Below are 115343 nucleotides of genomic sequence, written 5' to 3'. Positions count from 1 at the left end.
GGACCATGCGGTCCTCGTCCATCTTGGTGTCGGGGTAGATCGAGAACGCGGCCCAGCTGCCCGACTCGACGACCATCTTCACGGTCATCTCGTTGAGGTGGTCGACCACGACCATGCCCGGGTCGATGCCCGACTCGCGCACGACGTCGAGGGTCCGCCTGGTGCCGGCGGCCTTGTCGCGGTGGGGGGTGTGGACCATGATCGGCAGCTCGTGCTCCTTCGCCAAGTCGAGCTGACGCGTGAAGGCCTCGTCCTCCTCCTTGGTCATCGAGTCGTAGCCGACCTCGCCGACCGCGACCACGCCGTCCTTGGCGAGGTAGCGCGGCAGCTCGTCGAGGACGTCCACGCAGCGCGGGTCGTTGGCCTCCTTCGGGTTCAGCGCGATCGTGCAGTGGTGGCGGATGCCGAACTGCGCGGCCCGGAAGGGCTCCCAGCCCACGAGGGAGTCGAAGTAGTCGAGGAACGAGCGCACCCCGGTGCGCGGCTGGCCCAGCCAGAAGGCGGGCTCGACCAGGGCGCGGACGCCGGCCTCGTACATGGCCTCGTAGTCGTCGGTGGTCCGCGACGTCATGTGGATGTGCGGGTCGAAGATACGCATGTTCAGGACTCCTGGTCGGCGAGGTGGAGCACGAGGTGCACGTCGTCGGGCACCACGCGGCCGGCCGCTTCGCGCTCCTTGGCGAAGTCGGTCAGCATGCGGGCCAGCTCGGCGTCGGCGCGGTCGGCCAGGCCCGCGACCGCGGCCACGGGAACGCCCACGAAAACGCACTTGAGCACGCCGTGCCGCCAGCCCTCGTCGTCGAGGTGGGCGGCGGCGTAGGGGCCCATGGCGGCGGCCACGAGCCGGGTGTCGTTGGTGCGCAGGGCGTCGCGCACCAGCGGCAGCCCCTCGTCACCGAGGCCGAGGATGGGCAGCGCCCGCAGCACCGCCCGCTTCTCGGCGTTGTCCCCGTCGGCGTACGCCCGGGACACCGCCGCGGCCCGGGGCCGCGGCAGCGCGTCGAGCAGCAGGGCGCGGGCGGCGTCGTCGGCCGTCCAGCCGGTCAGGCTCTCCAGGGCGCCCCGGCCGACCTTCCGCCCGGCCGCCGGGAACAGCACGGCCAGTTTCGCGGGGTCGTCGGCGATCCTCCTGCGGGAGTCCTCCAGCCACGCCGCCGCCTCGGGGGTGAGGTCGAGGGCGGCGCGCAGGTCGTCGGGCGTCATCGGGCCGCCCACTCTCGCAGGGTGTCGTACTGGGCGAGCAGCCGGTGCTCGTCGGTGCCGACGGGGTCCTTGAAGAAGAAGCCGAGCGCGGTCAGCGCGCCCGACTCGCCCTGCTCGTGCGCCCACGACGTGAACCGGGCCAGGTCGAGCACGAGCGGCGCGGCCAGCGCCGAGTCGCACCCCTGCCAGGTGAACTGCATCGTCATCCGGACGCCGAGGAAGCCCTCGAACAGGATGTGGTCCCAGGCGGTCTTCCAGTCGCCCAGGTCGGGGACGTAGTCGATGTGGACGTCGCCCCCGGCGGAGTACCCGAGCATCTTCGCCATGCCGCGCTGCTTGGAGGCCGTCTTGCTGGCCGCGGCGGCCGGGTCGGCCAGGGTCGCCCCGTCGCCGCCGCCGAGCAGGTTGGTGCCCGACCACGACAGGACCCGCAGCGCCCGGGTGGTGAACATCGGCGCGAGCGCCGACCGCATGAGCGTCTCCCCGGTCTTGCCGTCGCTGCCGGCGTACGGGACGCCGCGCGACCTGGCCAGCTCGTCGAGGGCCGGCAGGCGGGCGCCGGTCGACGGGGTGAAGTCGACGAAGGCGCAGCCGGCCTCGAAGGCGGCGTAGGCGTACACGGAACTGGGCGGCAGCACGTAGGCGTCGGTCTCCATGGCCTTCGTGAGCGCCGTGAGGTCGTCGTGCTCGGGACGGTAGGCGCTGGGCGGCTCCGTCGACGAGACGTTGATCACGACGACCCGGTCGAGCCCGTGCCGCTCGCGGAACCCCGCGATGTCGGCGGCCAGCCGGGCCACGACCTGGAGCTGCGGCACCGCGTCCTCGACGTGCACGCCGTCGCGGATCTCCGCCTCGACCGCCGTCACCTCGGGCAGCACCGCCGCCGCGATGTCGCGGGGGACCACCCCCGAGGTGGTCAGCTGCTCCACGCGCTTGGCGAGGGGCGTGGCCACGATGTCGTGGCCGCCGAACACGAGCTCCCCGAATCCGGCCAACGGAAGCTGGGCGAAGTCCGGCAGTTCCGAGACCAGGCCCACAGGGGCGGCAAGCCCTAACCGCACGGCGGTGGCACCCGCCATCGCGGTGGTCGCCACCGACCCCCGAACCCCAACGAACCAGACGCCTGTCCGACTCTGCTTCACCATCACCGGCTTCCCTTTCGATATATATCTCCGAAGGGACGGCTGATGAGGTCGGGTGGAGCCGGCCTATGGCACGCTGAGTCCCCGGTCGGAGGACGCGCACGCCGAACGCGTCTACGGTTCAAAAACCCTGCTTGACCTATGGCGTGCCACCGCCGCCAAGCCCGAGACGTCCATATTGTTACGGTCCGGTACAGGTCGGGTCAATGCCGCGAACCACCCCGTCACGCTCCGTGATCCCTCGAAGCCAGAGCCACACCACCGGAGCGCCTAACGTTTCCATAAATGTCAAATAAAGAATGGAATAAGCATATAAACATATCCCTGGAGCGACAGTTCTTCCGGAATCGGCGACGAAGATAACCTGCGAATCAGCCGAATACGGAGAATTCAAATGAGATCAAGATTACGGCTGATTCCCGCTCTCGTCCTCGTTCTCGCGTCCCTCGGTTTCGGGGCCCGTCCGGCCGCCGCCGCCGAGGACATCCAGGGCGACATCCGCACCGCGGTGTCCGTGACCAGGGCTTTCTGGGCCTCGCACTGGTATGACTATTTCCGCGTCCGCTATCTGCCGCCGCGCGTGCTCGGCGGCTACAACGGCTACAGCCCCAATCGCCCGGCCTGCGGCGGGCAGCCGCTCCGTCCCTACAACGCCGGCTACTGCGCGGCCGGGCATTACATCGCCTGGGACGTCAACCTCATGCGACTCGGTTACGAGTACGGCGACGGCTGGATCTACCACGTCATCGCCCACGAATGGGGCCACGCGGTCCAGGCCAACCTTCCGCCCGGCCTGCACTGGGGCCGGCTCGAACTCCAGGCCGACTGCTTCGCGGGCGCCGCGCTCCAGGGCGCCGCCGACGACGGCGACCTGGTCTGGGAGCGGGGCGACACGGCGGAGATCCAGAGGATCCTGCGGCTGCTCTCGGGCGACACCCCGTGGACCCGGCCGGGTGACCACGGGAGCGTGTCGCAGCGCATGTGGGCGTTCCGGCTGGGGGTGCGCGGGGGCGTGCCGGCCTGCGTTCCCTAGAGGGCGCCGTCCTCGTGCTGGACCAGCGTGCAGTAGTGGGCCAGGCGCGACGTCGTCCGGCCCACCATCTCCGCGTCGGCACGGCCGAACCACGTGTAGCCGGCCTGCGCGAAGATCCGCAGCCCGTCGTCGTCGGCGGAGGCGATGCGGTTGACCGTCCGGGCGACCGTCAGCCAGTGCCCCCGGTCCATGGCGAGCACGTCGGCGGCGCCGGCGCCGCGGTAGGCGGCGAGAACGTCGCGGCAGGCGCCCGGCCGGGGCAGGGTGCGCTCCCTGATCGGCTGCTGGAGCGCCTCGATCACCTCGGGGCTCCACCGGGCGGGCGGCTCGGGCAGGACACGGAGGTACCACGCCCACTGGGTCACCGCTCCGACGATCCCCGTGGCGGCCACCACGGCGACCACCGCGATCGCGGCGATCCGGACCGGCAGGGGCCGCCGGGCCGGGACCGCGGTCGCGGGCGGCCGGACGGCCCGGACGAGGGCGGCGACCACGGCCAGGAGCAGGCCGGGGAACAGGGCGTAGGCGAAGGTGAGGACGTAGTAGTTGCCCAGCGTGGCCGGGAACGAGGCGCCCTGGGTGTAGCAGGACAGGGCGCGCGCCAGGCCGCACTCCGCGAGGGCGACGTGGCCGAGCAGCACCAGCGCCATCGGGACCCCGGCCACCGCGAGCGCCGGGGCCGTGTGGGCGGCGGCCCACATGATCCGCCGCCGGCCGCCCGTCACCGAGCCGACGACCAGCGCGGCCACCCCGAAGAGGGCCACGGCGACGCCGATCAGGACGTACACCGAGGTCAGTTGCCGGCCCGTGCGGGCCGCCTCAAAGAGCCAGGGCTGTAAGGCGAAGCCCGCCGCGAGCATCACCAGCACCGAGGCGAAGGCGGCCGCGAGCGCGGCCAGGAACCGGGAGTGCGCGCGGGCGAGCGGCGCCGGCGGCGCGCCGTCGAGATGGAGGGCGAGCGGCCGGGCGGGCCGGCCCCGCCGCGCGCCCGCCGCGACGAGGAACCCGCCGGCCAGCACGATCGTGAACAGGTGCACGGGATGCCGCGCGGCGAACACGGCGAGGATCGCCGGCACCTGACGAGAGTCGGCGACCTCGCCGAGCAGCTGAAGCCCGTGGTGCCACAACCCCAGCCAGGGCCCGATCACCAGGGCGCCGACGGCCACCGCCGTCAGCGTGACCACCCGGAGCCGGTTCGCCATGGGCAACCACGCGGTCGCGCACGCCTTCGCCCACGACAGGAAGAGCCGGACGAGCACCAGCAGACCGGCCGCCATCAGCGCCGCCGCGAGCGGGTCACGTTCGAGCCCGGTCCAGAAGTTGCGGCTCTGGGACTGCACGAACCACTGCCCCAGGAGGAGCCCGGCCGTCATGGCCGCCGCCGACACCCACAACCGCCCGCCGCCCGCCAGACCGGCCGGGACCGCCCGCCAGACCGCCACCAGTGCGGTGCCCGACAGCAGGGCGCCGAAGAGGACACCGGGCAGGAAGGCCTTCGCGTCGGGCCCGGACTCGAAGTTGACGTACGCGAAGGAGTCGAAGACCGGCCCGAAGCACATGCCGGAGAGCAGGCCGACGGTGAGCAGTTCCCCGGCGCCCGGCCGCGACAGGCGGCCCGGGTCGGTCAGCACCGTCGTCCTGCGGCCCGGCCCCGGATGGTTGCCCAGCCTGCGGTGCCGGCTCAGTGGCCGGGCCCGCTCGACGGCCGCCTTCACGCCCTCCATCCGGGCGGGGGTGTCCCCCGCCCGCACGTCGGCGTGGTGCTCACGGGATCGCAGCACGGCGGTGCGCGACGACCACAACAGGAGCAGGATCACCGCGAGGAAGAGGGCCATCGCGGCCAGCCCCGCCGGGTTCCACACGGCCGTCGCGACCATGATCGGCAGCGCCCCGGTGAGCAGGAAGGCCCACCAGACGGCCACGGTGACGTGGGCGATGCCGACGTCGCGGTTGCGGATGTGCGCGAGCTCGTGCCGCAGCAGCGCCTCGGCGACCCGCGGCTCCTCCTTGTACGCCAGCACCGTGCCCATGCTCAGCACGACGGTGTGCCTGCCGGGCAGCCCGAACGTGCGCCCCGACAGGTCGGAGCGGGCCGGGTCGACGAGCAGCCGGACCGTCCGGCGCGGCGTCTCCTCGGCGAGGATCTGCGCGAACCGGGCCATGACCGCGTCGTGATGAGGCCCCGCGCCCGCCTCCGCCAGCGCCATGGGCCGGTGGCGGACGGCGAACACCGGGTGCAGCAGGTAGAGGACGACCGTGCCGACCAGGGGCGCGGCGAGCATCGCCACGGGGATCAGCGAGTCGATCATGGTGACGCGGACGGCGCAGGCGGCGTACCGGTCGGCCACGGCGGCCGCCTCCTCCAGCCGGCCGGAGCGCAGGGCCGCCAGGCAGTGCCCGGCGCGCACCTGCTCGGGCGTGTTCGCCACCGTCCACCACAGGGTGCGCAGGTAGAGGTCGACGAACAGCGCCCCGGCGACGGTCGCGAGGATGAGGACGAGGAACCGCGACGTCGTGGACGAGGGCAGCAGGAAGGGGTTGAGCCGTGGCGCGTCCCGGGTCTCCGGGCCGGTCACCGCTCCCCCGACAGGTGCCCGAAGAGCGCCTGCCGGAGCCGCAGCGCGACCGTCTCCTCGACGCCGATCGAGACCGCGATCCGCTCGACCGCCTGCGTGACCTCCTTGACCTGCTCGGGGGTCAGGTCGAGCACGGTCTCGGGAGGGGCGATCTCGGGCGCCCTCTTCCGGCGCAGGAACCCCCACACCCGCTTGGACGTGCCCTTGGTCGCCGTCTCGACGAAGGTGGTCAGCGTGTTGGTCGCGGCGGCGCTGAGAGCTCCGAGCACGATCGGGGTGAGCAGGGCGACCGCCTCGGCCAGCCCGAAGGCGAGCGGCTCGTCGCGACCGGGCCCGAAGGCGCGTGCGGGGTCACGCCGCACGGCCTGCGCGATGGCGGGGAAGTACTCCGCCTCTTCGGGCGACACCTCGGCGACGATCGCGGCCGCCACTTCGTCAAGTCGCATGATTTCCCTCGGGGTCGAACGGCGACGTGACCGGAGTTTAAATGCCGTTTTCCCGAAAGAAAATGAATTCCATAAATGTCAAACGCTATGTGGAATCGATTAGCCTTCCAGGTCGGGAGGGGGCGCGGACCCGTTGTAGAAGGGGTTCTCACCGAGCCGCCGCTCCGTCACCAGCAGCCGCACCACCCCTTCACGGACCTGCCACGCGTTCCAGACGGTCCAGCGGTCGCCGGGGGTGACGTCGGCGAACGACAACCCTCCGTCGGCCGCGATCTCGATTCTCTGGTACGTCACCCGCAGGCCCCGCCGCTCCGCCTCGGCCCTGACGTCCTTCACGGGCGCGCCGTGCCGCAGTCTGACCCCGTGGAGCGGCCCGCCGGGCGCGAGGGCCCTGTCGAAGTCGGCGTAGTCCTCTCCCGGCCGGGCGGGCCGGCCGAGGCGGATGTGGACGGACCCGGGGAAACCCTCGGGCACCCGGACGATCAGGGAGCAGCCCGGCCGCGCGGGTTCGCAGCCCTTCGGCTCCGGATCGGCGCTCAGCACGACCCCGTCGTAGGCGAACTCGCCGCCGATCTCGCCGGGACGGTCGAAGGTCCCTCCGATCATCATGCCGAGCGACCTGCCCGCCGACAGCGGCGAGACCGGCAGCGGCCGGATCCGCACGTCGAGCCCGACCGCCCGGAACGCCTCGGTGAACCGCTCGTGGTCGGCGAAGGGGTCGAGGATCCGGGCGACGTACTGCCGCCCCTCCAGGTGGATCTCGACGGCCGCGTTGGCGTAGGAGGTCACGATCTGCGGCGGCGTCAGCGTCACGACGAGCCCGGCGGCGACGGCCACCAGCGCGGGACGCAGGAGGCGGCGCCGCCGGACCGGCGCGGGCTCGCTCATCACGTGGGCCAGCAGCGCGCGGGCGCCCGGCGCGTCCGGGTCGCCGCCCCGGGCGGACGGGTCGAGGGTCGTCAGCAGATCGGTCATCGGATCTCTCCCAGGGGTGCCAGGGCGAACGAGGTGGGCACGCCGTTGGCGGCCAGCGCCTTCGCGAACCGGCGGCGGGCGCGGTGGAGGCGGACGCGGACGTTGTTGCGGGTGATGCCGAGCGTCACGGCGATCTCGTCGTGGCCGAGCCCTTCCCAGGCGACCAGGGCGAGCAGTTCGCGGTCGCCGTCGGGCAGCGCGCGGAAGGTCTGCCCGATCACGCTCATGTCGACACCGGGCGTCTCGGCGTACAGGTCGGCCATCTCGGCGTCGAGCAGCGCGTCGCGGCGGCCGCTCCTGCGATGCTCGGACAGGACGCGGCGGGCGACGGCGTAGAGCCAGAGGATCGCCTCGTCGCCGCGTGGGATCTTCTCGCGTCTGCGCCAGGCCACGGCATAGGTGTCCGCGACGACGTCGGCGGCGTCCTGCGGCGACGCGCAACGGCGCACCGCGTAACGGGTGAGCCGTTCGTAGGTGTCGCGGAAGACGGCCTCGAAGGTTTCGGGGGTCACGTCCCCCTTATGACGTTCCGGGCCCGGGCATTACCCGAGGAGGCGGGAGAATTCCTCGAAGGAGTAGCGGCCGTCGCCGTCGGCGTCGAGACCGGTCGCGTAGGCCCCCAGGGCCTCGGCGGGAAGCTGGGGGAAGTGGGCGACGATCTCGCCCTCGGTGACGAATCCGTCGCCGTCGGCGTCGATGGCGTCGAACGTAGCCTTCAGGTCCACCTGGTCTCCTTATCCTCGGGCCACACCATAGTGCACGGTCCGGGCGACTTGGGCGAACCCTATTGAACGGTACAGACGCGCCGGAATCGGCCACGCGTCGTCACCCCGGGGGCTGACCGTGGCTATCTCGGCGCCCAGGTCCCTCGCGGCGTGGAGGGCCGCCAGGCAGACGTCTCTGGCCAGCCCCTTCCCCCGGTGGTCGGGGACGGTGCCGACGGGCTCGATCAGCACGGCCTTGCGGGCGTCGTCGAGCCAGGCCAGGCAGTAGGCGGCCGTCTCGCCGTCCACGTCGGCGACGACGTCGAGCTCTCCGCGGTACGGCGGGGTCCGCTGGACGTTCCGGTAGCTCTCCTCGGTGACGCGGGAGGGGTAGAAGGCCTCCCGGTGGGCCCTCACCCGGCCCGCGACGTCGGTGACGGGATGGCAGGCGGCTCGCGGCGCGGGCAGGTCTTCCAGGTCGCGTACCAGATGCAGGAAGAACGGCCCCTCCACCGGGACGAACCCGCGCGCCTCGACGGCGCGCACCAGGTGCGGCTCGGCGCTGGAGACCACGACGCTCTCGGGCTCGGTGATCTCCCCGAACCAGTCGAGGACCGCACCGGCCCAGTGCTCGTCGACGGCCTGGAGGTTGAGGTGGCCGGGCAACTCGGCCCATCCCCACGCGACGACCCGGCCGTTCGAGCGCCAGACCTTCGTGGGCCACTCGTGCTCACGGCCGGTGTGCTGGCGCAGCCCCCAGGCGAGGTCGCCGACGTGCCACCGGGCACCGGGGAACCACAGGCGGGAGGTGAGGTCCTGCATGGCGTCGATGCTCATCGCCCGATCCTGCCGCAAAGAGATCACCGCACGCTCGGCACCCCGGGGATGCGGATCACTCGGGTCGAGGAGGGCGGGGCCGGCGTGCCCTCGCGCGCTCACCCGCCGCACCGCCTCGGCCGAGGCCGATCCCGGGACCGTGAAGATCTGCCCTAGAGGGCTCGGCGGCGGGCGGCGAGGCCGTCGAGGAGGCGTTGGAGGCCGTACTCGAAGACGGTGTCGAGGTCGAAGTCGAACTCCTCGCTGACGACATGACCGAGCCCGGGATGGTCCGGCGAGGCGGCCCAGCGGCGCAGGCCGCGGCCCTGGTGGCGCATCCAGTCGTCGGCGGTCATGCCGGTGTCCTCCTCCGCGCGGGTCTCGGCCAGGCGGACCAGGGCCATGCCGCGGACGTGGCCGAACAGGTTGATGTGAGCGCAGAGCATGTCGTGGGCGTCGAAGCCCATCGCCCTCAGCGTGGTGAGCGACCATTCGGCGAGGGGCAACACGTTCGGCATCACCTGGGGGCGGCTGAGCGAGAACACCTCGGCGGCCCAGGGGTGGCGGGCGAAGGCCGTCCAGAACAGGCGGGCCACGGCCTCCAGGCGGCGGCGCCACTCCGCCGGCGGGATGTCGGGGAGCAGGGCTCCGGCGAAGACGTGGTCGGCCATGCGGAGCGTGAGGTCGTTGCGGTTCGGCACGTGGCGGTAGAGGCCCATCGTCGACACGCCCAGCGACACGGCCACCCTGCGCATCGTGACCAGCGGCAGCCCTTCGGCGTCGGCGATCTCGATCGCGGCCTCGACGATCTCGGTGACCGACAGTCTCGGCCGCCGGCTCGTGGCGGGGGTTCCACGCCGGCGCACGATGGTGCCACTGCCGGGGACCGTCTCGACCAGGCCCTCGGCCCTCAGCGCGCCGATCACCTTGGTGGCGGTGGCCATCGCGACGCCCCAGTCGCGGACGATCGCCCTGGTCGACGGCGCGGGCCCGCCCTCGGCGAGGCGGCCCCCGCGGATGTCGGCGGCGATGGCGTCGGCGATCTGCAGATAGCGGGGCCGGTCGGACACGGGCACCTCCAGCGCACTAGTGCGGTCCTCGCACTGTACTACTCGCTCTATTGCGTTATCCGGCTTCTGCGTACGTTGTAAGCATGACACAACTTGCCACGTCGGCGGATGGCACGCCGATCGAGTACACCACCGTGGGACAGGGGTCCCACGTCATCGTCGTCCCCGGGGCGCTCGCCCTGGCGGCCGACTTCTCCGGGCTCGCCGGGCTGCTGGCCGAACGGCACACCGTCCACGTCGTGCAGCGGCGCGGCCGCGGCCTCAGCGGGCCGCAGGGCGCGCACTACGCGATCGAGCGGGAATGCGAGGACATCGAAGCAGTCCGGGCCGCCACCGGGGCCCGGCTGATCTTCGGGCACAGCTTCGGCGGGCTGGTGGCACTGCGGGCGGCGTGCGGGAACCCGGAGTTCGACGCGGTGGCCGTCTACGAGCCCGGGGCGTCGGTCGGCGGGTCGATCCCGGCCGGCTGGATCGGCCGCGCCCGCCGTGAGATCGCCGTAGGCCGGAACCTGGAGGCGTTCCTGACCTTCGTCGGCGGGACCGGCCCCTCACTGGTCAGACGGCTGCCCCGGTGGTACCTGAAAGCCGTGCTGCGGATGGCGATCCCCCGCGCCGAGATGCGGCAGAAGCTCGCCCTCATGCCCCAGGCGGTGGCCGAACACGCGGAGGTGGGCCGCCTCGACCCTCACGTGGCCGACTACGCCGCCGTCGGAGCGGCCACCCTGATCATGCGCGGCAAGGGACGCCCCGGCGACCCGCAGGACCTCGCCCACACCCGCCTGGCCGAGACGATCCCCGACGCCCGGAGGGCGGCCTTCCCCTCCCTCGACCACTTCGCCCCGGAGAAGAAGCCCGGCGCACTCGCCGACACGATCCTGACGTTCTTCGCCACGCACGCGCAGCAGGACGCCCAGATCGAACGGTGACCCGGGAGAACGCCGCGGAAGCCGTGGCCCGGGGATGGCCACGGCCATCAGTACCACGCGGAACCGGGCGTTCCCGGTCGAGGCGCCGGCGTACACGAGGGCCGGGGCTGATCGGAGCATCGTCGGATTACGGCGGATGTGTCAGTTCGGGCCGACCTTACGGACTCCGGGCAATGTGATCAGGCGGTGGAGGAGCTCCGTCAGGCCTGTCGTGTCGTCCAGGTCCACCCAGAACTTGGTGCCGAAATAGACGTCGGTGGGCAGTTTCCACCGTGGGCCGAGGCGGCGCAGATAGGTGTGGTAGTTCCACCGGGCATGCGCCGGGGTCTCCTCGTAGACGATCGGATCGCCGGGCAGGGCCCGCAGGTGGTCGGCGACCGCCGCCAGCTCCGCGCCCGTGGCGGCGCCCCGCCCCGCGCAGCTGAGATCCTTCTCGGTCGCGGGTCCGCACATCTGGACGCGGACATCCGCGCGCCCGCTCCAGTACATGACCGGCCAGACGTAGACGTAGGTGACCGCGGGGATCCTCTCGAAGTCCTCGATCAGGACCTCGGGGACGGCCTCGGCCACCGCCTCGGCCTCGATGGAGTACGGGAGGTCCTTCGCGGAGAGGAGGGATGACCAGTCGGTCTTGTCGGGGGCGTTCGACCATTCGGCCGTGTGCTCGAAGCCTTCGGCTCCTTCCTCCGGATCGACGAGACGTGCCTCGGTGATCCTCGGATCGGAGGCGACCGCCACGGTCGCGGCGTCGATCTGCGACGGCGTCGCCGCGCCCTCCGGGCAGCGTTCCTCGACGCCGAGACCGGTGCCGCCGCAGAGGTAGACCGACACGGTCCACCTGTGCGGCCAGGGGTCCTTCGCCGCCGCTCCCCCGCTCGCCGACGCGCCGGCGAGGACCAGGGCCACGGAGATCAGCAAGCGGAGCATCGTCGGATTATGCCGGAAAAACAGGGCCATCCCGGGACCCGGGCGGAATGCCGGGGGTGCGGGTCCCGGGATGGCGGTCCTGCCGGATCGGTGACTAGCGGGGCAGCGCCTGGAAGGCGCGGCCGACCGCGGTCGGGGTGCCGTTGTCGCGGAACAGGCCGCTGTTGACGCCGCTGGCGCCCGCGCCGATGCCGAACCAGGCGTAGCGCTCGACGAACGGGAGGGACTGGAGCATCTTGGCCGACTCGGTCACGAACGCCGCCTGCTGGGCCTCGGTCGGGTAGCGGACGCCGTTGCTGAAGTCGATCAGGGCGAACTCGGTCAGCCAGATGGGCTTCTTGTAGCGGTCGTACACGGCCTGGAGGTAGCCCTTGAGCTGCTGGACGGCGCGCTCGGTGACGAAGTCGCCGCCGTACCAGTGCAGCGGGATGAAGTCGACGCGGTAGCCGCGCTGCTTCGCGCCGGTCATGAAGCGGTCGAGCCAGCCGCCCGCGCGGTCGCCGCCCCACGCCACGGCGGGGGCGCCGAGGATCTTGCCGGCGTCCTGGAGCCTCGGCCACAGTTCGAGGGCCTTCTCGACCGTCATGTTGGCCTGGTCGGCGAAGTCGGGCTCGTTGAAGCCGAGCAGGTAGGGGCCGGCCGCCTTGGCCTTGGCCAGGTTGGCGTTGGTGACGCTGTTGGCGCCCCAGATCATCGGGACGAACTGGCTGTCGGCCGGGGTGGTGATGTTGGGGTGGTCGACGGCCCAGGTGTAGTACCAGCTCGCCTGCGCGTTGGCGACGGCGGCGTTGACGCCGGGGATCTGCCAGACCGCGACGCCCTTCTTGCCCTTGGCGGTCGCCGGGGGCGTGCTCGGGCTCGACGAGGGGGTCGGCTTCGGGGTCGTCGTGGGCGTGGTGGTCGGGGTCGTGCCCGGGGTGCCGTCGCCGAAGACCTGGAACTCCCAGAGGGAGACGCCGTACTGGCTGGACCGCTTGGTGGCGTGGAGGCGCACGTAGCGGGCGCTGGCCGACGCGTTGATCGTCTGCACGCCGCCCTTGCCGGCGGTGGTGGTGTGGATGGTGCGCCACGTCGCGGCGTCGTTCGAGGTCTGGATCTGGAAGGCGGTCGCGTAGGCGCGCTCCCAGTTGAGCACGATCCGGCTGATCGGCGTGACCTTGCCCAGGTCGAGGCGGATCCACTGCGGGTCGGCGAACTTGCTGGACCAGCGGGTGCTCGTCTTGCCGTCGAAGGCCGCGGCCGCCGACAGGTCGCCCCGCTCGACCGACGAGGCCACCGCGGGACGACCCTGCGAGACCAGCGTGTCGGCGGCCTCGGCGGGCCCGACACCGGTGATCAGGGACGCGCTCAGGGCGGCCACGAGGGCGCCCCCGAGCGCGGCGCGCCGGCGGGGAACTGTCGTCAGAGTCATGGTTGTCCTTCGTAGGGGATGTCTGAACCGGAGACCCCGCGACGACCTGCGGATAACAGAAATCGAGAAGACGGCGGCAGGTTTTTCCGGCCACACTCGACGACCATGGACGAACGGCGCATGGTGCGCATCTCGAAATACCTGGCCAAGCACCTGCGGCACCAGCCCGAACGCATCGGCCTGGTCCTCGACGAGCAGGGCTGGACCCCCGTCGACGACCTGATCGCGGCCGCCGCCGCGCACGGCTTCCCCTTCGACCGGGCCGAACTCGACCACGTGGTCGAGGCCAACGACAAGAAGCGGTACGTCATCGAGGGCGGCCGCATCAGGGCCAGCCAGGGCCACTCGATCGAGGTCGACCTCGACCTGCCCGTGGTCGAGCCGCCCGAGGTGCTCTACCACGGGACCGCCCCGGCGGCGCTGGCCGCGATCAGGGCCGAGGGGCTGGTGCGCATGGCCCGGCACCACGTGCACCTGTCTCCCGACGTGGCCACGGCCGAGCGGGTGGGGGCGCGGCGGGGGCGTCCGGTCGTGCTGACCGTGGAGGCAGGGCGCATGCACGCCGAGGGCCACGAGTTCCGGGTGAGCGCCAACGGCGTGTGGCTGACCGATCGGGTGCCGCCAGCCTTCATCGGCTTCCCCTAGATATACCGGCTATAAGATCGCCTGGCAAAGCACGTTGACAAACCCTCCTGCCCCGAGTTTTGCTCATAAGCAAAACGTTTTGCGAGAGGGTGATCGAATGGCCGACACACCCCGCCGGGTGCTGGTCACGGGGGCCGCGGGCAGGCTGGGCAGGGCCACGCTCGCGCTGCTGGCGGAGCTGGGGGTCGAGGCGACCGCGCTCGATCGGGAACCGACCGACGCCGACCGGGCCGTGGTGGGCGACGCGGGCGATCCGGCCACGGTCCGGCGGGCGCTGGCCGGGGTCGAGGCGGTGCTGCACTTCGCGGCCATCCCCGCGCCCACGCTCGGCACGCCCGCCGAGGTCTACTGCGGCAACACCCGGGCGACGTTCGTCGTGCTGGAGGAGGCCGGGCAACTGGGGGTGCCGCGGGTGGCGCTGGCCAGCAGCCTGTCGGTGACCGGGATGCCGTGGGCGGCCAAGCCGCTGCATCCCGCCTACCTGCCGATCGACGAGCGGCTCCCGCTCCAGAACGAGGACCCCTACGGCCTGTCCAAAGAGGCCGACGAGGCGACCGGCGCGATGATGGCCCGGCGGTTCGGGATGGCCGTGGTGGCGCTGCGCTACCCGCTGCTCGGCGGCCCCGGCGACAAGTTCGACGACACGGCCGCCCGCTACGCCGACGACCCCGGCTCGGGGGCCGCCGAACTGTGGACCTACCTCGACGACCGCGACGCCGCCCGAGCCGCCTGGCTGGCCGTCACGGCCCCCCTCACCGGCTACCACGCCGTCTTCGTGACTGCCCCCGACACCCTCGCCCCCCAGCCGACCGAGGAGCTGCTCGACCGCTTCCATCCCGACGTGGAACGCCGGAGGAGATTCGAGGGCCGCGAGGCGCCGATCGACCTGACGGCGGCCGAGAGCCTGCTCGGCTTCCGTGCCCGGCACCTCTTCGCGGCAGCGGCTCGATGATCCACCCCGTCCGGACACCACTGCCCGCGCGCCGTCGCACCGCATACCTACTCCCGATGGCGGACCGCTCAGGAGGGGACACGTGATTCCCGAGACCCAGGCCCCCTGGCCGCCGCGCGACAACCTGAGGATCACCCGGGTCCGGTCGATCGTGACCGCGCCCGGAGGGCCGCCTCTGGTGGTGGTCCGCGTCGACACCTCCGATCCGGGCCTGTACGGCCTGGGCTGCGCCACCTTCACCCAGCGTTTCCACGCCGTGGCCGCCGCCGTCGACGAGCACGTCGGGCCGATGCTCGTCGGCCGACATCCGGCCGACATCGAGGACATCGTGCGGATGGTGCACTACTCGTCGTACTGGCGGGGCGGGCCGGTGCTCAACAGCGCGTTGTCCGGGGTCGACCAGGCCCTGTGGGACATCATGGGCAAACGCGCCGGCATGCCCGTCTACGAACTCCTCGGCGGCCGCGTCAGAGCCGCCGCCGACACCTACCTCCACGCCGAGGGCGCCACGATCGAGGCCACCCTCGACCACGCCCGCCGGCTCCTCGACGCGGGCTACCGCAACGTCCGGCTGCAGACCGGCGCGCCGGGCCTCGGCCACTACGGCGCGCCGGGCTCCGCGGGCGGCTACCCGGACGCGCCCTACCCCGACGGCTGGGACGTGCAGCGCTACCTGCGCGACACCCCGAAGCTCTTCGAACGGGCCCGGGAGGAGCTGGGCGAGGAGCCGGGGCTGCTGCACGACGTCCATTCGCGGCTCACGGTGAAGCAGGCGGTCGGGCTGGCGCGGGCGCTGGAGCCGTACCGGCTGTTCTTCCTGGAGGATCCGATCGCGCCCGAGTACTACGACCGCCTCCCCGAGGTCAGGGCGGCGGCGCCGATGCCGATCGCGGCCGGGGAGCAGCTCGGTTCGGTCGCCGACGCGGCCCGGCTGGTCAGGAACGGCGGGGTCGACCTGCTGCGGCTGCACGTCTCGGCCGTCGGCGGGCTGACCCCGGTCAGGAAACTGGTCGCGCTCTGCGAGCTGAACGGGGTCGGCACCGCCTGGCACTCCCCCGCCGACGTCTCCCCCGTGGGCTCGGCGGCCAACATCGCCCTCGACGTCACCACCCACGCCTTCCAGATCCAGGAGGGCCACGTCTACCCCGACCCGGTCGTCGAGGTCTTCCCGGGCACGATCAACCCGGTCGGCGGCTACCTGTTCCCGCACGACGCCCCGGGCTGGGGCGTCGACCTCGACGAGGCCGCCGCCGCCAGGTTCCCGCCCGAGACCCACCTCCACGAACGATGGGCGGGCCGGGTCCGCCGCCCGGACGGAGGGATCGAGCCTCCGTAGAAGTTACAGCCGGTGCAAGGTGCGTGTGGATATACGATCCCTCCATGGATCGGCGGGAGCGGAAGAAGGCCGAGACGCGCCGGGCGATCACCGGGGCCGCGCTGCGGCTGTTCGCCGAACGCGGGTTCGCCGCCGTCACGGTCGCCGACGTCGCCACCGAGGCCGACGTCGCGGTCAAGACGGTGTTCAACTACTTCCCGGCGAAGGAGCAGCTCTTCTTCGACGCCGATCCGCCGCTGCTGCCGCGCGGGCCGCTGCCCGAGGAGCCGGTGCCGCAGGTCGTGGCCGGGTGGGTGGCCGCGACCGGGGTCATCGACCGGGAGCGGGCGCGGGTCTACCGCGACAACGCCGACCTGCGGTCCCACGCCCGGGAGGCGTTCGCGGCGCGGGAGGAGGAGCTCGGCGCCGGGGTGACCGGCGCGCTGATCGCGGCGGCGGCCCGGCGGGTGTGGGAGTCGGCGATCCTGCGGGTCGCCGACGGCGTGCCCGCGCCCACCGCCGCCGAGGAGGCCCGCGACCGGCTGAAGGAGGCGCTGGCCTCGTTCGCCGCGCCGCCGGTCCGCCGCGCGCCCGCCCCCCGCGCCGACGCGCGGCGGCCCAGCATCCTGCTGGTGGCGCAGGCCGCCGGGGTCAGCGCGACCACGGTGTCCCACACCCTCAACGGGCGGCGGCCGGTCGCGGCGGAGACGCGGCGGCGGGTGCTGGAGGCGATCGACCGGCTCGGCTACCGGCCCAACGTGCTGGCCAGAGGGCTGCGCACCAACCGCAGCCAGACGATCGGGCTGGTCATCCCCGACATCACCAACCCGTTCTATCCGGCGCTGGCCCGGGGGCTGCAGGACGTGCTGCGCCCGGCCGGCTACGACGAGATCATCAGCAACACCGACGGCGACCGCGACATGGAACGTGCCGCGATCGAGCAGATGATCGCCCGGCAGGTCGACGGACTGGCCTTCGCCGTCTTCCACACCCACGCCGAAGACCTGCTGCCGGTGATCGAGGCGGGGCTGCCGGTGGTCCGGCTGGGCGGCGTGCAAGTGCAGGAGGGCGTCGACCTGGTGCACAGCGACGACGAGGGCGGCGCCGCCGAGGCGACCCGTTACCTCCTCGAAGCGGGCTACCGGCGCATCGGCTTCGTCTGCGGGCCGCGCGCCGAGGGGCCCGCCGCCGAACGCGTCTCCGGCTACCGGCTGGCCCTCGCCTCGGCCGGGATCGAGGCCGATCCCCGGCTGGTCGTGCACACCAGCTTCAGCCGCTCGGGCGGCGCGGGCGGCACGTCGTGGCTGCTCGGCCTCGCGGAGCCGCCCGACGCGGTGTTGTGCGCCAACGACATCATGGCCCTGGGCGCCCTCGACGCGGCGGCGGCCCGTGGCCTGCGCATCCCCGCCGACCTGGCGGTGATGGGCTTCGACGACATCGAGGCCGCCAGCCTGGTCTCGCCCCGGCTGACCACGATGGCCAACCCGGCGCGCGAGATCGGCCGCGCCTGCGGCGAACGCCTGCTCGCCCGCCTGTCGGGCACGGTCGCCGAGAGCTCGACCGAGACGATCATCCCGGCCCGGCTGGTCCGCCGCGAATCGGCCTGACCCTTGACACAGGGTGTCCCGCGTGTAAATTCCAGGGACAGTCTTAACGATTTGCGTCCCACCCCCAGGGGGCCGACATGGCATCTATGAAAGCGCGAATCCTGTCCTTGGCCGCCGTCGCCACCTTGGTGGCCGCCGGTTGCTCGTCAGGCGGCGGGCAGACGAGCGAACCGGCCGCGTCCGGGCAGTCGCTCACGATGTGGACCTTCAAGCAGTCGCACGCGACCGCCCTCCAGAAGGCCGCCGAGCAGTTCACCGCGCAGACCGGCATCGGCGTCAAGATCGAGGCCGTCACGCCCGACGACGTCTTCAAGAGCAAGATCCAGAGCGCCGCCCAGACGGGCGACCTGCCCGACGTGCTGGAGGCCCACGCCGCGGGCGAGGACCTGGAGCTCGGCGCCTCCGGCCTGCTCGCCGACATCAGCGGCGACGTGAACGACGCCTGGAAGGGCCGGTTCCTGCCGTCCACGCGGAACGCGGGCGTGCTCGACCAGGGCCGGATCGACCGCGCGGCGGCCGACTCGCCGTTCAAGCAGGCCAAGGCCGGGTCGATGTACGCCGTCCCGTTCACGGCCGGCGCGTTCGGCATCGTCTACGCCAACAAGGAGAAACTCCAGGCCGCCGGGCTCAGCCCCGACACTCCCCCGGCCAGCTGGGAGGAGTTCGTGGCGGCGCTCAAGACGTCCACGGAGAAGGACCCGCAGGCGGGCGGCCTGTCGCTCGGCCTGAAGGTCAGCCAGGTCGGGTTCAACTGGATCTACCAGCCGCTCGCCCACGCCTACCTGGGCAAGGAGAAGTTCCAGGGCCTGTTCGGCAAGGACACCGCGGCCGGGTTCGGCTCGCCCGACGGGGTCAAGACCCTCGACCTGTACGCGCAGCTCACGCCCTACTGGATGCCCGGCGCGACGACCCTCGGCATCGACGAGGCCGACATCGCCTTCGCCCAGGGCAAGTCGGCGTACAACGTCGGCGGCACGTTCACCCTCGCCTTCCTGGCGCAGAACGGCATGTCGCCCGACAAGGTGCTCACCTTCCCGATCCCGCCCTCGGAGACCGGAGCCCACAAGGACATCGTGATGGCCCCGTTGGCTCTGACCTCCCTCGGTGTCACCTCGACCTCCAAGAACCGGGCCGCCGCGCTGAAGTGGATCGACTACGTCACCTCGCCGGCCGGGGCGGGCATCGTCGCCAAGGAGTCGCTCGACCTGCCGGCCACCGACCTGGGCGCCGAGGCGGCCACGCTGATGGGCCCCGAGCTGGCCGCGCTGCAGAAGTACTTCACCGGCGACCCCGCCAGCACCTACGACGCGGGCGACACGACGTTCTTCCCGGGCGGCTACGACCAGGTCAAGCCGGGTGACGCGTTCGTGCGGCTGTCACCGCTGAAGGAGCTCGACCCGGCGCAGGCCGGCAAGGAGCTCGACGCCATCTTCGGAGCGATGTGGAAGTCCGCCGAGTAGCCATGGCGTCCCGGTGGAAGGAGTGGGTCACCGGCTGGGCGTTCGTGTTCCCGGCCGTGGCCCTCTTCGCGGTGATGGGCGTCTACACGATCGGCAGCGGTCTCGCGCTCAGCTTCGCGTCGTGGAACGGGTTCACCCCCGAATGGATCTGGGTGGGCCTGGAGAACTACGCCGACCTGCTGTGGGCCGATCCGTCGCTGGCCCCGGGGGTGCGCCGGGCCGCCTGGAACACCTTCCAGGTGTGCGTGGCGGTGCCGCTGCTGACCGTGCTGATCTCGCTGCCGCTGGCGGTCATGCTCAACTCCGTGCGCCGCCTGCGGGGGCTGCTGCGCTCGGTCTACTTCCTGCCGTACGTCACCACCGGCATCGCCACCTACTACGCCTGGCGCTACCTGCTCGAACCCGAGGGTTCGATCAACCTGATGCTGCGCTCGGCCGGCCTCGGCTCGCTGGCGCAGCCGCAGGGCTGGCTGGCCAACCCGTCGACGGCGCTCTGGACGCTGATCCTGATCCTGGTCTGGTCGGCGGTGCCGACCGCGACGCTGCTCTACCTGACCGGGCTCCAGGCGATCGACCCGAGCATGGTCGAGGCGGCCCGCATCGACGGCGCGGCCCCCCGCCAGGTGCTGCGGCGGATCATCGTGCCGCTGCTGACGCCGATGACGGCCGGGATCGTGCTGCTGGGCGTGCGCGACTCGCTGCACGGGTTCCAGATCTTCCTGATCATGACCAACGGCGGGCCCGGCGGGCACACCAACGTGCTCGCCCTGGAGACCTACGAACTGGCCTTCTTCAAGGGCCTGGCGCCGACGCTCGGCCTGTCGAGCGCGCTGGGCTGGTTGTTGTTCGTCGGCGCCGTGCTGCTGACCCTGGCCAACGCCCGGCTGCTGAGGAGGGTGCGGTGACCGCCGCCCGTGTCGCGAAGACCGCCGCCTACGCGGCACTGTCGATCTATGCCGTGCTGAGCCTCTACCCGTTCCTGTGGATGGTGTCGGGGGCGTTCAAGACGCGGGAGGAGATCCTCGACGGCGGCCACCTGATCCCGCGCGAGCCGACCTTCGACACCATCGTCACCACGTGGAACCAGCTCGCGTTCGTCGACTACTTCCGCAACAGCCTGATCGTGACCGGGCTGACGGTGCTGGGCGTGCTGGTGGTCTACAGCCTGGCCTCCTACGCGTTCGCGGTGCTCCGGTTCCCCGGCGCGAAGGCGCTCTACTGGTTGTTCGTGGCGCTGCTGTTCGTGCCGGGGATCACGGTGCTGCTGCCGGTGGTGATCCTGGAGAACCGGCTGGGCCTGCTCGGCACCCACATGGGGCTGGTGCTGCCCTTCGTCAACGGCACGGCTCCGCTGACGGTGCTGCTGCTGACGGCGGCGTACCGGAGCGTGCCGAAGGAGCTGCGCGAGGCCGCGCGGGCCGACGGCGCGAGCGAGGCGCGGATCTTCCTGCGCGTCTACCTGCCGCTGACCCGGCCCGCGCACGTGACGATCGCGGTGCTGACGGCGGTGCCGACGTGGAACGAGTACGTGCTGAGCCGGGTCTCCCTCAACGACGAGTCGCTCTACACGTTGCCGCTCGGGCTGGAGTCCCTGATTTCCGGTACCGTCGTCCGCTACAACGAGGTGCTCGCGGCATCATTGATCATGGTGCTGCCGGTGATCGCGCTGTTCGCCTTTTTGCAGCGCTACTTCGTCAACGGGCTGGTCGGTGCGGTGAAAGGGTGACGATGACGGTTTCCGAGACGGACCTGCGGCATCTGCGGCGCTGCGTCGAGCTGGCGCACGAGGCGTTCGAGGCGGGCGAGGAGCCGTTCGGCTCGGTGCTGGCCGCGGCCGACGGGACCGTCCTGGCCGAAGACCACAACCGGACCGCCGCCGGCGACCAGACCCGCCACCCCGAGTTCGAGCTGGCTCGCTGGGCCGCGGCGAACCTGCCGCCGCAGGAGCGGCCGGGCGCGACGGTCTACACCTCCGGCGAACACTGCCCGATGTGCTCGGCCGCCCACGCGTGGGTGGGCCTGGGCCGCATCGTGTACGCCGTCTCGGCCGCCCAGCTGTCCGGGTGGCGCGACGGGTGGGGCGCGCCGTCGGCGCCGGTGCGCCCCCTCCCGATCCAGGAGGTGGCCCCCGGCGTGGCCGTCGGGGGCCCGGTGCCGGAGTTCGAGGCCGAGATGAAGGCCCTCCACCGGCGCGCGTTCACTTCGCGATGAACGTCAGCAGGTCGGCGTTGAACGCCTGCTCGTAGTCGCCCCTGATCCCGTGGGGCGCCCCCGGGTAGACCTGGAGGGTGGCGTCGGGGATCAGCCGGGCGGTCTTCGGGGCCGACGCCTCGAACGGCACGATCTGGTCGTCGTCGCCGTGGGCGACCAGGGTCGGCACGTCGATCCGCGGCAGGTCCTCGGTGAAGTCGGTCTCGGAGAACGCCCGTACACACTCGAAGGCGCTCTTGACCCCGACCTGCATGCTCCACATCCAGAACGCGTCGATCGCCCCCTGGCTGACCTGGGCGTCGGGCCGGTTGAAGCCGTAGAAGGGCAGCGCGAGCTCCCGGTAGTACTGCGACCGGTCGCCGGCGACGCCCTCGCGGATCTCGTCGAAGACCTCGATCGGCATCGAGGCGGCCATGTGCGGCGGGACGGCGCTCGCCAGCACCACCTTGTCGACCCGGGAGGTGCCGTGGCGGCCGATGTAGCGGGTGACCTCGCCGCCGCCGGTCGAGTGGCCGACCAGGACGACGTCGCGCAGGTCGAGCGTGTCGAGCAGGGCGGCCAGGTCGTCGGCGTAGGTGTCCATGTCGTTGCCGTTCCACGGCTGGTCGGACCGCCCGCCGCCGCGCCGGTCGTGGGCCAGGCCGCGGAAGCCGTGCTCGGCGACGAGGCGCAGCTGGTTGTCCCAGACGTCGGCGGTGAGCGGCCAGCCGTGGCTGAAGACGACGGGCTGCCCGGTCCCCCAGTCCTTGTAGAAGATCCTGACCCCGTCGTTCGTGGTGATGTACGGCATTTCGAATCCCCCGTTCCGGAATATGCACATTACCCACCGAAATGGCGTCAATACTAATGGCCGAGATTTCACCCTTTCATGACCGGCGACAGAACGGTGAAAGGGCGGTGAAATGCGAAATGGGCAGGGTGTACGACATGGACACCAAGAAACTCGAAGACTTCGCGATGAAGATCACCCTGGAGGCCCTGGGCTCCAGCCTCACCCTCCAGACCCACCTCGGCGACCGGCTCGGCCTCTTCCGCGCCATGGCCGGCGCCGGCCCGCTCACCAGCGCCGGCCTGGCCGCCAGGACGGGCCTGTCCGAGCGGTACGTCCGCGAGTGGCTGCGGGTGCAGGCCGTCGCCGAGCACGTCGACTACGACCCGGCCGAGGGCACGTACCGGCTGCCCGACGAGCACGCCCTGGTGCTGGCCGACGACACCACGATCGCCGCCCGCGCCTCCGCCTCGCAGATCCAGGCCGCCTCCTGGAAGGCCGCCGACCACCTGGCCGAGGCGTTCCGCACCGGCGAGGGCTTCGCCTGGCACCGCCACGACGACAACCTGTTCGACGGCGTGTCGCGGTTCTTCGCCCCGCTCTACCGGTACAGCCTGGTCGACCACTGGCTGCCCGCCCTCGACGGCGTCACCGAGCGGCTGACCGCCGGGGCCCGCGTGCTCGACGTCGGCTGCGGCATGGGCACGTCCTCGATCCTGATGGCCGAGGCCTACCCGAACTCCCGCTTCGAGGGCGTCGACACCCACGAGCCCTCGATCGAGGCCGCCCGCCTGGCCGCCAAGGACGCCGGGGTCGACGCGCGGGTGCACTTCCACGTCGCCGACTCGGGCGAGGAGCAGTACGGCACCTGGGACCTGATCTGCTTCTTCGACGCCCTCCACGACATGGGCGACCCGCTGGCGGCGGCGAGGCGGGCCCGCGCGGCGCTGGCCGAGGGCGGCACCGTCCTGGTCGTCGAGCCCTTCGCGGCCGACCGCCTGGAGGACACCGTCGGCAACCCGATCGCGGCCACCTACGCGGCGGCCTCGGTCATGCTCTGCCTGCCGCACGGCCTGTCGGAGGGCGCCAAGCTCGGGCTGGGCAACCAGTCGGGCCCCTCCCGCATCGAGGCGCTGCTGCGCGAGGCCGGTTTCGGCCGGGTGAGGACCGCCCTGACGACCGACTTCAACCTGGTCATCGAGGCCCGCGCCTGACCGCGCTCAGCACGACGAACTTCGGATCGCCGGCCACCACCGTCACCTCGCCGAACAGGCGCTTGAGCTTCACGTGGTAGCCGAGGTGCCGGTTGCCGACGATCCGCAGCTCGCCACCGGGCCGCAGGGCCCGTTTGGCCTGCGTGAACATGCGCCACGCCGTCGCGTCGGTGACGGCCTGGTGGGAGTGGAACGGCGGGTTGCACAACACCAGGTCGGCCGACCCCGGCTCGGCGTCGGCCAGCCCGTCGCCGACCAGGAACCCCGCCGGGCCCGGCGCGTTGGCGCGGGCCGACGCGACGGCGGCGTAGGACTCGTCGACGAACAGCACCTCGGCGTCGGGGTTGTCGCGCAGCACGAACGCCCCGACGATCCCGTTGCCGCAGCCCAGGTCGACGACCCGCTGCCCCTTGACGGTCGCGGGCAGGTGCTTGAGGAAGAACCGGGTGCCGATGTCGAGCCGGTCGGCGCAGAACACGCCGGCGTGGTTGACCAGGTCGAGACCCTCGTGGGTGTACGTCACCGGGAACCGGCTCGCGACCGGCGTCGGGCGCGGCTCGGTGAAGATCAGCCGCGCCTTCTTCACCGCCAGCGACGTGCGGGTGGGGCCGAGGATCTTCTCGAACAGGGCCAGCGTGGAGGTGTGGATCTCCTTGACCATGCCCGCGCCGAGGATCACGGTGCCCTCGTGGACGGCCGGCGCGAGCCGGATGAGCTGGTCTTCCAGCAGGGCGAGGCTCTTGGGGATCCGGACCAGCAGCGTGTCGATCCGGGCGGGCGGGGCGTCCTGGGTCGACAGCAGCGTGGCCTCGGGCAGGCCGAGCCGGTCGAGGTTGGCCCGGGTGGCCCGCTGGGTCAGGTAGGAGTCGGTGATCTGGACCGGGCGGTGCTCGGCGAGCGCGGTGACCAGCGCGCCCCAGCGGTCGCCGAACACGACGACCGTGCCGTGGGGCCCGCCGAGCCGGCCCAGTTCGCCGAGGAGGTATTCGTCGGCGGCGTCCCAGGCCCGGAAGGGGTCGCGCGGGTCGTCGGGGTAGCGGCGCAGGCCGAGGTCAGAGAGCGGCGACATAGACCCAGCGGCCGTTCTCACGGGAGAACGCGCTGTTCTCCTCCATGACCCCGGCCCGCCCGCGCTCGACGTAGTGGGCCCGGAACCGGACGGTCCCGTCGGTGTGGATCGCCGACCCGCCGGAGGTCTCCAGGATCTCCAGCTCCGTCCACCGGGTCTTCCGGTCGAGGTCGAGGCGCGGCGGCTGGGTCGTGGAGTGCCAGGTGGTCAGCAGATAGGCCGTGTCGCCCTTGGCGTAGGCGGAGAACCGCGACCGCATCAGCGCCTCGGCGGTCGGCGCCGCCGCCTGCCCGGCGTGGAACCGTCCGCAACACTCCCGATATGCCTTGCCAGACCCGCAAGGACACCCCGTCTCGACCACCCGGCCATTCTTCCCTAGTCGAGGACCTCGACCGTCCCGGCCGAACCGTCCACCCGCACCCGGGCGCCGTCGCGGATGCGGCTGGTCGCGTCTCCGGTGCCGACGACGGCGGGGATGCCCAGCTCGCGGGCCACGATCGCGGCGTGCGACAGCGGGGCGCCGACGTCGGTGACGACGGCGGCGGCGCGGGGGAACAGCGGGGTCCAGCCGACGTTGGTCACGTTCGTCACCAGGATCTCCCCGGCGGCCAGGTGCTCCGCCTCGGTCATCGAGGGGATGACGCGGGCGATGCCCTCCACCACCCCCGCCGCGCCGGGGAAGCCGTTGATCGACCCGTCGCGGGCGGAGGGCCGCAGGGCGGCGTCGGCGTAGTCGGAGCGCCGGTCGGGGTCGGCCGCCCACCGGTCGGGGTCGAACGCGCCCCGGATCACCCCCGGGTAGGGCGGCAGCGACCGGTAGTGGTCGTAGGCCGCGCGCCGCGCGTCGGTCAGGCCGAGCACCGCCCGATCCCCCCGGAGCAGCCGCAGGATCTCGCCGATCCGCAGGAAGAACACCTCGTCGCCGATCCCGGTGACCGCTCCCGCCCGGCGCACCCAGTCGCGCAGCACCCAGAACGCCCGCACCGCCTCCGACCGCGCCTCCTCCCGGGCCTGGACGATCTCGCTCCACCGCCGGATCAGGCCCCAGTAGCGGTAGGCGTTGCGCGGATCGTGCTCCTTGAACCGCCGCCACGCCGCCCGCGAGGCCTCCTCCTGCCGGTTGAGCAGGCCGATCGGGTCCTCCGACAGGCCGGCGAGCTCCCGGTCGAGCCAGCGCGGGTCCTCGCCGGGCCGGGGGGCCGACAGTTCGAACTCGTCGGAGCAGCGGTGGCCCCACCGGTGGGCGTACTCCTGCCGGGACAACCGGCCGCGTTTCACCTCGCCCAGGCCGAGCAGCGGGCCCATGCTCTCCAGGTGGGCCCCGAAACCGCTGGTCAGGGCGTTGGCGTCGGCCGCGCCGACGAGGCGCTCCAGGCGGTTGCGCAGGAAGATCAGGCTGCCGGCGTCCTGGCGTCCGGCGGCGGCCAGGAGGCGGTTGCAGTCGCGGAAGTAGGGCTCGACCGCGCCCCGCCACAGGCCGGTCAGGTCGTTGCTGACGGCGATCAGGGTCCGCAGGTCGTCGGCCCGGCGCCGCAGGCGTGGCAGCATGCGGTCGAGCCGCCGGGCGTAGGGGACCAGGGCCAGCCGGCCTCTCAGCAGCGGGACGACGCCGCGTGCGAACTGCCGCCGGGTCAGCGGGAGCAGCGGGATCTCGGCGCCCTCGGGCAGCCGCCCGAAGACCGGCTCCAGGCTGTCTCTGATCACCCGGTTGAGGCCCAGCGAGTCGCCGATGGTCAGCAGGACCGACAGGTTCATGTAGAACCGCCCGCCGATGTTCCCGCACATCGGATGCCCCGCGAACGACCCGCTGATCATCGCGTCGGCCATGAACCGCTGGACCACCGACCAGGTCACCGGCGTCATCACGCTGGGGATGGCCTCCCCCAGGTTGCCGTTGCTCCACAGGTAGTCGCCGAGCAGCGAGTCGTTCCACACCTCGCGCCGCCCGGTGATCGGCCGGGCCTGCAGGATGTACGGCTTCCCCTCGGCGATCCCCCACTCGACGTCCATAGGCATGCCGTACAGGATCTCGATGCGCCGTCCGAGCCCGGCCAGCGCCATCACCTGCTCGCGCGTCAGCGTGGGCGCCGACCGCAGGTCGCCCGGCACCGGCACGAGCCCCGACGTGCCCGCCATGACGGTCTTGTCGGAGATCGTCTCCTCGATGTGGCCGTCGCGGCCGACGGCGTAGACGTCGGGCGTGACCGTGCCGCCCGCGACGGTCTCCCCCAGCCCCCAGGCGGCGTTGATCACCAGCTTCCCGTCGAGCTAGGTGAACATCACCCCGGACACCGACGCGTCGACCAACTCCTGGACGACCACCGCCATGCCCGGCCGGTCGATGCCCTCGCGTTCCCGGTAGGCCCGCGCCCGGTCGTTGTCGAGCGACCGCCAGCACCGCTCCACCGCGTCGATCACCGCCGCCGCGCCCCGGACCCCGAGGTAGGTGTCGTGCTGCCCCGCGAACGACACGTCGGGCCGGTCCTCCGCCGTGGCCGACGACCGCACCGCGACCGGCACGTCCTCTCCCATCGCCCGGTAGGCGGCCGTGATCTCGGCGGTCACCTCGCGGTTCATCCCGGCCTCGCGGGCGGCGGTGACGACGTGGAAACCGCCCGGCACCGGCAGCCCCGCCGACGCGAGCCGCGCGAGGGAGGCGCCTTTCCCACCGGCGGTGCCGACGTCGGCGGATTCGCTGGTCAACGGCAGCGTGTACGGGCTCATTTCGGGATGATGCCGGAAACTCGGTCATACCAAACCCGTCACTCAGCGCCCACGCTGCGTTCACCGTGTGTAAACATTACGCGGCTTACAGTCCCGGTCAAGGAGGTAAGAAATCATGGAAAGACGCAATTTCCTTCGTGCTTCCGTGCTGGGCGCGAGCACGGTGGCCTTCACCGGATCCCTCTGGCAGGGCGCCGCCCTGGCCGCCCCGGCCCAGCCGGCGACCGGCCCCTACGGCGCGCTCCAGGCGGCCGACGCCAACGGCATCCGGCTGCCCGCGGGCTTCACCAGCCGGGTGGTGGCCCGCTCGCGGCAGGTGGTCCCCGGCACCTCGTACACCTGGCACGACGCCCCCGACGGCGGCGCCTGCTTCGCCGACGGGTCGGGCTGGATCTACGTCTCCAACTCCGAGATCAACCCGGGCGGCGGCGCCTCGGCGATCCGGTTCGACGCCTCGGGCAACGTCGTTTCGGCCAACCGCATCCTGTCGGGCACCCGGCAGAACTGCGCGGGCGGCAAGACGCCGTGGAACACGTGGTTGTCCTGCGAAGAGGTCAGCAGGGGCTTCGTGTACGAGACCTACCCCTTCGGCGGCGCGGCGGTCCAGCGTCCGGCGATGGGCCGGTTCACCCACGAGGCCGCGGCGGCCGACCCGGTCCGCCGCGTGATCTACCTCACCGAGGACGAGTCCAACGGCCGCTTCTACCGCTTCGTGCCCACCACGTGGGGCGACCTGTCGTCGGGCACCCTCCAGGTCATGGTGGCGGGCTCGGCCACCAGCGGCTCGTTCACCTGGGCCAACGTCCCCGACCCCGACGGCGACCCGACGGCGACCCGCAACCAGGTGTCCGGTTCGAAGTCCTTCAACGGCGGCGAGGGCTGCTACTACGCCGACGACACGGTCTGGTTCACCACCAAGGGCGACAACCGCGTCTGGCAGGTCAACCTGACGAACAACACCTACGAACTCGCCTACGACGACAGCCTCGTCTCCTCGGGCACGCCCCCGCTGACCGGCGTCGACAACGTGACGGGCTCGACCGCGGGCGACCTCTACGTCGCCGAGGACGGCGGCAACATGGAGATCTGCCTGATCACGCCCGACGACAAGATCTCGCCGTTCCTCCGCATCAGCAACCAGGGCTCGTCGGAGATCACCGGCCCGGCCTTCAACCCGGCGGGCGACCGCCTCTACTTCTCCTCGCAGCGGGGCACGTCGGGTTCGTCCTCGGGCGGCATCACCTACTGCGTGACGGGCCCGTTCCGCCGCTGAGTCCCTCTTCCATCACGGCGCCGCCCGCCGACCCGGGCGGCGCCGTGGCCGGGACGCGCGGCTCAGGCGGGAGGTTCGCCGACGGGGAGTTCGAAGACGGCCAGCCACCTGGTCAGGATCTCTTCCAGGCGTTCGGCGTCGTCGGGAGCCAGCGCGTCGAGGAGGCGGCGTTCGTTGGCCATGTGTTCGGTGAACGCCGCGTCGATCAGCTCCAGGCCCGCCGTCGTCAGGGCGACCACGCGGCCCCGGCCGTCCGACTCGCTGGGGCGGCGGGTGACGAGCCCGGCCTGTTCCAGGCGGTCGACGCGCTTGCTCATCGCCCCCGTGGTCACCATGGTGTGGGCGGCCAGTTCGCCGGGGGCCCGTTCGTACGGGGCCCCGGCCCGGCGCAGGGTGGCCAGCACGTCGAACTCGCCCTCGGCCAGCCCGAACCGCCGGTAGACGAGGCAGAGCCGTTCGGTGAGATGCCCGGCGACGCGGTGGAGGCGGCCGATGACTCCGGCCGGGCTGACATCGAGGTCGGGCCGCTCGCGGGCCCACTCCTGCTGGATGCGCGCGACGTGATCGATCACGCGGGTCAGGATATATCTTCCTTGGAAGCTATATTGACTTCCATGGAAGCTACTTGGCGGTGGGCGCCGGTCACGGCGATCGCCCCCATCGCGTGGGGCACGACCTACTACGTCACCCACGAATACCTCCCCGCCACCCACCCCCTCTACGGCGCCGTGTTCCGCGCCCTTCCCGCCGGTCTGCTTCTGCTGCTGCTGACCCGCCGGCTCCCGCGCGGCGGGTGGTGGTGGCGCTCGCTCGTGCTCGGCACACTGAACATGAGCGTCTTCTTCGCCCTGATCTACCTCGCCGCGCAGTTGCTTCCGTCGAGCGTCGCGTCCACCATCATGGCGACCTCTCCGATGGTGATGATGCTGCTGGCCTGGGGCCTGGTCTCCGAGCGCCCGGCCGTCACCCACCTGGCCGGCGCGGCCGTCGGCGTGGCAGGGGTGGCGCTGACCGTCCTCACCGGCGCCGAGGCGGTGAACGGCTGGGGCGTGCTCGCCTCGGTCTCCGCGATGATCCTGTCGTCGGTGGGCTTCATCCTGGCCAAACGGTGGAGCACGGGGGTCGACGTGTTGTCGTCCACGGCCTGGCAGCTCACGGCGGGCGGGCTGGTCCTGCTCCCGGTCGCCGTCCTCGCCGAGGGCGCGCCCCCGGCCGTGGACGCCCCCGCGATCGGCGCGTACGCCTACGTCTCGGTGATCGCCACCGCCCTGGCCTTCGCCGCGTGGTTCACCGGGCTGCGCCACCTCCCGGCCGGCACGGTCGGCCTCATCGGCCTGCTCAACCCGGTGACCGGCGTGGTGGTCGGCACCCTGGTCGCCGCCGAGACCCTGACCCCGGTCCAGCTCGGCGGCCTGGCCCTGACGTTCGCCGGCATCCTGCTGGGCCGCCCGGTCACCCGGGCGAAGGCCGCGCCGCCGACCGGCGATCGGGCCCGCCAACCGGTGCCGGACCACGCGGCACGCTGACCGCCGGTCAGCCGGGCCGCTCCACCGCGACGTCGTGCCCGCGCAACGCCACCCCGCACCTCCCGCACGACAACCGGGGCAGGAACGCCTCCCCGCAGCCCAGGTGCCGGTAGACCAGCGCCGGCCCCTCGGGCGCGCGGAACCACCGCTGTCCCCACGCGATGGCCGTCACCACGACGGGGAAGAAGGCCCGGCCCTTGTCGGTCAGGTGATAGGTCGTCCAGTCGGCCCGGTCGGCCGACGGCGCCTGCTCGAAGATGCCCAGGTCGCGGAGGACGCGCAGCCGGTCGGCCACGATCGCGGGCGGCGCGCCGAGGCGCTGCTCGAAGTCGCGGAACCGGTGGAGCCCCTGGAAGGCCCCGCCGAGGATGGCCGCCGACCAGCGGTTCCCGATCAGGGTCATCGTCTGCGGGAACAACCCGGCCGAGGCGGAGGCGACCCGCCGCCGGGTCGTGCCGGACGGCACCGACCGCTCCCACGTCCCCGAGGGGCCGAAGGTCCCGGCGACGTCGCGCGGCGCCACCGCCTCGCCGCACGCCCGACAGTCCAGGACGGGCGTGAACTCCGACCCGCAGCCCCGGTGGGCCATCAGCGGCAGCGGCTCGGCGTGGTCGGGCACCCACGCCGACTCCCACGCCCAGACGGTGAGGAGCACCGGCCACAGGTCGCGCCCGCGTTTGGTCAGGCGGTATTCCGGCCGTTTCGAGGCGGTGGACGTCTTGTCGAACACGCCCGTCTCGGTCAGGAAGGCCAGCCGCCCGGTCAGCACGGCGTGGGAGATCGGCAGCGCGTCGCGCCACTCCCCGTAGCGCCGGGCGCCCATCATGGCGTACCGGAGGATGAGCAGGTTCCACTCGTCGCCGACCAGGCCGAGGGTCATGCCGACCGCGTTCGTCCCGCCCGGCGCGAGAACCGTGGGGTGCGTTCCGGGCTCAGGCAAGCCGGACGGCCCGTTCGGGTGAGTCAGCGGTGCGCCAGCCGGGGATCGAGTCACCCGGAGCCCAGGTGGCGTGGGTGCCGCTGGAGACGCGTTCGGGCAGGCGGACGCGGGCCAGCGGGCCGTCGGCGGGGCGGGCCGCGTCGAAGATCAGGCACTCCGACCGGTCGTCGTTCATGTCGGTCGTCAGCGTGACCAGGTAGCCGTCGTCTTCGGCGACCGCCCCGGCCCGGGGGGCCATGGCGGGCTCGCTGCCGTAGACGTTCGGCGGCAGTTTGTACGTCTCCTCCCTGCCGGTCAGCAGGTCGTGCTTGGTCAGCCCGTCAAAGAGGAACCAGCCCTCGACCCCGGTGGCCGCGTAGGCGTAGCGGTAGCCGACGCCCCCGTACCGGGCGTTGAGCACCCCGAACTCGGTGACGGAGTCGGTGAGGCGCTCCTCCCGGCACCGCCCGGTCCTCAGGTTCAGCCGCCAGCGGTGCAGCTTCGTCTTCATCCGGTCGAGCGCCAGGAAGCGGAACATGCGCTGGTAGTAGCTGCCGTCGCCGACGTCCTTGGGCTCCGGGTCCTCCTGGAAGAAGCCGTCGAGCACGATCTCGTCGCCTTCTTCGTAGGCGTTCACCCAGTGCAGCACGTAGGTCGGCGCGGCCTCGAACCACTGGACCGTCGAGCCCGTCCGGGGGATGACGCCGATCCGCAGCGGGAGGTCGGGGTGGAAGCGGGCCGCGTGCCTGCCCTTCTTCAGCAGGTCCGGATCCCAGAACATCGGGCAGTCGTTGAGGATCGCGTAGTTCTCGGTGAACGCCATGTCGTGCGGCAGCCGGGGGCCGGGCAGCGGGACGTCGACGTAATGGGTCAGCCGGTCGTCGGCGGAGACGACGCCGTAGTGCATGTAGGGCTCGTCGGTGCCGTAGTTGAAGAACAGCAGTTCCCCGGTGCGCGGATCGACCTTCGTGTGGGCGGAGACCCCGCAGGCGTAGGGGAAGTCGCCGTGCCATTCGGCCTTGCCGAGCGTCTCCAGGGTCAGCGGGTCGAGCCGGTAGAGGTCGCCGCACTGGTAGAAGCTGGTCAGCGCCACCCCGGCGTGCACGACGACGTCGGTCGAGGAGGAGTCCTTCAGGCCGCCCCGCGCGCCCCGGCCGTCGCGCAGCGAGAGCGACGGGCGTTCGGCCAGGCCCGCCCACAACGCCTGCCCGGCCTCGGCCTCGGCGAGGAAGCCGTCGGTGCGGACGAAACGGTTGCGGTAGAAGGCCCGGCCGTCGCGGAACCCGATCACGTGGACCATCCCGTCGCCGTCGAACGGGTGGTAGCGCTCGATGGCCGGGTGGACGGGGTTCTCGGTGTTGCGCAGGTAGACGCCGTCGAGGTCGGCGGGGATCTCGCCGACCACGTCGAGGTCGTCGGCCCGCCACTCGGTGGTCTGGGGACGCCACGGGCCGGTCCGGTAGGGGTGGTCGTCGTCTTCCGGAAGAGTCGACAGGACCCGCGCCACGACCTCGACGTCCATCGTCACTCCCCTGTCCCGATCACGAAGCTGACGGTCGTGGTCGTGCTGCCGCCGATGTTCAGCGTGCCGAAGCGGCGGGCCCCCTCGACCTGATAGGCCCCCGCCCGCCCCGCCACCTGCTTGGCGGCGTCGAGCACCATCCGCACCCCGGTCGCGCCGACCGGATGGCCCCCGCCGATCAGACCGCCGCTCGGGTTGACCGGGATCCGCCCGCCGATCTCCAGGTCGCCGTTCTCGACGGCCTTCCAGCTCTCCCCGGGGCCGGTGATGCCGAAGTGGTCGATCGCGGCGTACTCCGACATGGTGAAGCAGTCGTGTGTCTCTATGCCGTCGATTTCCGCCAAAGAGACCCCGGCGCGGGCGAAGGCGTCGGTGATCGCCCGGCGGACGTGCGGGAGGACGTAGGGCGCTCCGGCGCTGCGGGCGAGCTTCTGGTCCAGGGGCAGGCCGACCGTGCGGTGGCCCCAGCCGAGGAGCTGCGCCATGGGCCGGGCGCGGGTGCGCTCCAGGAAGCGGCGGCCCACCACGACGAGGCCCGCGCCGCCGTCGGTGATCTGGGAGCAGTCGGTGCGGCGGACGCGGCCCTCCACGACCGGGTTGGCGGCGTCGTCGGCGGCGAAGCTCGCGTCGGTGAAGGTCCACTTCCGGGTCTGGGCGTTGGGGTTGGCCGCGGCGTTGGAGAAGTTCAGGCGGGCGATGGCGCGCAGGTGGGCCTCGTCGACGCCATAGCGGCGGTCGTACTCGTCGGTGAGGGCGCTGAACATGTGGGGCCACATGAATGTGGCGTCCCGGCCCTCGTGGCCGACCCAGGCGGCGGCGCCCAGGTGACCGGCCGCGGCGTCGCCGGGGACGGTGCGTTCGAGCTCCAGGCCGAGGACGAGGGCGCAGTCGTAGCGGCCCGACTCGATGTCGGCCATCGCCGCGAGCAGGGCCACCCCGCCGGAGGCGCAGGCGGCCTCGTGCCGGGTGGCGGGCACGTCCCAGAGTTCCGGCACGACGGTGGCGGGCATGCCGCCGAGCTGGCCCTGGCCGGTGAAGAGCTGGCCGAAGGCGTTGCCGACGTGGACGACGTCGACGTCGGCGGCGGAGACGCCCGCGTCGTCGAGGGTGCCCCGCACCACCTCGGCGGTGAGGTCGGCGAAGTCGAGGCCCTCGCGGGACCAGTTGCGGGCGAAGTCGGTCTGGTGGCCGCCCAGGACCCATACGGCTTCCGGCATGCTTCCCGTACTACAACAAACAGAGTTACAGTGCAAACGTGTCTGACGTCTACGTCCTCGACTACGTGCGCACCCCCCGCGCCAAGGGCTCCCCGAAGGGCTCGCTGCACCACCGGAGCTCGGTCGACCTGGTGGCCGGCCTGCAACGGGCGCTCGTCGAGCGGGGGCTCGACCCGGCCGCCGTCGGCGACGTGATCGTCGGGTCGGCCTCCCAGGTCGGCGAGCAGGGCGGCAACCTCGCCCGGGTGGCCACGCTGCTGGCCGGATGGGGCGAGGCGGTCCCGGGCGGGACGGTCAACCGCTTCTGCGCCAGCGGGATCGACGCCGTGGCGCAGGTGGCGGCGCGCGTCCGTGCCGGAGAGATGGACCTGGCGGTCGCCGGCGGCGTCGAGAGCGTGTCCCGGGTGCCCATGTTCAGCGACCGCGCGCCCCTCTGGACCGACCCCGCGACGATCGAGCGGGTCGGCTCGATCCACATGGGGGTGGCCGCCGACCTCAACGCCACCGTCGACGGCTGGACCCGCGAGCAGCTCGACGCGTACGCCGTCGAGACCCACACGAAGGCCGCGGCGGCCTGGGACCGGGGCGACTTCGCCGGCTCGGTGATCCCGGTGCCCCGCGCCGACGGCTCGCTCTTCGACCGCGACGAGCTGATCCGGCCGGGCACCACGATGGAGTCGCTGGCCGCGCTGGCCCCCGCCTTCGCCGACCCGGCGCAGGACGCCATCGCGCTGAAGGCCCATCCGGAGGTCGGCGAGATCGTCCACCACCACACGGTCGGCTCCTCCCCCGCGCTGGCCGACGGGGCGGCGCTGCTGGTCCTCGGCACGGCCGAGAGCCCGATCAGGATCGTGGGCGCCGCCACCGCCGCCGTCGACCCGGTCGTCATGCTGACCGCCGGGCAGGCCGCCGTCGAGAAGGTGCTCGCCAGGGCCGGGCTCACCCCCGCCGACGTCGACGTCTACGAGTTCGCCGAGGCCTTCTCGGCCCTGTGCCTGCGGCTGCGGCGCGACCTCGGGCCGGGGCCCGACCGGCTCAACCCCGGAGGCGGCACGATCGCGATGGGGCACGCGTTCGGCGCGACCGGCGCGATCATGGTGGGACAGTGCGCCGAGAACCTGACCCGCCTCGGCGGCCGTTACGGCGTCGCCGCCGTCAGCGGCGCGGCCGGGCTCGGGGTGGCGGTGCTCATCGAGCGGGTAGACGGTTGACGTGATCTGGATCAATCTGGCGGCGACCCTCGTGGCCGTCGCGTTGACGATGGCCGCGACCATGGCCTACGCGCTGCGCACGAACAACCAGTCGATCGTCGACTCGGTCTGGGGCCTCGGCTTCGTGGTCGTGGCGATCGTGTCGTTCGTGCTCTCGCTCGCCTCCGGCGAGGGCAACCTGGCGCGGTCGCTGCTCGCCCTGGTGCTCACCGCGATCTGGGGGGTGCGGCTGGGCGCGTACATCCACCACCGCAACCGCGGCAAGGGCGAGGACCCCCGGTACGCCGCCATGCTGCGCCAGAACACCGGCCCGGTGGTGCCCTTCGTGCTCAGGAGGATCTACCTGCCGCAGGGCGCGGTCATGTGGTTCGTGTCGCTGCCGGTGCAGATCGCCATGTTCCAGCCCCAGCCGCTCAACGTCTTCACCTGGCTGGGCGTGGCGTTCTGGATCGTCGGGTTCGCGTTCGAGGCGATCGGCGACGCGCAGCTGGCCCGGTTCAAGGCCGACCCCGCCAACGAGGGCCGGGTCATGGACCAGGGGTTGTGGGCGTGGACGCGGCATCCCAACTACTTCGGCGACGCCGCCGTGTGGTGGGGCCTGTTCCTCATCGCCCTGGGCACCCCGTGGGCGCTCGTCACGATCGTCTGCCCCTGGCTGATGACCTATCTGCTGATCTCCAAGAGCGGCAAGGCCCTCACCGAGAAGCGCATGGCCAGGAGCAAGGGCCAGGAGTACGTCGACTACGTCAACCGGACCAGCGGCTTCTTCCCGCTGCCGCCGCGTCAGCGCTCGTAGGCCCACATGTGGAACCGGGTCAGCTCCCGGAACCCCATCTTCCGGTAGACGGGCAGGCCGAGGTCGCTGGCCAGCAGCATGGCCGACGCGGCGGGGTCGGAGCAGGCGGCGGCGAAGGTGACGGCCGCGGCGAACCCCCGGCCGCGCGCCTCCGGAGCCACCGACACGTAGTTGACCTCGGTGAGCCCGTCCTGCGTGTACGCCGCCGCGGTCGCCACCGGCAGCCCGTCGAGCCGCCCGAGGAACAACCGCCAGCCGGTGCCGTGGACGTCGCCGCCGAACAGGCGGCCCGGCTGCCAGCCCGCCCGGTCGAGCGGGTAGGCCCGCGCCACCGTCGCCTCGAACTCGGCGGGGTCGCCGGTGACCTCCTCGACGTGGTGGGGCAGTCGCGGCGCTTCGCCGGGCTCCCGGATCATCAGCGGCGGCTGCCCGTCGGGGCGCCAGGGCGCGGCCGGCTCGGGCAGCGGCCAGCCGCCCCAGAAGTAGAACAGGCCGGGACCCTCGTGCAGGTCGGCGAAGTCGAGCGCCTCGTCGGCCAGCTTGCCCAGGTTCTCGGGCTCCCGCAGCAGCGTCGCCCCGTTGGCGAACCCGGCCGCTCCCCCGAAGTCGGCCAGCCACATGTCGTCGCTCCGTGACACCTTGCCGCCCTGGAGGGCGACGTGGGCGTCCGCGGAGGCGGCGAGGAGGCGGGCGTACCGGGTGAGCATGTCGGTCATAAAGGACATTTTGCTTTAAGCGGACCGTTGCTTCGCAATCGCCCGCCGCATGGCCGACACGTCCGTGTTGTAGGGCAGCGCCTCCAGGATGTCGCAGCACCGGTCGGCGGCGTTCAGCCATTCGAGCGCGAACTTGGCCACGAACCGGTCGTAGAAGAGCACCAGCCCCGCCCCCGCCAGCAGGAACGTCTCCCGGTCGTCGGGCCGGGGTCGCTCGACGACCGCACGCAGGTGGCGGGCGGCCTCGGTGAGGTGCTCGGGCTCCCGCTCGACCCGGGACCGGCAGGCCGCCGCGCAGGCCAGGGTGAGGTCGTCGCGGGTGCCCCAGGGAAGCGCCGCGGCGAGGCGGCCGAAGTCGGCGGGGAACTCGACGGTCAGATGGCGGCACATCGCCGCGAGCACCAGGATCATGGCGTGCTCGAACTCGGGGTCGCCGGGCTTGGCCTGCTCCATCAGCTCGACCAGGGCGTCGACCCCCTCGGCCAGGTCCTGCGGCGCCTCCGACTTGGTGGTCAGCAGGTTGCCCAGGGCCAGCAGGGCGGGCGGGCGCATCAGGCTGGGCGGGGCCCCCAGGGCGGCGCGCAGGATCGAGAGCCTGCGGCCCTCGTGCGTGCCGGGGTCGTAGGCCGCGAGGCAGGCGTACAGGGTGCCGAGCATCGCGGCGTGCTCGGGCTCGGCCGGGCGCGCCTGCCCGACCGCCGCGAGCGCGGCCTCGTGCTCGCCGGTGGCCAGCGCCACCGAGCCGAGCAGCAGGAGGGTGTGGGCGTCGTGCGGGTCGTGGCAGACCGCCGTGAGCAGGTGCCGCGCCGCCTCGGTGAGATCCGGAGAGGTCCGCCGCGCCATGACGGCGGCGTCGACGAACGAGATGCCCAGCCCCGGAACGGCCCGCTCCAGGAGGAGTTCCCCGGCACGGGAGTGCGCGGTGGCGGCGGCCTGGACGAGGGCGGGCGTGGGCCCCGCGGCCCGCAGCCGCTCGTCGACGGCCTGGGCGGCCTCGATGGCGACGGCGGGAGTGGGGTTGTGCTTCAACGCGCGGAGGGCACGCTCGACGTCCTCATCCGGTGAAGTCATATGAGCATATTGCCGGGATTTCGAGGTTCGTTACGCGAGTTCGCGACAGAATTCCGGGCTCCGGGCGAAGATGGCGCGAACGGGACATAATTCCACAATTACTACATATTCAAATGGCTGCCCTTGGGCCGATAAGGTGCCGTCGTGACAGCGGCTTTGGAACTCGACGGACTCGGCAAACGCTTCGGCCCGAAAATAGCGGTCGACCATGTGAGCCTTTCTGTCCCACCCGGATCCTTTTACGGCCTGGTCGGCCCCAACGGCGCCGGGAAAACGACCTCGTTGTCCATGGCCGTGGGCCTGCTGCGCCCCGACACCGGCCACGCCCGCGTCTTCGGCGTCGACGTGTGGGCCGATCCCATCGGCGCGCGGGCGCGGGTGGGCGTGCTCCCCGACGGGCTGGCGCTGCCCGAACGGCTGACGGGCCGCGAACTGCTCACCTACCTGGGCCGGCTGCGGGGGCTCGACCGCGCCACGGCGGGCGCACGGGCCGGTGAGCTGCTGGAGATCCTGGAGCTCGACCAGGCCGAACGCACCCTGGTGATCGACTACTCGACGGGCATGCGCAAGAAGATCGGGCTGGCCACCGCGATGCTGCACGGCCCCCGCCTGCTGGTGCTCGACGAGCCGTTCGAGGCGGTCGATCCCGTCTCCGCGCTGACGATCCGGGCCATGCTGCGCGGCTTCGTCGCCGGTGGTGGTTCCGTCGTGTTGTCGAGCCACGTCATGGCCCTGGTCGAGCAGCTCTGCGACCACGTCGCGGTGATCGACGGGGGCCGCGTCGCCGCCGCCGGGCCCCTCGACGAGGTGCGGGCCGGCCGCTCCCTCGAAGACCGGTTCGTCGAACTGGTCGGGGCCGACGTCGCCGGCGTGAAGGGCCCGTCGTGGTTGGCGTCCTGATCGCGATGAAGGTGCGGGTGCTGCGGCACTCGATCGGCGGGTCGCGCGCGGCCGGCATGGTCATGGGCGGCCTGGCCGGCCTTGCCCTGGCGATCGGCACGATCGTGGTGGCCGGGATCGACGGCGACCTGCTGGCGGCCGTCTTCGCGGTCTGGTTGTTCGGCTGGATGCTCGGCCCCGTCTACACCGGCGGCGGCGACGAGAGCGTCCGGCCCGAGCACTTCTCGCTGTTGCCGATCGACCCCCGCAGGCTGGCCCTCGGCCTGCTCGGCACCGCGTTCGTCGGCGTGCCCCCGCTGGTCAGCCTGGTCGCGTTCGGCGCCCTGGTGGTCTACGCGGGGCCGTTCGGCCTGGCCGCCTTCGTGGTCGCGCTGGTGGCGGCGCCGCTCATGGTGGTGCTGGTCGTGGTGTTGTCGCGGCTGATGATCGCGGTGCTCGGCGTGGCCGTCAGGTCGCGGACGGGCGCCGTCCTGGCGGCGCTGGTCAACGCGTCGATGAACGTCGTCCTGAACCAGTCGTGGGTGCTGATCTGGGCGGCGATCCAGTTCGACCTGCTGACGTCGGGCTTTCCGCCGTCCTTCTCCGCCGTGGTGCGCCGGCTGCCGTCGGGCTGGGGCGTGGCGGCCGTGGAGGCGGCCGGGCGGGGCGACTGGCTCGTGGTGGCGGCGGCCCTCCTCGGGATCTGCGCGCTCATCGCGCTGGCGCTGCTCGTGTGGTCACACCTGCTGGTCAGGCGGACCACGACCAAGCCCCTCCACCGGGTGCCCCGGGGCACCGGCCGCGACCTCGCCGCGCGCGGCCCGGTCACCGCGGTGGCGGCCAAGGAGTCGCGGACGTGGTCGCGCGACCTCATGCGCACCCACCTGCTCTGGTTCGCCGTCTTCTTCGGGCTGCTCTACACCCTCGTCCCGCTGATCATCGGCTGGTACGGCATGCTGCCGTGGGCCGGCGTCCTGGTGGTCGTGATGGCCGCCGCGACCTCGGCCAACCTGTTCGGCCTCGACGGCACCTCCCTGTGGCTGAACCTGGTCAACCCGGGCACCGAGCGGGCGGAGGTACGAGGCCGCCAGCTCGCCTGGCTGCTGCGGGTGGCCCCCGTCGCGATCGTCTTCACGGTCGCCGGGACGATCGTGGGCGGCGAGGGCTGGACGTGGCCGTGGACCTTGTCGATCCTGGCGGCGGTGCTGGGCGGCGGGGCCGGGCTGATCGCCCTGGTGTCGGTCGCCATGCTGGTGCCGGTGACCGAGCCGTCGAAGCGCAGCGGCAACCCACTGGAGGCGGGCGGCATCTTCGGCCAGGTCGTGCTGATGTTGCTGCTGGTGACGGTGACGGCGCTCCCGGCGGGCGGCGTCGCCTATCTGGGTGACACGCTCGACCTGCCGGTCGTGTCGTGGCTGGCCGTGGCGGTCGGGGTGGCCACGGGGGCGCTCCTGACGGGGTGGTTCGGGCGGCTGGCCCACCGGCGGCTGGCGTCGCGGGGGCCGGAGCTGCTGAGCCTGATGCGCTCGGGCGGGACCGTCGCGCCCGGTTCCGGCGCGGCGACCGTGGGGCGGGCCCGGGTGAAGCTGCCGCCGGGCAAGCAGGCGCTGGTCACCTTCCTGTGGATCTTCTGCTGGATCCCGCTGTTCCCGCAGGGGCTGGTGCCGCTGTGGACGATCTGGACCGGCGGCGAGTCGCGGCTCTGGTTCCTGGCGCTGCACCTGCACGATCCGTGGCGGATCCCGGTGGCGGTCGCCTTCGTCGCCGTCGGGGCGGTGATGATCTACTACGGCACGGTCATCCCGAACCGGCACGACCGGGCCGCACGCGAGAACGCGGGCTGACGAGACCCCGCGGAGAGTGCGGACTGCCCGCACGACATGTCGTCCGCACTCTCCGCGGTCATTGACTCGCAGCGATGAAGGCGTTGCGTGTTCGTCACATTACGTCCCGTTGCGCCGTCGGGCCGTCCGACACGCCGATACGGCCAACCCGCCGCCATGCACACAGAGTAGTGATTGTTAACTTTCAGTGATGGAAGTGGACGAGGGCGACACGGACCGGCCGGGATGAGGTCTCCCCGGCAGTGGTCGGTGCGGCTGCGGCTGACGATCTGGGCGACGGCCGCGGCCACGCTGGCGTGCGCGGTGACCGTGGGCTTCGTGCTCGACAGCAATCACGAGGCCAGGATGTCCGACCAGCTCCGCGACGTGTACTCCGCCGACCTGCGGGTGTTGCACAAACTGACCGGCAAGTCGGTGGTGCCGCCCGTGCTGCCCGACGAGGGACCGACCGCGATGCAGGTGGTGGACCCGAGCGGAAAGATCGTGTCGGCCAACGCCCGGATGGTCGGCCAGCCGAGGATGGCGTACTTCGTGCCGCCGCGTCGCCCTGGAGCGATGGACGGGGTGGTCTGCGACGTGCCGAGTTTTCCCGATCGGTGCCTGACCGTCGCGGCGATGTGGATCACGGCCCCGAGCGGCCCCCTGATCGTCTACGGGGGCGAACCGGCCCACCCGTGGTACGGCGACGGGGCGTTCGCGGCCATCCTCGTCGCCGGGGCGCTGATCTGGCTGATCCTGGTGGCGGTGGGCACCGACTTCCTCGTCGGCCGCGCGCTGCGCCCCGTGGTGGCCATCACCTCGGAACTCGCCGAGATCACCGAGAAACGCCCGGGTCGCCGGGTGCCCGTCCCGGCCCACCACGACGAGATCCGCTACCTGGCCACGACCGTGAACCGCACCCTGCGACTCCTGGAAGGAGCCATCAAGCGGGAGCGGCGTTTCACCTCCGACGTCTCCCACGACCTGCGCACCCCCATCACGGGAGCCCGGCTGCGGCTGGAGGAGGCGTTGACCGATCCCGACGTCGACTGGCCGCGGACCGCCCACGACGTGCTCGACGACATGGAACGCCAGCAGGCGCTCGCGGAGGACATCCTCACCATGGCCCGCATGGACGACGATCGGCTGCCCCCGCAGGCACCGGCCGACCTCGGTCAGCTGGCCCGGCGCGAGATCGAGCGCCGCCCGCACGGCCGGGTGCCGATCGAGACGGACCTGGAGCCGGACGTGATCGTCTTCTGCGACCGGCTGCTGATCTCCCGGCTGCTGGCGAATCTGCTGGACAACGCCCAGCGGCACGCCGCCACCCGCATCACCGTCGCGGTCAGGGCCGAGGACGGCACCGGGGTGCTGGTGGTCGCGGACGACGGCGCCGGTATCGCCCCCGAATTTCGTGAGCTCGTCTTCGAGCGGTTCGCGCGGCTGCCCGAATCACGTGAGCTGGATCCCAAGGGCACCGGCCTCGGCCTGGCCATCTGCCGGGAGATCGCCCAGGCCCACCAGGGCTCGCTCACCGTCGCGGACTCGGCCCGGGGCGCCTGCATGGTCCTGCGCCTGCCGCTCCACAGCGAGCCGCCGTCGGCTCAGGAGGGTTTTCCGATGATCTGATGGAGCACGTCCATGTATCTGCCGAACGCCGCGCGCCCCTGGTCGGTCAGCGACAACCACGTTCGGGGGCGTTTGCCCTCGAAGGCCTTGGTCGCGTTCACGTAGCCCGCCTCTTCGAGCGCCAGCAGGTGCTTGGACAGCAGGGAGTCGCTGACCTCGATGGTCTCCTTGAGGAACCGGAAGTCGGCCTGTTCGGCCGCCGCCAGGGCCGCCATGATCGACAGGCGCACGGGGGCGTGGATCAGGTCGTCGAGGTCGTGGCGCGGGTGGGTGTGCTCCTGCGGCGGCCTGGCCGCGTTCACCGGCTGCTCCGCAGCCGCCAGCCGGCGTAGATCATCGGCAGGCCCGAGATCAGGCACAACACCGCCACCAGCCAGTTCGCGCTCTCCACACCCGCGATCTTGAGACCGGTCGCGACCAGCATCGGCGCGAGGAACGTCACCCCGCCCAGCACCGCGAGGCGGGAGACCCAGGGCGTGCTGACCCGCCCGCGCAGACCGGGGCGCCGCGGGAGGACCAGCATCCAGATCACCAGGGCGATCCACCCGGCGCCCGCGACATAACCGGCCCAGTCGGGGCCGAGCAGCATGGCGCCCCAGTAGGGCCCGGTGGCCAGGCCCATCGTCAGCAGAATCGCGCCGTGGGCCCGGCGCGTCTTGCGCACCTCTTCCTCGACCCGGCGCACCTCGTCGAGGGCCGCACCAGCGGACAGTTCCACAACTCCTCCTCCGTTCCGGTACTCAAACGCTAGCAAGTACTCAACTCTCATTCAAGTGAGTACCTAGAGATCCGATCTTTTCGAGTAAGTCGAAGGGTTCTTTACAGATTCCGACAACCTGGATCGGTCCACCATGTCACGCTGACCTGCGCACTTCTACCGGTTGTTAATTCGGAAGTTTCCAAAGGGCTGCCGAATGTTGCGTTCGTGTGTCGACGGCTGTCAAGATGACGCCGAGCCGTCCGATGTTACGCGGCGATAACACCGCGACGTGCCCTCCCCTCCGCCAGACCGAAGGAGTCCCACGTGGCCGTCTCCCGCCGGGGGTTCATGACCTCCGCCATGACCGGCTCCGCCCTCGCCGCGGTGTCCTCGACCGGTGTGCTGTCCGCGCTCTCCAGCCCGGCACACGCGGCGAGCCCGCCCGGCGACGTGGTGGGCAAGATCACCGTCGGCTACCAGGGCTGGTTCGCCTGCCGTGGCGACGGGTCGCCCATCGACCGCTGGTGGCACTGGAGCGGTGCCGACAACACCGTGCCGCCGTCGCCGTCGAACAACACGATCGTGTCGTGGCCGGACATCCGCGACTACACGCGCACCTACCCGACGCTCTACCAGAACCTGAACAACGGCCAGACGGCCAACCTGTTCTCCTCCTGGGACCAGCAGACGATCGACACCCACTTCAAGTGGATGCGCGACTACAACTGCGACACCGCCGCCTTACAGCGGTTCAACCCGTTCGGGGCCGAAGGCCCGATCCGCGACGGCATCACCGCCAAGGTCCGGCAGGCCGCCGAGGCCTACGGCCGCAAGTTCTACATCATGTACGACGTCACCAACTGGACCAACTTCCAGTCGGAGATCAAGACCGACTGGACGACCAAGATGTCGGCCTACACGCAGAGCCCGATGTACGCCAAGCAGAACGGCAAGCCCGTCGTCTGCATCTGGGGCTTCGGCTTCAACGACCCCGGCCGCCCCTTCCCCCCGGCCCCCTGCCTCGAAGTGATCAACTGGTTCAAGGCCCAGGGCTGCTACGTCATCGGCGGCGTGCCCACCTACTGGCGCCAGGGCATCAACGACTCCCGCACCGGCTTCGGCGAGGTCTACCGCGCCTTCAACATGATCTCGCCGTGGATGGTCGGCCGCACCCACACCATCTCGGGCCTCGACGGCTTCTACGCCAACAACGTCGTGCCCGACGTGGCCGACTGCAACGCCAACGGCATCGACTACCAGCCCTGCGTCATGCCCGGCGACCTCCAGTCCCGCGCCCGCGCCCACGGCGACTTCATGTGGCGCATGTTCTACAACACCATCCGCGCCGGGTCGCACGGCATCTACATCTCGATGTTCGACGAGTACAACGAGGGCAACCAGATCGCCAAGACCACCGAGACGCAGGCCACCGTGCCCGCCGGGTCGGGCATCCTGGCGCTCGACGAGGACGGCACCTTCTGTTCGGCCGACTACTACCTGCGCCTCACCGGCGACGGCGGCCGCATGCTGAAGGGCCAGATCGCGCTGACGGCCACCCGGCCGACCCCGCCGGTGGTGTCGGGCGGCGGCGACACCCAGGCCCCGTCGGTACCCGCGAACCTGGTGGTGACCAACCGCACGGCGACCTCCGTCACGCTGTCGTGGGCGGCCTCGACCGACAACGTCGGCGTCGCGTCCTACCAGGTCAACCGGGGCGGCACGGCGGCCGGCACGACCGCCGCGACCACGTTCACGGTGACCGGGCTGACCCCGAACACCGCCTACACCTTCACCGTCGCCGCCCGCGACGCGGCCGGGAACACCTCCGCGCCGTCGGGCGGGGTGTCGGCCACGACGCTGCCGCAGACCACCGCCTACGTCGCGCTGCGCGCCCGCGCGAACAGCAGGTTCGTGACGGCCGGCGCCGGTCAGAACCTCATCGCGAACGCCACCACGGCCGGCACCGCCCAGCAGTTCGAGCGCGTCAACCTGGCCGGCGGCCAGATCGCGCTGCGGGCCCGCTCCAACGGTCAGTACGTCTGCGCCGAGAACGCGGGGGCCGCGCCGCTGATCGCCAACCGGGCGGCCGTCGGCCCCTGGGAGACCTTCACGCTGGTGCAGAACCCGAACGGCTCGGTCAGCCTCCGGGCCCAGGCCAACAACCAGTACGTCTGCGCCGAGAACGGCGGCGCCGCCGCGCTGATCGCCAACCGGGCCGCCATCGGCGGCTGGGAGCAGTTCGACATCGTGGCCGTGTGACCGGAACTGTCGCCCGGGGCTCCTAGAGTGGCGCCCGTGGAGGCGACGGTCGAGCGGCTGGTGTTCGTCCGCGACGACGAATACACGGTCGCGCGGATGAGCGACGGCGGCGGCGGTTTCGTCGCCGCCGGTCGCGTGCTGGCGGGCGTGCAGCCCGGCGAGACCCTCAGGCTCACCGGGGCGTGGTCCGACCACCCGCGCCACGGCCGCCGGTTCGCGGTGGAGGCGTGCGAGCGGGTGACCCCGGCGACGATCCCGGCCATCCAGGCCTACCTGGGGTCGGGGCTGATCCGGGGCATCGGCCCCCGGCTTGCGGCGGCGATCGTCGGGCACTTCGGCGCCGACACCCTGACCGTGATCGACGCCGAGCCCGACCGGCTGACCGAGGTGCTCAACATCGGCCCGCAGCGGCGGGCCCAGATCGTCGAGGCCTGGCTCGACCAGAAGGCGGTCGCCGCCCTCATGGTGACCCTGCAGGGGTTCGGGGTCTCCCCCTTACTGGCCGCCAAGATCTACCAGGCGTTCGGTTCCGAGAGCGAAGAGGTCGTCTCCACCGACCCCTACCGGCTGATCGGGCGGGTGCGCGGGGTCGGGTTCCACATCGCCGACCGCATCGCCCTGCGATCCGGCGTACCGGAACGCAGCCCGCAGCGGATCAAGGCGGCGATCCTCGACCGCCTCGAATCGGCCGCCGCGCGGGGCGGCCACTGTCACCTGCCGATGCCCGCGCTGCTGGCCCAGACCGCCGAGCTGGTGGAGCAGGATCCCGAGCTGGTCCGCACGATGGTCGACGCGCTGACCGCCGAACGCCGCGTGGTGGTCGAGGCCGGGGAACAGCCCGGCCGGGTCGTCGTGTACGACAAGGAGCTGCACAGCCGCGAGGTCGCGCTGGCCGGGCACCTCCAGCGCCTGATGTCGGCCCGGTCGGGCATGCCGATGCGCCACTACGACGAGGACGCCTCCCTCCACGACGACCAGCGGGCGGCGGTGACCCTGGCGCTGACCTGCCAGGTGACCGTGCTGACCGGCGGCCCGGGGTGCGGCAAGAGCCACACCGTGCGGTCGCTCGCGCGGGCGGTCCGGGCGATGGGCGGCACGGTGACGCTGGCCGCGCCCACCGGGAAGGCGGCCAAGCGGCTGTCGGAGCTGACCGGGCTGCCCGCGATGACCGTCCACCGCATGCTGATGGCCCCCGACGACGACGGCACCACCCTGTTCGCCGAGGCCCCGGCGAAGGCCGACCTGATCGTGGTCGACGAGGCCTCCATGCTCGACCTCCACCTGGCGGTCCGGCTGACCGCCGCGATCCCCGACGGCAGCCACCTGCTGCTGGTGGGCGACACCGACCAGCTGCCCAGCATCGGCCCCGGCAACGTGCTGGCCGACGTGCTGAAGGTGCCCGGCATCCCCCGGGTGCGGCTCACCCACGTGTTCCGGCAGGCCGAGGGCAGCGGGATCGTGCGGGCCGCCCATCTCATCCGCTCGGGGAACCTGCCCGACCTGCCGGGGCGCGGCGGGTTCTGGTTCGAGGAGGCGGGCGATCCCGAGCTGGTCGCCGAACGGGTGGTGGAGCTGGCGACCGAGGGCATCCCGCGCAAACAGGGGGTGCCGCCCGACCAGGTGCAGGTGCTGTGCCCGATGCGGCGCGGCGTCACCGGCACGGTCGAGATCGGGCGGCTGCTGCAGGAGCGGCGCAACCCGGCGCGCGAGGGGGTGGCGGAGTTCTGGTCGGGGCCCGAGGTGTTCCGGGTGGGCGACCGGGTCATGCCGGTGCGCAACAACTACGACAAGGGCGTCTTCAACGGCGAGACCGCCACGATCACCGCCATGGACCTGCCCGGCCGCACCGCCGCCCTGCGGGTCGACGACGGGCGCGAGGTCGAATACGGCTTCGACGAGCTCGACGACCTCACCCACGCCTACGCGATCAGCGTGCACCGGGCGCAGGGCAGCGAATACCCGTTCGTGGTCGCGCCGCTGGTCGCCGAGTCGGGCGGTGTCATGTTGCGGCGGCGGCTGCTCTACACGCTCGTGACCAGGGCGAAGGCGTGGGTCGTGCTGGTGGGCCACCGCGAGGCCCTCGAACAGGCCGTCCACCGGCTCGGCACGGCCCGCAACACGGGCCTGGCCCGGCGGCTGAACGTGTAATCCGCCATAGACGGCGGCCTCTTATTCGGAGACCATGCCCGCGTGATCGACACACCTCTCGTCGAACGTGAGCGGCAGCTGGCCGCGTTCGACGCCCATCTGCGCGCGCTGGCCGGCGGGGCCGGGCGGTTCGTCGTGGTCGACGGCGGGCCCGGCGCGGGCAAGAGCCGGCTGCTCGCGGCGGTCCGCGCTGCCGCCGACGGGCACCGGGTGCTGTCGGCGCGGGCGTCCCGGCTGGAGCGCACCTACGCGTTCGGCGTGGTGCGGCAGTTGCTCGAACCCGTCGTCGCGCGGGCCGCCGACCGGGAGCGGCTGCTGACCGGGCCCGCCGCCGCGGCGGCGTCGGTGCTCGGGGCGCCCGGGGAGCCGCCGGGCGACTACGCCGTGCTCAACGGATTGTTCTGGCTGGTCGCGAACGTGTGCGAGAGCGGCCCCGTGGTCCTGCTCCTCGACGACCTGCACTGGGCCGACGAGGCGTCGCTGCGGTTCCTGGCCTACCTGCTGCCGCGGGTCGACGGGCTGCCGCTGCTGGTGGCCGCCGGGTCGCGGCCCGAGTCCGACGGGGGGCTGCTCGACGTCGTCCTCACCGAGGCCGAGCGGCTGCCGCTGCCGCCGCTGACCCCGGGAGGGGTGGCGGCGGTGCTCGACGGCATCACCGGCCGGCGGCCCGACGAGGCGTTCGCGCGGGCCTGCGCCGAGGCGACCGGCGGGGTTCCGCTGCTGGTCAGCGAGGCGTCGCGGGCGCTGGTCGCCTCGGGCACCCCGCCCACGGCGGCCAACGCCGAACGGCTGCGGGAGCTGGGCGCGCGGGCGCTGACCCGGCGGGTCGGCCTGGAGCTGGCGGGGCTGCCCGAGGGGCACGTGCGGGTGGCCGAGGCGGTGGCGGTGCTGGGACCGCACGCGACGACCGCGAACCTGGCCACGCTGACCGGCGCGCCCGTGCTGGAGGTCAAGGGGGCGATCGCGGCGCTGGAACGTGCCGACCTGGTCTGCGCCGGGGAGCGGGCCTACGACTTCGTCCATCCGCTGGTGGGCGCGGCCGTCCACGAGCGCATGGACCACGGCCGGGCGGCCGAGGCGCACGCCCGCGCGGCCGAGTGCCTGCGCGCGGCCGGGGCCGGGGCCGAGAAGGTGGCCGCCCACCTGCTGCGGGTCACCCCGGTCGACGCCGCGACGATGACCGGGCCGCTCCGGGAGGCGGGGGCCGACGCCCTGTCGCGGGGCGCGCCGCAGGCGGCGCACGCCTATCTCCGGCACGCCCTGACCGGCCTGCCGCCCGGCCCGGAACGTGTCGAGCTGGAGATCGAGGCGGGCATGGCGGCGCTGCGCTTCGACCACGACCTCGCGGTCGGCCACCTGTCGGGCGCGCTGGCCATGGAACCCGAACTCGGCACCCGCGTCAGGCTGACGGTGCTGACCGGCCTCGCGCTCGTGTACGCCGGCCGCGGCGCCCAGGCCGCCGACCTGGTCACCGGGCTGCTCGACCGGCTGCCCGACGGCCTCGACGACCTGCGCCGCCGCCTGGAGACCATCGTCGTCGCCGGGCCCTCGACCGGCTCCGCGCCGCCGCTCGACCCCGCCCGGATCGAGCGCCTGCACGCCCTCCCCCGCACCGGCACCGTCGCCGCCGCCAGCCTCGACGGCACGCTGGCCGTCCACGACCTGCACACCGGCGACCCGCGCGGCCTCGATCTGGCCCGCCGGGCCGTCGCCGCGCTGGCGGCCCGGCCGGTCGACCCGGCCGACCCGAACGACTCCCCGGAGATCCGGGGCCGGTCGCTCGCGCCCTCCTACAGCGTGTTGCCGTTCGGCGACCTCGACGAGGGCCTGGCCGGGGCGACGGCGGCCGTCGAGGCGTCGCTGGCGCAGGGGTCGCTGGCGCTGCTCGGCCTGCACACCCACATCCGGGGCGGCTGCTGGCTGCTGCGGGGCGACCTGGCGGAGGCGGAGGCCGACCTGCGGGAGAGCGTGCGGACCGCCCGGCTCACCCACAGCGAGGTGACCGTCAGCCAGAGCGTCGGCTGGCTGGCCGAGGCGGTGCTGGAGCAGCGCGGGCCCGGCGAGGCCGCGGCCGTGCTCGGCCACTTCCACGAGATCGCGACCGCCCCGCGCTCGGGTCCGCCCCACCACCTGGACTTCGCCTGGGCCCGGGTCCGCCGGGCGCGCGGCGAGTTCGAGGAGGCCCGCGCCGCCGCGATCCGGGCCGGGGCCGGCTACGCGGCCTTCGGCGGCCGCAACCCCGCCGTGGTGCCGTGGCGGTCGGAGGCCGCGCTCGCGTTGTGCGGGCAGGGCCGCCGTGACCTGGCCGCCGACTACGCGCGGGAGGAACTGGCGCTGGCCCGCGCCTGGGGCTCGGCGCCGGCGCTCGGCCGGGCGCTGCGGGTGGCCGGGACGGTGACCGGGTCGCGGGCGCTGCTGGAGGAGTCGTCCGAGGTGCTGGCGCTGTCGTCGGCGCGGCTGGAGCACGCCAAAACGCTGGTCGCGCTCGGCGACTCGGCGGCGATGGTCGCCCGGGGACGCGAACTCGCGTTCCGCTGCGGCGCGGCCCCGCTGGTCGAGGAGGCGACGGTGCGGCTGCACGCCCTGGGGGCGCGGCCCCGCCCGCTCACCCAGACGGGCGCGGGCAGCCTGACCCCGAGCGAACGCCGGGTCGCCGAGCTCGCCGGGAAGGGCGGCACCAACCGCGAGATCGCCCAGACGCTGTTCGTGACCCCGAAGGCGGTCGAGGTGCACCTGTCGAACGTGTACCGCAAGCTCGGCGTGACGACCCGGAACGAACTGACGGCCGCGCTCGGTTAGCGCACCGTGTTCCCCGTGGCGGTCGAGGTCGCGTGCACCCGGGCGCCGACCGGTTCGCCGGTCGTCAGCAGGGCCGGGTCGGCCGTGGCGGCGAAGCGGCGGCCGTCGTCCAGGCGGGCGAGCACGATGCCGGTCCGGCGGCCGTCCCTGCTGTAGCGGACCGTGTACGTCTCGATCGTGGCCGGGCCGTCGGCCTCGGTGGCGACGGCGACCTTCGGCCAGGCGTCGACCTGCCCCTGGAGGTCCGACTGCTCGGTCCAGGGGGCGGGGGTGGTGGCGTACAGGCCGACCGAGTACTTGCTCAGGAGGCCGCCGTTGGCGCCGACCAGGGCCAGGTCGCCGGGGTGGGCGCGGCAGAAGGCCACGGCCTCGGCGATGGCGTGCAGGGAGTAGGCGTTGCCGGGGCCGCCGAAGAACGGCAGGCCGCCGGTCAGGGTGAGGGGGCAGGTCAGCGGGACGGCGTCGGTGATGTTGGTGACGGCGACCGGGAAGCAGCTGTAGAGGTCGGCGGCGGCGACGTCAGAGGGGGTCGCGCCGGCCTGGGCGAGGGCGTCGGTCACGGCCAGGGCCGAGGCGGGGCCGCGGCTGAGGTCGGGGCGGGCGAGGATGTCCTGGTCGCGCACGTCGGCGTGGCCGTGGACGTACACCCACCGGCCCGCCGGGACGCCCAGCTCGCGCGCCTTGGCCACCGACATGAGCAGCACGGCGGCGCCCTGGTTCACCTTCTCCCTGGCGACCACGTATCGCGGGTAGGGGTCGGCGATCACCCGGTTCCGCTCCGACACCGTGACGAGTTCTTCCGCGGTGCGTTCGGTGGGGGCGGCGGCGTGCGGGTTGGCGGCGGCGACCCGGGTGAAGGGGGCGAACAGGGCGCCCATGCCGAGGGCGTACTCGTCGCGGGTCTGGCCCAGGCGGGCGCGGCGGGCGTTCTCGAAGAGGGCGTACTGGGCCGCCGCGCTGGTCAGGCCGTGGCGGGCGAGTTCGGCGTCGACCAGGCCGTCGAGGCCGTACCCCCGGTCGTCGAGGCCGCCGGGCGCGTGCTCGGTGAAGTCGGGCCGGTCGGGGGAGCGCATCAGGTGGGCGATCGTGGAGATGGCCTCCGCGCCGACGACCAGGGCGGCCCGCGACTCCCCCGCCGCGATCGAGGCGGCCAGTTCGGTCACCAGGTGCTGCGGCGACTGGCCGCCGGTCACGTCGAGGATCGCGCGGGCCGGGTCGGCGCCGACGCGGCGGGCGACCGAGCGGGGGAGGTTGTCCGAGCGGCCCAGCGGGGCCACCGCCTGAGGGGTGGAGATCTCGAACTGCCGTACCGCGGCGATCGTGTCGACCGCGCGGGGGTCGACGCCGGCGAGGGCCAGGGCGGCCGCGGCGGCGGCCAGCTCGACGGGCGAGCGGCCCCGGTAGCCGGGGTCGCCGAGGCGTTCGGAGACCTGCCCGGCCCCGACGAGGACGGGCGTGTGGTGATCGTTCATATCATCATCAACGTATCAACCTGGACATCACGCCCTGACGTCACTGGTGACCAGCGGAATCGTCAATTTGACTGAAACGCCGTTCATCTCACCGCCCCGACTGCTCGGCGACAGCCGCCCGGGAACCGGGTTCGGCCGGATTTCCCGCGGTTAGCCTGCTGACCTTGTGAGCACCGACCCCGGCATGCCCGTTCCGGGACCCGGCCGTCCGCGCGACGCCCAGGTCGACCGGAAGGCCCTCAGAGCGGCGCTGGCCCTGTACGCCGAGCTGGGCTGGGCGAAGTTCACGCTCGACGCGGTCGCCCGCCGGGCCGGCATCGGCAAGGCCGCCCTCTACCGGCGCTGGCCCAGCCGCGAGAAGCTCATCGCCGACGCCATCGAGTCGGCCCTGGTGGTGCCGTCGTTCGACATCGACACCGGCACCCTGCGCCAGGACCTGCGGGAGCTCATCGGCTCGATGCTCGCCCACTACCTGGGCCCCTACGGCCTGGCGGGGCTGCGGCTGCACGTCGAGGCGCGGGCGTATCCCGAGCTGTTCTCCCCGGTGACGGGCGTGATCAGGAAGTCGCGGGTGCTGGAGGCGCGGCAGATGATCCGCCGCGCCATCGCCCGGGGCGAGCTGGGCCCCGAGGCGTCGCCCACCCTGATCCTCGACACGCTGCTGGGCGCGGTGCTCCAGCACGTGCTGGCCACGCCGGAGGAGCTCCGGGAGGACATGCGCGCCCAGGCCCCCGCCTACGCCGACCGGCTGATCGACTTCGTCCTGACGGCGGCGACCACCCTCTATCCCCCGGACTGAACGCGGTCGTACCGCTCGTCGGTGAGTCACGGATCGGCGGCGCGCAGGTTCTCGGCGAGGTGGACCTTCGCGCCCGGGACGGCGAGCGTGTTCCCCTTCTCGACAGCCCACTGCGGTGGGATGGTCATGCCGGGTCTCCCAGGTGTTCGCGGGCCACCTTCTTGGGGACGCACATGCGCCAGGCGTCGACGACCAGTTCCGCCATCTCCTCCGGGTCGAGGCGGTCGAGGCGGCACTCCACCCACTGGTAGCGCAGGTCGGCCGGTCCCGGCAGGAAGAAGGTCTCGGGCCGGGCCGCGACGAGGGCGGCGCGCTCCTCCTTGGGGAAGCCGAAGCCCATCGTGGTCTCGTCGCGGGAGAAGGCGACGTAGACGATCCGCCCGACGCGGAACTTGACCCGGTCGCGGATCAGGTGCTCGGTGGTGCGCGGCAGGGCCAGCGCGACCCGGCGTACGTCGTCGACTCCGACCATCGGGAACCTCCTTGAACGCGAGCGTCCAGGGCACCGTATCTGGGTGTACCGACAACTGAATCGCGAAGTTGACCAAGGCCCTGACAGGAGGCTCGTCACACCATTTACTCTTAGGAAACTTTCTTTTACATTGCTCGGAAGCCCCCCAGGAAGGAGAGCTTCACATGAGAAAAACGATCTTGTCGATCGTCACGGCCCTGGCGGCCGTGGCTTCGACGCTGGTCGTGCTCACCGGTCCCGCCCACGCCCACGGCTACATCTCCTCGCCGCCGAGCCGGCAGGCGAACTGCGCCCAGGGCCGGGTGGCCAACTGCGGTCCGATCGTCTACGAACCGCAGTCGGTCGAGGGCCCCAAGGGCCAGCGCAACTGTCACGGCGGTCTCTCGCAGTTCGCCCAGCTGAGCGACGAGAGCAAGCCGTGGCCCGCGACCTCCGTCGGGCAGAACGTGACCTTCAACTGGGTCCTGACCGCCCGCCACGCGACCAGCACGTGGGAGTACTTCATCGGCAACACCCGGGTCGCCGTCTTCAACGACGGCGGACGCCAGCCGGGTGCGACGGTCTCGCACAACGTCAACCTCGGCGGCTTCTCCGGACGCCAGCGCCTGCTGGCCGTCTGGAACATCGCCGACACCCCGATGGCCTTCTACAGCTGCGTCGACCTCCAGATCGGCGGTGGCGGCAACCCCAACCCGCAGCCGTCCCCGACGCCGACCGTGACCCCCCGTCCGCCGTCGCCCACGCCCACCGTCACCCCGCCCCCGGCGGGTGGCACGTGGCGCACCGGCACCTACTACGCCACCGGTTCGACCGTGACCTACGGCGGCGCCACCTACCGCTGCCTCCAGGCGCACACCTCGCTCGCCGGCTGGGAGCCGCCGAACGTGCCCGCGCTCTGGGCCCGCGTGTAGTCCTCTGAAGACCGCCGGCACGGCGCAGTCCGCGCGCCGTGCCGGCTCCGAACAACAATGAGGGAGCCATGAAGCGTCTGGCAATCGTCCTCGCCCTCGTGGCCGGATGTTCCGCCCCGGCCGAGCCCGCGTTCAACGCCGCCGACGTGATGTTCCTGCAGATGATGATCCCGCACCACGAGCAGGGCATACGGATGGCGGAGATCGCCGAGGAGCGGGCCGCGCGCCCCGAGGTGAAGGCCCTGGCGTCGGCGATCCGGGCCACCCAGTCGGACGAGGCCAAGACCATGACGACCCGCCTGACCCGGTGGGAGCAGCCGATGGAGGCGCCCCCCGGCTCCCACGACGCCCACGGCGGCCTGCACGAGACCCGCCCCTCCGACATCCTGTCGCTGGAGAGGGTGCCGGGCGACCAGTTCGACACCAGCTTCCTGAACCTGCTCACGGGCCACCAGCACAACGCCGTCGACATGGCCCGCACCGAGGTGAAGACGGGCCTGGACGCCTCGACGAAGGACCTGGCCAAACGCATCGAGGAGTCGCGCAACGCGCAGATCCAGGAGATGCTCCGGCTCCTGGCGGCCCCCCAGGGTTAACCTGCCCGACAGATCGGTCCGGCAGCCTCACACGCGTGAACAGCACCTCCAAAGCCGCGCTCGCCGCCGGCGTCCTCGCCACCGTCCTGCTGTCCGCCCTCCCCGCCTCGGCGGAGGGCCCCGCGGTCGTGACGACCGACAACGAGACCCCCGTCCTGTACGACGACGACCAGGGCGGCAACGCCTCCGGCGACGACCCCGCGATCTGGGTCCACCCGCGCGACTCCCGCAAGTCGATCGTGATCGTGACCGCCAAGGAGGGCGGCCTGCGCGTCTACGACCTGGAGTCACGGGAGCGTCAGTCGCTGAAGGCGACCAGGGCCCCGCGGCGGGACGGCGTCGAGGGCCGCTACAACAACGTCGACATCGCCTACGGCGTGCCGCTCGGCGGCCGGAAGGTCGACGTGGCGGTCGTGTCCGACCGCTACAACGACCAGATCCGCTTCTTCGCCATCGACCCCTCGGCGGCCGAGCCGCTGCGCGAGGTGACCGCGCCCGACCAGCCCTTCCTGTTCAGCCCCGACCGGGAGACGGTGGACGAGGAGCACACCGCCTACGGCCTGGCCGTCCACCAGCCCCGTCCCGGCGAGGCCTACGCGGTGGTCACCCAGGAGGGCGCGACGACCCTGGCGACCGCCCGGATCGTCGAGAAGGACGGCAGGCTCGGCTACGCCGACGTCGAGAAGCTGACCATGCCGTCCGAGTTCCCGCTGCCGAACGGGAAGACCTGGAAGCCCTGCGAGGAGCCCGGGGTGCTCCCCCACTTCGAGGGCCTGGCCGTCGACCAGCGTTCGGGTGTCCTGTACGCCGCCCAGGAGGACGTCGGCCTGTGGCGGGTGCCGCTCCCCCTCGGTTCCCGGAAGCCGACCCTCGTCGACAAGGTGACCGACTTCGGCGTCGAGGACGTCTACGACGAGGAGACCGAGGAGTGCGAGCCGGTCGACCCGAAGGCCCCGGGCTTCGGCGGCGACCGCCTCACCGCCGACGCGGAGGGCGTCGACGTCTACTACGCGGGCGGCGCGACCGGCTACGTCATCGTCTCCAGCCAGGGCGACGACACCTTCTCCGTCTACGACCGCCAGGGCACGAACCGGCCGCTGGGCACCTTCCGCGTCAAGGGCGTCAAGGGCGTGGACGACGTCAACGGCTCCGACGGCCTCACGGTGACCAACCGCCCGGTCGGCAGGTTCACCAAGGGGCTCCTGGTCACCCACGACGAGCCCGACACGGGCGCGAACGTGGACGGGGAGCGCGACGCGACCAACTTCTCCTACGTCTCGTGGGGCGACGTGGCCCGCGCGCTGAACCTGAAGGTCAGCACGAAGGCGGGCAACGACCCCCGGTTCTGACGCTTCAGCCGGGCAGGCCGATCTGCTCGCGGCCCTTCCGCTTCAGCGCCTCGGCCTCCTCGCGGGCGAGCTTCTCCTCCGCCGGCCGTCCGGCCGCGGCGTAGGCCTCGGCCAGGCTGTCGAGGGCCGCGGCGATGAAGGCCTGCCAGCCGCGCACCCGCCACAGGCGCACCGACTCCTCCAGATGCGTGACGGCGTCGTCGACCCGGCCCTCGGCCACGTCGACCTCGCCGAGCACCCACAGGGCGTCGGCGCGGTGGTGGGCCAGCCGGTGGTTGCGGCACAACTCCTCGGCGGCCTCGGCCGCGCCGCGGGCCCTCGGGTCGCCGGCCACCGCGTAGAGACGGGCCAGGGCGACCATGCCGGTGGCGTCGACCAGGGCGTCGCCGAAACGGCGGTCGGTCATGGCGCGGCTCAGGTAGGCCATGCCCTGGTCGTACTGGCGCAGGTGGGCGTGGGCCAGGCCGAGGAACTGGAGCGCGGTCGCCTCGAACCGCGCGTTGCCCACCCGTTCGGCCAGCTCCAGGCCCTTGTGCAGGTGCACGATCGCCATGTCGAGGTCGGACAACCCGTAGGTCACGGCCATGCAGACGTGGGCGCGGGCCTGGCCGCTCAGGTGGCCCGCCCCCTCGGCCAGGCGCAGGGCGGTCCGGCCGGATTCCAGGCCCTGGGCCAGGGCGCCCCGGGCGGCCTCGCCCCAGGCCCGCATCACGTGGGCGTCGGCCAGCCCGCGGTCCTCGCCGACCTCGGTGAACAGCGGGATGAGCTGCTCGGCGCCGTCGTAGTGGGCGGCCATCGCCTCGTTGTCCATCCAGCTCGTCGCCGAGATGAGGCCGCGCAGCACGGTCGCCTCGCCGAGCCGGTCGCCCGCCGCCCGGCAGGCCTCCAACAGCGGCTCGTGCATCGTGCGCCAGTCGTCGAACCGGCCGCGCACGTCGAGGTAGCGCTCCAGGGAGCAGGCGGTGTCCCAGGCCACGGCGGTCAGGCCCAGCGTGCACGCCTGCCGGACGGCGGCGACCAGGGCGGCCCGTTCGGCGTCGAACCAGGCGAGCGGGTCGTGGCCGGCCAGCGGCTCCCACGGCTCCGCGGGCGCCTCGTCAGGGGGCCGCCAGCGGGGCGCGTCGCCGTGGATGATGGCCAGCGAGGTGCCGTGCACCCGTTCGGTGGCGTGTTCCGCCAGGGCGAGCCAGCCGCCGAAGGCGCGGGCCAGCGCCGCCAGCACGGCGGCGTCGTCGTCCTCCAGGGCGCCGCGCTCGCGGGCGTACAGGCGCACCAGGTCGTGGAAGCGGTAGCGGGACTGCCCGGCCGCGTCGGCGCCGCTGATGAGGAGGAGCTGGCGGTCCACCAGGGACTCGACGAGCTCCTCCCCCGCCGCCAGCGGCAGGTCGAGCAGGGCGGCGGCGGTCCAGGCGGCGAAGTCGGGGGCGTCCAGGGCGCCGAGCAGGCGGAAGGCCCTGCGGGTGGCCGGGTCGAGGCCGAGGTAGCTGAGCGCCAGGCTCGCCCGCACCGCCAGGTCTCCGGTGGCGAACTGGTCGAGCCGCCGCCGTTCGTCGGTGAGCTGGCCGGCCAGCCGCTTGAGCGGCCAGTTGGGGCGCACCGCCAGGCGCGCCCCGGCGACCCGGACGGCCAGCGGGATGCGGTCGGACAGGCGGGCGATCTCGGCGGCGGCCTCGGGTTCGGCGGCCACCCGCCCGGCCCCGGCGATCCGCGAGAGCAGTTGCACGGCCTGGGCGGGCAGCAGCACCGACAACTCGATGAGCGTCGCCCCGGACAGGCCGGTCAGCCGGGTCCGGCTGGTGACGATGACGGCGCAGCCCGACGAACCGGGCAGCAGCGGGCGCACCTGCCGCTCGGAGGCGGCGTTGTCGAGCACGATCAGCATCCGGCGGTCGGCGACCTGGCTGCGGAAGCAGGCCGCGCGTTCCTCCGTGGTCTCCGGCATCGCGGTCCGGGGCACGCCCAGCGCGGTCAGGAAGGAGGCCAGCACCTGCCCGGGGTCGGCGGGCGTCGGCTCGACGCCGTGCAGGTTCACGTGGAGCTGGCCGTCGGGGTAGTCGCGGGCGATGCGGTGGGCGGCGTGCACGGCCAGCGTCGTCTTGCCGACCCCGCCCATGCCCGCGATCACGCACACCCGGACGTGCCCCGGGCCGGCGGGCGGGGGGCCGCCCAGCAGGGTGGTGATCCGGCCGAGCTGGTCGTCGCGGCCGGTGAAGTCGGAGATGTCGGCCGGGAGCTGCGCGGGCGTGGCCTCGCGCGGCGGGGGCGGCGGCGCGGCCGGGTCGTCCGGGAGGGTGCCGGTGAGGATCGCCTGGTGGAGGTCGCGCAGCTCGTCGCCGGGGTCGAGGCCGAGCTCGGTGGCGAACACCCGGCGCGCGTCGTGGAAGACGGCCAGCGCCTCGGCCTGCCGGCCCGACCGGGCCAGGGCCGTCATGAGCTGGGCGCGCGGGTGCTCCCGGAGCGGCTGCTCGTCGACGAGCGCGGTCAGCTCCGGCACGAGCGCCGACGACAGGCCGCGCGCGAGGTCGGCGTCGACGCGGTTCTCCAGCGCGGTGAGGCGCTCCTCCTCCAGCCGCCGCGCGTGCTCGCGCAGCCCGTCGGTGACGTTGAGGCCGTCGTAGACCGGACCGCGCCACAGCTCCAGCGCCCGCGCGAGCACCGCCGAGGCCTCCTCGTGGTCACCGGCGGCCAGGAGGGCGCGGCCCCGCCGGGCCAGGGTCTCGAACACCTCCGCGTCGAGTTCCCCCGGATGGACGGTGAGCGTCCAGCCGGTGCCGGTGCGGGTGACGCGGTCCTGGCCGAGCACCCGGCGCAGCTGGTGCGCGTACAGCCGCAGGTTGTCGGCGGCGGTGCGGGGCGGACGCTGTCCCCAGAGCGCTTCGACCAGGACGTCGGCGGACACCGGGCGACCGGCGCGGCAGAGCAGTTCGGCCAGCATGACGCACTGCTTGCCGGCGCTCAGCGTCAGCACCCCGGCGTCGTCCGACACGCGGAGCGGCCCCAGGACGGCGAATTCCATCAGGCTCCAGTGGAACGGCGATCACGATGATCAAAGCCGCTCAAATGTGCACGATGGAGTCACAACCGTCAACCCATGGGTCAGAAAGACACCGGCGGGAACCGTGGGACGGTCCCCGCCGGGATCACCGGTCCGTCACACCCGGCCCCCGTAGAAGACGGCCAGGTAGTAGGTGGTGGCGAGGTTGCGGCAGGTGCCGCGCTTCCACCAGGCGTACGCCGGGCAGACGCCGTTCCAGAGCACGTTGTAGAAGACGGCGTCGGCCTGGTACTTGCTGGAGATGTAGCCCATCCTCCGCAGGGCGTATCCGTAGTCGTGCATCATGCAGGCCTGCCGGAAGTCGAATCCCAGCGGGCGGTCGGGGCTGCTGGTGCAGTAGTCGTACAGGATGCCGCGCACCCACCAGCCCCGGGGGGTCTTCACCCAGCGCACGGTGCGCCAGCTCCCGTGGTACCAGGCGCGGGTGACGCCGCAGTGGTTGAAGGCGAAGTGCGAGAAGGTGCGGCACCAGTACCACTTGCGGCCGTCGAGGTCGGCGTTGGACGTCGGCGCCTGGGCGGCGTAGTCGTAGGCGTTGGCGCTGCCCCCCTCGACCGGGTCGGTCTGCAGGAACCGGCCGAGTCTGGGCTGGTAGAGCCGCACGCCCATGAGGATCGTGCCGTCGGGGGTGTCGGTGACCCGCTCGGCGGCGCCGTGCCAGCCGTAGCGGCCGGCCGGCTGGCCCGGTCGCGGGTTGCCGAACTCGTCGAAGTCGAGCGCCAGCGGCACGCCGGTCGTCAGGTCGAGCACGACGTTGATGTCGTCGTGCAGGTTGGTGAGCTGGAGCCGGATCTCGCCGGTGGCGGAGGTGACCGCCGCCAGGCCGCCCGACACCGAGTGCACGTTCCGGCTGACCCGCCCGGTGGCGACGTCCTCCACCACCCAGGCGGGGGTGTCGTCGTCGGCGTCGAAGTGCTCGACGCGCCGGGCCGTGGCGGCCCAGGTCCCGCCGGTGCGCACCTCGGTCAGGGTGCTGTTGCGGCGGAGCTGGGGGTCCAGCGTGTACGACTGCCGCGTGTCCCCCGACGTCATCGCCTTGACCAGGTCGGTCGCGTAGTAGTCGACGGCCAGGCCGTCGGGGGTGGAGACGGTGCGGCCGAAGGCGTCGTACACGTAGCCCTGGTCGACGAGCCGGTCGCCGGTGTCGTAGGCGTGGGTGCGGGTGGTGGCCCCGCCGCCGTCGCAGCCGCCGCTGGTGAGCGAGGTGCGGTTGGAGTTGGCGTCGTAGCCGTAGGCGCGGCGGGTGCAGACGCCGCCGACGGTGTCGTCGACGGAGGAGATGCGCCCGATCTTGTCGTAGCCGACGATCTGCGCCGACAGGCCGGTGCGGGTGAGCTGCTGGCCGTGGATCGACCAGGTGACCGCGTCGTCCAGGAGCTTCACCCCGGCGGCGTTCTGGTAGACGCGCCGGGTCGGCGCGCCGGTCGGGTCCTTGCCGACCGTGTACGACACGCCGCCCGGCAGCTGCTCGGCGACGATGCCGCCCTCGGCGTCGTAGGTCGCGGTGAAGCGCCCGGCGACCGAGTCGGTCATCGCGGTGAGCAGGCCGCGGGGGTCGGCGTCGAGGTCGTACTCGTAGGTCATCGTGGACGGGGCGCCGTCGGTCTTCCTGATCACCCGGTCGAGGGCGTCGTACTCGACCCGGGTGACGCCGCCGTCGGCGTCGGTGTAGGAGGTCTGCCGGCCCAGGGCGTCGTACTCCCGCGTGATGGACGCGCCGGTGGAGGCGGTGGTCCTGGTCAGCCGGCCGGCCGCGTCGTAGCTGTTGGTGACGACGGGCACGGCCGTGCCGAGGCCCCCGGTGACCGTGGTGGTGAGCACCTGGCCGGCCGTGTCGTAGGTGGTGGCGGTGGTGCGGGTGACGCCGTTGGCCGTCTCGGTGACCGAGGCGACCCGGCCGCCCTCCTCGTAGGCGTACACCTTCGTGACCAGCTCGGACGGGTTGGAGCCGCCGCCCGAGACGTGCTGCTTGGCCTGGGTGCGGCAGAGCAGGCCGGCCCATTCCGGTCTGCCGCCGCAGGCGCCGGAGCCGTCGGCGGTGTAGTAGGCGCTGGTGGTGGTGCCCGCGTCGTCTCCGGACGACTTCGGCATGGTGGCGCTGACGACCCGGCCGTCGGCGTCGTACCCGGTGGTCCGGGTGACGGCCAGGCCGCCCGGATCGGTCACCGTCCTGACCACCTTGCCGGTGGCCCAGTCGTAGAAGGTCCGGGTGAGGCGCACGTCGGCGTCCGCGCCGCCGCCGGGCGACCACGCGCCGACCGCGGTGGTGGTGACCAGGCCGGAGACCTTGGCGTCGGCGGGCCGGCCCTCGTCGAGCGTGTTGACCTGGTGCTTGCGGGCGGGGGTCGGGACGCCGTTCAGCCGCACCAGGTGCAGCGGGCCGAACTCGCCCAGCATGCGCTGGCCGTCGGCGGAGTACACGGTCTCCTCCGACAGCAGCCGGGCCCGCTCGGCGGTCGAGCTGTTGATCAGGCCCAGCCGGGTCAGCTCCTCGGCCGCGCCGGGTCCCTGGCCGAAGGCCAGCGCCCGGTTGCCCGCCGACAGGGTGGACACGGTGTTGCCGTGGGCGTCGTACTGGCTGGCCGACAGGCCGCCGCCGGGTTCGGCCCGGTTGACGGTCGCGCCGTTGGCGTTCAGGTAGGTGACGGTGGCCCGGCCGTAGTCGGAGGCGGCCAGCCCGCCGCGCCCGGTGTGGTTGGCGGGCACCTGGTCGGGCGGGAAGATCGCGGTGGCGTCGGACGGCGGGTCGGCCTGGCCCCACGTCAGCGTGGCGGCGGGCGAGAGGTTGTAGGGCGCGCCGCCGCCGCTGGTCGGCACGTCGTACACCACCGAGGTGACGGCGGTGCCGTTGGTCTCGCTCAGGGTGCCGGGGCGCAGGGTCGGCCGCGAGACGGCCAGCAGCATGCCGTCGGCGGCGGTGTCGGCGTTCCCGGCCCGGCCGTAGGTGAGGGTCCACGGCAGCTCACCGGGCGGGGTGAAGCGGTTGACCCGGCCGCCGAGGTCGTAGTCGTAGCGGGTCTTCACGGCGGGGGTGGCGGGGTCCCAGCGCTCCCGGAGCCGGCCGAGGTCGTCGTAGCGGTACTCGGACAGGCCGCGCGGCGCGGCGACGCCGCCCTCCCACAGGCTGATCTGCTTGACCTGCCCGGCGACGTCGCCGAGCTGGGCGCCCGCCGTCGTCGTGGTGGCGTAGGTGACCACGATCAGGCGGCAGCCCTCGGGCAGGGCGGCCAGGGTGGCGACGTCGCAGTCGCTCGGCGAGGCGACCGACCAGGCGGGGGCGATGATCCTGGTGGGCCGGGCGAGCCGGGCGCCGTCGGCGCCGGTCACCGGCTCCCAGACGAAGACGGTGCCGCCCTTGCCGCCGGCCGGGTAGACCGCCCGTACCAGATAGGCGTCGTTGACCTTGGCGAACACGGTGCGGTCGGCGGTGGTGGAGTCGGTCAGGGTGTAGCGGTCGGCCGCCGCGTCGTAGGTCAGCCGGAGGTTGCCGGCGTCCGACTGCGGCGTCCAGGAACCGTCGGTGTTCTTCGTGAAGCCGACCGAGGCGCCGTCGCCGGTGATCTCCACCGAGGTGGCGGAGGTGGCGTGCAGTTCGGTGAAGGTGCCGTCGCCCGACTGGGCCAGGCCGTTCGGCGTCCACTCGGCGCCGAAGATGGGCGCCACGCCCGGCAGGGACGAGCCCTTGCGCGGGTCGCGCGAGGAGAAGGAGCGCATCAGGCCGACGCCGAACATGCTGGCGTCGGTGGTGGTCATCCGGAAGTCGCCGTTGAGCAGGTTGACCGTGCCGGGGCCGATCGGGCCGGTGGTGGCGCCCTCGGCGTCGCGGTCGACGGTCAGGTCCACCTTCGCGGAGGCGGCGGTGCCGCCCGAGGTGGTGAACTCGGCGCGGATCTCGATCGCGCCGTCCTCGGTCAGCGTGCGGGTGACGTCCCAGACCAGGTCGGGCGAGACCCCGGCGGTCATGGCCACCGGCCAGGTGACCGCCGCGCCGTCGGAGCGGCGGCGCACGTCGGCGGCGGGCACCTGGTGCCAGTCGTCGGCCTCGCCGCGCCGGTAGGAGAAGGAGACGGCGGTGACGCCGGCGCTGCCGGCGGCGGCCAGCACGGTGCGCCGCGCCGTGGAGCTCGCGTCCTGCGGCGAGGTCACCGCGAACCTGCCCACGCCGAAGTCGTACTGGGCGGGCTCCGACAGGTTGCCGGCCTTGTCCTTCACCCAGGCCCGCAGGGTGTGCGGCCCGTCGGTGGCGGGCGTCCAGGTGACCGTGTGGGCGCTCCCCGTGTTCGCCGCCGACTGCTGGGCGCCGCCGTCGAACGACCAGAGCACGGCCGACACGTCGGTTCCCGCCGGGGTGACGGTGAACGTGCCGGCCTGCCCGGCGCCCTTCGACCACGTGCCGGCCGGGTAGTCGGCCGAGGCGACCTCGGGGCTGTCGGGCGCGGCGGCGTCGACGGTGAAGGCGAACCAGGCCGACCACGCGCCGTAGGCGGTGCCGTCGTAGGTGCGCACCCGCCAGTTGTAGGAGGTGTTGGCGAGCGGGGTGGCGACCCGCCAGGTGCCGGTGCCGTTGTTGGCGACGCCCGACACCGAGCCGCCGGTGATCTTGGTGGCCTTGGTGGAGTTCCACACCTCGAAGTCGGCCCGCTGCGCCGTGCCGTCGGCGTCGGAGACCTTCGCCGACAGGGTCGGCTGCGCCGCCCCCACCAGGGCCGGGCTGGAGCAGGTGGAGCAGGGCGCCACCGCCAGGGCGGTGGGCGTGCCCGGGAGCGTGTTGTAGGTGATGGAGATGTTCGGGTTGTTGGCGAACCGCTTCCAGTAGGTGTTGTCGGTCTCGCTGGACGCCTTGACCATGAACGTCACCGAGGTGCCGCCCGCGTCCATGACGCCCTGGAGGGCCGAGGCCACGTTCCAGCCGACCCACGCCGCCGGGCAGCTCGACGGCCCGCCCTGGCCGCTCGACGACCAGCCGTGCGCGACGTTCTTCGCGCCGATCGACAGGTTCGAGGCCGGCTGGTTGTTCCAGTTGGTCGACGACGACACCGCGGCGGTCCGGTGCAGCTCCACGTTCCGGGCCGAGCACGACCAGGCCCAGTGCTCGTAGAGGTTGAACGTGGCGGACACGATCTGCTTGCGGGTGCCCATGCCCGACAGGTTCATGTTGAAGAAGGAGCGCCGCTTCATGCCGCCGGAGTCGGAGGTGCCCGACGTGGCGTCGTTGGAGCTGTTCCAGTAGGTGCTGGTCGGGTAGCGGGAGTCGACGTACGTCCAGGCCGACTTGGCGGCGGTGAAGCTCGGGTCGATCGTCACCGGGAAGACGGTGGCCGGGTCGGCCAGCAGCGCCGCGTCGGGGGTGATCGTGATCGCGTCCCGGCCGACCTTGACGCCCATCGTGGCGCGTCTGCCCGGATCGAGCGCCTCGGCGACGGTCTTCGAGGCGGCGGCCGGGGTCTTCCTGGCCGCGTTCTCGGCGGCGGCGTCCCACATCTCGTTGGCGACGGCGGCGAAGACCGGTTCGTCCTTCTCGTCGACGACGGTGAGGTTGCCGTGCCGGTCGGCCTTCAGCGCGCCCTTGTCGACGTCGGCGCCGAAGGTGAGCGACCTCAGCCGCGGGTCGGCGGCGGCCCGCCGGTTCTTGACCATCAGCTTCTGGGCGAAGCCGTCGACGTCGGCGGTGAGCACCAGGTCGACGCCGGGCAGCACTTCGGGATAGGTCGCGGTCGCCCCGGACACCACCGGCTTCGGCAACGTGCCGAGCGGGGAGCCGAGCGTGAACTCCACGCCCTCGCGGGCGGCCCGCACCAGGGGCCCGTCCCCGCCGCCGGAGAACCCGTAGGACACCGAGGCGGCCTTCGGGACGACCGTGCCGTCGGCGGCCGTGACGAGCGTCGCGTCGGCCGGCACCCAGGCGTCGTCGCGCCTGACCCGGACCGGGCGGTAGCGGTGCTCAAGGGTGAGCGTGCCGTCGGGGTTGACGAAGTACTCGTCGTTCTCCGTGGTCATCTGCGCGGCCCTGACACGCCTGCCGCAGACCTGCGCGGCCAGCCGCGCGGCGATCTCGGTCGGCATCTCCTCGGGGCAGGTCACCGCCGGGGCTCTCACGGGGGCCTGGACGGGCGGCGTGACCGCCTTCGCCGGGACCGAGGCGAACAGACTGGATAACAGAGCAAGCGAGATCATGGCGGGTAGTGCGGCGCCCTGCCGCCGTTCGCGCAACACCGTCGGGCCTCCGAGAAGAGTCATCCGGCTTATCAGGGGCCAGCCTCGTGAGCCGCTGTATAGCGCCCGTATAAACGGCGTTGATGATCACGGCCAGCGAGCCGCAAAGACCTGTCGCGGGTCACATCCCGGCAGCTCAGGCCGGGTAGTCCCTGCGGATGGCGACCTGTGCGAGGCCCGGCGTCGTGCTGGCCATCTGCTGTGTGAGCGTGTTCATCGTCGGCATGGACAGCAGCATCCTCAACGTCGCCCTGCCCTCGATCAAGCAGGCCTTCGACGCGAACATCTCCGGCGCGCAGTGGACCCTCGACGCCTACACGCTGACCCTCGCCTCGTTCCTGATGTTGTCGGCCTCGACGGCCGACCGGATCGGCCGGCGCAAGGTGTTCCAGACGGGCCTGGTGGTCTTCACCGCCGGTTCGCTGCTGTGCAGCCTGGCGCCCACCCTGGAGACGCTGACCGTGTTCCGGGCCCTGCAGGCCGTCGGGGGCAGCATGCTCAACCCGGTCGCCATGTCGATCATCACCAACACGTTCACCGAGCCCCGGGAGAGGGCCAGGGCCATCGGCGTCTGGGGCGGCGTGGTCGGCGTCAGCGTCGCGGCCGGGCCGCTCATCGGGGGCGCGCTGGTCGAGTTCGTCGGCTGGCGGTCGGTGTTCTGGGTGAACGTCCCGATCGGGATCGCCGCCTTCGTGCTCGCCAAGCTGCACGTCCCGGAGTCGAGGGCGCCGCACCCCAGGAAGATCGACCCGGCCGGGCAGATCCTCGTCATCGGGACCGTGTTCCTGCTGACGTTCGGCATCATCGAGGCCCCGAACACCGGCTGGGGGTCACCGCAGACCGTGCTCTCCCTGCTCGGCTCGGCGGTCTGCCTCGGCGCGCTCATCGTGGTCGAGCGGCACCGGCCGGAGCCGCTGATCGACGTCAGGTTCTTCAAGGCCCCGCCGTTCGCGGGGGCCACCGGGATCGCCCTGCTCATGTACACCGCGCAGGGCGGCTTCCTGATCGTCAACACGCTCTACCTGCAGGTCGTCAAAGGCCTCTCCCCCTTCGAGGCGGGCCTGTCGATCCTGCCGATGCCCCTGCTGCAGGCGCTGACCGGGCCGATCTCCGGACGGGTCGTCGGCCGGTACGGGCCCCGGCCCTCCATCGTGCTCGGCACCGCCGGGAGCATCAGCGCCGGGCTGCTCGCCGCCGTCCCGGCCGACCTGCCCACCGGGGCCCGCATGTACCTCTGCTACGCCCTCATGGGCTTCGGGCTCGGCTGGCTGAACGCCGCGATCACCACGACGGCCGTCTCCGGCATGCCGAACGCGCAGGCCGGCGTGGCCGCGAGCATCGTGTCGACCATGCGGCAGACGGGCGTCACGCTGGGAGTGGCCGTCGTCGGCAGCGTCGTCGCCTCGCACGTCACGGTGCTGGCGGCGGGTCCGGGCTTCACGGCCGCCTACCGGATCAGTTGGGCGATCATCATCGCCTGCGGGGCGCTGGTGCTCACCATCGGGCTGGTCACGACCGGGCGGTGGGCGCAGCGGGCGGTCTACAAGCAGGTGCACAAACATCCCCTGGAGAAGATGTGGCATCCGTAGGCGCCACCCGCTAGTCGTCGGTGCCGCGCACGACCGAGGCGACCGGGCCGGGGCAGCGGACCGTCACGGTGGTCGTGCGGTCGTCGGCCGACTCGAAGGTCACCGCGGCAGAGGGGGCCGGGCCCCGCTCGACGTCCTCCACGCTGTGGTTCTGCGCCGGCGTCCACGACAGCAGGACCGCCCGGCCGCCGGAGCAGGCGGCGGTGAGCGAGCCCTCGGGGTAGGCGAAGCTGCTGCCCGCCCGCAGGGTCACGCCCGGGGGCGGGGGCGGCTGCGCCGAGGCGGTGGCGAGCGCCTCCTGCACCTGGGCCTCGGTCAGGGCCCCGCCGGGGGCGATGAGCGAGACCGCCCACGTGCCCGCCGACGTGGCGCAGGCCGCCGCCAGGAGCCACGCCGCCAGTCCCGCTCCGCGCATCGTCCGCCTTTCTCGGGGAACCTCGCAAGGTAGTACCCAGAAAGGCGGACAGGTGGCACACCTGCTTCTCGTGGAGGACGACCCCCAGGTCAGAGCGGCCCTCACCCGGGCGCTGACCGGTCTCGGGCACGCCGTCAGCTCGGCGCCCCAGGGCATGGAGGGGCTGACGCGGGCCCTGGAGGAGCGGCCCGACCTCGTCGTGCTCGACCTCGGGCTGCCCGACGTCGACGGCTGCGAGGTGCTGCGCATGTTGCGGGCGGTCAGCACGATCCCGGTGATCGTGGCGACGGCCCGCGACGCCGAGCCGCAGATCGTCAAGGCGCTCGACGCGGGCGCCGACGACTATGTGGTGAAGCCGTTCGGCGCGGCGCAGCTCGACGCCCGGGTGCGGGCGGTGCTGCGGCGCGGCCGGGAGCAGGGCGAGCCGGAGGTGATCGTGGTCGGCGGCCTGCGGGTCGAACCGGCGGCGCGCGAGGCGTGGCTCGACGAACGCCGGCTCGACCTCACGCCGAAGGAGTTCGACCTGCTGCACTACCTCGCCGCGCGGGCCGGGCAGGTGGTGCAGAAGCGGGAACTGCTGGCCGAGGTGTGGCGGATGGCCTGGGGCGGCGGCGACAAGACGGTCGACGTCCACCTGTCGTGGTTGCGCCGCAAGCTCGGCGAGACCGCGCAGCGGCCGCGTTACCTGCACGCCGTGCACGGGGTCGGCGTGAAGATCGTCGACCCGGGCCGATGAGGCGGCGGCTGGCGTCGCTGGCGCTGGCGACGACCTCGCTGGTGCTGGTGGCGTTCCTGGTCCCGCTGGCCGTGCTGGTGCAGGCGCTGGCCGCCGAACGGGCCACCGGGACGGCGGCGGCGTGGGCCGGGTCGGTCGCGGCGACGGCCGCGCTCGGCGACCGCGACGCGCTGGCCGCCGCCATCGCGCAGGCGAAGGGCGCGGGCGTGCCGGTGACGGTGTTCCTGCCCGGCGACCGCTTCGTGGGCGAGCCCGCGGCGGCCGGGCCGGGTGTGCGGCTGGCGCGGCTCGGCCGCAGCCTCACCGTCGACACGCCGCAGGGCCGCGAGGTGCTGGTCGCGGTGCAGGGCGACGGGACGACGGTGGTCCGGGCGCTGGTCCCGCCCGAGCGGCTGCGCGAGGGGGTGACGCGCACCTGGCTGGTGCTCGGCCTGATCGGCCTGGCGCTGCTGGCCCTGGGGGCGCTGGTGGCCGACCGGCTGGCCCGGTCGCTGATCGGCCCGGTGGCCGAGGCGGCGGGCGTGTCGCGGCGGCTGGCGGGCGGCGACCTGGCCGCGCGGGTGACCCCCGACGGGCCGCCGGAGATCCGCGACGTCGGCACCGCCCTCAACCAGCTCGCCGGGCGCATCGACGGCCTGCTGCGGCGGGAACGCGAGTCGGTCGCCGACCTGTCCCACCGGCTGCGCACCCCGGTGACGGCGCTGCGGCTGGAGGTCGACGCGATGCGCGACCGCGAGGACGCCGCCCGCGTCGGCGCGGCCGTCGCCAGCGTCGAACGCATGGTCACCCAGGTCATCACCGAGGCCCGCCGGTCGGGCGCGGAACGCGGGCCGGGCTGCGACGCGGCGGAGGTGGTGGCCGAGCGGGTCGCGTTCTGGTCGGCCCTGGCCGACGACCAGAACCGCCGCCGTTCGGTACGGCTCGCGCCGGGCCCCCTGCCCGTCCCGGTCCGCGCCGAAGACCTGGCCGCGCTCGTCGACCTGCTGCTGGAGAACGTGTTCGCGCACACCCCCGAAGGCACCGCGTTCGCCGTCGACCTCACCGCGCGGCCCGGCGGCGCGCGGCTGACCGTGAGCGACGAGGGGCCCGGTTTCCCCGGCTCCGACCTGGTCGAACGGGGTGTCAGCGGGGCGGGGTCGACCGGGCTGGGGCTGGACATCGCCCGGCGGACGGCCGAGGAGTCGGGCGGGAGCCTGCGCGTGCGGAACGGGCCGGCGGGCGCCGAGGTGATCGTCGACTTCGGAAATCCTTAGGAAACCCGCAGGGTGCCGATAGGCCGCACTCCCCGATGGTGGAGGAACAAGCGCGAAACCATCAGAAGGAGACGAGATATGCGCAGGAAGACCGCCATCGCCACCGGTGTCCTCGCCGCCGCCCTGGCCGCCGGCGTCGCCGGGGTGGGGATCGCGTCGGCCGACAGCGACAACGGCACCGAGACCCCCGACAAGGCCCCCGCCAGGCCGACGGTGCTCGTCGACGCCGCTCAGCGGACCGCGGTCGGGCAGGTCGCCGGTGGATGGGTCGTCTCGTCCGATCTCGAGGGCACGACGTGGGAGATCGAGGTGGCCGGCACCGACGGGACCGTGAAGGAGGTCTACGTCGACGCGGCCAAGGGCACGGTCGTCCAGGCCCCCGCGGACGAGGCCGACGACGCCGCCGATGACGCCGACGACGCGAACGACGCCGACGACGACTGACACCGCGGAACGCCGACTACGGCGGCCGGCCCGGTCCGGCCGCCGTCACGGCGTCACGGCTTGCGGGCCACGCCGCCGAAGGAGTCGATGGGACGCTCGTACTCGGTCGGGTGCCACTGCGACAGCGGGACCAGACCGGGCTCGACGAACTCCAGCCCGTCGAAGACCGACTTGAGCTCCTCGACGGTGCGCAGGTAGTAGGGCACACCGCCCGACTCCACCAGCTTGTCGGCCCCGTCGCCGATCTCGTCGCCCTCGGAGCTGTCCCAGAAGATCATGTAGCTGCCCGACGGGACGTGGGCCATGACGCGGTCGACGATCGACTTCAGCTCGTCGAGCTTCTCGACGTAGCCGAGCACGCCCATGAACATGACGCAGATCGGCTTGGTGAAGTCGAGCACGTTCTTCGCGTCGGCGACGATCAGCTCGGGGTCGTGGTAGTCGGCCTCGACGTAGGTCGTCACGCCCTGGGGGGTGGTGTTGACCAGCAGGGCGCGGGCGTGCACCAGGACCATGGGGTCGTTGTCGACGTACACGATCCGGGCGTCGGGGTGCACCGACTGGGCGACCTCGTGGGTGTTCTGCATGGTGGGCAGCCCGGTGCCGATGTCGAGGAACTGCTTGACGCCGCCCTCCTCGGCCACCCACCTGACGGCGCGGATGAGGAACTTCCGCGACTGCTTGGCCATCGTGACGATGTCGGGGTAGACCGACGCGACCGCGTCGCCCGCCTGGCGGTCGGCGGCGTAGTTGTCCTTGCCGCCCATCCAGTAGTTCCAGATGCGCGCCGCGTGCGGCGTGCTCGTATTCAGCCTGGCCGCGTAGTCGGCACGCGGATTCGTGTATTCGTCGGCCATTTCGGCTCCCTGTACGGAAAAGTCCGGGACGTCAAGATCATACTTTCTGGGGCAAAGTACGTTACAAGACCAGTACAAGTCGTCCCCGACAAACTGGGCCACATGAGTGAGATCGCCGACGTCCTCAACGGAGTCACCCCCGGCCGCCGCGGCCCCGGACCCATCGGGAAGTTCATCCTGATCCTGTGCTGGCTCGCCGTCTGCGGCATGTCGATCTACGGCTCGGTGCCCTCGCTGCTGCTGGCCACCGGCCAGGCCGGCACCCCCGGCACACTGACCGTGACGTCGTGCGTGACCCTGGGCCAGGGCCGCTACGACTGCGACGGGACCTTCGTCCCCGCCTCCGGCGGCCCGGCGGTCGCGGTCGACACCTCCCCCGACTCCGAGGCCGGCGAGGTCACGCCCGCCCAGCTCACCCCTGAGGGCGACCGCGCGGTGCCGAGCGGGACCAAGGGGATCCTGGCCGCGCTGAGCCTGGCCGGGGTCGGGATCGGCGGGCTGGGATACCTGCCCTACGTGCTGGTGTACTGGGCCCGGCTGCCCGGCCGCCGCGTCGCGGCGGTGGCCGGCGCGGTCATATCCGTGGCCGGGCTGCTGCTGGCGATCGCGGGAGTCACGGCGTCCGTCCTGTAACTACTTGCGGGGTCCGGACACTTACCTCATCGTGACGGCATTCGACGAGTTCTACCTGACCCATTACCCGGCGGTGATGGGCTACATCAGGCGCCGCACGGCGTTACCCGACGACGCCGCCGACGCGATCGCCGAGACCTTCGCCACCGCCTGGCGCAGACGCGACGCGATCCCCGCCGAGGCCCGCCTGTGGTTGTTCGGGGTGGCCCGCCGGGTGCTGGCCAACCAGCGTAGGGCCGACCACCGGCACACCGCCCTGGCCGAACGGCTGCGCGACGAACTGGCGACCCGGCCCCACACGGAGCCCGACGGCGACCCCGACGCCGTGCGCGCCGCCTTCGCGCGGCTCAGCGACTTCGACCGCGAGGTGCTCTCCCTGGCCGGATGGGAGGGCCTGACCACCGCCGAGATCGCGACGGTGCTCGGCTGCCCGCAGGGGGTCGCCCGGGTGCGCCTCCACCGCGCCAGGAAACGCCTCGCCCGGCTGCTCGCCGCGGCCGACCTCGACCTGTCCCGGTACGGCTCCCGCGCCGGATCCCTCGCGAAAGGACGCCCATGAACGTCGACGAGATGGTGGCGCGGATCAACCCGGCGCGTGCCGACGCCCCGATCACGCCAGGCGCGCGCGCGCTGCTGGAGGCCGTCAAGACGCTCCCCACGCCGAGACGCCGCCGCACCCGGGTGGCCGTGCCGCTCGCCGCCGCCACCGCCGCGGCCGTCACCTGGGCGGCGTGGCCCAGCCCGGCGGCGGCCCTCGACATCCGCCGCGACGGCGACTCCTACGTGCTCACCGTCAACGATCTGACCGCCGACCCCGAGACCTACGGGAACCTGCTGCGCGGCGTCGGCCTCGACGTGACCCTGCGGACGGTCCCGGCCGCGCCCAGCCTCGTCGGCACCGCGATCCCCGTCGGCGGACAGGTCGGCCTCCTCACCAAGGAGGGCGACTGCGCCCTCACCGACTGCGTCGTCGCCCTGCGCATCAAGGCGGGGCAACCGGGCGAGATCGACATCAGGCTCGGCCGGGAGGCCGCCGCCGGGGAGCGTTATGCCATGCCCGGCCAGATCGACGCCCCCGGCGAGCCGCTGCACTGCGTCGACTTCCGCCGCCTGCGCTTCGGCGCGGTCAAGGCGCTGCTCGCGGAGAAGGGCGTCACCGACGTGACGGCCGCCGGCGGCGGCGCCGAGGACGACTGGTTCGTCCACGACGGCGTCATGTGGGCGGCCGACACGGCGCTGCTGCTGGCCGGGCCGACCGCGGACGTGCCGCAGGACGTCGGCCCGGTGAACACCCGGGGTCTGTGCTGACCCGTCAGAGGCGTTCGGCCCCGATCGTGGTGTCGGGGCCGTGGCCCGTCTTCACGACCGTCTCCGGAGGCAACGTCAGCAGCCTCTCCCTGATCGAGGCCACGATCGTGTCGTAGTCGGAGAACGACCGCCCCGTCGCCCCCGGCCCGCCCTGGAACAGGGTGTCGCCCGTGAACACGACCCCCAGGTCAGACGCATAAAAGCAGCACGCCCCCGGCGCGTGGCCCGGCGTGTGCAGGACCGTCAGCGTCGTGCCGCCCACCTCGATCGTCTGCCCGTCGGCCAGTTCGCCGTCGGGGCCGCGGTCGGAGTGGGTGAGCCGCCACACCGGCAGGTCGTCGGGGTGCAGCAGGATCGGCGCGCCCGTCGCGTCGGCCAGGGCGGGGGCCTGCCGGACGTGGTCGTCGTGGGCGTGGGTGGCCAGGATCGCCTTCACGCGGCGGCCCGCGACCACCTTCAGGATCGCGTCGACGTCGTGGGGAGCGTCGAACACGACGCACTCGGCGTCGTCGCCGAGCACCCACACGTTGTTGTCGACGTCGAAGGTCTGGCCGTCGAGGCTGAAGGTGCCCGAGGTGACGGCGTGGTCGATCCGGGTCACCATGACCATCCAGGTCGAGTGCCCCGACTTTCGGAACGGGGAATAAACGCTGAACGCTGTAGCACTTCTTCGTCTCCCTGATTTTATCGGTTGGGCCGGTTACGATTCTCCACATGTCCCGCTACCGTCTTTCCCCGACGCCTGCCCAGGAGGCGGCGATGGCGCGGCATTGCGGACATGCACGTTTCGTGTGGAATCTCGCGGTTGAACAGCATTCCCACTGGCAGCCGGGACGAAAGAACGCTCCTGGCTTTGTAGAACAATGCCGTCAATTGACCGAGGCGCGGGCTGAAAATGAATGGCTTCGCGATGGGTCGGTGGTCGTCCAGCAACAGGCGCTGAAGGATTTCGCACAGGCCATGGCGAATTTCTTCGGCGGAACACACCGGCGGCCGACCTGGCGCAGACGCGGGGAGAACGAGGGCTTCCGCATTGTCGCGGTCAAGCCCGGTGACGTACGTCGCCTGTCCCGTCGCGTCGGCGCGGTCTTGGTTCCCAAGGTGGGCTGGGTCCGCTTCCGCTTGTCCCGGCCCGTTCCCAAGAGCGTGAAGTCTTATCGCGTCACCCTCGATCGGGCCGGGCGCTGGCACGTGGCCTTCACGTACATCCCCCCACCCGTCGCCGGCCCGGAGAGCGGTGAGCTCGTGGGTGTTGACCGGGGCGTCGCCGTCACGGTGGCCCTGTCCACCGGTGAACTGCTGTTCATCCCCAGGCAGAGGGAGACCGAAGAAGCTCGTCTTCTCCGCCTGAGGCGCAAACTTGCTCGCGCCGAGCGTGGGTCGAACCGGCGTGCCAAGGTCAAGCGGGCCATCGCCCGGATCATGGCGCGCCAGAGGGACCGCCGCAAGGACTGGGTCGAGAAGACCAGCACCCAGCTCGCACGACGGTTCGATGTCATCGGCGTCGAAGATCTGCGGATCGCAGCCATGACACGGTCGGCCAAGGGCACGACCGAGGATCCCGGGCGCAACGTCCGTCAGAAGGCCGGGCTGAACCGGGCTGTCCTCGCTGCCGCCTGGGGCCAGTTCGTCACCCGGCTCGAGCACAAAGCGCCGAGCCGGGTCATGAGGGTCGATCCCAGGTACACCTCGCAGACCTGTCACGCCTGCGGGCATCATGCATCGGACAACCGCGAGAGCCAAGCGGTCTTCCGGTGTCGCGTCTGCGGGCATCAGGCCGACGCCGATGTGAACGCCGCCCGGAACATTCGGGACATCGCCGCGGGACACGCGGTGAATGCGCGGGGAGGCGACCGGGTTGCCGGGCCTACGAACCGCGAACCTCAGCTCGCTCTCCCCTCCGAGTGAGACGAGTTGGAATCCCCCGCCTGCCGGCGGGGGAGGATGTCAATTCCAGATCACCACGGACCGGAGCACGTCGCCGTGGTGCATCTTCTCGAACGCGGCCTCCACCCCGTCGAGCGGGATCGTCTCGGACACGAACGCCGCCAGGTCGATGCGGCCCTGGAGGTGCAGGTCGATCAGCATCGGGAAGTCGCGGCTGGGCAGGCAGTCGCCGTACCACGACGACTTGAGCGAGCCGCCGCGGCCGAACACGTCGAGCAGCGGCAGCTCCAGGCGCATCTCCGGCGACGGCACGCCGACGAGCACGACGGTCCCGGCCAGGTCGCGGGCGTAGAAGGCCTGCTCGTACGTCTTCGGGATGCCGACCGCGTCGATCACGACGTCGGCGCCGTGGCCGCCGGTCAGGTCGCGGATCGCCTCGACGGGGTCGGTCGAGGAGGAGTCGACCGTGTGGGTCGCGCCCAGATTCCCGGCCCATTCGAGCTTGCGGGGGTCGATGTCGACGGCGATGATCTTCGCCGCACCGGCCAGGCGGGCGCCCATGACCGAGGCGATGCCGACGCCGCCGCAGCCGATGACGGCGACCGAGTCGCCCCGGCCCACGTTGCCGGTGTTCATCGCCGCGCCGAAGCCCGCCATGACGCCGCAGCCCAGCAGGCCGGCGACGGCCGCGCCGGCGGCCGGGTCGACCTTGGTGCACTGGCCCGCCGCCACGAGGGTCTTGTCGGCGAACGCGCCGATGCCCAGGGCCGGGGACAACACCGTGCCGTCGGTCAGGGTCATCTTCTGCGTGGCGTTGTGGGTGTTGAAGCAGTACCAGGGACGGCCGCGCAGGCAGGCGCGGCACTGGCCGCAGACGGCGCGCCAGTTGAGGATCACGAAGTCGCCGGGCGCGACCTCGGTGACCCCCTCGCCGACGGCCTCGACGATCCCGGCCGCCTCGTGGCCGAGCAGGAACGGGAAGTCGTCGTTGATGGCGCCTTCGCGGTAGTGCAGGTCGGTGTGGCAGACGCCGCACGCCTCCACCTTGACCAGCGCCTCTCCCGGGCCCGGGTCGGGCACGAGAATCGTCTCCAGCGTCACCGGGGCGCCCTTGGCCCGGGCCACCACGCCGCGTACTTCGTGTGTCATGGACCGATTGTGATGGACTGGATCTCCGACCGGAAGGAGGACGCCGTGCCGCCGCGGGATGACGATCTGTTCAAAGGAGCCGCCGACTACTACGAGCTCGGCCGCCTCCCCTACTCGGCGCGGTTGCCGGAGGTCCTGGCGAAGGAGCTGGACCTCGGCCCCGGATCGGTGCTGGCCGACATCGGCTGCGGGCCCGGCCTGCTGGCGGTCGCGCTGGCCCCCTTCTGCGGACGGGTGGTCGGCGTCGACCCCGACCCCGACATGCTGGCGCGGGGCCGCCGCCGCGACCCGTCGGTCACCTGGATCCGGGCGCGGGCCGAAGACCTGGCTTTCGAGCCGGGCGAGCTCGACGCGGCGGTGTTCGGGCGCTCGTTCCACTGGACCGACCGGGCTCTGATGGCCGCCCGGCTGCGGACCTTCGTCCGGCCCGGCGGCCACCTGGTGCTGGTCTCCGAGATGCACCGGCCCGGCCGCATCCCGCCGGGGGTCAAGGAGCTGGTCGCCGAGTTCCTCGGCGAATACCGCGTGCCGAGGCTCGGCGACGAGGAGGAGATCATCGCGGCGGCGGGCTGGCAGGGCCCGAAGCGGCTGACGATGCGGACGGCCGGCACCCTGACCCGCGACCCGGAGACCCGGATCGCGGAGGTCTACTCGATGTCGAGCTCGACCCGGCACCGCTTCGGCGCGCGGCTGCCGGAGTTCGACCGGCGGCTGCGCGCGCTGCTGTCGGAGCCGGAGGTCATTCCGTTTCCCGCGACACTCGCCCGGATCTGGACGAATCCCTGACGGCGTAGCCGAAGACGAGCGTGGTGCCGAACATCAGCACCCCGTAGACGGCGGGCGGGATCGACATCGTCGAGTTGTTCAGCAGGGTCGGGCTGAGGGCGATCGTGATGGCCAGGGTGCTGTTGTGGATGCCGATCTCCATGCCCGAGGCGATGGCCTGGCGGCGGCCGATCCGGAACAGGCGCGGCAACCAGTAGCCGACGGTCAGGCTGATCGCCGAGAACAGCACCGCGACGACGCCCACCGAGGCGAGGTGGTCGAGCAGCCGTTCGCGCTCCTGCACGATCGCGCCGACGATGACGGCGGCCAGCACGATCGCCGAGGCGACCCGGACCGGCTTGTCGGCGCGGTCGGCGAAGGACCGTTTCCAGGCGCGGACCAGCATGCCGATCACGACCGGGATGAGGACCAGCGCGAACACCTGGAGGACCTTGTCGGCCTGGAGCCCGAGTTCGCCGCCGCCCTCGACGAAGTGGCCGATCGACAGGTTCACCACGAGCGGGAGGGTGAAGGCGGCCAGCACCGAGTTGACCGCGGTCAGCGTCACGTTGAGCGCGACGTCGCCGCCGAACAGGTGGCTGTAGAGGTTGGCGGTGGTGCCGCCGGGCGAGGCGGCCAGCAGCATCATGCCGACCGCGAGCAGCGGTTCGAGGTCGAACAGGACGACCAGGCCGAAGCAGATCGCGGGCAGGAGGAGCACCTGGGCGACCAGGGCGATCACGACGGCCTTGGGGCGGGTGGCGACGTCGGCGAAGTCGCGGACGGTGAGAGACAGGCCCAGCCCGAACATGATGAGGGCGAGCGCGGCGGGGAGCGCGACGGTGGTGAGGATCGACTGCTGCACGGAACACCGCATTTCTCGGGGGTTGCGCCGGTTGTAGCAGCAGTCCTGTCGGCGATCAAGGGATGGTAACGCTCCCATCCCGTTGACTCGGTTTCATAACGAGCTATTGACACGTTTTATGTTAGCGATAACAGTCTTCGCATGACGCACGTGAGATTCCCCCGGATCGCCGCCGCCCTCCTCATGGCCACCGCCTTGGCCGCGTGCGGGTCCACCCAGAAGACCGTTGACGCCGAGGCGTCCCAGTCGGCCGCCGCCGGCCCCGCGGGAACCCTGGTCGGGGTGACGATGCCTACGAAGTCGTCGGAGCGCTGGATCTCCGACGGCGAGAACGTGAAGGCGGGGCTGGAGAAGCTCGGCTACCAGGTCGACCTGCAGTACGCCGAGAACGACATCCCCACCCAGATCAACCAGATCGAGAACCAGATCACCAAGGGCGCCAAGCTCCTGATCATCGCCTCGATCGACGGCACCGCCATCACCACGCAGCTCCAGGAGGCGGCCGACAAGAAGATCCCGGTCATCGCCTACGACCGGCTGATCCGCAACTCCCCGAACGTCGACTACTACGCCACCTTCGACAACTTCAAGGTCGGCGTCCAGCAGGCGACCTCGCTGCTCAAGGGTCTCAAGGTGGACGACTCCACCAAGGGCCCCCTCAACGTCGAGCTGTTCGCCGGGTCTCCTGACGACAACAACGCGACGTTCTTCTTCAACGGCGCGATGTCGGTGCTCCAGCCCTACATCGACAAGAAGGTCCTCAACGTGAAGAGCGGCCAGACCGACTTCAAGACGGTCGCCATCCTCCGCTGGGACCCGGCCACCGCGCAGAAGCGCATGGAGGACATCCTCACCAAGACCTACAGCGGCGGCGACCACGTCGACGGCGTGCTCTCCCCCTACGACGGCCTGTCGATCGGCATCCTGTCGGCCCTGAAGTCCAACGGTTACGGCACCTCTGAGCAGCCGTACCCTGTGGTCACGGGCCAGGACGCCGAGCTCGCCTCGGTCAAGTCGATCCTCGCCGACGAGCAGTACTCGACCATCTACAAGGACACCCGCCAGCTCGCCGACGTGACCGTGAAGATGACCGACGCCCTCCTCAAGGGCGGCAAGCCGGAGGTCAACAACACCACGGACTACGAGAACGGCAACAAGGTGGTCCCGTCCTACCTGCTCGACCCGGTCATCGTCGACAAGTCCAACACCCAGACGCTGGTCGACTCCGGCTACTACGAGGCCTCCGAACTGCAATGACCGATGACATCCTGCGTATGCGGGAGATCACCAAGACCTTCCCCGGCGTACGGGCGCTCCAGGACGTGAACCTGTCCGTGCGCCGGGGTGAGATCCACGCCATCTGCGGCGAGAACGGCGCCGGGAAATCGACGCTGATGAAGGTGCTGTCGGGGGTGTACCCCCACGGCTCGTACGAGGGCGAGATCGCCTTCGACGGCCAGGAGTGCCGGTTCGCCGGCATCCGCGACAGCGAGCAGCGGGGCATCGTCATCATCCACCAGGAGCTGGCGCTCTGCCCGCAGTTGTCGATCGCGGAGAACATCTTCCTCGGCAACGAGCGGTCCCGGCGCGGCCTGATCGACTGGAACCGCACCAACCACGAGGCGCAGACCCTGCTCGACCGGGTGGGCCTGCCCGAGAGCCCGGTCACCACCGTCTCGGACATCGGCGTCGGCAAGCAGCAGCTCGTCGAGATCGCCAAGGCGCTGGCGAAGGAGGTGCGGCTGCTCATCCTCGACGAGCCGACCGCGGCGCTGAACGACGAGGACTCGGCCCACCTGCTCGACCTGCTCCGCGGCCTGCGGGCCGAGGGCATCACCTGCGTGATCATCTCGCACAAGCTGAACGAGATCGCCGCGATCGCCGACCGGGTCACGATCCTGCGCGACGGCCGCTCGATCGAGACGCTCGACATGGGCGCCGACGACGTCACCGAGGACCGCATCATCTCGGGCATGGTCGGCCGCGACCTGGAACACCGCTATCCGCCGCACGAGCCGTCGATCGGCGCGGAGGCGTTCCGGATCGAGAACTGGACCGTGCACTCCCCCGTCCAGCGCGACCGCGTGGTGGTCGCCGACGCCAGCCTGTCGGTACGGCACGGCGAGATCGTCGGCCTGGCCGGGCTCATGGGCGCGGGCCGCACCGAACTCGCGATGAGCGTGTTCGGCCGGTCCTACGGCGTCGACGTCTCCGGCCGGGTCTACCGCGACGGCCGGCAGGTGGAGATCAGGACCGTCCGCGACGCGATCCGCCACGGCATCGCCTACGCGACCGAGGACCGCAAGCGCTACGGCCTGAACCTGATCGAGGACATCAAACGCAACATCTCGGCCGCCGACCTGGGGCGGCTGGCGCGGCGCGGCTGGGTCGACGACAACGAGGAGTACCGCGTCGCCGAGGGCTACCGCCACGACATGAACATCAAGGCCCCGAGCGTGCTGAGCGTGACCGGGAAGCTGAGCGGCGGCAACCAGCAGAAGGTCGTGCTGTCGAAGTGGATCTTCACCGACGCCGACGTGCTGATCCTCGACGAGCCGACCCGGGGCATCGACGTGGGCGCCAAGTACGAGATCTACTCGATCATCAACCGCCTCGCCGACGCCGGGAAGGCCGTGCTGGTCATCTCGTCGGAACTGCCCGAACTGCTGGGCCTGTGCGACCGCATCTACACCATGTCGGCCGGCCGCATCACCGGCGAACTGCCCCGGCACGAGGCCACCCAGGAACGCCTGATGACACTCATGACCACGCTCACCAGCAAGGACCCCGCCCGATGACCAACTATCAAGGCCCGCACGCGCACCGGGAGGGCCGATGAGCAGCGTCTCCACCGACGTCTCCACCGCCCCCGCCGGACCGCCGCCCGCCGGGCCGGCCAGGACCACCGTCTTCGGGGTCTCGCTCAACATCCGGCAGAGCGGGATCTACATCGCCTTCGCGCTGATCGTCGTGCTGTTCACGATCCTCACCGAGGGCGCGCTGCTCCAGCCGCAGAACATCTCGAACATCATCGTCCAGAACTCCTACATCCTGATCCTGTCGATCGGGATGATCCTGATCATCATCGCCGGGCACATCGACCTGTCGGTCGGCTCCGTCGTCGCCGTCACCGGGGCCATCGCCGCCGTGCTGATGGTCGACTACGGCATACCGTGGCCGGTGGCGCTGGTGCTCACCCTCATCGCGGGCGGGCTGATCGGCGCCTGGCAGGGGTTCTGGATCGCCTACTTCGGGATCCCGGCCTTCATCGTCACGCTGGCCGGCATGCTGCTGTTCCGGGCGCTGACGCTGACCGTGCTGGGCAACCAGGGCATCGGGCCCTTCCCCGACCCCGTCCGGACGCTCTCCAACGGGTTCACCGACGGCTACTTCGGCAACGTCGGGCTCGGCGTGCTCGGCGGGGCCGACATCTTCTCGCTGCTCGTCGGCGTGCTCGCCGTCGGGGGCGTGGCGTTGTCGCAGTGGCGCACCAGGACCGCCCGGCTCGGCTACCACCAGGCCGTCGACCCGCTGCCGGTGTTCCTGCTGAAGATCGTCACGGCCGCCGCGGTCATCATGTTCGTGGTGGTCCAGCTGGCCCGGTTCCGGAACCTGCCGTGGGTGCTGGTGCTGCTGGCCGTGCTCGTGCTGGCCTACTCGCTGGTCACCAACCGGGCGGTGTTCGGGCGGCAGATCTACGCGATCGGCGGCAACCTGCAGGCGGCGGTGCTCTCGGGCATCAAGGTCAAGCAGGTGGTGTTCTGGATCTTCGTCAACATGGGCGTGCTGGCCGCGCTGGCGGGGGTCATCTTCGCCGGCCGGTTGAACCAGGCCGGGCCGACCGCCGGCAACGCCTTCGAGCTCGACGCCATCGCGGCGGCGTTCATCGGCGGCGCGGCGGTGCAGGGCGGCGTCGGGAAGGTAGTGGGCGCGATCACCGGAGGTCTGATCATGGGTGTGATCAACAACGGCATGTCCCTCATCGGCTCACCGAGCGAACGCGTGATGCTCGTGAAGGGCGTGGTGCTGCTGGCGGCGGTGGCATTCGACGTCTGGGCCAAGCGGCGTGCAGCGCGTTAGGTCATAGGCTTGGATCCCATGACCACATCCTCCGGCGGCGAGCCGGCCGAACGCACCAAAGCGGCCGTTCTCGAAGACGTCGCCGGCCTCGCGGGCGTCTCGGCCATGACCGTCTCCCGCGTCCTCAACGCTCCGGAGAAGGTGCGCCCCGAGACCCGCGCGCGGGTGCTCGCGGCCGTCCAGGAGCTCGGCTACCGGCCCAACTTCGCGGCCCGTTCCCTCGTGACGGGCCGCTCGGGCGTGCTCGGAGTGGTGAGTTTCGACACGACTCTGTACGGCCCCGCCTCCACCCTCTACGCCATCGAACGCGCCGCGCGCGAACACGACTACCTGGTCAACATCGCCAGTCTCGAGGCGATGACCCGGCGGTCGATCGCCGAGGGCGTCGACCGGCTCCGGCAGCAGTCGGTCGACGGCGTGATCGTGATCGTCCCCCACGAGTCGGCCGCCGACGGCCTGCGCGACCTGCCGCCCGACCTGCCCGTGGTCGACGTCGGCGGCGGCGAGCGCCTGTCGGTCCCGGCCGTGGCGGTCGACCACCACGCGGGCGCGGTCAGGGCCACCCGGCACCTGCTGGAACTGGGGCACGACACCGTCCACCACCTGAGCGGCCCGGCCAACTGGATCGACGCCAACAACCGCATGCAGGGCTGGCGGCACGCGCTCCGGGGCCGCGAGATCCCGCCGCCGCTGGCCGGCGACTGGTCCGCGAACAGCGGCTACGAGCAGGGCAAACGGTTGTCGCGCGACCCGTCGGTGACGGCGGTGTTCGTGGCCAACGACCCGATGGCGCTCGGTCTCATGCGGGCCTTCCGCGAGGCCGGCCGCCGGGTGCCCGAAGACGTCAGCGTGGTCGGCTACGACGACGTCCCGGAGGCGGCCCACTTCTGGCCGCCGCTGACGACGGTCCGGCAGAACTTCGCCACGCTCGGGCGCCAGGCCTTCCAGTTACTGCTGAACCGGATGGTCGGGCACGACACCTCCGAACGCCGCACGGTGGAACCGGAACTGGTCGTCCGGGAGTCGACCAGCCGCCGGTAAAACCGAATTACCCCGGCCATGACCTGATCGCAGCACCGCAGCGGGCAACGGTCTTCCATGGACGACGTGTGGTTGATCGTTGCCCGGGGGGTGTTCGGGGGCGTCCTGGTGATGTGCTTCGCGCTGCTCGGGGAGGCGACCTCGCCGAAGCGGTTCGCCGGCATCTTCGCGGCCGCCCCGGCCGTGGCCATCGGCGGGATGGTCATCACCGCGCTGAGCGACGGCCGCGACGAGCTGGCGGAGTCGGGCCTCGGCATGGTCGCCGGAGGGGTGGCGCTGGTGGCCTACTGCGCGCTGGCGGTGCCGCTGGTCCGCCGGTTCGGCGCGCTCAAGGGCTCGGCCGGCGCACTGCTGCTCTGGGCGGCCGTGGCCTGGCTGGGCTGGACGGTGGTCTCGTGAAGGTGAGGTTCCGGGCGTCGCGGCTGCGGCACACCCGGGCCCGCGACCTGGTGGTCCGGTTCGTGTTCGGCGCGGCCATCTCGGTGATCGCCGGGCTGGTGGGCCAGCGCTGGGGGCCGCTCGCCGGGGGCGTCTGGCTGGGGTTCCCCGCCATCCTGGGCGCCACCCTGACGCTCATCGAGGAGGAGGAGCACAAACGCGGCCCGGCCGCCAAGGACGCCATCGGGGCGATCTTCGGGGCCGGCGGGCTGACGGCGTTCGCCGTCTGCGTCTGGCTGCTGGCGACCCGCCTTCCCTCGTGGCTGGTGCTCCTCCTCGCGCTGGTGGCGTGGATGGTCGTGGCCGCGCTCCTCTACGTGGTCACCGAAGCGAGCAGATCGCGTCTTCGATCACGCGGGTCACGGCCTCCGGATGGGAGATCAGGGCCAGGTGGGAGCCACCGTCGAACTCGGTGACCTTCGACTTGGCCCGCTTGGCCATCGCGCGCTGCGACCCCGGGACGATGATCTTGTCCCCGCTCGCGATGAAGTACCACGACGGGATGGTCTTCCACGCGGGCTCCTTCGACGGGGTCGTGAACGCGGCCGTCGAGGCGGCCCGCTGCGTGGCCCAGAGCCCGGCCGACCGCGTCTTGGGCAGGTCCTGGGCGAAGGAGTTCTGGAAGACGTCCTTCTTCAGGTAGAGGTCCTTGGCGGTCGTGCCCGGCGCGGCGGCCTGGTCGTAGAGGGTCTCGGGCTGCCCGCCCAGGGCCGAGCCCGACCCGCTGAGCTGCATCGTGTTCTCGCCCGCCGCGGGGGCGGCCGCGTCGACGTACACCAGGGCCTTCACGTCGGGGTCGCCGGTGGCGGCGTTGGTGATGACCGAACCGCCGTAGGAGTGGCCGACCAGCACGACCGGGCCGCGGACCGTGTCGAGGAAGTCGCGCACGGTCTGGGCGTCGCTCGTCAGGTCGCGCAGCGGGTTGCCGACGGCGCGGGCGGTGTATCCCGACCGCTGGAGGGCGGCCACCTCGCCGGCCCAGCTCGAGGTGTCGGCCCACGCGCCGTGGACCAGGACGACGGTGGGTTTGACCGGGCACACCCGCCCGGGGGCCGCCTCGGCGGCGTGGGCCGGGACGACGCCCGCGAGCATCACGACGACGGCCAGAAGCGACTTCGACACGGTTTCCCCCAGATCAGCGCTGGTCGACGAGCACGAGCCGCGGATGCTCCGCGTGGACGCCCTCGTGCACGAACTCGGTGAGGTCCTTGAGCGTCTCGGCGTGGTGGGTCTCCAGGCCGTAACCCCGGGCGACGGCCAGCGGGTCGGCGCCGCCGATGTCGAGGTAGTCGCCGCGGGCGACCTCCAGCAGGTCGGCGAACTCCTCCAGGGCGCGGTAGCGGCGGTTGGCGCAGATCACGAAGGTGACCGGGACCTGGTGGCGGGCGGCGGTCCACAACGCCGAGGGGGTGTAGTGCAGGGCGCCGTCGCCGATCAGGGCGAGCACCGGGCGGTCGGGGCGGGCCAGCGACAGGCCGATCGCGGCCGGGAGGCCCCAGCCGAGGCCGCCCGCGGCAGGGTAGAAGAGCGACTTCGGGTGAGTGATCGTGAGGCGGTCTCTGAGGAGGTCGGCGGAGGTCCACTCGAAGGCGATCACGGCGTTGCCGGGTTTGCCGTGGTCGACGGCGTCGAGGATGGCCTCGGCCGTGAACGGCTCGGCGTCGGGGAGCAGGCGGCTCTTCGGCTGCGGCCGGTCGCTCCTCTCGCACGTGTCGAGCAGCCGCACCAGCGCGTCGGTCGGGTCGCCGAGCAGGAACCGGCCCATCGGGGCGCGGGCGGCCTCGCGGGGGTCGTCGGTGACGGCGTACAGGAGCGTGTCGGCGGGCGGGAAGGCGGCCCTGCTGGGGGCGTGGTAGCGGAAGACGGGCGCGCCGACGCAGATCACCAGGTCGTGGGCTGCCAGGAGGTCGGCGACCGCCCCGGCGGCCGAGGGCAGGACGCCCCGGTAGCTCGGGTGGCGGGTGGGGAACGGGGCCCTGGGCGCGCTCGGCGCGATCCAGACCGGCAGGCAGGCCTTCTCGGCCAGCGCGACGGCCGCCTCGAAGCCCTCGTCGGTGTCGGCTCCCGGGCCGAGGACCAGCACGGGGTCGCGCGCCCGGTTCAAGGCGTCCGTGAGCTCGCGGAGCGAGGCCGCGACCGGGGGGCCGTCGACGGCCCGGTCCAGCAGGCCGGTCAGGGCGGGCTCGTCGGCGGGTTCGTCCCAGTCGTCCAGCGGGATCGACAGGTAGGCCACGCCGCGCGGCGCGCTCCGGGCGAGCAGCAGCGCCGTGGAGAGCAGGGCGGGGCCGTCCTGCGGCCGGAGGGGTTCGCCCGACCACTTGACCAGCGGGTCGGTGAGCTTCGTGGGGTCGGCGTTGGTGAGCATCGCGTCGACCGGGACGTAGCGGCGGGCCTGCTGACCGGCCATGACGACCATCGGGGTGTGACCGGCCGCCGCGTTGGTGAGGCAGCCCATGGCGTTGCCGGTGCCCGAGGCGGCGTGCAGGTTGACGAAGCCGGTCGTGTCACCCGCCTGGGCGAAGCCGTCGGCCATGGCGACGGCGGCGCCCTCCTGGAGTGCCAGGTAGTAGGGGAGGTCGTCGGGCAGGCCGGTGAGGAAGGACAACTCGTTGGAGCCGGGGTTGCCGAACACCGCCTTCACCCCGTGGTGCCGCAGCACCCGATAGAAGGCCTCACTCACTTTAGTCACCAAACGAACATATCCAGATTTATCGGAAATGCGCAATTAATGGCGCCGCGTTTCGCGACTTACCCGCAACGGGAACATTTGACTCGGTGTGGCGATTTCCAATACCCAACAATTAGGGAAATCACTGTGATTGCTCGCCCCAATCCCGCTAAATCCGGCATACGTCCATCAACGCGGAAAGTCCCCACGCTGGCGCCCATGTTGGGCCCGGCGTTCGTCGCGGCCATCGCCTACGTCGATCCGGGGAACGTGGCCACCAACCTGACCGCCGGCGCGACCCTCGGCTACCTGCTCGTCTGGGTCGTGGTGCTGGCCAGCCTGGTCGCGATCCTGGTGCAGTTCCAGGCGGCCAAGCTGGGCATGGCGACCGGGCGGAACCTGCCCGAGTTGTGCCGCGAGCGGTTCAGCCGGCGCGGCGGCCTGCTGCTGTGGGGGCAGGCCGAGATCGTCGTGCTCGCCACCGACCTGGCCGAGTTCGTCGGGGCGGCCATCGGGATGCAGCTGCTGTTCGGCATGCCGGTGTGGTTGTCGGCGATCACCACGGCGGTGATCTCGCTGGCCCTGCTGGAGTTGCGGCGCAAGGGCCGCACCCGGCCGTTCGAGCTGATGAGCGCGGCGGCGCTGATGTTCGTCGGGGCCGGGGTCGGCTACGACATCCTCGCCACCGGGCACCAGTCGGCGAGCGGCCTGGCGGCCGGGCTGATCCCGAACCTGGGCGGGGCGGGGGCGCCGCTGCTGGCCATGGGCATCGTCGGCGCGACGGTCATGCCCCACGCCGTCTACCTACACTCCGCGCTGGTCCAGGGGCGCGGGATGTCGACCGAGACGGCCCGTGCGCAGCCGGCGCTGGTGCGGCGCATCCTGCGGTGGGACTGCTCGCTCGCGCTCGGCGTGGCCACGGTCGTCAACGTGTCGATGATCGCGCTCGGCGCCGGGCTCGGGGTGGCGAGCGGCGGCGCCTGGACCGGCGACCTGCCGGCCGCCCACGCCGAACTCGCCGCCCGGGTGGGCGGGTTCGCCGCGCTGGCCTTCGCCGTCGCGTTGTTGTCGTCGGGGTTGTCGTCGTCCGGCATCGGCACGCTCGCCGGCGACGTCGTGATGCGCGGGTTCCTCGGCGTGCGGGTGCCCGTCCACGCGCGCCGGATCGTGACGATGACCCCGGCCGTGCTGGCGCTCGTGTCCGGGGTCCCGCTCACCGGCCTGCTGGTGCTGAGCCAGGTGGTCATCTCGCTCGGCGTTCCGGTGGTGCTGTTCCTGCTGGTGTACTTCTGCCGCGACCGCGACCTGATGGGCCCGCTGGTGAACGCGCCCCTCACGACCTGGATCGCGGGCGCCGCGGCGGCGGTCGTCGCCCTGCTGGGCTGTTCGCTGCCGATCACGATGCTGCTGTGACGACCGTCCGCGCGAAGATCCGGGTCTGCGCCGTGCTGGCCGCCGTCTCCTTCCTCCTGGACGCCGACCTCCGGCTCACCCTGACGCTTGTTCTGCTGGCGTCATTTGCTCACGGGGTCGCTGGGATTGAGGCGCGGCACGATGAGCGGGTCGATCGGGGTGAACGGGAACTGCGGGAGCTCTCTCTCCGAGAGTCCGAAACTCGCGGCGAGGACCTCGCGTGAGAAGGCGGTCGCGGTGGCCTTGTAACCGATGTCGGCGGGCATCGGCTGGTCGAAGAAGATGAGGAAGTGCATCTCGTCGTCGCCGATGACCTCGATGTGGTGCGGGTAGGCGCGCGGCACGAAATAGAGGTCGCCGGGGCCGAGCAGGTACTCGTCGAGGCTGAGGTCGGGGTCCAGGACGCGCATGCGGGCGTGGCCCTTGGCGACGTAGCCCATCTCGGCGGTGACCGGGTGCCAGTGCGGCTCCCGCATGCCGCTCTCCTTGATGCGCAGGGAGTACATGGAGATGTCGTCGAGGGCGGCCCAGAACTGGTGCCGCGCCATGCGCGCGTCGCCGTAGGAGTAGGTCAGCACCGGCGCCTGGCTCTCGATGTCGAACAACTTGGCGTTGGGCAGCGTGGCGGTCGGCGTCACGTCGGCCGGGCCGGAGCGCCGGACGATCTGCTGGGCCGGCGACCGGTCGAACGCGGCGAACGCCGAGGCCTGGAGGTCGAAGGTGTTGCCCAGCACGGCGTCGGTCATCGCGGTGAAGCTGTCGCGCACCGAGAAGTGCTGCGGGCGCTCGCTGCGCAGGGCGAGCACGAGCTCGGCGCGGTCGGCCCCGATGTTCTCGATGTGGTAAACCGCGCCCGACTCGACGTGGTACATCTGCCCCGGCCGCACGACGAACGACGAGAACGTGTCGGCGTTGCCGAGGATCGACACCAGGACGGTGCCCGCGACCACGTAGGCGAGCTGGTTGGCGTTGACGTTCCACTGCGGCTCGCGGATCGCGCCCGGCTCCAGAACCACCCTCTTCAGCGAGAGCCGGTCGAGGATCGGCAGCACCTTCTCGTCGACCACGGTGACGGAGCCCAGGTCGTTCTCGAACGTGGGCCGGACCTTCCCCAAGGACATGATGTGTGGCGACTTACGCATGTCTGCTCCCCCGGATGCGAACTGTTTTCCCAGGTTAAGCAGCATGTGTCCGACATATCGGCAAGGACACGCGCCCGGCGGGGTGTGCGCTTTCCGGGAGATTGGGGGAACAAGATCTGGAATGTCGGAGATGTGCGCTAGCCTTCCGGCGACACGGTCGTAGCGCAGAGGTCGTCGCGCCCCAAAGCGATGCGGAGGACGCCGGTTCGAATCCGGTCGGCCGTGTCACCTTTTTTCGCCGGAGGGTCTTGCCGGAGGGGGACGCGCATGGCTTCTGACGTGGAGACCTGCCTGCGGGTCCTGGCCGAGGCACGCGCGGCCGATCCCGACGACGAGCGCTGGAGGCCGGTGCGGGAGGCCGCCGCGCAGGTCTACCGGGCGGGCAAGAAGGCCCGCAAGGCGGCCCGCAACGCCGACCGCCGCCGGCACGACGACGTCGTCACCGCGGCCGCCGAGCGCCACCGCGACCAGAACCCCGACTCCGCGCCGCCGGTCACCCCGTCGATCGGCCCGGCCACGCGGTTACGGCCGCTGGCCGGGACCCGGCGCTGCTACGTCTGCAAGGCCGTCTACGGCCAGGTCCACTCGGTCTACCACCTGCTCTGTCCGGCCTGCGCCGAGGAGAACCTGGCCCGCCGCACCGCCCGCTGCGACCTGCGCGGACGCCGGGCGCTGGTCACCGGCGGCCGGGTGAAGATCGGCTTCCAGACGGCGCTGAAGCTGCTGCGCGACGGCGCCGAGGTGCTCGTGACGACCCGGTTCCCCGCCGACGCGGCCCGCCGCTACGCCGCCGTGCCCGACGCGGCCGACTGGCTCGACCGGCTGCACGTCCACGGCGTCGACCTGCTCGACCTGCCCGGCGTGGCGGGCCTGCTGGAGACCGTGCACGAACGGTTCGACCACCTCGACGTCCTGGTCAACAACGCCGCCCAGACGATCCGCCGCCCGGCGGCCTACCACCGCGAGGTGCGCGCGGCCGAGAGCCTGCCGCTGGCCGGGCCGGCCGCCCGGATCAGCGTCACGGCCGGTGCGCCCGCCACGGCCGTCGCCCGGCTGGAGGCCTCCTCCGGGGAGCTCGAATCGCTCTTCCCCGCCGGGCTGCTCGACGAGACCGGGGAGCCGCTCGACCTGCGCGACCGCAACAGCTGGAGCCTGCGGCTGCACGAGGTCGACGCCGCCGAGTGGCTGGAGGTGCAGCTCGTGAACGCGTTCGCGCCGTTCCTGCTGACCTCGCGGCTCCGGGGGCTCCTGGAGGCCTCGCCGCACCCCGACCGGTACGTCGTGCAGGTGTCGGCGATGGAGGGCAGCTTCTCGCGCGCGAACAAGACCGTCCGCCACCCCCACACGAACATGGCCAAGGCCGCGCTGAACATGCTGACCCGGACCGCCGCCCCCGACTACGCGGCGAGCGGCATCCACATGAACAGCGTCGACACCGGGTGGTGCACCGACGAGCGGCCCCACCCGGAGAGGGCGGCGAGCCGCTTCCGGCCGCCGCTCGACGTGATCGACGGGGCGGCGCGGGTGTACGACCCCGTCGTCCGGGGGGTCGGCGGCGACCCCGTCTCCGGACTGTTCCTGAAGGACTACCGATCGGTGGAGTGGTGACCGTGAAGCCTGTGCCCGTACGCTGCCCGGCGATCGAGCACCCCGACGTCCCGCCGGCCGAGGCGGCGGCCCTCGACCCGCTGCTCACCCGGCTGGCCGACACCCGCCCGGTCGCGGCCGACGAAATCTTCCCGCTCGGCGCGCTGCGCCCCGACGGCCGGGTCGACCTGTGCAAGCAGGGCCTCGGCGCGCCCGGGGTGGCCCGGCTGCTGCCGGTGGCGACGGCCTCGCCGCACGCCCGCCACCTCCTGCTGGGCACCAACGCCATCGGCGACGAGGGGGCCCGCGCGGTCGCGGGCGCGCTCACCGACGACCACCGCCTGCGCACCCTCTACCTGGGCTGCAACCGCATCGGCCCAGAGGGCACGGCGGCGCTGGCCGACCGGCTGAGCGGCGACCGGAACGTGCGGGCGTTGTGGCTGAAGCGCAACCCGATCGGCGAGGCGGGGGTGCGCGCGCTGGCGCAGATGCTCACCTGGAACAGCACCCTGCGCACCCTCGACCTGGTCAACACCGGCCTGTCGGCGGCCTCGCTGGAGGTCCTGGTCGCGGCCCTGACCAGCCGGGACGTCCCGCTGGAGCGACTGTTCCTCGGCGGCAACGGCCTCGGGCCCGCCGCCGCGCCGCTGCTGGCGAAGCTGATCACCGAGGCGGGGGTGCGGGAGCTCTACCTTCCGGCCAACCACCTGGGCGACGAGGGCGCGGCCGTGCTGGCGGCGGCGGCCGACCCGGCCCGTCCGGTCAGGCTCGGCCTCGGCGGCAACGGCATCGGCCCGGACGGCGCGACGGCGCTGGCCGCCGCGCTCGACCGCATCGAGTCCCTCGACCTCGGCCGCCCGCCGTCGGAGCGCAGCCTTGGCGCGCCCGCCAACACCACCGGCGACGCGGGCGCGCACGCCTTGGCCGCGGCCCTGCCCGGCAGCCCGCTGCGCCGTCTGGAGCTGCGCCACACCGGCCTGACCGGGCGCGGCGCGAAGAGCCTGCTGGCCCAGGTGCCCGACGACACCCGCCTGGAGTACGTCGGCCTCGGCCCCGGCCTGCCGCGCAAGGTGAAGCGGTCGTTCACCGCGCGCCTGCGCCCCGCCGGCCCCGGCCACCCCGACCTGGTCGCGATCGGCAGCCTCTACCGATGACCTTCGACCGCGACGAACTGAGCCGCTGGCGGCGGGCCCGCCGGTACGCCGTCCCCCGCTGGATGATCGAACAGTCCGCCGGGCGCCGCCTGGCCGGCGACTGGCAGGGCGCCTGCGCGGCCGCCGCCGTCGACGTCGCCTTCGACCCGGCCATGGCCGAGAAGGACCCCGCGCTCGCCGACGACCTGCGGCACCTGGTGCCCGAACTGCTGCGCTGGCACCTGCCCCGCAGCGGCAACGGCGGCGGCACCCTGGGCACCCACCACCACGTCACCCTGGCCCGCTACGGCGACACCGCCCTCCAGGCGTTCACGCCCCAGCTCAGCGAGGCCCCGCAACGGCTCACCCTCGATCTCGTCCCCGTGGACGACGACCGCGACCCCTACATGATCACCCGGGTCGACTGGACGTCCGCCCGCCACTTCTGGGACGCCCGGCACACCGCCGGGCTCCGCGACGGCACCGACGCGTCGCTGCCCGACCGCGTGCTGCTGGAGGCCGGTCTGCTCACGCCCGACGACCTGCACCCGCTGGTCAGGGAGTCGCTCTTCCCCGGCCTCCCGCCAGGCGCGTCGGGCCCGCCGGAGCCGGGGCTGCCCGAGCCGGTGCGGGTGCGCTGCGGCGGAGCGTGGCACCAGGTCGTCTCCGGCGGCGGCCGTCTCCTGCTGGAGCACGGCGACGACGAACAGCGCCGCGAACGCGCCATGCGCGCCCTCGGCGGAGCCGTCTCCGGCTGCTTCGCGGTCGAGCAGGCGTGGACGTCGGGTGAGGGCAGACTGCCCCGGAGGCTCCGCGCCCAGCGGTGGGCCCTGTTCCTGCACGCCCAGCACGGCGACACCCCAGCGGTCCTCCGGCTGCTGGACGCCGGTGTCGACCCCCGGGTCCGCGACGGCCGTCAGCGCGGCCTCCTGCACATGCTCCACCTGGTCGACCACACGGTGCTGCTGCCCCGGCTGCTGGCGGCCGGCCTCGACGTGAACGGCCTCGACTACCAGGAGCGCACCCCGCTGCACCACGCGGTCGCCTCCTACGGATCGCCCGCGCTGGTCGAGGCGCTGCGCGCGGCCGGGGCGCGGATCGACGTGACCGACTGGGAGGGATGGTCCCTGGCCGACCTCATCCGCCGCCGGCGGCGCAGGGACCTCGTCGCCCTGCGCGACGAGATCGAGCGCGACCACCCCGGCATCGGCATCGGCTACGAAAGCGACGACGACGATTAACGACGACATGGGCGATCTGGCCGCCGCCGACGAGATCAACCGGCGGCTGCGGGTGCACCGCACCGAACCGGCCGCCAGCGCCCAGCTGGAGGCGCTGGCCCTGGCCGTGGCGGCGAACCTGCCGGTCCTGCTGTGGGGCGAGCCGGGCATCGGCAAGTCGGCCGGGCTTGAGCAGCTCGCCGCCGGGCTCGGGCTGCCGCTGGAGACGGTCATCGCGAGCGTGCACGAGCCGTCGGACTTCGCCGGCCTGCCGATCGTCGGCGACGACCCGGCCGTGACCGGGGTGCCGATGGCGCCGCCCGACTGGGCCGTGCGGGTGACCGGGCGGAGCCGAGGGCTGGTCTTCTTCGACGAGTTGTCCTCGGCGCCGCCCGCCGTGCAGGCCGCCCTCTTGCGCGTCGTGCTGGAACGGCGGGTCGGCAGTCTGCGGCTGCCGGAGCAGGTCAGGATCGTGGCCGCCGCGAACCCGCCGTCGAGCGCGGCCGACGGCTGGCACCTGAGCCCGCCGCTGGCGAACCGGTTCGTCCACCTGCGCTGGACGCACGACCCCCGGACCGTCGCCCGCGGCCTGGCGGGCACCTGGCCGGCGGCGCGCATTCCGTCGATCGACGCGGCGCGGATCTCCGGTGCGGTGGCGCGGGCCCGGGGCGCGATCTCGGGCTTCCTCACCGCCCGCCAGGGTCTGGCCCACCACCTGCCCGCCGACGCCGAAAGCCGGGGCGGGGCGTGGCCGTCGCCCCGGACGTGGGAGATGGCCCTGAAGCTGCTCGCCGTCGCCTACGCGAGCACGACCGGCCGGGAGGCCCTCGCGGCGGCGGTGGTCGGCGCGGTGGGCGACGGCGCGGGCGTCGAGCTCATCTCCTACCTGGAGGAGCTCGACCTGCCCGACCCCGACCGGGTGCTCGCCGACCCGGCCGCCTTCCGGCTCCCCGAACGCGGCGACCGCCAGCTCGCCTTCCTGACGGCGGTCGTGGCGGCCGTGCAGGGCGACCTGACCCGGCGCCGCTGGGAGGCCGGCTGGGTCGTGCTGGCCAAGGCGGTCGACGCGGGCGTGCCCGACGTGGCCGCCCGCGCGGCCATGGACCTGGCCGCGATGCGCGACCTCAGCTGGCCGGTGCCCCCGGGCATCGACGCGTTCGTCGACCTCCTCCAGCTGTCCGGCGCGCTCTGACGATGGACAGGGTGAAGTTGCTCGCCGCCCGCTACCGGGCGGCGGCCGATCGGCCCTACTTCGCCACGGCGCTGTACGCCCTCTCCATCGTCCCCAGTTCCGGGGTGCCCACGATGGGCGTCGACGCGCACTGGCGGTGCTACGTCTCCCCCGCCTTCGTGGACGCCACGCCCGTCGAGGAACTGGCCGCCGTCTGGATCCACGAGGTCTCCCACCTGCTCCGCGACCACCACGCCAGGGCCGGGCGGCTGCCCCCGGCCCACCAGCGCGACCGGCTGCGGGTCAACGTGGCGCAGGACTGCGAGATCAACGACGACCTGGTCGCCGACCGGCTGCCGCTCCCGGCGGGCCGGATGGAGCCGCGCCTGTTCGGGCTGGAGCCGGGGCGTCTGTTCGAGGAGTACGTGCCGCTGCTGCCGCCGCACGGGCACGGGCTCGACTGCGGTTCGGGCGCCCACGGGCGTCCGTCGCCGTGGGAGGCGGGCGAGGGCGCGCCCGTGGTGGGCCCGGTCGAGGCCGAGTCGCTGCGCCGGCACACCGCCGAGGCGATGCGGGCCCGCCGGCGCTCCCGGGGCAGCCTGCCGAAGGGCTGGGAGCGGTGGGCGGAGCAGGTGCTCGAACCGGTCGTCGACTGGCGGCAGGTGCTGACGGGGGCGGTGCGCGAGGCGGTCGCCTGGGCGGGCGGCGCGGTCGACTACACCTACCGCCGCCCCTCCCGCCGGTCGGCGGCCATGCGGGGCGTGGTGCTGCCGAGCCTGCGCCGGCCGCTGCCCCGGGTGGCGATCGTGGTCGACACGTCCGGCTCGATGGGCGACGACGAGCTGGGCGCGGCGCTGGCCGAGGTGACGGGCGTGCTGCGCGAGGTGGGCGTGCACGGCAACCGGGTGACGGTGCTGGCCTGTGACGCCGACGTCCACGCCGTCTCGCGGGTGACCTCGGCCGAGCAGGTCACCCTGGCGGGCGGCGGCGGCACGGACATGCGGGTCGGCGTCACGGCGGCCCTGGCGGCGCGCGACCGGCCGAACGTGGTGATCGTGCTGACCGACGGCCACACGCCGTGGCCGGACGAGCCGCGGTCGTGCCGGCTCATCGCGGCCCTGATCGGCCGGAACCCGCCGCCCCCTCCCGGGTGGGTGGAGACGGTGCGTGTGCCGCTCTGACCGCCGTGGCGGCGATCGGGATGAGCGGGTGCGGAGCGCCGGGCCGCCACCCGCCGCCGGGTGCGGCGGGCGGGGCCGTGGTGGGCGGAGCCGTAACGGAGGAAGCGTTTCACCAGGCCACGGGGAAGCTCGACAGGCCGTAGACGACGTTGAACGAGCGGAACGCCGGTTCGCCGGCCTCGCGCAGGCCCGGGAAGCGGTCGAAGAGCGCGGGGAAGGCGATGCGCATCTCCATGCGGGCCAGCGGCGCGCCGATGCAGTGGTGGGCGCCGTAGCCGAAGGCGACGTGGGGCAGGTCGCGGCGGGTGACGTCGAAGGCGTCGGGGTTCTCGGTCAGCGCGGGGTCGCGGTTGGCGGCCGGGAGGGAGACCACGACGGCGTCGCCCTTCGCGATCGGGACGCCGCCGATCTCGGTGTCGGCGGCGGCGACCTTGATCGCGCCCGAGTGGATGATCGTCAGCCAGCGCAGCAGCTCCTCGACCATGCCGTCGACCTTCTCCGGGTCCTCGCGGACGAGGGCGAGCTGGTCGGGGTGGCGGAGCAGCGCCAGGGTGCCCAGGCCGATCATGCTGGCGGTCGTCTCGTGCCCGGCGATCAGCAGCAGCCCGCCGAGGCCGACCAGTTCGGCGTCGGTCACCGCGTCGCCCTGGTCGCGGACCAGCATGCCGAGCAGGTCGTCGCCGGGCTCGACCCGGGCCCGCGCGACCAGTTCGCCCATGTAGGCGGCGGAGGCCATCTGGGCCTGGCCGCGCGCCTCCGGCGGCTGGTTGAAGTCGAGCAGGGTGGTCGAACGCGCCTGGAAGTCGGCGCGGTCGGCGTAGGGCACGCCCAGCAGCTCGCAGATGACCAGCGACGGGATCGGGGTGGCGAAGTCGGCCACCAGGTCGGCGGGCGCCCCGGCCCGCTCCATCGCGTCGAGGTGGTCGGCGACGATCTCGCGCACGCGCGGTTCGAGGCGGCGGATGCGGCGCATCGTGAACTCGGGCGTGAGCATGCGGCGTAAGCGGGTGTGGTCGGGCGGGTCCAGCATCAGCAACGCGCCGGCCTTGAGGCGTTTGGCCTGTTCCTCGCTCATCGGCGGGATGTTGATGCCGTGGCCGTAGCTGAACAGCTCGGCGTTCCTGAGCACGTCGCGCACGTCGTCGTAGCGGGTGACCAGCCAGGCGTCGCGGCCGTAGGGGGTGGGCACCTTGGTCAGGCCCGGCTCGGCGCGCGCGGCGGCCAGTCCGGGATCGGGGTCGAAGCCCTGGCGGCGCATATGGAGGGGCAGCGTCATGGAATCTCCTGAGGAAGATCGGCTTACCCCAGCAAGATCCCGCCCCGTCGGGCGCGGCGCAACCTTCCCGGGCGAAGCGGGCTTGACGGTCGATTGGCGCGCAGCGGCGCCCCGCTTCAGCGGGGGCCCGGTCTTCGTCGGATCTACTGACCAAAAGATGGGGATTTGTCCGGATAGCCCGCGTGAGAATGAGAGGTATGGCGACGGACGGCGCACGTCCCGGATCGCCGGGCATGCGGCTGGGCGAACTCCTCTCTGACCTCCGGACGGAGCGCGATGCCGCGCTGGCCGGCCGTGACCGGGTCCGCGACCTCGTCGAGGCGGTGGCCTCGGTGGGCCGTGACCTCCGTCCCGAGATAGTGCTCCAGCGGCTCGTCACGGCCGCGACCGAGCTCGCCGGCGCCCGCTACGGCGTCCTGCACGTCTCCGGGGAGAACCGCCGCCCGGTGGAGCACGTCCCGGCCGGCGAGGAGGAGATCACCCGGATCGGGCACTGCCCCCGCGGCGGCGACCCGCCGGGCCGGGTGATGCGGGAGGCCCGGCCGCTGCGGCTGGCCCGCGTTCCCGGGCGCCCTCCGGCGGACGCCTTCCTCGGCGTCCCCGTGAGAGTCGGCGACGAGCTCTTCGGCGCCCTCTGCCTGATCGGCAAGCGCGGCGACGCCGATTTCGACCAGGATGACGAGGACCTCATCGTCGCCCTGGCCACGGCGGCCGGGACGGCCATCGGGAACGCGCGCCGCTACGAGGTGGCCCACAACCTGGGCGTCCGGCTCCAGGCCGGTTCCGACATGACCACGCGCCTGCTGTCCGGCGAGGGCCCGGGAGACGTGCTGGCCCAGCTCACCAGGCGGATGCGGGAGATCGCCGACTCCGACACCGCCCTCGTCTTCTTCCCCGTGGAGGGCGGCACGACGTTGCGCGCGCTGATCTCCGAGGGGGTCGGCGGACTGGCCGGCGGGGAGGTCGGGGCCGACTCGTCCCTCGCGGGCCTGGCCCTGCGGACCGGGGACGCGGTCGTGGTCGACGACCTGGTCGGCGACGGATACGAGACGATCAGGAACGTGCCCATCGGCCCGGCCGCCGCGGTGCCGCTGATCTCGGCGGGGTCGACGCACGGCGTGCTGGTCCTCGGAAAGTGGTCGGGCCGGGTCCCGTTCACCCCGTGCACGCTGCGGATGATCAGGTCGTGCGCGGCCCAGGCCGCGGGGGCCCTCGAACTCGCCAAGGCCCGGCTCGACGCCGAGCGGCTCCGCACGCTGGAAGACCGCGACCGCATCGCGCGGGACCTGCACGACGTGGTGATCCAGCGCCTGTTCGCGGTGGCGATGACGCTCATGAGCACGGTCCGGCTGGTGGACCATCCCGAGGCGCGGGGCCGGGTGCGGCACTCGGTCGACGAGCTGGACGAGACCATCCGGCAGATCCGGGCCACCGTCTTCGCCCTCCAGGGTCCGCGTGCCCTCGGCGAGTCGGGGCTGCGGGCCCGCGTCGCGGAGCTGGTGGACGACACGTACGGGGACCTGGGATTCCGGCCCGTGCTGCGGCTGGACGGGCAGCTCGACTACGGCGTGCCCGACGACGTCGCCGAGCAGGTGCTCGCCGTGCTCCACGAGGCGCTGTCGAACGTGGCCCGGCACGCCGGGGCCGGGCACGTCTGGGTGTCGCTGGAGCAGAGCGGCGGGCAGGTGACGCTGGTGGTCGAGGACGACGGCGTCGGGCTCCCTCCCGGCGGGCGGCGCAGCGGGCTGCGCAACCTCGCGAGGCGCGCGGGCGACCTGGGCGGCTGCTTCGAGGTGGGGCCGCGCCGGGGTGGGGGCACCCGCGTGCTGTGGCGCGTGCCGGTCAGCTGACCCCGTCGCCCCGCAGGCGCGCGGCGTAGACGGCGGCCTGGGTGCGGCGGCGCATGCCGAGTTTGCCGAGCAGGCGGGAGACGTGGTTCTTGACCGTCTTCTCGGCCAGGAACATCTCCGCACCGATCTGGCGGTTGGTCATGCCCTCGACGACGTACTCCAGGATGCGGCGCTCCTGGTCGGTCAGCACGGCGAGCGGGTCCTTGCGCGCGGCGTCGTCGCGCAGCCGCCGCACCATCGTGCGGGTGACCTGCGGGTCCAGGAGCGACCGGCCGCCGGCGACGGCGCGCACCGCGCCCACCAGGTCGGATCCGTGGATCTGCTTGAGCACGTAGCCGGCCGCGCCGGCCATCACGGCCTGGAACAGGGCGTCGTCGTCGGCGAAGGAGGTCAACATCAGGCAGGGCAGATCGGGCCTGCGGCTGCGGACCTCGCGGCAGACGTCGACGCCGTTGCCGTCGGGCAGGCGGACGTCGAGGATGGCCACGTCGGGCTGGAGGGCCGAGATGCGCGTGATCGCCGACGCCACGGTCCCGGCCTCGCCGACGACGCGGATGTCCTCCTCGGACTCCAGCAGGACGGCCACCCCGCGCCGCACCACTTCATGATCGTCGACGATGAAAACGCGAATCATACCTTTGACGCTATTCACCCGAAATCTTCCCAGATAGGGACCAAAGTCCCCATTTATCTGATTAGGGACTTTCGTCCCTATAGATCTACCCAGCTCAGACGTTGTCATGGGAAACCGGGAGAACACCAAGGGGAGAGATGAAGGTCGTAACAGTCGGAGTGGACGGCTCGCCCAACTCGCTCGCGGCCGTCGAATGGGCCGCGGACGACGCCGCCCGGCGGGGGACCTGGTTGCGCGTCGTCCACGTGGTCGACCGGTCTCCGTACCGGTTCGTGCACTCTCTCGAACTCGAAAGCCAGATCGCCAGGGTGAGCGGCCAGATCATGACCGAGGCCGAGAGGACCGCGCGGCACCGGCGTCCCGGCCTCGGGATGCGCCTGGAGCACATCGAGGGCCGCCCGGCCGAGGTGCTCCGCCGGCTGGCCGCCGAGTCGTCCGGGCTCGTGCTGGGCAGCCGGGGCATGAGCCGCACCGCCGGCGGCATCCTCGGCTCGGTCAGCACGCAGGTGGCCGGGCACGCCACCGGGCCGGTGGTGATCGTGCGGGACCGGCCGGCCGACCGCGTCGGCGAGGTCGTGATCGGCCTGGACGACTCGGCCGACTGCCAGCGCCCGATCTCCTACGCCTTCGAGCAGGCGGCCCTGCACCACGCGGAGATCCGCGCCCTGCACGCCTGGAGCCTCCCCGGGCACACCTACGCCCCGGCGGTCGACTACGACATCAACGCCGTCCGGGCGCGTCAGCGGGCCGTCGCGGCCGGACTGCTCGACCGGCACCGCAGGAGGTATCCGGCCCTGCCGGTCGTCGACGACCTGCGCTCCGCGCATCCGGTGGAGGCGCTGGTCGAGGCGTCGCTGAGGGCCGGCCTCCTCGTGGTCGGCTCGCACGGCCGGTCGGGGTCGATGGTCATGGGCTCGGTCAGCCGCCGGGTGCTCCGGCACGCGCGCTGCCCGATCGCGGTGGTCCGCCCGTGCGCGCGGCACTGAGGTTTCGATCTGGTTTCGGAGTCTTGACAGTGTCCGCCTGAGCAGCCATATTTCGGGACTAACTTTACCAATAAAGAAAGTGAGCCCGATGGCTGCGACCGATCGCGGCGATCTCACCCGGACGGCGATCCTGGCCCTGCTCGGCACGCTCGGGCCGCTCAGCCGCACCGAGATCGCCAAGGAGCTGGACCTCTCCCCCGCGACGGTCACCCAGCTCACCAAGGCGCTCATGGCGGCGGGCATGCTGGAGGAGCTCGACCTCCAGCCGTCGCGCGGCGGCCGCCCCGCCCAGCGCCTGGGCCTCGCCGGCACGGCGGGCCGGGCCCTCGGGGTGAAGGTGACCGCCGAACACCTGGTCATCGTCGAGGTCCGCCTCGACGGCGAGGTCCTCGGCTCCTGGGAGACCCCCTTCGACCCCGCCTCCCCCGACGCGCTGGGCGATCTGGCCGAGGCCGTCGCCGACGTGCTGGACAAGGTGCCGCCGCTGCTGGGCGTCGGGGTCTGCGTCCCCGGCGGCGTCGACGACCAGGCCGTGGGCACCTGCGACGCGCCCACGCTGGGCTGGCGGGCCATGCCGGTGGGCGAGCGGCTGCGCCGCCGCCTCAAGCTGCCCGTCCTGCTGGAGAACGACGTCAACGCCCTGGCGGTGGCCGAACGCCTCTACGGCCGGGGCCGCACCCACCGCGACTTCCTGGTCCTCACGATCGGCCGCGGCGTGGGCGCCGCGATCGTCGCCGACGGCCGGGTCTACCGGGGCGCGCGCGGCGGCGCGGGCGAGTTCGGGCACGTGCCGGTCGCCGTGGACGGGCCGCTGTGCGGCTGCGGGGCCCACGGCTGCCTCGAGGCCGTCGTCGGCGCGACCGGCCTCGTGGCCGCCGCCCGGGCCCGGGGCCTCGCCGTGGCCACGGTCGACGACCTGGGCGCCCTGGCCGCCCACGACGCGACCGCCCGCGAGGTCTTCGCCGAGGCGGGCGCCATCCTGGGCCGGACGACCGCCGGGTTGATAAACGTCGTCGACCCCGAGGTGGTCGTGGTCCTCGGCGAGGGCACCGCCCACTGGGAGCACTGGCGCGCGGGCTTCGACACGGCGGTCCGCCGCCAGCTCATGCCCGGCCGCCGCGACATCGAGATCGAGGTCGAGAGCTGGGACGACACCTCCTGGGCCCAGGGCGCGGCGGCGCTGGTGCTCGCCACCCCCTTCGACACCGAGGGCGCGGCGGGCGAGCAGGGCCGCATGGTCAGGGCCCGGCTGATAGGAGCGGCCCCGTGACCCTCACCGAGACCCCGCCGAAGGCCCCCGCCCGGCAGCCCGTCCGGCCGCCGAGGAAGCGGCTCCGGTACGCCCTCACCGTCGCCGTCTTCCTGCTCCCGAGCGCCGTCCCGCTGCTGCTGTTCACGCTCATCCCGATGGCCGGGTCGCTCTGGACCTCGCTGCACGAGTGGAACCTGATCACGCCGATGAAGTGGGTCGGCCTGGACAACTACGCCCGCCTGCTGGCCAGTGAGGAGACCCGGGCGGCGTTCGGCCACACGCTCTACTTCATCGCCGGTTACCTGCCGCTCGTCTACGCGGGCGGCCTCGGCCTGGCGATGCTGCTCAACCGGGCCATGCGGGGCCGCGACGTCTTCCGGGCGATCTACTTCCTCCCCGTCGTCACCTCGTGGGTGGTCGTGGCGCTGTTGTGGAAGTGGCTGCTCAACCCGGCCTCGGGGATCGTCAACTGGGCGATCGGCCTGATCGGCCTGGAGGGCCCAGGCTGGTGGACCGACCCCGGCTGGGCGATGCCCTCGATCATCCTCGCCTCGGCCTGGAAGGACCTCGGCTTCGTGATGATCATCCTGCTTGCGGGGCTGCAGGCCATCCCGAAGGAGTACGTCGAGGCCGCCCGGGTCGACGGCGCGAACGCCTGGCAGCGCTTCCGGCGCATCACCCTCCCGCTGCTGTCGCCCAGCACGTTCTTCGTCGTCGTCATCTCGCTGATCAACGGGTTCCAGGTCTTCGACCAGGTCCACGTCATGACCGGCGGCGGACCGGCCGGCGCGACCCAGGTCGTCGTCGAGCAGGTCTACAACCTGACCTTCAAGTACGGCCGCGCCGGCGAGGCGTCCGCCCTGTCGTGGCTGCTGTTCGCGGTCGTGCTGGTGGTCACGCTGATCCAGGTCCGGGGCCAGCGCCGGTGGGTGAACTATGGCTAAAGCAGGAAAGTACGTCGTCGTCGTGCTCGGCGCCCTGGTCATGCTGTTCCCGTTCGCCTGGGCGGTGATCACGTCGCTCACCCCCTCGGGGGCGGTGCTGCAGACCCCGCCCGACTTCACCCCCGACGGCGCGGGCCTCGGCGCCTACGAACGGCTGCTGGAGACCATGCCGTTCTGGCGGATCATGTTCAACAGCCTCTGGATCGCCGTCGCCTCGACCGTGTTCCAGCTGGTCACCAGCTCGATGGCGGCCTACGCCTTCGCGCGGTTGCCCTTCCCCGGCCGGGGCGCGCTGTTCGCCGTCTACCTGGCGACGCTGATGGTGCCGTTGCAGGTCCTGGTCGTGCCGCTGTTCATCGAGATGCGGACGTTCAACCTGACCGACACCTACTTCGCGGTGCTGGCCCCGACGATCGCCTCGGCGTTCGGCGTGTTCCTGCTGCGGCAGGCCGTCCAGCAGGTGCCGAAGGAGTTCGACGAGGCGGCGGTGCTCGACGGGGCCGGGCACTTCCGGATCTTCGCCCTGGTCGTGCTGCCGCTGATCCGCCCGGCCCTCGCCACGTTCGCCGTCTTCGGGTTCATGGCGAGCTGGAACAGCTACCTGTGGCCGCTGGTGATCATCAGGTCGCCCGAGTTCATGACCCTCCCGCTGGGCCTGGCCAACCTGCACGGCCAGTTCACCACCGAGTGGAACGTCGTGATGGCCGGGTCGGTCGTCAGCGTCGTCCCGATCCTCGTCCTCTACCTCTTCGCCCAGAAGCACGTCATCGCGTCCGTGGCCCAGTCAGGGCTGAAATAACAACACGAAGGAACCCCCCATGGCCGGATCAGCCCGGGTCGCCGCGGCGACCCTGATCACCGCCCTGCTCGCCACCGCCTGCTCCCAGGGCTCGGCGACCCGTACGGAAGAACCCGCCGCAGGCGGCAAGGTCACCCTGCGCTACTTCACCTTCTCCGCCGCCCCCGACCACGTGAAGGACCTCGACACGATCGTGGCGGCGTTCGAGAAGGAGAACCCCACGGTCGACGTGCAGGTGGAGACGGCCCCGTACGACCAGTACTTCACCAAGCTCCAGACCAGCATCGCCGGCCAGACCGCCCCGGACACCTTCGAGCTCAACTACGAGAACTTCGTCACCTACGCCGGGGCGGGCAGTCTGCTCGACCTGGGCGCCGCGGGCGGCGACACCGACACCTCCGGCTACGCCACCGAGTCGCTGAACGCCTTCAAGCACGACGGCAAGCAGTTCGCGCTCCCGGCGTCTTTCTCCACGGTCGTCCTGCTCTACAACAAGGACCTGTTCGAGAAGGCCGGCGTCCCGCTGCCCACCGCCGACTGGACGTGGGCCGACGAGCAGGCCGCCGCCGAGAAGCTGACCGACAAGGGCGCCAAGGTGTACGGCGACTTCCAGCCGGTGACCTTCTTCGAGTTCTACAAGGCCCTCAAGCAGGCCGGCGGCGAGTTCATGAGCGGCGGCAAGTCGACGTTCAACAGCCCGCAGGGCGTCAAGGCGGCCAAGTGGCTGGTCGACAAGGTCGGCAAGACGATGCCGACCGAGGCCGAGATCGGCGGCACCGCCGACTTCGACACCAACCTGTTCAAGTCGGGCAAGCTCGCGATGTGGCACAACGGCATCTGGCAGTTCGCCGGGCTGAAGGACGTGCCCTTCGAGTGGGACGTCGTCGTCGAGCCGGGCGACAGCCAGAAGGCCAGCGCCGTGTTCCACAACTCGGTGGCCGCCTCGGCCACGACGAAGCACCCGCGTGAGGCCTACGCCTGGGCCAAGTTCCTGAGCAGCTCCAACGTGGCCGCGACGACGCGGATCGCCAGCTCGTGGGAGCTGCCGCCGGTGTCGGACCAGTCCGTGCTCCAGGGCTACCTGAAGGACCCCGTCCCGGCCAACCGCCAGGCCGTCTTCGACTCGCTGAAGAGCATCGCCCTGCCGCCGGTCATCGCCCGCCAGCAGGAGATGCAGGACGCCGTCACCCAGGAGCTCACCGAGGCCGCGGCCGGCCGCAAGCCGGTCGAAGAGGCCCTGACCGAAGCCGCGTCCAAGGTCGACGCCCTTCTCGGCTAGGAGACGACCAGCATGATCGACTTGATGTCTCGCAGCATCCAGGTGATCCGCGGGAATCAGTCGCCCTCGGGGGCCTATCCGGCGTGCCCGACCTTTTCGGCCTACGCGGGTTACGCGTGGCTCCGCGACGGCGCGTTCATCGCGGAGGGCATGTCCCGTGCGGGCGAGGAGTCCTCGGTCACCGCCTTCCACGAGTGGTGCGCGCGGGTCGTCACCGCGCGCGCCGCGCAGGTCGACGACCTGATCGCACGACGCCACGACGAGACGCTCTCGCCCGGGGAGATGCTGCCGACCCGGTTCACCCTCGACGGCGCCGACGGCACCGACGAGTGGTGGGACCACCAGCTCGACGGCTACGGCACCTGGTTGTGGCAGCTCGCCGAGCACGTCCGGCGGTATGACACCCCCGTCCACCTCGACGCGGTCCAGGTGGCCGCCCGCTACCTGGCGGCGTTCTGGGACAGCCCCTGCTACGACTGGTGGGAGGAGCACGTCGATCAGCGCCACGTGGCCACGCTCGGCGCGATCCACGCCGGTCTGCGGGCTGCGATCTCGCTCGGGGCGGCCGGCCCGGAGATCAAGGAGGCGATCGGCGGCATCGAGGCGCTGATCGCCGCCGAGGGCGTCGCGGAGCAGGGCCACCTGCGCAAGTGGCTGGGGTCCGACGAGGTCGACGCCAGCCTGCTGGCGTGCGTCGCCCCCTTCGGCGTGTACGCCCCCGACCACCCGGTGGCCGTCGCGACCGTGGCCGAGGTCGAACGGCAGCTCGCCCGCGACGGCGGGGTGTACCGCTACCGCGCCGACACCTTCTACGGCGGCGGCCGGTGGGTGCTGCTGGCCGGGTTCCTCGGCCTGAACCACGCCGCGGCCGGGCGTCCGGACGAGGCCCGGCGCTACCTCGACTGGATGGCCGCCCAGGCCCTGCCCAACGGCGACCTGCCCGAGCAGGTCTCCGACGTGCTGCTCTTCCCCGACCGCCACGACGAGTGGCTGCGGCGCTGGGGGACGGTCGCCACCCCCCTGCTGTGGTCGCACGGGATGTATCTGATGCTGGGAGCGGAACTGTGATCCGTCATCGCCCCTACGGCTCCGGCCACCCCTACGCCGAGTCCGAGGACCAGCGGGTTCCCGTGCTGCCGCTCGACGGGGAGCCGGTCGAACTGCGGGTCCGCTCGTCGGCCGCCGAGGTGGTCTGCGAGTGGGACGGCGCCGACCTGCCCATGTCGCCCGCGTTCGCGGGTGAGGGGCCGGTCGTCACCGACGGCGGGCACCTGGCCGCCGCCCAGGCCAAGGCGGCGCGGGCCGCCAGTGGGTCGTGGACGGTGACGACTCCCCCGCTGGTGTTCGGGAACCGCTATCGCTACCGGTTCCGGGAGCCGGGTCGTACCACCCGGTGGTTCGAGGTGTCGGCGGCGCGGTGGACGCCCGGGAAGATCGGCGTCAGCGGGACCGACCGGGTGGTGCCCGGGTCGGCCGAGCAACTGGCCGACGCCGACGGGCCGCGCCGGGTGCGGTTCGCGGTGCGGCTGGCGCCCGGCGACCACCTGGTCGGGTTCGGGGAGCGGTTCAACGCCGTCGACCAGCGGGGCAACGACCTCGACGCGGTCGTGTTCGAGCAGTACAAGGGGCAGGGAGCGGCGAACCGGACGTACCTGCCGATGCCCTTCGCCTTCGTCGTCGGCGACGAGCCGTGGGGTTTCCACGTGCGGACCTCACGGCGCACCTGGTACTCCACCGAGGGCGACGTGCTGACGATCGAGGCGGAGGTCTCCGGCGACGACCTGGAGATCGTCTTCTACGACGGCCCGCCCGCCGCCGTGCTGGCGGCCTTCCTCGACGAGGTCGGCCACCCGACCGAGCTGCCCTCGTGGGTGTTCCGGCTCTGGGCCAGCGGCAACGAGTGGAACACCCAGGCCCGGGTGCTGCACGAGATGGACCGGCACCGCGAGCACGACATCCCGGTCGGCGCGCTGGTCATCGAGGCGTGGTCGGACGAGACGACCTTCACGGCCTTCCGCGGCGCGGTCTACGAGCCGTCGGAGGAACCGCACTCCCTGAAGGACTACACCTTCCCCGCCGACGGCCCGTGGCCCGACCCGAAGGGCATGATCGACGAGCTGCACGACCGGGACGTCAAGGTGCTGCTCTGGCAGATCCCGCTGCAGAAGACGCGCCCGCACCCCCGCCACCAGGCGGCGGTCGACGCGCGGCAGCTCGTCGAGCGGGGCTACGGCGTCCGCGAGGCCGACGGGCGGCCCTACCGGAACCGGGGCTGGTGGTTCCCGCTGGCGCTGATGCCCGACCTGTCCTCCCAGGAGGTCCGGGACTGGTGGACGGCCAAGCGCGCCTACCTGGTCGCCGAGATGGGCGTCGACGGCTTCAAGACCGACGGCGGCGAGCACGCGTGGGGCCACGACCTGCGTTACGCCGACGGCCGCCGGGGCGACGACGGGAACGGCCTGTTCCCCGTCCACTACGCGCGGGCCTTCGGCGACCTGCTGAAGCGGCACGGCAAGGCCCCGGTCACCTTCAGCCGGGCCGGGTTCACCGGCTCGCAGCCGCACGGCGCGTTCTGGGCCGGCGACGAGGACTCGACCTGGACCGCCTTCGAGGCCTCGATCCGCGCCGGGATCACCGCCTCGGCCTGCGGGATCGTCTACTGGGGCTGGGACCTGGCCGGGTTCTCCGGCGACCTGCCCACCGCCGAGCTCTACCTGCGCGCGGCCGGGACCTCGGCGTTCATGCCGATCATGCAGTACCACTCCGAGTTCAACCACCACCGCACCCCCATCCGCGACCGCACGCCATGGAACATCGCCGAACAGACCGGCGACGACAGGGTCATCCCGGTCTTCCGGACGTTCGCCAAGCTCAGGGAGCGTCTGGTGCCCTACCTGACCGAGCAGGCGGCCGTGGCGGTACGCGGCGGCAAGCCGCTCATGCGGGGTCTGTTCTTCGACCACATGGAACACGAGTTGTGGTCGTACCCCCTGCAGTTCAAGCTGGGCGACGCGCTGCTCGTCGTCCCCGTCACCACGCCCGGCGCCACCGAGATCGCCGCCTACCTGCCCTCGGGCGAGTGGGTGGACGTGTGGACCGGCGCGGTGCTCACCGGTGGGCGGGAGGTCGTCCTTCCCGCGCCCATCGAGCGTCCTCCAGTGCTCTGCGCCTCCGGGCACTGGCCGCGTCTGAAAGGAATGTTCGCATGACCCGGTTACGCTCGGGCGTCACCGTCGTGGTGCTCGCCCTGCTGGCCACGATGTTGCATGCCCTCCCCGCGGCCGCCCTCAGCGGCGTGCACCACAACCCGACCGGCATCGACGACCTCTACTCCACCGAGCCGACCGAACGTTCTCCCCGCGACCCGATGGCCGGGGAGGCCGTCACCCTCAAGGCCACGACCTGGCCGATCGAGCCGGGTCAGACCGTCTGGATCACCTGGACGAAGAACGGCGTCGCGCAGACCCCGATCGGCGCCGCCTGGGACTACAACCAGGGCAACAACACCTACTGGCGCATCTCCATGGGCTCGTTCGTGCGGGGCGACTCGATCTCCTACACCGTCAACGCCGACGTCAACGGCGGCGGGCAGCGCAGCGTGGGGCCGTTCACGTTCAAGGTGACGTCGTGGTCGACGGTCACCAACGTGACGTCGTACGTGAACAACGGCACCAGCGTCGACGTGACGACCGGCGACTCGGCGGGGTCGTTCACGCCGAAGATCCGCTTCGCCTTCCCGGCGCTGGACCGGTTCCGCACCCAGATCGCCCCCTCGGGCAGCGGCCTGAACATCACCGGCGTCTCCGGGTACACGGTCACGAACTCGGCCTCCACCCTGCAGATCTCGACGCCCTCCCTGGTGCTGAAGATCCAGAAGACGCCCTACCGCCTGTCGGTCTACAAGGGCGACGGCACGACCCTGATCACGCGGCAGTACGACCCGGCGGTGTTCCGCAACATCGGCTGGGCCAGCGACGGCGTCTCGACGATCACGAAGATCGAGGACCACTTCCTGTCGCCGTCCGGTGAGCGCTTCGAGGGCTTCGGCGAACGCTACGACCGCCTCGACCAGCGCGGCACCGACGTGCACAACTTCGTCTACAACCAGTACCGCGACCAGGGGTCGTGGCGGCGCACCTACCTGTCGACGCCGTTCTTCCTGAACTCCGCCGGATACGGCGTCTACCTGCCCTCGACCCGCTACTCGGTCTTCAACCTGAACACCCACCTGAGCGACCTGGCCGGATTCACCGTCGACACGAACGGCGCGCTGAACTCGACGCTCGACTACCACTTCTTCGCGGGCACCCCCGCGGAGATCGTCGACGACTACACCGCGGTCACCGGCCGGCCGCAACTGCCACCCAAGTGGGCGTTCGGCCTCTGGATGTCGGCCAACGAGTGGAACACCCAGTCGGAGGTCACGGCCGAGCTCGCCAACCCGACGACGCACGACATCCCGCACTCGGCGATCGTGCTGGAGCAGTGGAGCGACGAGGCCACCTTCTACGTCTGGCACGGCGCGACGTACACGCCGAAACCGGGCAGCGGGAAACTCGCGCTGAGCGACCTGACGTTCCCGCCCGGCACGGCGTGGAGCGACCCGAAGGCGATGGTCGACGACGCCCACTCCAAGGGCATCAAGGTCATCCTCTGGCAGATCCCGGTGTTCAAGGAGAACTTCGACGTCAACCCGTCGACCGCCCCGCAGCAGCACCTCAACGACAAGGCGTACGCCCAGGCGCAGGGCTATGTCGCCGCCCAGCCCGGCGGGGTCTACCGGGTGCCGACGGGCCAGTGGTTCGGCGACAGCATGGTGCCCGACTTCACCTCGTCGGCCGCGCGGAACTGGTGGATGAGCAAACGCGACTACCTGATGGACGACGTCGGTATCGACGGCTTCAAGACCGACGGCTCCGAGGCGATCTTCGGCCGGAACGTGTCGTTCGCCGACGGCCGCAAGGGCGACGAGATGCACAACGCCTACCCGAACTCCTACCTGTCGGCGTACAACACCTACGTCAAGGGCAAGAAGCCGGACGGCACGATCTTCAGCCGGGCCGGCACCGCCGGGGCGCAGTCGACCTCGATCTTCTGGGCCGGCGACCAGAACTCCTCGTTCCCGGCGTTCCAGGAGGCCGTGCGGGCGCAGTTGTCGGCCGGGCAGTCGGGCGTGCCCTACACCGCGTGGGACATGGCCGGGTTCACCGGCGACTTCCCGAGCGCGGAGCTCTACCTGCGGTCGGCGGCGCAGGCGGCGTTCTCGCCGATCATGCAGTACCACTCGGAGAAGGCCAACCCGGGCGTCTCCGAGGCGCGCACCCCGTGGAACGTGCAGGCCCGGACCGGGAACACGAACGTGATCCCCTACTTCCGCAAGTTCGCCAACGTGCGGATGAACCTGATCCCCTACCTCTACACCGAGGCCAAGTCGTCGTCGGTGACCGGTGTGCCGATGATGCGGGCGATGAGCTTCGCGTTCCCGTCCGACTCCACGGCCGCCGCGCTGGACCAGCAGTACATGTTCGGCCCGCAGCTCCTCGTCGCGCCGATCACGACCCAGGGGGCGACGTCGAAGAACGTCTACCTGCCCGCGGGTGAGTGGTACGACCTGTGGAACGGCGGCCGGTTCACCGGCCCCGGCACGAAGACCTACAACGCCGGCCTCGACACGATCCCCGTGTACGCCCGCGCCGGCGCGATCATCCCGCTGAACCTCAACTCCTCCTACCAGCTCGGCGGGAACATCTCGAACAACGTCTCCTCGTACGCCAACCTGGTGTTCCGGATCTATCCGTCGGGCAACTCGTCGTACTCCTACTTCGAGGACTCGGCGGGCCTCTCGCGAACCGTCACGGCGACCGAGAACTGGGCGTCCCACACGGTCGGGGTGTCGGTGCCCGCGCTGACGACGACCAGCACGCTGCAGGTGGCCTCGACCCAGCCGTCGTCGGTGACCGGCGCGACCGCGCGGGCCTCCCTGGCCGCGCTCCAGTCGGCCTCCGAGGGCTGGTGGTGGGACCCGGTGCAGCAGCTCACGTACGTGAAGCTGGCCTCCAGCGCGTCGGCGCGGTCGGTCACCCTGAACGGGGTCGACAAGGCCGCCTACGAGGCCGAGTTCGCCACCGGCGTCGGCGTCTCGACCAACACCAACCACACCGGCTACACCGGCACCGGTTTCGTCGACGGCTTCGCCTCCTCGGGCGACTCGGTGACCTTCCAGGTCAGGGCCGACACGACCGGCAGCCACCAGCTCAAGTTCCGCTACTCGACGACGGTCGCCTCGACGCGCACCGTCTACGTGGACGGGGTCTCGGCCGGCACGCTCAACCTGCCGGCGCTGGCGAACTGGGACACGTGGGGCACCGCGACGCTCACGACCAACCTGACGGCCGGGGCCCGCTCGGTGAAGATCGAGTATGCGTCCAACGGCATCAACCTGGACAACCTGGTGGTGGCGCGGCCATGAAACGCATTCTCACCGTATTCGTGGTTCTGGCGAGCAGTTTCCTGGTCGCCCTGCCCGCCCAGGCGGCCGTCCAGCGGGTGCAGTTCACCAGCGGGTCGACGTACCTGATCGCCGAGTTCCTCGACGACGACCTGGTGCACTTCGAACTGGCCCAGGGCACCAGCCCCGGCACCGGGTCTCCTCTGTTCACCACCCCGCAGGTGGCGAAGACCGACTACACCGGGCCTTCCAGCTTCAGCCAGGTCGGGAACGTCATCACGACGGCGTCCATGAAGGTCGAGGTCACCGCCGGGACGCTCTGCGTGAAGGTCTCCGACCCGACCCGGCTGCTCTACGAGGCCTGCCCGCGCAACCTGTCGCAGGCGTGGAAGGGGCTCTCGGTGACGAAGAGCTCCGTGCAGCACGCCTACGGCCTCGGCCAGCAGTTCTTCACGGGCGGCAGCGCCGACGGCGACTGGCTCGGCCGGACCCGCTCGCCCGGCGGCGCCTACGGCAACGCCATGGTCTGGGACCCCGACAACGGCCCCGTGGGCAACACCCAGATCCCGGTGCTGTTCGCGGTGGGGGCGTCCAACCTGAACTACGGCCTGTTCCTCGACCAGGTCTACAAGCAGGAGTGGAACCTCAACGGCGACCCGTGGACCATCGACACGTGGGGCGACCAGCTCCGGTGGTACACGATGACCGGCCCCGACCTTCCCGACCTGCGCAAGGACTACCTTGAGCTGACCGGCAGGCCGCCGGTGCCGCCGAAGAAGGCGTTCGGCCTGTGGGTGTCGGAGTTCGGCTACGACAACTGGACCGAGATCGACAACCGGCTGGCCGGGCTGCGCACGGCGAAGTTCCCCGTGGACGGGTTCGTGCTCGACCTGCCGTGGTTCGGCGGGGTGACGGCCGGGTCGGACAACACGCTGATGGGCTCGCTGACGTGGGACACGACCGACTTCCCGTCTCCGGCCACGAAGATCGCCGACTATTCGACGAACCAGGGCGTCGGGCTGATGACGATCGAGGAGTCGTACATCGGCAAGAACCGCCCCGAACACGCCGACATGGCCTCGCGCGGGTACCTGGTGCGGGCGGGCTGTTCGTCGTGCGCGCCGACGTACCTGACCACCAACGACTGGTGGGGCCGCGGCGGAATGATCGACTGGACGCAGAACGCGGCCGGCGACTACTGGCACACCCTGAAGCGGGCGTCGTTGAGCACCCAGGGCATCCTCGGCCACTGGCTCGACCTGGGCGAACCGGAGATGTACGACCCCGCCGACTGGGTCTCCGGAGTCATGCCGGGCAAGCACGCGCACGCCGACTACCACAACGTCTACAACCTGAAGTGGGCCGAGAGCATCGCCCGGAACTACGCGTCGGGCACGAAGCGGCCGTTCATGCTGGCACGGTCGGGCGCGGGCGGCATGCAGCGCCACGGCGTGGCGATGTGGTCGGCCGACATCGGCTCGAAGCTGACCGCGCTGGCCCAGCAGCAGAACGCCCAGATGCACATGTCGATGTCCGGCATCGACTACTACGGCTCCGACATCGGCGGATTCCGGCGCGAGATGCTCGACAGCGACCTGAACGAGCTCTACACGCAGTGGTTCGCCAACGGGGCCTGGTTCGACGTGCCGCTGCGCCCGCACACCGAGAACCTGTGCAACTGCGCCGCCACCTCGCCCGACTCGATCGGGCACGTGGCCAGCAACCTGGGGAACCTGCGGCGGCGGTACGAGCTGACGCCGTACTACTACTCGCTGGCGCACCGGGCCTACCTGACGGGCGAACCTGTTGTGCCGCCGCTCGTGTACCACTACCAGAACGACTCCGCCGTCCGGGAGATGGGGCACCAGAAGCTGATCGGGAAGGACCTGCTGGTGGGGGTCGTGGCCGGGGCAAATGAGCGGTCGCGGAACATGTACCTGCCGGCGGGGACCTGGTACGACTACTCGACCAACGAGAAGCTCGTGTCGACCGGGCAGTGGTTCAACGACCGGCCGCTGTGGGTGAACGGCGAGTTCCGGTTGCCGACCTTCGCGCGGGCCGGGGCGATCATTCCGAAGATGTTCGTGGACGACAAGACGATGAACGTCCTCGGGAAGCGTACCGACGCCTCTACCCGGAACGAGCTGATCGCCCGGGTCTACGCCGCTCCCAGCGCGAGTTCCTTCACCCTCTACGAGGATGACGGGAGCTCCACCGCGTACAAGACGGGATCGGTGCGGACGACCGCGTTGAGCCAGTCGTTGTCGGGGTCGGTGGCGACCGTGACCGTCGCGGCCTCGTCCGGGACGTACACGGGAGCGCCGGCGTCGCGGTCGAACGTGGTCGAGCTGGTGGCGGACACGCAGGCCAGCGCGGTGACGTTGAACGGGTCTCCCTTGACGCAGCACGCGTCCAAGGCGGCTTTCGACGCCGCTTCCAGCGGGTGGTACAACGCGGGCGGCGGCGTGATCGTGGCGAAGTCGGCGTCGGTTTCCGTGGGGACGGCGAAGACGTTCGCCTTCACCATCGGACAGGCGCCTGCCTCCATGACGTTCAGCTGCGCGAACGGGACGACGGTCGCGGGGCAGTCGGTCTACGCGGTGGGGAACGTGCCGCAGCTCGGGGGGTGGTCGGTGGCGAGTGCGGTCAAACTGTCGCCGACCTCGTACCCGACGTGGACGGGGACCGTCTCGAAGCTGCCGCCTGGAGCTTCCGTGGAATGGAAGTGCGTGAAGCGGCAGGAGGCGGGGTTCCCGGACACGGCTGACGCGTGGGAGCCGGGCGGGAACACGGTGTTCACGGCACCGGCGAGCGGATCGGGAGGCACGACCTCAGGCTCGTTCTGACATCGCGAGCCCATTGAAATGTGCCCGGATTCTCGGATCCGGGCACATTTCACGTTGCGATCGTCACGTCGGAGATTCGCCGGGTTGCGCACTCCGCGACTTCTGGCCATATTTTGATGCCTTCGGCCTCGCAGGCCAGAATGAGCACTTCTCGAACCTCTTCTGCCGGCCGACCTTCATGATGATCACGCACGTGTGCGAGCGCCTTCATGCACGGGGAGGGGCATCTTCGTAGCGGGAAGTCACAAGTCACCTTTGATAAGGAGCGAGGTGAGCAGGGAATTCACCTTGTCATCCGAAAGGTGAGCGGGACATCGAAAACGTCGATGAAGTATCTCATGAAAGAGGCATCTCCGGGCTCATCTCTCAGCCGCCGGATCACTTGCACAGGTTCGGCGCCTTCTTGCGCCGTCACTGCCACTCTTCCAGCAAATGGAATGCCGGATGGGCCAGCCACGCCTCAAGGAAGTCACCATCAGCTACATGAACATAGCGAAACTCACCGCCGTACATGGCATATGCAACCTCATAGACGGTGCCTCCGACCGATGAGATGAAGGGTCGAACCTCCAGCACATGCTTTCGATGGGAGTCCATCGACCCGCCGGACAGCCATGGCCGCGGGCCCAGCAGTCCATCAAAGTCAATCAGCGCATTGAGCTGACGGGTCATTTCAAGCACCAGTTCGCCGAGGGCGACATCTTCTCCTACGAGATCGCGCTCAGACCAGGCTATGAGTTCAGCGACCGGCTGGGGCGCGATAACCTGCGAATAGTCGTCCTCGGGGTCTGGATCCCACTCTCCCAAGTTTACGCCAAATCTGTACTCAACATCATGCCGGGGATATCGGGCTTGCACTTGAGGTGTTGTCTCGAGGTACACAGAAAATCCTTTACCCCCAACAATTGCATAGCCTTTTCTTTTTAATCTTTCAGCTAGGCCCTCCCATGACCCGGCATCCATATTATTGAATAGCCACAGAGTGACAGAAGATCTCGACAATTTGGCCTCCTGGAAGCCATCGAGCTCATCTCAACCCGCGTGCACCGAGAGCTCCTCGTCCGAGAGGGGAACCGGTCATGCCGATCACGATCTCCGATGCACGTCCCGGGCGCCACCTCGTCCGGCAGGTCTCCGGCGACGTCCTACCCCGTTCGGTGTACGCCGGCCCCCGGACGGCGCACGGCGAACAGACCCCGTCCGGACGACGCGCCCCCGGCGGCCGGGGTCCTACTGTCTCCGCATGACAGCCACACTCCCTTCGCGGGAGAACGTCCTGGTACGTCTCTCGGGCCCCGTCGCCGACGTCGCGCTGGCGGCGGTCACGGTGGTCGTGTTCACCGCGGTCGCCCTGGCCACCGGGGTGCGGAACCCCTGGGACGGCGCCCTCCCGCTGGCCCTCTTCCTCGGGGTGCTGCTGTTCCTCCGGCGCCGATGGCCCATGGCGGTGCTGCTGTTGTCGGTCGCCGGGGTCGTCGTCTACCACCACTTCCACTGGAGCCCGGCCGGGTGGATCTGGCCGGTCGCGGCGGCCTACTTCACCGCCGCGACGGCCCCGCGCATGGTGCGGTGGGTGGCGCTCGTGGGCGCCGCCCAGATCGTCTACTCCGCCGTCCACGCGGGTCCGATCGTCGACCGGAACCTGAGCCGGTACGTCGTCCACGTGCTCGGGGAGTCGGTGCTGCTGGCGGTGCTGATCGGCGGCGGAGTGACGTACGCGGCGGTGGTGCGGTGGCGGGCCGGGGCCCGCGAGACCGAGGGGCGGGCGCGCGCGGCCGAGGAGCGGTTGCGGGTCGCCCCCGAGGCGACCGCGCCCCAGCCCGGCCTGGACGCCCTCGACACCCTCGTCTCCGACGCCCGCGCCACGGGCATGGACGTGACCTTCACCGAGCACGGCGAGCGTTCGGCCGTGCCCGCGACCGCCGCCGTCGCGGTCCACCGGATCGTCCAGGAATCCCTGGCGAACGCGCTGCGGCACGGCGGCGCGACCAAGGTCCGGCTCACCGTCGGCTACGGCCCGGAGACGGTCACCCTGGAGGTCGCCGACGACGGCGAGCCCGGAGCCGTCACGGGCGACGGGCACGGCCTGACCGGCATGCGGGAACGCGTCGGCGCGCTGGGCGGCGAGCTGACGGCCGGGCCGGTCGACGGCGGCTTCGCGGTGCGGGCGACGATCCCTGTGGCAGGCTCGGCGGCGTGACGACCAAGGTGCTCCTCGCCGACGACCAGGCACTCGTCCGGGCAGGCTTCCGCAGCCTGCTGGCCCGCGCGCGCGACGTGAGCGTCGTCGGCGAGGCCGCCACCGGCGACGAGGCGATCCTGCTGGCCGGGAGCACCCGCCCCGACGTCATCCTGATGGACATCCGGATGCCCGGCACCGACGGCATCACCGCCACCCGTCGCATCGTCACCGACCCGGCCACCGCCGCCTGCCGGGTCGTCATCCTGACCACCTTCGACACCGACGACCACGTCTTCGCCGCGCTGGACGCCGGGGCGAGCGGATTCCTGACCAAGGACGTCGAACCGGCCGAACTCCGCCGCGCCGTCGCCCACGTGGCCGAGGGGAACGCCCTGCTCTCACCGGAGGTGACCCGCCGCGTCATCGAGCGGTTCGGCGCGCGTCGCCCCGGGGTGGGCAAACGGCTGGCCGGCCTGACGGAACGGGAGCTGGAGGTGGTCCGGCTGGTGGCCTCGGGCCTGTCCAACGACGAGATCGCGGCCCGCCTCGTCATCAGCCCCATGACCGCCAAGACCCACATCACCAGGGCGCTCGCGAAAACCGGTGTGCGCGACAGGGTGCAACTGGTGATCCTGGCCTACGAGAGCGGCCTGGTGCGCCCCGGCGACGGGGGCCGCGTGTGACGGTGATCTGGACGAGGGGAAACCGGTCATGTCAAGCTCCGACGAGGCTCCCGAGCGCCGCCTCGCCCGGCTGGGCACGGTTTTCGCCCGGTTCGACCGGCAGGACTCCGGCAACGTCTCCTACGGCGTCGTCATCGACGGCGAACGCTGTTTCGTGAAAACGGCGGGTCACCCCGACGCCACCGCCTTCCTCGACCACGCCCAGCGCGTCGACCTCCTGCGGAACGCGGTCCGGCTCGCCCGGGCCCACCGGCACCCCGCGCTACCGGCTCTCCGCACGGTCATCGAGTCGGCGCACGGCCCGATGCTCGTCTACGACTGGGCCGACGGCGACCTGATCGGCGTCCCCCGCGCGCATCGCGACGACCCCGCCTCCCCCTACCGGCGCTTCCTCGCCCTCCCGCCCGGCCGCGTCCTCGCCGCCCTCGACACCATCGTCGACGTTCACGACCTGCTCGGCCAGGCCGGCGAGGTCGCCGGGGACTTCTACGACGGTTGTCTCCTGTACGACTTCACCACCCACCACCTGTCCCTGATCGACCTGGACCACTACCGTCCGGGCCCGTACCGCAACGACATGGGCCGTTTGTTCGGCTCCTCCCGGTTCATGGCGCCGGAGGAGTACACCCTGGGCGCCAT

The 115343-nt window shown here is 72.0% G+C and carries 98 protein-coding genes, 1 tRNA gene and 1 pseudogene (2 of these 100 cut by a window edge); 60 read left to right on the top strand and 40 right to left on the bottom strand.

Going from position 1 to position 115343, the window contains the following annotated elements; translation table 11 throughout:
* The 3 genes in view from QSK34_RS06785 to QSK34_RS06775 are tightly spaced (at most 2 nt apart) and all read right to left on the bottom strand, a layout consistent with a single transcriptional unit that may run on beyond the window.
* Window positions 1-598: the 5' portion of a TatD family hydrolase gene (locus QSK34_RS06785; RefSeq protein ID WP_285581101.1), read on the bottom strand. It extends 260 nt beyond the left edge of the window; the window shows 598 of its 858 coding nt (coding positions 1-598); its start codon is at window positions 596-598; the stop codon falls past the left edge of the window.
* 2 nt (window positions 599-600) lie between these two features.
* A complete protein-coding gene (locus QSK34_RS06780; RefSeq protein ID WP_285581099.1) occupies window positions 601-1215 on the bottom strand; it encodes an EboA domain-containing protein in 615 nt (204 codons plus the stop codon).
* Complete coding sequence (locus tag QSK34_RS06775; RefSeq protein WP_353051374.1) at window positions 1200-2282, bottom strand: inositol-3-phosphate synthase; 1083 nt, start codon at window positions 2280-2282, stop codon at window positions 1200-1202. The genes QSK34_RS06780 and QSK34_RS06775 overlap by 16 nt, the downstream gene beginning before the upstream one ends.
* A gap of 457 nt (window positions 2283-2739) precedes the next feature.
* Between QSK34_RS06775 and QSK34_RS06770 the strand changes: the two genes are divergently transcribed.
* Window positions 2740-3378 carry a neutral zinc metallopeptidase gene (locus tag QSK34_RS06770; protein ID WP_285581095.1) on the top strand — a complete coding sequence of 213 codons (639 nt, stop codon included), beginning with the start codon at window positions 2740-2742 and terminating at the stop codon, window positions 3376-3378.
* Here the strand turns inward: QSK34_RS06770 and QSK34_RS06765 are convergent.
* From QSK34_RS06765 to QSK34_RS06735, 7 genes are all read right to left on the bottom strand, one after another.
* Window positions 3375-5954 carry a M48 family metalloprotease gene (locus QSK34_RS06765; RefSeq protein ID WP_285581093.1) on the bottom strand — a complete coding sequence of 860 codons (2580 nt, stop codon included), beginning with the start codon at window positions 5952-5954 and terminating at the stop codon, window positions 3375-3377. The genes QSK34_RS06770 and QSK34_RS06765 overlap by 4 nt on opposite strands.
* On the bottom strand, window positions 5951-6400 hold the full coding sequence (locus QSK34_RS06760; protein WP_285581091.1) for a hypothetical protein: 450 nt from the start codon (window positions 6398-6400) through the stop codon (window positions 5951-5953). The genes QSK34_RS06765 and QSK34_RS06760 overlap by 4 nt, the downstream gene beginning before the upstream one ends.
* 99 nt (window positions 6401-6499) lie before the next feature.
* Complete coding sequence (locus QSK34_RS06755; RefSeq protein ID WP_285581089.1) at window positions 6500-7375, bottom strand: hypothetical protein; 876 nt, start codon at window positions 7373-7375, stop codon at window positions 6500-6502.
* A complete protein-coding gene (locus tag QSK34_RS06750) occupies window positions 7372-7887 on the bottom strand; it encodes an RNA polymerase sigma factor (protein WP_285581087.1) in 516 nt (171 codons plus the stop codon). The genes QSK34_RS06755 and QSK34_RS06750 overlap by 4 nt, the downstream gene beginning before the upstream one ends.
* A 30-nt stretch (window positions 7888-7917) precedes the next feature.
* Window positions 7918-8100, bottom strand: a complete 183-nt coding sequence (locus QSK34_RS06745) for an EF-hand domain-containing protein (RefSeq protein ID WP_285581085.1) — start codon at window positions 8098-8100, stop codon at window positions 7918-7920.
* A 9-nt stretch (window positions 8101-8109) separates the two neighbouring features.
* On the bottom strand, window positions 8110-8916 hold the full coding sequence (locus QSK34_RS06740) for a GNAT family N-acetyltransferase (protein WP_285581082.1): 807 nt from the start codon (window positions 8914-8916) through the stop codon (window positions 8110-8112).
* 152 nt (window positions 8917-9068) lie between these two features.
* Window positions 9069-9965 (bottom strand): TetR/AcrR family transcriptional regulator C-terminal domain-containing protein, encoded by an 897-nt coding sequence (locus QSK34_RS06735; protein ID WP_285581080.1) that lies wholly within the window; start codon window positions 9963-9965, stop codon window positions 9069-9071.
* Between the two features lie 83 nt (window positions 9966-10048).
* Here QSK34_RS06735 and QSK34_RS06730 point away from each other — a divergent pair, with 83 nt between their 5' ends.
* On the top strand, window positions 10049-10891 hold the full coding sequence (locus tag QSK34_RS06730; RefSeq protein WP_285581078.1) for an alpha/beta fold hydrolase: 843 nt from the start codon (window positions 10049-10051) through the stop codon (window positions 10889-10891).
* A 141-nt stretch (window positions 10892-11032) separates the two neighbouring features.
* On the opposite strand, the gene QSK34_RS06725 is transcribed toward QSK34_RS06730, so the two are convergent.
* Together QSK34_RS06725 and QSK34_RS06720 are read right to left on the bottom strand one after the other, a co-directional pair.
* On the bottom strand, window positions 11033-11818 hold the full coding sequence (locus QSK34_RS06725; protein WP_285581076.1) for a hypothetical protein: 786 nt from the start codon (window positions 11816-11818) through the stop codon (window positions 11033-11035).
* Between the two features lie 94 nt (window positions 11819-11912).
* Window positions 11913-13229, bottom strand: a complete 1317-nt coding sequence (locus QSK34_RS06720; RefSeq protein ID WP_285581074.1) for a glycosyl hydrolase — start codon at window positions 13227-13229, stop codon at window positions 11913-11915.
* Window positions 13230-13334: 105 nt separating this feature from the next.
* On the opposite strand from QSK34_RS06720, the gene QSK34_RS06715 reads away from it, so the two are divergent.
* The 8 genes from QSK34_RS06715 (at window position 13335) to QSK34_RS06680 (ending at window position 21419) form a co-directional block, all read left to right on the top strand.
* The gene (locus tag QSK34_RS06715; RefSeq protein WP_285581072.1) at window positions 13335-13874 is read left to right on the top strand and encodes an RNA 2'-phosphotransferase; all 540 of its coding nucleotides are present in this window, start codon (window positions 13335-13337) and stop codon (window positions 13872-13874) included.
* A 97-nt stretch (window positions 13875-13971) separates the two neighbouring features.
* The gene (locus QSK34_RS06710) at window positions 13972-14826 is read left to right on the top strand and encodes an NAD-dependent epimerase/dehydratase family protein (RefSeq protein ID WP_285581070.1); all 855 of its coding nucleotides are present in this window, start codon (window positions 13972-13974) and stop codon (window positions 14824-14826) included.
* Between the two features lie 82 nt (window positions 14827-14908).
* Window positions 14909-16162, top strand: a complete 1254-nt coding sequence (locus QSK34_RS06705; protein ID WP_285581068.1) for an enolase C-terminal domain-like protein — start codon at window positions 14909-14911, stop codon at window positions 16160-16162.
* A 44-nt stretch (window positions 16163-16206) separates the two neighbouring features.
* Window positions 16207-17748 carry a substrate-binding domain-containing protein gene (locus QSK34_RS06700; protein WP_285581066.1) on the top strand — a complete coding sequence of 514 codons (1542 nt, stop codon included), beginning with the start codon at window positions 16207-16209 and terminating at the stop codon, window positions 17746-17748.
* An 86-nt stretch (window positions 17749-17834) separates the two neighbouring features.
* Window positions 17835-19208, top strand: a complete 1374-nt coding sequence (locus QSK34_RS06695; protein WP_285581064.1) for an ABC transporter substrate-binding protein — start codon at window positions 17835-17837, stop codon at window positions 19206-19208.
* A 2-nt stretch (window positions 19209-19210) separates the two neighbouring features.
* Entirely contained in the window at window positions 19211-20113 is a 903-nt protein-coding gene (locus QSK34_RS06690; protein WP_285581062.1) for a carbohydrate ABC transporter permease, read from the top strand.
* The gene (locus tag QSK34_RS06685) at window positions 20110-20934 is read left to right on the top strand and encodes a carbohydrate ABC transporter permease (protein ID WP_285581060.1); all 825 of its coding nucleotides are present in this window, start codon (window positions 20110-20112) and stop codon (window positions 20932-20934) included. The genes QSK34_RS06690 and QSK34_RS06685 overlap by 4 nt, the downstream gene beginning before the upstream one ends.
* A gap of 2 nt (window positions 20935-20936) precedes the next feature.
* Window positions 20937-21419: a nucleoside deaminase gene (locus QSK34_RS06680; RefSeq protein WP_285581058.1), complete on the top strand. Its 483-nt coding sequence runs from the start codon at window positions 20937-20939 to the stop codon at window positions 21417-21419.
* Here QSK34_RS06680 and QSK34_RS06675 read toward each other — a convergent pair.
* Complete coding sequence (locus tag QSK34_RS06675) at window positions 21406-22209, bottom strand: alpha/beta fold hydrolase (protein ID WP_285581056.1); 804 nt, start codon at window positions 22207-22209, stop codon at window positions 21406-21408. The genes QSK34_RS06680 and QSK34_RS06675 overlap by 14 nt on opposite strands.
* Before the next feature lie 137 nt (window positions 22210-22346).
* On the opposite strand from QSK34_RS06675, the gene QSK34_RS06670 reads away from it, so the two are divergent.
* The gene (locus tag QSK34_RS06670) at window positions 22347-23402 is read left to right on the top strand and encodes a class I SAM-dependent methyltransferase (RefSeq protein ID WP_161478063.1); all 1056 of its coding nucleotides are present in this window, start codon (window positions 22347-22349) and stop codon (window positions 23400-23402) included.
* On the opposite strand, the gene QSK34_RS06665 is transcribed toward QSK34_RS06670, so the two are convergent.
* From QSK34_RS06665 to QSK34_RS06650, 4 genes and pseudogenes are all read right to left on the bottom strand, one after another.
* Window positions 23383-24471: a methyltransferase gene (locus tag QSK34_RS06665; protein WP_285581053.1), complete on the bottom strand. Its 1089-nt coding sequence runs from the start codon at window positions 24469-24471 to the stop codon at window positions 23383-23385. The two genes, QSK34_RS06670 and QSK34_RS06665, sit on opposite strands and share 20 nt — an antisense overlap.
* A complete protein-coding gene (locus tag QSK34_RS06660; protein ID WP_285581052.1) occupies window positions 24455-24832 on the bottom strand; it encodes a YchJ family protein in 378 nt (125 codons plus the stop codon). Before QSK34_RS06660 ends, QSK34_RS06665 begins: the two co-directional genes overlap by 17 nt.
* Before the next feature lie 14 nt (window positions 24833-24846).
* On the bottom strand, window positions 24847-25101 hold the full coding sequence (locus tag QSK34_RS06655) for a PEP-utilizing enzyme (RefSeq protein ID WP_285582060.1): 255 nt from the start codon (window positions 25099-25101) through the stop codon (window positions 24847-24849).
* A gap of 1320 nt (window positions 25102-26421) precedes the next feature.
* Window positions 26422-27048: pseudogene (locus QSK34_RS06650) on the bottom strand (PEP/pyruvate-binding domain-containing protein); the annotation flags it as partial.
* Window positions 27049-27310: 262 nt separating this feature from the next.
* On the opposite strand from QSK34_RS06650, the gene QSK34_RS06645 reads away from it, so the two are divergent.
* The gene (locus tag QSK34_RS06645) at window positions 27311-28468 is read left to right on the top strand and encodes an alkaline phosphatase PhoX (protein ID WP_285581050.1); all 1158 of its coding nucleotides are present in this window, start codon (window positions 27311-27313) and stop codon (window positions 28466-28468) included.
* A gap of 62 nt (window positions 28469-28530) precedes the next feature.
* Here QSK34_RS06645 and QSK34_RS06640 read toward each other — a convergent pair whose 3' ends face one another.
* Complete coding sequence (locus QSK34_RS06640; RefSeq protein ID WP_285581048.1) at window positions 28531-29040, bottom strand: MarR family winged helix-turn-helix transcriptional regulator; 510 nt, start codon at window positions 29038-29040, stop codon at window positions 28531-28533.
* A gap of 42 nt (window positions 29041-29082) precedes the next feature.
* On the opposite strand from QSK34_RS06640, the gene QSK34_RS06635 reads away from it, so the two are divergent.
* Window positions 29083-29994: an EamA family transporter gene (locus tag QSK34_RS06635; RefSeq protein WP_285581046.1), complete on the top strand. Its 912-nt coding sequence runs from the start codon at window positions 29083-29085 to the stop codon at window positions 29992-29994.
* 7 nt (window positions 29995-30001) lie between these two features.
* Here the strand turns inward: QSK34_RS06635 and QSK34_RS06630 are convergent, their stop codons facing one another.
* From QSK34_RS06630 to QSK34_RS06620, 3 genes are read right to left on the bottom strand one after another with little or no spacing between them, the layout of a single operon-like run.
* Window positions 30002-30874: a winged helix-turn-helix transcriptional regulator gene (locus QSK34_RS06630; RefSeq protein WP_285581044.1), complete on the bottom strand. Its 873-nt coding sequence runs from the start codon at window positions 30872-30874 to the stop codon at window positions 30002-30004.
* 52 nt (window positions 30875-30926) lie between these two features.
* On the bottom strand, window positions 30927-32435 hold the full coding sequence (locus tag QSK34_RS06625) for a carotenoid oxygenase family protein (protein ID WP_285581042.1): 1509 nt from the start codon (window positions 32433-32435) through the stop codon (window positions 30927-30929).
* Window positions 32436-32437: 2 nt separating this feature from the next.
* Complete coding sequence (locus QSK34_RS06620) at window positions 32438-33652, bottom strand: acetyl-CoA acetyltransferase (protein ID WP_285581040.1); 1215 nt, start codon at window positions 33650-33652, stop codon at window positions 32438-32440.
* Between the two features lie 38 nt (window positions 33653-33690).
* On the opposite strand from QSK34_RS06620, the gene QSK34_RS06615 reads away from it, so the two are divergent.
* Window positions 33691-34863 carry an acetyl-CoA C-acyltransferase gene (locus tag QSK34_RS06615; RefSeq protein ID WP_285581037.1) on the top strand — a complete coding sequence of 391 codons (1173 nt, stop codon included), beginning with the start codon at window positions 33691-33693 and terminating at the stop codon, window positions 34861-34863.
* Between the two features lies 1 nt (window position 34864).
* Window positions 34865-35659 carry a DUF1295 domain-containing protein gene (locus QSK34_RS06610; protein WP_285581035.1) on the top strand — a complete coding sequence of 265 codons (795 nt, stop codon included), beginning with the start codon at window positions 34865-34867 and terminating at the stop codon, window positions 35657-35659.
* Here the strand turns inward: QSK34_RS06610 and QSK34_RS06605 are convergent.
* Together QSK34_RS06605 and QSK34_RS06600 are read right to left on the bottom strand one after the other, a co-directional pair.
* Window positions 35647-36375, bottom strand: a complete 729-nt coding sequence (locus QSK34_RS06605; protein ID WP_285581033.1) for a hypothetical protein — start codon at window positions 36373-36375, stop codon at window positions 35647-35649. The genes QSK34_RS06610 and QSK34_RS06605 overlap by 13 nt on opposite strands.
* A 15-nt stretch (window positions 36376-36390) precedes the next feature.
* Entirely contained in the window at window positions 36391-37446 is a 1056-nt protein-coding gene (locus QSK34_RS06600) for a tetratricopeptide repeat protein (RefSeq protein WP_285581031.1), read from the bottom strand.
* A gap of 144 nt (window positions 37447-37590) precedes the next feature.
* Between QSK34_RS06600 and QSK34_RS06595 the strand changes: the two genes are divergently transcribed.
* The 3 genes from QSK34_RS06595 to QSK34_RS06585 all read left to right on the top strand — a co-directional run bounded on the left by QSK34_RS06595 (window position 37591) and on the right by QSK34_RS06585 (window position 41777).
* Window positions 37591-38346, top strand: a complete 756-nt coding sequence (locus QSK34_RS06595) for an ABC transporter ATP-binding protein (RefSeq protein WP_285581028.1) — start codon at window positions 37591-37593, stop codon at window positions 38344-38346.
* A complete protein-coding gene (locus QSK34_RS06590; protein ID WP_285581026.1) occupies window positions 38331-40169 on the top strand; it encodes a hypothetical protein in 1839 nt (612 codons plus the stop codon). The genes QSK34_RS06595 and QSK34_RS06590 overlap by 16 nt, the downstream gene beginning before the upstream one ends.
* Window positions 40170-40394: 225 nt before the next feature.
* Window positions 40395-41777, top strand: coding sequence for a sensor histidine kinase (locus QSK34_RS06585; protein WP_285581024.1), 1383 nt, complete (start codon window positions 40395-40397; stop codon window positions 41775-41777).
* On the opposite strand, the gene QSK34_RS06580 is transcribed toward QSK34_RS06585, so the two are convergent.
* Both QSK34_RS06580 and QSK34_RS06575 read right to left on the bottom strand, forming a co-directional pair.
* Window positions 41753-42079 carry a winged helix-turn-helix domain-containing protein gene (locus QSK34_RS06580; RefSeq protein WP_030453338.1) on the bottom strand — a complete coding sequence of 109 codons (327 nt, stop codon included), beginning with the start codon at window positions 42077-42079 and terminating at the stop codon, window positions 41753-41755. The genes QSK34_RS06585 and QSK34_RS06580 overlap by 25 nt on opposite strands.
* On the bottom strand, window positions 42076-42495 hold the full coding sequence (locus QSK34_RS06575) for a hypothetical protein (RefSeq protein WP_161478076.1): 420 nt from the start codon (window positions 42493-42495) through the stop codon (window positions 42076-42078). The genes QSK34_RS06580 and QSK34_RS06575 overlap by 4 nt, the downstream gene beginning before the upstream one ends.
* Window positions 42496-42801: 306 nt before the next feature.
* Here QSK34_RS06575 and QSK34_RS06570 point away from each other — a divergent pair, with 306 nt between their 5' ends.
* From QSK34_RS06570 to QSK34_RS06560, 3 genes are read left to right on the top strand one after another with little or no spacing between them, the layout of a single operon-like run.
* On the top strand, window positions 42802-44736 hold the full coding sequence (locus QSK34_RS06570) for a fibronectin type III domain-containing protein (RefSeq protein WP_285581020.1): 1935 nt from the start codon (window positions 42802-42804) through the stop codon (window positions 44734-44736).
* Between the two features lie 36 nt (window positions 44737-44772).
* Window positions 44773-46884 carry an SF1B family DNA helicase RecD2 gene (gene recD2, locus QSK34_RS06565; protein WP_285581018.1) on the top strand — a complete coding sequence of 704 codons (2112 nt, stop codon included), beginning with the start codon at window positions 44773-44775 and terminating at the stop codon, window positions 46882-46884.
* A 42-nt stretch (window positions 46885-46926) separates the two neighbouring features.
* The gene (locus QSK34_RS06560; RefSeq protein ID WP_285581017.1) at window positions 46927-49683 is read left to right on the top strand and encodes a helix-turn-helix transcriptional regulator; all 2757 of its coding nucleotides are present in this window, start codon (window positions 46927-46929) and stop codon (window positions 49681-49683) included.
* Here the strand turns inward: QSK34_RS06560 and QSK34_RS06555 are convergent.
* A complete protein-coding gene (locus tag QSK34_RS06555) occupies window positions 49680-51155 on the bottom strand; it encodes a TLP1 C-terminal extension domain-containing protein (RefSeq protein WP_285581015.1) in 1476 nt (491 codons plus the stop codon). The two genes, QSK34_RS06560 and QSK34_RS06555, sit on opposite strands and share 4 nt — an antisense overlap.
* A gap of 166 nt (window positions 51156-51321) precedes the next feature.
* Between QSK34_RS06555 and QSK34_RS06550 the strand changes: the two genes are divergently transcribed.
* Complete coding sequence (locus QSK34_RS06550; protein WP_202609542.1) at window positions 51322-51954, top strand: TetR/AcrR family transcriptional regulator; 633 nt, start codon at window positions 51322-51324, stop codon at window positions 51952-51954.
* 124 nt (window positions 51955-52078) lie between these two features.
* Here QSK34_RS06550 and QSK34_RS06545 read toward each other — a convergent pair whose 3' ends face one another.
* A complete protein-coding gene (locus QSK34_RS06545; protein WP_285581011.1) occupies window positions 52079-52426 on the bottom strand; it encodes an MmcQ/YjbR family DNA-binding protein in 348 nt (115 codons plus the stop codon).
* A 164-nt stretch (window positions 52427-52590) separates the two neighbouring features.
* Between QSK34_RS06545 and QSK34_RS06540 the strand changes: the two genes are divergently transcribed.
* The 3 genes from QSK34_RS06540 to QSK34_RS06530 all read left to right on the top strand — a co-directional run bounded on the left by QSK34_RS06540 (window position 52591) and on the right by QSK34_RS06530 (window position 55282).
* Window positions 52591-53337 (top strand): lytic polysaccharide monooxygenase, encoded by a 747-nt coding sequence (locus QSK34_RS06540; RefSeq protein WP_285581009.1) that lies wholly within the window; start codon window positions 52591-52593, stop codon window positions 53335-53337.
* A 68-nt stretch (window positions 53338-53405) separates the two neighbouring features.
* On the top strand, window positions 53406-53933 hold the full coding sequence (locus QSK34_RS06535; RefSeq protein ID WP_285581007.1) for a DUF305 domain-containing protein: 528 nt from the start codon (window positions 53406-53408) through the stop codon (window positions 53931-53933).
* 35 nt (window positions 53934-53968) lie between these two features.
* Window positions 53969-55282, top strand: a complete 1314-nt coding sequence (locus QSK34_RS06530; protein ID WP_285581005.1) for a phytase — start codon at window positions 53969-53971, stop codon at window positions 55280-55282.
* A 4-nt stretch (window positions 55283-55286) separates the two neighbouring features.
* Here the strand turns inward: QSK34_RS06530 and QSK34_RS06525 are convergent, their stop codons facing one another.
* Window positions 55287-58298, bottom strand: coding sequence for an AfsR/SARP family transcriptional regulator (locus QSK34_RS06525; RefSeq protein WP_285581003.1), 3012 nt, complete (start codon window positions 58296-58298; stop codon window positions 55287-55289).
* Window positions 58299-58433: 135 nt separating this feature from the next.
* The gene (locus QSK34_RS06520; RefSeq protein ID WP_285581001.1) at window positions 58434-64574 is read right to left on the bottom strand and encodes a phospholipase A2; all 6141 of its coding nucleotides are present in this window, start codon (window positions 64572-64574) and stop codon (window positions 58434-58436) included.
* Between the two features lie 134 nt (window positions 64575-64708).
* Here QSK34_RS06520 and QSK34_RS06515 point away from each other — a divergent pair, with 134 nt between their 5' ends.
* The gene (locus QSK34_RS06515; protein ID WP_285580999.1) at window positions 64709-66139 is read left to right on the top strand and encodes an MFS transporter; all 1431 of its coding nucleotides are present in this window, start codon (window positions 64709-64711) and stop codon (window positions 66137-66139) included.
* 10 nt (window positions 66140-66149) lie between these two features.
* Here the strand turns inward: QSK34_RS06515 and QSK34_RS06510 are convergent, their stop codons facing one another.
* Entirely contained in the window at window positions 66150-66554 is a 405-nt protein-coding gene (locus tag QSK34_RS06510; protein ID WP_285580998.1) for a hypothetical protein, read from the bottom strand.
* 52 nt (window positions 66555-66606) lie between these two features.
* Between QSK34_RS06510 and QSK34_RS06505 the strand changes: the two genes are divergently transcribed.
* From QSK34_RS06505 to QSK34_RS06495, 3 genes are all read left to right on the top strand, one after another.
* The gene (locus tag QSK34_RS06505) at window positions 66607-67290 is read left to right on the top strand and encodes a response regulator transcription factor (RefSeq protein ID WP_161478090.1); all 684 of its coding nucleotides are present in this window, start codon (window positions 66607-66609) and stop codon (window positions 67288-67290) included.
* Window positions 67287-68543: a sensor histidine kinase gene (locus QSK34_RS06500; RefSeq protein WP_285580994.1), complete on the top strand. Its 1257-nt coding sequence runs from the start codon at window positions 67287-67289 to the stop codon at window positions 68541-68543. Before QSK34_RS06505 ends, QSK34_RS06500 begins: the two co-directional genes overlap by 4 nt.
* 78 nt (window positions 68544-68621) lie before the next feature.
* Window positions 68622-68987, top strand: a complete 366-nt coding sequence (locus QSK34_RS06495) for a PepSY domain-containing protein (RefSeq protein ID WP_285580992.1) — start codon at window positions 68622-68624, stop codon at window positions 68985-68987.
* A gap of 53 nt (window positions 68988-69040) precedes the next feature.
* On the opposite strand, the gene QSK34_RS06490 is transcribed toward QSK34_RS06495, so the two are convergent.
* On the bottom strand, window positions 69041-69844 hold the full coding sequence (locus QSK34_RS06490; protein WP_285580990.1) for an SAM-dependent methyltransferase: 804 nt from the start codon (window positions 69842-69844) through the stop codon (window positions 69041-69043).
* A 102-nt stretch (window positions 69845-69946) separates the two neighbouring features.
* On the opposite strand from QSK34_RS06490, the gene QSK34_RS06485 reads away from it, so the two are divergent.
* The 3 genes from QSK34_RS06485 to QSK34_RS06475 are packed head-to-tail and all read left to right on the top strand — an operon-like array spanning window position 69947 to window position 71785.
* Window positions 69947-70477, top strand: coding sequence for a hypothetical protein (locus QSK34_RS06485; RefSeq protein WP_285580988.1), 531 nt, complete (start codon window positions 69947-69949; stop codon window positions 70475-70477).
* A 31-nt stretch (window positions 70478-70508) separates the two neighbouring features.
* Window positions 70509-71036 (top strand): RNA polymerase sigma factor, encoded by a 528-nt coding sequence (locus QSK34_RS06480; RefSeq protein ID WP_285580986.1) that lies wholly within the window; start codon window positions 70509-70511, stop codon window positions 71034-71036.
* Window positions 71033-71785, top strand: a complete 753-nt coding sequence (locus QSK34_RS06475) for a hypothetical protein (protein ID WP_285580984.1) — start codon at window positions 71033-71035, stop codon at window positions 71783-71785. The genes QSK34_RS06480 and QSK34_RS06475 overlap by 4 nt, the downstream gene beginning before the upstream one ends.
* A 4-nt stretch (window positions 71786-71789) precedes the next feature.
* Here QSK34_RS06475 and QSK34_RS06470 read toward each other — a convergent pair whose 3' ends face one another.
* The gene (locus QSK34_RS06470) at window positions 71790-72389 is read right to left on the bottom strand and encodes an MBL fold metallo-hydrolase (protein ID WP_285580982.1); all 600 of its coding nucleotides are present in this window, start codon (window positions 72387-72389) and stop codon (window positions 71790-71792) included.
* A gap of 110 nt (window positions 72390-72499) precedes the next feature.
* Here QSK34_RS06470 and QSK34_RS06465 point away from each other — a divergent pair, with 110 nt between their 5' ends.
* Complete coding sequence (locus QSK34_RS06465; protein WP_285580980.1) at window positions 72500-73693, top strand: RNA-guided endonuclease InsQ/TnpB family protein; 1194 nt, start codon at window positions 72500-72502, stop codon at window positions 73691-73693.
* A 39-nt stretch (window positions 73694-73732) separates the two neighbouring features.
* On the opposite strand, the gene QSK34_RS06460 is transcribed toward QSK34_RS06465, so the two are convergent.
* A complete protein-coding gene (locus QSK34_RS06460) occupies window positions 73733-74821 on the bottom strand; it encodes an S-(hydroxymethyl)mycothiol dehydrogenase (protein WP_285580978.1) in 1089 nt (362 codons plus the stop codon).
* A 12-nt stretch (window positions 74822-74833) separates the two neighbouring features.
* Between QSK34_RS06460 and QSK34_RS06455 the strand changes: the two genes are divergently transcribed.
* A complete protein-coding gene (locus tag QSK34_RS06455; protein ID WP_285580976.1) occupies window positions 74834-75607 on the top strand; it encodes a class I SAM-dependent methyltransferase in 774 nt (257 codons plus the stop codon).
* Here the strand turns inward: QSK34_RS06455 and QSK34_RS06450 are convergent.
* The gene (locus tag QSK34_RS06450; RefSeq protein WP_285580974.1) at window positions 75561-76463 is read right to left on the bottom strand and encodes a bile acid:sodium symporter family protein; all 903 of its coding nucleotides are present in this window, start codon (window positions 76461-76463) and stop codon (window positions 75561-75563) included. The genes QSK34_RS06455 and QSK34_RS06450 overlap by 47 nt on opposite strands.
* Before the next feature lie 129 nt (window positions 76464-76592).
* Between QSK34_RS06450 and chvE the strand changes: the two genes are divergently transcribed.
* The 6 genes from chvE to QSK34_RS06420 all read left to right on the top strand — a co-directional run bounded on the left by chvE (window position 76593) and on the right by QSK34_RS06420 (window position 82426).
* Window positions 76593-77708: a multiple monosaccharide ABC transporter substrate-binding protein gene (gene chvE / locus QSK34_RS06445; RefSeq protein ID WP_161478100.1), complete on the top strand. Its 1116-nt coding sequence runs from the start codon at window positions 76593-76595 to the stop codon at window positions 77706-77708.
* Window positions 77705-79249 (top strand): multiple monosaccharide ABC transporter ATP-binding protein, encoded by a 1545-nt coding sequence (mmsA, locus tag QSK34_RS06440; protein ID WP_285580970.1) that lies wholly within the window; start codon window positions 77705-77707, stop codon window positions 79247-79249. Before chvE ends, mmsA begins: the two co-directional genes overlap by 4 nt.
* Window positions 79250-79286: 37 nt before the next feature.
* The gene (gene mmsB, locus QSK34_RS06435; RefSeq protein ID WP_285580968.1) at window positions 79287-80531 is read left to right on the top strand and encodes a multiple monosaccharide ABC transporter permease; all 1245 of its coding nucleotides are present in this window, start codon (window positions 79287-79289) and stop codon (window positions 80529-80531) included.
* 18 nt (window positions 80532-80549) lie between these two features.
* The gene (locus QSK34_RS06430; protein ID WP_161478103.1) at window positions 80550-81572 is read left to right on the top strand and encodes a LacI family DNA-binding transcriptional regulator; all 1023 of its coding nucleotides are present in this window, start codon (window positions 80550-80552) and stop codon (window positions 81570-81572) included.
* Window positions 81573-81638: 66 nt separating this feature from the next.
* The gene (locus tag QSK34_RS06425) at window positions 81639-81971 is read left to right on the top strand and encodes a DUF3147 family protein (RefSeq protein WP_285580965.1); all 333 of its coding nucleotides are present in this window, start codon (window positions 81639-81641) and stop codon (window positions 81969-81971) included.
* Window positions 81968-82426: a DUF3147 family protein gene (locus QSK34_RS06420; RefSeq protein ID WP_285580963.1), complete on the top strand. Its 459-nt coding sequence runs from the start codon at window positions 81968-81970 to the stop codon at window positions 82424-82426. Before QSK34_RS06425 ends, QSK34_RS06420 begins: the two co-directional genes overlap by 4 nt.
* Here the strand turns inward: QSK34_RS06420 and QSK34_RS06415 are convergent.
* Both QSK34_RS06415 and mdlC read right to left on the bottom strand, forming a co-directional pair.
* Entirely contained in the window at window positions 82332-83132 is an 801-nt protein-coding gene (locus QSK34_RS06415; RefSeq protein WP_285580961.1) for an alpha/beta fold hydrolase, read from the bottom strand. The two genes, QSK34_RS06420 and QSK34_RS06415, sit on opposite strands and share 95 nt — an antisense overlap.
* 13 nt (window positions 83133-83145) lie before the next feature.
* Window positions 83146-84699, bottom strand: a complete 1554-nt coding sequence (gene mdlC / locus QSK34_RS06410; RefSeq protein ID WP_285580959.1) for a benzoylformate decarboxylase — start codon at window positions 84697-84699, stop codon at window positions 83146-83148.
* A 198-nt stretch (window positions 84700-84897) separates the two neighbouring features.
* Here mdlC and QSK34_RS06405 point away from each other — a divergent pair, with 198 nt between their 5' ends.
* Window positions 84898-86091, top strand: coding sequence for an Nramp family divalent metal transporter (locus tag QSK34_RS06405; protein ID WP_285580957.1), 1194 nt, complete (start codon window positions 84898-84900; stop codon window positions 86089-86091).
* Between the two features lie 101 nt (window positions 86092-86192).
* Here the strand turns inward: QSK34_RS06405 and QSK34_RS06400 are convergent, their stop codons facing one another.
* A complete protein-coding gene (locus QSK34_RS06400) occupies window positions 86193-87233 on the bottom strand; it encodes a cupin domain-containing protein (RefSeq protein WP_285580955.1) in 1041 nt (346 codons plus the stop codon).
* 153 nt (window positions 87234-87386) lie between these two features.
* On the opposite strand from QSK34_RS06400, the gene QSK34_RS06395 reads away from it, so the two are divergent.
* From QSK34_RS06395 to QSK34_RS06370, 6 genes are all read left to right on the top strand, one after another.
* Window positions 87387-87458, top strand: a tRNA-OTHER gene (locus QSK34_RS06395).
* Window positions 87459-87500: 42 nt separating this feature from the next.
* A complete protein-coding gene (locus tag QSK34_RS06390) occupies window positions 87501-88841 on the top strand; it encodes an SDR family NAD(P)-dependent oxidoreductase (protein ID WP_285580953.1) in 1341 nt (446 codons plus the stop codon).
* Between the two features lie 2 nt (window positions 88842-88843).
* Window positions 88844-89974, top strand: a complete 1131-nt coding sequence (locus QSK34_RS06385) for a leucine-rich repeat domain-containing protein (protein WP_285580952.1) — start codon at window positions 88844-88846, stop codon at window positions 89972-89974.
* Window positions 89971-91194: an ankyrin repeat domain-containing protein gene (locus QSK34_RS06380; RefSeq protein WP_285580950.1), complete on the top strand. Its 1224-nt coding sequence runs from the start codon at window positions 89971-89973 to the stop codon at window positions 91192-91194. The genes QSK34_RS06385 and QSK34_RS06380 overlap by 4 nt, the downstream gene beginning before the upstream one ends.
* A gap of 7 nt (window positions 91195-91201) precedes the next feature.
* Window positions 91202-92365 carry an AAA family ATPase gene (locus QSK34_RS06375; RefSeq protein ID WP_285580948.1) on the top strand — a complete coding sequence of 388 codons (1164 nt, stop codon included), beginning with the start codon at window positions 91202-91204 and terminating at the stop codon, window positions 92363-92365.
* Between the two features lie 2 nt (window positions 92366-92367).
* A complete protein-coding gene (locus QSK34_RS06370) occupies window positions 92368-93525 on the top strand; it encodes a vWA domain-containing protein (RefSeq protein WP_285580946.1) in 1158 nt (385 codons plus the stop codon).
* A 109-nt stretch (window positions 93526-93634) separates the two neighbouring features.
* Here the strand turns inward: QSK34_RS06370 and QSK34_RS06365 are convergent, their stop codons facing one another.
* Window positions 93635-94801 carry a cytochrome P450 gene (locus tag QSK34_RS06365; protein ID WP_285580944.1) on the bottom strand — a complete coding sequence of 389 codons (1167 nt, stop codon included), beginning with the start codon at window positions 94799-94801 and terminating at the stop codon, window positions 93635-93637.
* 197 nt (window positions 94802-94998) lie between these two features.
* Here QSK34_RS06365 and QSK34_RS06360 point away from each other — a divergent pair, with 197 nt between their 5' ends.
* Entirely contained in the window at window positions 94999-96651 is a 1653-nt protein-coding gene (locus QSK34_RS06360; protein ID WP_285580942.1) for a GAF domain-containing sensor histidine kinase, read from the top strand.
* Here the strand turns inward: QSK34_RS06360 and QSK34_RS06355 are convergent.
* Complete coding sequence (locus QSK34_RS06355) at window positions 96644-97285, bottom strand: response regulator (RefSeq protein WP_285580940.1); 642 nt, start codon at window positions 97283-97285, stop codon at window positions 96644-96646. The genes QSK34_RS06360 and QSK34_RS06355 overlap by 8 nt on opposite strands.
* Before the next feature lie 137 nt (window positions 97286-97422).
* Between QSK34_RS06355 and QSK34_RS06350 the strand changes: the two genes are divergently transcribed.
* The 9 genes from QSK34_RS06350 (at window position 97423) to QSK34_RS06310 (ending at window position 111839) form a co-directional block, all read left to right on the top strand.
* Window positions 97423-98271, top strand: a complete 849-nt coding sequence (locus tag QSK34_RS06350; RefSeq protein WP_285580938.1) for a universal stress protein — start codon at window positions 97423-97425, stop codon at window positions 98269-98271.
* Window positions 98272-98359: 88 nt separating this feature from the next.
* Window positions 98360-99541 carry an ROK family transcriptional regulator gene (locus QSK34_RS06345; RefSeq protein WP_285580936.1) on the top strand — a complete coding sequence of 394 codons (1182 nt, stop codon included), beginning with the start codon at window positions 98360-98362 and terminating at the stop codon, window positions 99539-99541.
* A complete protein-coding gene (locus QSK34_RS06340) occupies window positions 99538-100467 on the top strand; it encodes a carbohydrate ABC transporter permease (RefSeq protein WP_285580934.1) in 930 nt (309 codons plus the stop codon). Before QSK34_RS06345 ends, QSK34_RS06340 begins: the two co-directional genes overlap by 4 nt.
* A complete protein-coding gene (locus tag QSK34_RS06335; protein WP_161478117.1) occupies window positions 100460-101266 on the top strand; it encodes a carbohydrate ABC transporter permease in 807 nt (268 codons plus the stop codon). Before QSK34_RS06340 ends, QSK34_RS06335 begins: the two co-directional genes overlap by 8 nt.
* A gap of 19 nt (window positions 101267-101285) precedes the next feature.
* Window positions 101286-102545 (top strand): ABC transporter substrate-binding protein, encoded by a 1260-nt coding sequence (locus QSK34_RS06330; RefSeq protein WP_285580931.1) that lies wholly within the window; start codon window positions 101286-101288, stop codon window positions 102543-102545.
* A 24-nt stretch (window positions 102546-102569) separates the two neighbouring features.
* Window positions 102570-103613, top strand: a complete 1044-nt coding sequence (locus tag QSK34_RS06325; protein WP_285580929.1) for a glycoside hydrolase family 15 protein — start codon at window positions 102570-102572, stop codon at window positions 103611-103613.
* Window positions 103610-105754 (top strand): glycoside hydrolase family 31 protein, encoded by a 2145-nt coding sequence (locus tag QSK34_RS06320; RefSeq protein ID WP_285580927.1) that lies wholly within the window; start codon window positions 103610-103612, stop codon window positions 105752-105754. Before QSK34_RS06325 ends, QSK34_RS06320 begins: the two co-directional genes overlap by 4 nt.
* Complete coding sequence (locus tag QSK34_RS06315; RefSeq protein WP_285580925.1) at window positions 105751-109014, top strand: TIM-barrel domain-containing protein; 3264 nt, start codon at window positions 105751-105753, stop codon at window positions 109012-109014. The genes QSK34_RS06320 and QSK34_RS06315 overlap by 4 nt, the downstream gene beginning before the upstream one ends.
* Window positions 109011-111839 (top strand): TIM-barrel domain-containing protein, encoded by a 2829-nt coding sequence (locus tag QSK34_RS06310; protein ID WP_285580922.1) that lies wholly within the window; start codon window positions 109011-109013, stop codon window positions 111837-111839. Before QSK34_RS06315 ends, QSK34_RS06310 begins: the two co-directional genes overlap by 4 nt.
* Before the next feature lie 411 nt (window positions 111840-112250).
* Here the strand turns inward: QSK34_RS06310 and QSK34_RS06305 are convergent, their stop codons facing one another.
* Window positions 112251-112841 (bottom strand): DUF6368 family protein, encoded by a 591-nt coding sequence (locus tag QSK34_RS06305; RefSeq protein ID WP_285580920.1) that lies wholly within the window; start codon window positions 112839-112841, stop codon window positions 112251-112253.
* 241 nt (window positions 112842-113082) lie between these two features.
* On the opposite strand from QSK34_RS06305, the gene QSK34_RS06300 reads away from it, so the two are divergent.
* The 3 genes in view from QSK34_RS06300 to QSK34_RS06290 are tightly spaced (at most 28 nt apart) and all read left to right on the top strand, a layout consistent with a single transcriptional unit that may run on beyond the window.
* Entirely contained in the window at window positions 113083-114039 is a 957-nt protein-coding gene (locus QSK34_RS06300; protein ID WP_285580918.1) for a sensor histidine kinase, read from the top strand.
* The gene (locus QSK34_RS06295; protein ID WP_285580916.1) at window positions 114036-114704 is read left to right on the top strand and encodes a response regulator; all 669 of its coding nucleotides are present in this window, start codon (window positions 114036-114038) and stop codon (window positions 114702-114704) included. The genes QSK34_RS06300 and QSK34_RS06295 overlap by 4 nt, the downstream gene beginning before the upstream one ends.
* Window positions 114705-114732: 28 nt before the next feature.
* On the top strand, window positions 114733-115343 hold the 5' portion of the coding sequence (locus QSK34_RS06290; RefSeq protein ID WP_285580914.1) for a serine/threonine-protein kinase. It continues 184 nt past the right edge of the window; the window shows 611 of its 795 coding nt (coding positions 1-611); it begins with the start codon at window positions 114733-114735; its stop codon lies beyond the right edge, outside the window.

It is taken from the genome of Herbidospora sp. NBRC 101105 (assembly GCF_030269205.1).
GTDB lineage: Bacteria > Actinomycetota > Actinomycetes > Streptosporangiales > Streptosporangiaceae > Herbidospora > Herbidospora solisilvae.
The sequence above is the reverse complement of the archived record's forward strand: the minus strand, read 5'-3'. Positions and strand labels throughout refer to the sequence as shown.

Bases quoted from the DNA above. Each gene is read 5' to 3' on its own strand.
- QSK34_RS06775 (WP_353051374.1), bottom strand. From the start codon at position 2,282: ATGGCGGGTGCCACCGCCGTGCGGTTAGGGCTTGCCGCCCCTGTGGGC.
- QSK34_RS06770 (WP_285581095.1), top strand. From the start codon at position 2,740: ATGAGATCAAGATTACGGCTGATTCCCGCTCTCGTCCTCGTTCTCGCG.
- QSK34_RS06760 (WP_285581091.1), bottom strand. From the start codon at position 6,400: ATGCGACTTGACGAAGTGGCGGCCGCGATCGTCGCCGAGGTGTCGCCC.
- QSK34_RS06755 (WP_285581089.1), bottom strand. From the start codon at position 7,375: ATGACCGATCTGCTGACGACCCTCGACCCGTCCGCCCGGGGCGGCGAC.
- QSK34_RS06740 (WP_285581082.1), bottom strand. From the start codon at position 8,916: ATGAGCATCGACGCCATGCAGGACCTCACCTCCCGCCTGTGGTTCCCC.
- QSK34_RS06730 (WP_285581078.1), top strand. From the start codon at position 10,049: ATGACACAACTTGCCACGTCGGCGGATGGCACGCCGATCGAGTACACC.
- QSK34_RS06725 (WP_285581076.1), bottom strand. From the start codon at position 11,818: ATGCTCCGCTTGCTGATCTCCGTGGCCCTGGTCCTCGCCGGCGCGTCG.
- QSK34_RS06720 (WP_285581074.1), bottom strand. From the start codon at position 13,229: ATGACTCTGACGACAGTTCCCCGCCGGCGCGCCGCGCTCGGGGGCGCC.
- QSK34_RS06715 (WP_285581072.1), top strand. From the start codon at position 13,335: ATGGACGAACGGCGCATGGTGCGCATCTCGAAATACCTGGCCAAGCAC.
- QSK34_RS06710 (WP_285581070.1), top strand. From the start codon at position 13,972: ATGGCCGACACACCCCGCCGGGTGCTGGTCACGGGGGCCGCGGGCAGG.
- QSK34_RS06700 (WP_285581066.1), top strand. From the start codon at position 16,207: ATGGATCGGCGGGAGCGGAAGAAGGCCGAGACGCGCCGGGCGATCACC.
- QSK34_RS06695 (WP_285581064.1), top strand. From the start codon at position 17,835: ATGAAAGCGCGAATCCTGTCCTTGGCCGCCGTCGCCACCTTGGTGGCC.
- QSK34_RS06690 (WP_285581062.1), top strand. From the start codon at position 19,211: ATGGCGTCCCGGTGGAAGGAGTGGGTCACCGGCTGGGCGTTCGTGTTC.
- QSK34_RS06680 (WP_285581058.1), top strand. From the start codon at position 20,937: ATGACGGTTTCCGAGACGGACCTGCGGCATCTGCGGCGCTGCGTCGAG.
- QSK34_RS06675 (WP_285581056.1), bottom strand. From the start codon at position 22,209: ATGCCGTACATCACCACGAACGACGGGGTCAGGATCTTCTACAAGGAC.
- QSK34_RS06670 (WP_161478063.1), top strand. From the start codon at position 22,347: ATGGACACCAAGAAACTCGAAGACTTCGCGATGAAGATCACCCTGGAG.
- QSK34_RS06665 (WP_285581053.1), bottom strand. From the start codon at position 24,471: ATGTCGCCGCTCTCTGACCTCGGCCTGCGCCGCTACCCCGACGACCCG.
- QSK34_RS06655 (WP_285582060.1), bottom strand. From the start codon at position 25,101: ATGACCGAGGCGGAGCACCTGGCCGCCGGGGAGATCCTGGTGACGAAC.
- QSK34_RS06645 (WP_285581050.1), top strand. From the start codon at position 27,311: ATGGAAAGACGCAATTTCCTTCGTGCTTCCGTGCTGGGCGCGAGCACG.
- QSK34_RS06635 (WP_285581046.1), top strand. From the start codon at position 29,083: ATGGAAGCTACTTGGCGGTGGGCGCCGGTCACGGCGATCGCCCCCATC.
- QSK34_RS06630 (WP_285581044.1), bottom strand. From the start codon at position 30,874: ATGACCCTCGGCCTGGTCGGCGACGAGTGGAACCTGCTCATCCTCCGG.
- QSK34_RS06625 (WP_285581042.1), bottom strand. From the start codon at position 32,435: ATGGACGTCGAGGTCGTGGCGCGGGTCCTGTCGACTCTTCCGGAAGAC.
- QSK34_RS06620 (WP_285581040.1), bottom strand. From the start codon at position 33,652: ATGCCGGAAGCCGTATGGGTCCTGGGCGGCCACCAGACCGACTTCGCC.
- QSK34_RS06605 (WP_285581033.1), bottom strand. From the start codon at position 36,375: ATGACCGACATGCTCACCCGGTACGCCCGCCTCCTCGCCGCCTCCGCG.
- QSK34_RS06600 (WP_285581031.1), bottom strand. From the start codon at position 37,446: ATGACTTCACCGGATGAGGACGTCGAGCGTGCCCTCCGCGCGTTGAAG.
- QSK34_RS06585 (WP_285581024.1), top strand. From the start codon at position 40,395: ATGAGGTCTCCCCGGCAGTGGTCGGTGCGGCTGCGGCTGACGATCTGG.
- QSK34_RS06555 (WP_285581015.1), bottom strand. From the start codon at position 51,155: ATGAACGATCACCACACGCCCGTCCTCGTCGGGGCCGGGCAGGTCTCC.
- QSK34_RS06545 (WP_285581011.1), bottom strand. From the start codon at position 52,426: ATGGTCGGAGTCGACGACGTACGCCGGGTCGCGCTGGCCCTGCCGCGC.
- QSK34_RS06540 (WP_285581009.1), top strand. From the start codon at position 52,591: ATGAGAAAAACGATCTTGTCGATCGTCACGGCCCTGGCGGCCGTGGCT.
- QSK34_RS06535 (WP_285581007.1), top strand. From the start codon at position 53,406: ATGAAGCGTCTGGCAATCGTCCTCGCCCTCGTGGCCGGATGTTCCGCC.
- QSK34_RS06525 (WP_285581003.1), bottom strand. From the start codon at position 58,298: ATGGAATTCGCCGTCCTGGGGCCGCTCCGCGTGTCGGACGACGCCGGG.
- QSK34_RS06520 (WP_285581001.1), bottom strand. From the start codon at position 64,574: ATGACTCTTCTCGGAGGCCCGACGGTGTTGCGCGAACGGCGGCAGGGC.
- QSK34_RS06515 (WP_285580999.1), top strand. From the start codon at position 64,709: ATGGCGACCTGTGCGAGGCCCGGCGTCGTGCTGGCCATCTGCTGTGTG.
- QSK34_RS06510 (WP_285580998.1), bottom strand. From the start codon at position 66,554: ATGCGCGGAGCGGGACTGGCGGCGTGGCTCCTGGCGGCGGCCTGCGCC.
- QSK34_RS06500 (WP_285580994.1), top strand. From the start codon at position 67,287: ATGAGGCGGCGGCTGGCGTCGCTGGCGCTGGCGACGACCTCGCTGGTG.
- QSK34_RS06495 (WP_285580992.1), top strand. From the start codon at position 68,622: ATGCGCAGGAAGACCGCCATCGCCACCGGTGTCCTCGCCGCCGCCCTG.
- QSK34_RS06490 (WP_285580990.1), bottom strand. From the start codon at position 69,844: ATGGCCGACGAATACACGAATCCGCGTGCCGACTACGCGGCCAGGCTG.
- QSK34_RS06485 (WP_285580988.1), top strand. From the start codon at position 69,947: ATGAGTGAGATCGCCGACGTCCTCAACGGAGTCACCCCCGGCCGCCGC.
- QSK34_RS06475 (WP_285580984.1), top strand. From the start codon at position 71,033: ATGAACGTCGACGAGATGGTGGCGCGGATCAACCCGGCGCGTGCCGAC.
- QSK34_RS06470 (WP_285580982.1), bottom strand. From the start codon at position 72,389: ATGGTGACCCGGATCGACCACGCCGTCACCTCGGGCACCTTCAGCCTC.
- QSK34_RS06465 (WP_285580980.1), top strand. From the start codon at position 72,500: ATGTCCCGCTACCGTCTTTCCCCGACGCCTGCCCAGGAGGCGGCGATG.
- QSK34_RS06460 (WP_285580978.1), bottom strand. From the start codon at position 74,821: ATGACACACGAAGTACGCGGCGTGGTGGCCCGGGCCAAGGGCGCCCCG.
- QSK34_RS06455 (WP_285580976.1), top strand. From the start codon at position 74,834: ATGGACTGGATCTCCGACCGGAAGGAGGACGCCGTGCCGCCGCGGGAT.
- QSK34_RS06450 (WP_285580974.1), bottom strand. From the start codon at position 76,463: ATGCGGTGTTCCGTGCAGCAGTCGATCCTCACCACCGTCGCGCTCCCC.
- chvE (WP_161478100.1), top strand. From the start codon at position 76,593: ATGACGCACGTGAGATTCCCCCGGATCGCCGCCGCCCTCCTCATGGCC.
- mmsA (WP_285580970.1), top strand. From the start codon at position 77,705: ATGACCGATGACATCCTGCGTATGCGGGAGATCACCAAGACCTTCCCC.
- mmsB (WP_285580968.1), top strand. From the start codon at position 79,287: ATGAGCAGCGTCTCCACCGACGTCTCCACCGCCCCCGCCGGACCGCCG.
- QSK34_RS06430 (WP_161478103.1), top strand. From the start codon at position 80,550: ATGACCACATCCTCCGGCGGCGAGCCGGCCGAACGCACCAAAGCGGCC.
- QSK34_RS06405 (WP_285580957.1), top strand. From the start codon at position 84,898: ATGTTGGGCCCGGCGTTCGTCGCGGCCATCGCCTACGTCGATCCGGGG.
- QSK34_RS06400 (WP_285580955.1), bottom strand. From the start codon at position 87,233: ATGCGTAAGTCGCCACACATCATGTCCTTGGGGAAGGTCCGGCCCACG.
- QSK34_RS06390 (WP_285580953.1), top strand. From the start codon at position 87,501: ATGGCTTCTGACGTGGAGACCTGCCTGCGGGTCCTGGCCGAGGCACGC.
- QSK34_RS06380 (WP_285580950.1), top strand. From the start codon at position 89,971: ATGACCTTCGACCGCGACGAACTGAGCCGCTGGCGGCGGGCCCGCCGG.
- QSK34_RS06375 (WP_285580948.1), top strand. From the start codon at position 91,202: ATGGGCGATCTGGCCGCCGCCGACGAGATCAACCGGCGGCTGCGGGTG.
- QSK34_RS06370 (WP_285580946.1), top strand. From the start codon at position 92,368: ATGGACAGGGTGAAGTTGCTCGCCGCCCGCTACCGGGCGGCGGCCGAT.
- QSK34_RS06365 (WP_285580944.1), bottom strand. From the start codon at position 94,801: ATGACGCTGCCCCTCCATATGCGCCGCCAGGGCTTCGACCCCGATCCC.
- QSK34_RS06360 (WP_285580942.1), top strand. From the start codon at position 94,999: ATGGCGACGGACGGCGCACGTCCCGGATCGCCGGGCATGCGGCTGGGC.
- QSK34_RS06355 (WP_285580940.1), bottom strand. From the start codon at position 97,285: ATGATTCGCGTTTTCATCGTCGACGATCATGAAGTGGTGCGGCGCGGG.
- QSK34_RS06350 (WP_285580938.1), top strand. From the start codon at position 97,423: ATGAAGGTCGTAACAGTCGGAGTGGACGGCTCGCCCAACTCGCTCGCG.
- QSK34_RS06345 (WP_285580936.1), top strand. From the start codon at position 98,360: ATGGCTGCGACCGATCGCGGCGATCTCACCCGGACGGCGATCCTGGCC.
- QSK34_RS06335 (WP_161478117.1), top strand. From the start codon at position 100,460: ATGGCTAAAGCAGGAAAGTACGTCGTCGTCGTGCTCGGCGCCCTGGTC.
- QSK34_RS06330 (WP_285580931.1), top strand. From the start codon at position 101,286: ATGGCCGGATCAGCCCGGGTCGCCGCGGCGACCCTGATCACCGCCCTG.
- QSK34_RS06325 (WP_285580929.1), top strand. From the start codon at position 102,570: ATGTCTCGCAGCATCCAGGTGATCCGCGGGAATCAGTCGCCCTCGGGG.
- QSK34_RS06315 (WP_285580925.1), top strand. From the start codon at position 105,751: ATGACCCGGTTACGCTCGGGCGTCACCGTCGTGGTGCTCGCCCTGCTG.
- QSK34_RS06310 (WP_285580922.1), top strand. From the start codon at position 109,011: ATGAAACGCATTCTCACCGTATTCGTGGTTCTGGCGAGCAGTTTCCTG.
- QSK34_RS06300 (WP_285580918.1), top strand. From the start codon at position 113,083: ATGACAGCCACACTCCCTTCGCGGGAGAACGTCCTGGTACGTCTCTCG.